The sequence below is a fragment of the Pseudomonas sp. UV AK001 genome (assembly GCF_046097675.1).
GTDB classification, from domain to species: Bacteria; Pseudomonadota; Gammaproteobacteria; order Pseudomonadales; family Pseudomonadaceae; genus Aquipseudomonas; species Aquipseudomonas kribbensis.
In genome coordinates this window covers 114,592-227,784 of sequence record NZ_JBJUVZ010000002.1, presented here as the reverse complement: position 1 = coordinate 227,784, position 113,193 = coordinate 114,592, and the positions used below count along the sequence as shown (strand labels likewise).

104 protein-coding genes and 4 pseudogenes (1 of these 108 only partly in view) are annotated in these 113,193 nt (G+C 60.6%); 44 read left to right on the top strand and 64 right to left on the bottom strand.

Annotated elements, in window-relative coordinates; genetic code table 11:
* Positions 1-145: 145 nt before the first annotated feature.
* Positions 146-2,989 (top strand): class I adenylate cyclase, encoded by a 2,844-nt coding sequence (locus tag ACKLNA_RS09030; RefSeq protein WP_408985665.1) that lies wholly within the window; start codon positions 146-148, stop codon positions 2,987-2,989.
* A gap of 7 nt (positions 2,990-2,996) precedes the next feature.
* On the opposite strand, the gene rnk is transcribed toward ACKLNA_RS09030, so the two are convergent.
* The 3 genes from rnk to cyaY all read right to left on the bottom strand — a co-directional run bounded on the left by rnk (position 2,997) and on the right by cyaY (position 4,088).
* Positions 2,997-3,407, bottom strand: a complete 411-nt coding sequence (gene rnk, locus ACKLNA_RS09025; protein ID WP_408985664.1) for a nucleoside diphosphate kinase regulator — start codon at positions 3,405-3,407, stop codon at positions 2,997-2,999.
* A 128-nt stretch (positions 3,408-3,535) separates the two neighbouring features.
* On the bottom strand, positions 3,536-3,754 hold the full coding sequence (locus ACKLNA_RS09020) for a DUF1289 domain-containing protein (protein WP_085708928.1): 219 nt from the start codon (positions 3,752-3,754) through the stop codon (positions 3,536-3,538).
* Position 3,755: 1 nt separating this feature from the next.
* Positions 3,756-4,088, bottom strand: coding sequence for an iron donor protein CyaY (gene cyaY / locus ACKLNA_RS09015; protein WP_114886277.1), 333 nt, complete (start codon positions 4,086-4,088; stop codon positions 3,756-3,758).
* A gap of 239 nt (positions 4,089-4,327) precedes the next feature.
* On the opposite strand from cyaY, the gene lptM reads away from it, so the two are divergent.
* Genes lptM through ACKLNA_RS08985 form a run of 6 tightly spaced genes read left to right on the top strand, consistent with a single transcriptional unit; the run spans position 4,328 to position 8,944 of the window.
* Positions 4,328-4,510 carry an LPS translocon maturation chaperone LptM gene (lptM, locus tag ACKLNA_RS09010; protein ID WP_119426778.1) on the top strand — a complete coding sequence of 61 codons (183 nt, stop codon included), beginning with the start codon at positions 4,328-4,330 and terminating at the stop codon, positions 4,508-4,510.
* Between the two features lie 9 nt (positions 4,511-4,519).
* Positions 4,520-5,767, top strand: coding sequence for a diaminopimelate decarboxylase (gene lysA, locus ACKLNA_RS09005; protein ID WP_260521491.1), 1,248 nt, complete (start codon positions 4,520-4,522; stop codon positions 5,765-5,767).
* A 4-nt stretch (positions 5,768-5,771) separates the two neighbouring features.
* On the top strand, positions 5,772-6,602 hold the full coding sequence (gene dapF / locus ACKLNA_RS09000; RefSeq protein ID WP_408985663.1) for a diaminopimelate epimerase: 831 nt from the start codon (positions 5,772-5,774) through the stop codon (positions 6,600-6,602).
* A gap of 13 nt (positions 6,603-6,615) precedes the next feature.
* On the top strand, positions 6,616-7,341 hold the full coding sequence (locus tag ACKLNA_RS08995) for a DUF484 family protein (protein WP_114886291.1): 726 nt from the start codon (positions 6,616-6,618) through the stop codon (positions 7,339-7,341).
* A gap of 2 nt (positions 7,342-7,343) precedes the next feature.
* The gene (xerC, locus tag ACKLNA_RS08990; RefSeq protein ID WP_085708922.1) at positions 7,344-8,243 is read left to right on the top strand and encodes a tyrosine recombinase XerC; all 900 of its coding nucleotides are present in this window, start codon (positions 7,344-7,346) and stop codon (positions 8,241-8,243) included.
* Positions 8,240-8,944, top strand: a complete 705-nt coding sequence (locus ACKLNA_RS08985; RefSeq protein WP_408985662.1) for an HAD family hydrolase — start codon at positions 8,240-8,242, stop codon at positions 8,942-8,944. Before xerC ends, ACKLNA_RS08985 begins: the two co-directional genes overlap by 4 nt.
* A 65-nt stretch (positions 8,945-9,009) precedes the next feature.
* Here ACKLNA_RS08985 and sutA read toward each other — a convergent pair whose 3' ends face one another.
* The 4 genes from sutA to glnK all read right to left on the bottom strand — a co-directional run bounded on the left by sutA (position 9,010) and on the right by glnK (position 11,794).
* Positions 9,010-9,336 carry a transcriptional regulator SutA gene (sutA, locus tag ACKLNA_RS08980; RefSeq protein WP_007964546.1) on the bottom strand — a complete coding sequence of 109 codons (327 nt, stop codon included), beginning with the start codon at positions 9,334-9,336 and terminating at the stop codon, positions 9,010-9,012.
* 102 nt (positions 9,337-9,438) lie between these two features.
* Positions 9,439-9,864 carry a secondary thiamine-phosphate synthase enzyme YjbQ gene (locus ACKLNA_RS08975; RefSeq protein ID WP_085708920.1) on the bottom strand — a complete coding sequence of 142 codons (426 nt, stop codon included), beginning with the start codon at positions 9,862-9,864 and terminating at the stop codon, positions 9,439-9,441.
* 216 nt (positions 9,865-10,080) lie between these two features.
* On the bottom strand, positions 10,081-11,418 hold the full coding sequence (locus tag ACKLNA_RS08970; protein WP_408985661.1) for an ammonium transporter: 1,338 nt from the start codon (positions 11,416-11,418) through the stop codon (positions 10,081-10,083).
* 37 nt (positions 11,419-11,455) lie between these two features.
* Positions 11,456-11,794, bottom strand: a complete 339-nt coding sequence (gene glnK / locus ACKLNA_RS08965) for a P-II family nitrogen regulator (protein WP_002555808.1) — start codon at positions 11,792-11,794, stop codon at positions 11,456-11,458.
* Positions 11,795-12,207: 413 nt separating this feature from the next.
* Between glnK and ACKLNA_RS08960 the strand changes: the two genes are divergently transcribed.
* The 8 genes from ACKLNA_RS08960 to ACKLNA_RS08925 all read left to right on the top strand — a co-directional run bounded on the left by ACKLNA_RS08960 (position 12,208) and on the right by ACKLNA_RS08925 (position 21,265).
* On the top strand, positions 12,208-12,468 hold the full coding sequence (locus ACKLNA_RS08960) for an accessory factor UbiK family protein (RefSeq protein WP_007920416.1): 261 nt from the start codon (positions 12,208-12,210) through the stop codon (positions 12,466-12,468).
* Between the two features lie 748 nt (positions 12,469-13,216).
* On the top strand, positions 13,217-14,710 hold the full coding sequence (locus ACKLNA_RS08955; protein WP_408985660.1) for a YifB family Mg chelatase-like AAA ATPase: 1,494 nt from the start codon (positions 13,217-13,219) through the stop codon (positions 14,708-14,710).
* Positions 14,711-15,081: 371 nt separating this feature from the next.
* Positions 15,082-16,248 carry a hypothetical protein gene (locus ACKLNA_RS08950; protein ID WP_408985659.1) on the top strand — a complete coding sequence of 389 codons (1,167 nt, stop codon included), beginning with the start codon at positions 15,082-15,084 and terminating at the stop codon, positions 16,246-16,248.
* A 74-nt stretch (positions 16,249-16,322) separates the two neighbouring features.
* Positions 16,323-16,871, top strand: coding sequence for an adenylyl-sulfate kinase (locus ACKLNA_RS08945; RefSeq protein ID WP_367255190.1), 549 nt, complete (start codon positions 16,323-16,325; stop codon positions 16,869-16,871).
* Positions 16,868-17,617 (top strand): class I SAM-dependent methyltransferase, encoded by a 750-nt coding sequence (locus ACKLNA_RS08940; protein ID WP_408985658.1) that lies wholly within the window; start codon positions 16,868-16,870, stop codon positions 17,615-17,617. Before ACKLNA_RS08945 ends, ACKLNA_RS08940 begins: the two co-directional genes overlap by 4 nt.
* A 6-nt stretch (positions 17,618-17,623) precedes the next feature.
* Positions 17,624-19,939: a PEP-utilizing enzyme gene (locus ACKLNA_RS08935; RefSeq protein WP_408985657.1), complete on the top strand. Its 2,316-nt coding sequence runs from the start codon at positions 17,624-17,626 to the stop codon at positions 19,937-19,939.
* Positions 19,936-20,532 (top strand): gamma-glutamyl-gamma-aminobutyrate hydrolase family protein, encoded by a 597-nt coding sequence (locus ACKLNA_RS08930; protein WP_408985656.1) that lies wholly within the window; start codon positions 19,936-19,938, stop codon positions 20,530-20,532. Before ACKLNA_RS08935 ends, ACKLNA_RS08930 begins: the two co-directional genes overlap by 4 nt.
* Before the next feature lie 19 nt (positions 20,533-20,551).
* A complete protein-coding gene (locus ACKLNA_RS08925) occupies positions 20,552-21,265 on the top strand; it encodes a phosphocholine cytidylyltransferase family protein (protein WP_408985655.1) in 714 nt (237 codons plus the stop codon).
* Between the two features lie 14 nt (positions 21,266-21,279).
* On the opposite strand, the gene ACKLNA_RS08920 is transcribed toward ACKLNA_RS08925, so the two are convergent.
* Complete coding sequence (locus ACKLNA_RS08920; RefSeq protein ID WP_408985654.1) at positions 21,280-23,256, bottom strand: methyl-accepting chemotaxis protein; 1,977 nt, start codon at positions 23,254-23,256, stop codon at positions 21,280-21,282.
* A gap of 182 nt (positions 23,257-23,438) precedes the next feature.
* Complete coding sequence (locus tag ACKLNA_RS08915; protein ID WP_085708898.1) at positions 23,439-24,359, bottom strand: LysR substrate-binding domain-containing protein; 921 nt, start codon at positions 24,357-24,359, stop codon at positions 23,439-23,441.
* Positions 24,360-24,516: 157 nt separating this feature from the next.
* Between ACKLNA_RS08915 and ACKLNA_RS08910 the strand changes: the two genes are divergently transcribed.
* Positions 24,517-25,911, top strand: coding sequence for a NorM family multidrug efflux MATE transporter (locus tag ACKLNA_RS08910; RefSeq protein ID WP_408985653.1), 1,395 nt, complete (start codon positions 24,517-24,519; stop codon positions 25,909-25,911).
* 37 nt (positions 25,912-25,948) lie between these two features.
* Here the strand turns inward: ACKLNA_RS08910 and ACKLNA_RS08905 are convergent, their stop codons facing one another.
* A complete protein-coding gene (locus ACKLNA_RS08905; RefSeq protein WP_085708896.1) occupies positions 25,949-27,619 on the bottom strand; it encodes a bifunctional diguanylate cyclase/phosphodiesterase in 1,671 nt (556 codons plus the stop codon).
* Between the two features lie 264 nt (positions 27,620-27,883).
* Here ACKLNA_RS08905 and rep point away from each other — a divergent pair, with 264 nt between their 5' ends.
* A complete protein-coding gene (gene rep / locus ACKLNA_RS08900) occupies positions 27,884-29,893 on the top strand; it encodes a DNA helicase Rep (RefSeq protein WP_085708895.1) in 2,010 nt (669 codons plus the stop codon).
* A gap of 57 nt (positions 29,894-29,950) precedes the next feature.
* Positions 29,951-30,523, top strand: coding sequence for a xanthine phosphoribosyltransferase (locus ACKLNA_RS08895; RefSeq protein ID WP_007920398.1), 573 nt, complete (start codon positions 29,951-29,953; stop codon positions 30,521-30,523).
* A 48-nt stretch (positions 30,524-30,571) separates the two neighbouring features.
* On the opposite strand, the gene ACKLNA_RS08890 is transcribed toward ACKLNA_RS08895, so the two are convergent.
* The 6 genes from ACKLNA_RS08890 to dadA all read right to left on the bottom strand — a co-directional run bounded on the left by ACKLNA_RS08890 (position 30,572) and on the right by dadA (position 36,666).
* Entirely contained in the window at positions 30,572-32,494 is a 1,923-nt protein-coding gene (locus ACKLNA_RS08890; RefSeq protein WP_408985652.1) for an acetyl-CoA hydrolase/transferase C-terminal domain-containing protein, read from the bottom strand.
* A 136-nt stretch (positions 32,495-32,630) separates the two neighbouring features.
* Positions 32,631-33,047 (bottom strand): c-type cytochrome, encoded by a 417-nt coding sequence (locus ACKLNA_RS08885; protein WP_408985872.1) that lies wholly within the window; start codon positions 33,045-33,047, stop codon positions 32,631-32,633.
* A 182-nt stretch (positions 33,048-33,229) separates the two neighbouring features.
* The gene (locus tag ACKLNA_RS08880) at positions 33,230-33,778 is read right to left on the bottom strand and encodes a cupin domain-containing protein (RefSeq protein WP_003229444.1); all 549 of its coding nucleotides are present in this window, start codon (positions 33,776-33,778) and stop codon (positions 33,230-33,232) included.
* An 89-nt stretch (positions 33,779-33,867) separates the two neighbouring features.
* A complete protein-coding gene (gene alr / locus ACKLNA_RS08875) occupies positions 33,868-34,941 on the bottom strand; it encodes an alanine racemase (RefSeq protein ID WP_408985651.1) in 1,074 nt (357 codons plus the stop codon).
* Between the two features lie 95 nt (positions 34,942-35,036).
* On the bottom strand, positions 35,037-35,390 hold the full coding sequence (locus ACKLNA_RS08870) for a RidA family protein (protein WP_085708889.1): 354 nt from the start codon (positions 35,388-35,390) through the stop codon (positions 35,037-35,039).
* On the bottom strand, positions 35,362-36,666 hold the full coding sequence (gene dadA / locus ACKLNA_RS08865) for a D-amino acid dehydrogenase (RefSeq protein WP_085708888.1): 1,305 nt from the start codon (positions 36,664-36,666) through the stop codon (positions 35,362-35,364). The genes ACKLNA_RS08870 and dadA overlap by 29 nt, the downstream gene beginning before the upstream one ends.
* A 154-nt stretch (positions 36,667-36,820) precedes the next feature.
* On the opposite strand from dadA, the gene ACKLNA_RS08860 reads away from it, so the two are divergent.
* Positions 36,821-37,309: an Lrp/AsnC ligand binding domain-containing protein gene (locus ACKLNA_RS08860; protein ID WP_003177284.1), complete on the top strand. Its 489-nt coding sequence runs from the start codon at positions 36,821-36,823 to the stop codon at positions 37,307-37,309.
* 4 nt (positions 37,310-37,313) lie between these two features.
* Here the strand turns inward: ACKLNA_RS08860 and ACKLNA_RS08855 are convergent, their stop codons facing one another.
* Entirely contained in the window at positions 37,314-37,667 is a 354-nt protein-coding gene (locus tag ACKLNA_RS08855) for a YkgJ family cysteine cluster protein (protein ID WP_007954485.1), read from the bottom strand.
* Between the two features lie 145 nt (positions 37,668-37,812).
* Here ACKLNA_RS08855 and ACKLNA_RS08850 point away from each other — a divergent pair, with 145 nt between their 5' ends.
* Positions 37,813-39,123, top strand: coding sequence for an NAD(P)/FAD-dependent oxidoreductase (locus ACKLNA_RS08850; protein WP_408985650.1), 1,311 nt, complete (start codon positions 37,813-37,815; stop codon positions 39,121-39,123).
* Between the two features lie 43 nt (positions 39,124-39,166).
* Here ACKLNA_RS08850 and ACKLNA_RS08845 read toward each other — a convergent pair whose 3' ends face one another.
* Positions 39,167-39,412 (bottom strand): DUF1127 domain-containing protein, encoded by a 246-nt coding sequence (locus ACKLNA_RS08845; protein WP_408985649.1) that lies wholly within the window; start codon positions 39,410-39,412, stop codon positions 39,167-39,169.
* Between the two features lie 179 nt (positions 39,413-39,591).
* Here ACKLNA_RS08845 and ACKLNA_RS08840 point away from each other — a divergent pair, with 179 nt between their 5' ends.
* A complete protein-coding gene (locus ACKLNA_RS08840) occupies positions 39,592-41,016 on the top strand; it encodes a PLP-dependent aminotransferase family protein (RefSeq protein WP_273896058.1) in 1,425 nt (474 codons plus the stop codon).
* A gap of 6 nt (positions 41,017-41,022) precedes the next feature.
* Here the strand turns inward: ACKLNA_RS08840 and ACKLNA_RS08835 are convergent, their stop codons facing one another.
* The 4 genes from ACKLNA_RS08835 to ACKLNA_RS08820 form a co-directional block, all read right to left on the bottom strand.
* The gene (locus ACKLNA_RS08835; RefSeq protein ID WP_408985648.1) at positions 41,023-41,553 is read right to left on the bottom strand and encodes a hypothetical protein; all 531 of its coding nucleotides are present in this window, start codon (positions 41,551-41,553) and stop codon (positions 41,023-41,025) included.
* A gap of 16 nt (positions 41,554-41,569) precedes the next feature.
* Positions 41,570-43,993, bottom strand: coding sequence for a fimbria/pilus outer membrane usher protein (locus ACKLNA_RS08830; protein ID WP_408985647.1), 2,424 nt, complete (start codon positions 43,991-43,993; stop codon positions 41,570-41,572).
* Positions 43,993-44,700, bottom strand: coding sequence for a fimbria/pilus chaperone family protein (locus ACKLNA_RS08825; protein WP_408985646.1), 708 nt, complete (start codon positions 44,698-44,700; stop codon positions 43,993-43,995). Before ACKLNA_RS08825 ends, ACKLNA_RS08830 begins: the two co-directional genes overlap by 1 nt.
* 130 nt (positions 44,701-44,830) lie before the next feature.
* Positions 44,831-45,490: a DUF1120 domain-containing protein gene (locus ACKLNA_RS08820; protein WP_408985645.1), complete on the bottom strand. Its 660-nt coding sequence runs from the start codon at positions 45,488-45,490 to the stop codon at positions 44,831-44,833.
* Between the two features lie 346 nt (positions 45,491-45,836).
* Here ACKLNA_RS08820 and ACKLNA_RS08815 point away from each other — a divergent pair, with 346 nt between their 5' ends.
* The gene (locus ACKLNA_RS08815; protein WP_408985644.1) at positions 45,837-47,405 is read left to right on the top strand and encodes a phospholipase D-like domain-containing protein; all 1,569 of its coding nucleotides are present in this window, start codon (positions 45,837-45,839) and stop codon (positions 47,403-47,405) included.
* 21 nt (positions 47,406-47,426) lie between these two features.
* Here the strand turns inward: ACKLNA_RS08815 and ACKLNA_RS08810 are convergent, their stop codons facing one another.
* Together ACKLNA_RS08810 and ACKLNA_RS08805 are read right to left on the bottom strand one after the other, a co-directional pair.
* Complete coding sequence (locus tag ACKLNA_RS08810) at positions 47,427-48,572, bottom strand: MFS transporter (RefSeq protein ID WP_265812886.1); 1,146 nt, start codon at positions 48,570-48,572, stop codon at positions 47,427-47,429.
* Between the two features lie 184 nt (positions 48,573-48,756).
* A complete protein-coding gene (locus ACKLNA_RS08805; RefSeq protein WP_007954454.1) occupies positions 48,757-50,250 on the bottom strand; it encodes an aldehyde dehydrogenase in 1,494 nt (497 codons plus the stop codon).
* 236 nt (positions 50,251-50,486) lie between these two features.
* Between ACKLNA_RS08805 and ACKLNA_RS08800 the strand changes: the two genes are divergently transcribed.
* Complete coding sequence (locus ACKLNA_RS08800; protein WP_085708876.1) at positions 50,487-50,849, top strand: cupin domain-containing protein; 363 nt, start codon at positions 50,487-50,489, stop codon at positions 50,847-50,849.
* Positions 50,850-50,922: 73 nt separating this feature from the next.
* Here the strand turns inward: ACKLNA_RS08800 and rpmG are convergent, their stop codons facing one another.
* Both rpmG and rpmB read right to left on the bottom strand, forming a co-directional pair.
* Complete coding sequence (rpmG, locus tag ACKLNA_RS08795) at positions 50,923-51,078, bottom strand: 50S ribosomal protein L33 (protein ID WP_003177274.1); 156 nt, start codon at positions 51,076-51,078, stop codon at positions 50,923-50,925.
* An 11-nt stretch (positions 51,079-51,089) separates the two neighbouring features.
* A complete protein-coding gene (gene rpmB, locus ACKLNA_RS08790) occupies positions 51,090-51,323 on the bottom strand; it encodes a 50S ribosomal protein L28 (protein ID WP_003229474.1) in 234 nt (77 codons plus the stop codon).
* Between the two features lie 446 nt (positions 51,324-51,769).
* Between rpmB and ACKLNA_RS08785 the strand changes: the two genes are divergently transcribed.
* Positions 51,770-53,359: an ABC transporter substrate-binding protein gene (locus ACKLNA_RS08785; protein WP_408985643.1), complete on the top strand. Its 1,590-nt coding sequence runs from the start codon at positions 51,770-51,772 to the stop codon at positions 53,357-53,359.
* Between the two features lie 140 nt (positions 53,360-53,499).
* On the opposite strand, the gene radC is transcribed toward ACKLNA_RS08785, so the two are convergent.
* Positions 53,500-54,174 carry a RadC family protein gene (gene radC, locus ACKLNA_RS08780; protein ID WP_408985642.1) on the bottom strand — a complete coding sequence of 225 codons (675 nt, stop codon included), beginning with the start codon at positions 54,172-54,174 and terminating at the stop codon, positions 53,500-53,502.
* Between the two features lie 135 nt (positions 54,175-54,309).
* On the opposite strand from radC, the gene coaBC reads away from it, so the two are divergent.
* The 4 genes and pseudogenes from coaBC (at position 54,310) to argB (ending at position 58,549) form a co-directional block, all read left to right on the top strand.
* On the top strand, positions 54,310-55,518 hold the full coding sequence (gene coaBC / locus ACKLNA_RS08775; RefSeq protein ID WP_085708873.1) for a bifunctional phosphopantothenoylcysteine decarboxylase/phosphopantothenate--cysteine ligase CoaBC: 1,209 nt from the start codon (positions 54,310-54,312) through the stop codon (positions 55,516-55,518).
* A 5-nt stretch (positions 55,519-55,523) separates the two neighbouring features.
* Positions 55,524-55,979 (top strand): dUTP diphosphatase, encoded by a 456-nt coding sequence (gene dut, locus ACKLNA_RS08770; protein ID WP_248739839.1) that lies wholly within the window; start codon positions 55,524-55,526, stop codon positions 55,977-55,979.
* Between the two features lie 236 nt (positions 55,980-56,215).
* Positions 56,216-57,619 (top strand): annotated as a pseudogene (locus ACKLNA_RS08765) (phosphomannomutase/phosphoglucomutase); the annotation flags it as partial.
* A gap of 24 nt (positions 57,620-57,643) precedes the next feature.
* Positions 57,644-58,549, top strand: a complete 906-nt coding sequence (gene argB / locus ACKLNA_RS08760; RefSeq protein ID WP_065258175.1) for an acetylglutamate kinase — start codon at positions 57,644-57,646, stop codon at positions 58,547-58,549.
* Between the two features lie 70 nt (positions 58,550-58,619).
* Here the strand turns inward: argB and pyrE are convergent, their stop codons facing one another.
* On the bottom strand, positions 58,620-59,264 hold the full coding sequence (gene pyrE / locus ACKLNA_RS08755) for an orotate phosphoribosyltransferase (protein WP_007954442.1): 645 nt from the start codon (positions 59,262-59,264) through the stop codon (positions 58,620-58,622).
* Between the two features lie 82 nt (positions 59,265-59,346).
* Here pyrE and ACKLNA_RS08750 point away from each other — a divergent pair, with 82 nt between their 5' ends.
* Entirely contained in the window at positions 59,347-60,126 is a 780-nt protein-coding gene (locus tag ACKLNA_RS08750) for an exodeoxyribonuclease III (RefSeq protein ID WP_007920349.1), read from the top strand.
* Between the two features lie 81 nt (positions 60,127-60,207).
* Here the strand turns inward: ACKLNA_RS08750 and gltS are convergent, their stop codons facing one another.
* From gltS to rph, 3 genes are all read right to left on the bottom strand, one after another.
* Positions 60,208-61,416 carry a sodium/glutamate symporter gene (gene gltS, locus ACKLNA_RS08745; protein ID WP_408985641.1) on the bottom strand — a complete coding sequence of 403 codons (1,209 nt, stop codon included), beginning with the start codon at positions 61,414-61,416 and terminating at the stop codon, positions 60,208-60,210.
* Between the two features lie 388 nt (positions 61,417-61,804).
* Positions 61,805-62,173: a DUF4870 domain-containing protein gene (locus tag ACKLNA_RS08740; protein WP_085708869.1), complete on the bottom strand. Its 369-nt coding sequence runs from the start codon at positions 62,171-62,173 to the stop codon at positions 61,805-61,807.
* Between the two features lie 29 nt (positions 62,174-62,202).
* On the bottom strand, positions 62,203-62,925 hold the full coding sequence (gene rph, locus ACKLNA_RS08735) for a ribonuclease PH (protein ID WP_085708868.1): 723 nt from the start codon (positions 62,923-62,925) through the stop codon (positions 62,203-62,205).
* Positions 62,926-63,192: 267 nt separating this feature from the next.
* On the opposite strand from rph, the gene ACKLNA_RS08730 reads away from it, so the two are divergent.
* The 6 genes from ACKLNA_RS08730 (at position 63,193) to ACKLNA_RS08705 (ending at position 68,503) form a co-directional block, all read left to right on the top strand.
* Positions 63,193-64,056 carry a YicC/YloC family endoribonuclease gene (locus ACKLNA_RS08730; RefSeq protein WP_007954440.1) on the top strand — a complete coding sequence of 288 codons (864 nt, stop codon included), beginning with the start codon at positions 63,193-63,195 and terminating at the stop codon, positions 64,054-64,056.
* A gap of 12 nt (positions 64,057-64,068) precedes the next feature.
* The gene (gene gmk, locus ACKLNA_RS08725; RefSeq protein ID WP_065258181.1) at positions 64,069-64,689 is read left to right on the top strand and encodes a guanylate kinase; all 621 of its coding nucleotides are present in this window, start codon (positions 64,069-64,071) and stop codon (positions 64,687-64,689) included.
* 168 nt (positions 64,690-64,857) lie between these two features.
* Positions 64,858-65,121, top strand: a complete 264-nt coding sequence (rpoZ, locus tag ACKLNA_RS08720; RefSeq protein WP_003229503.1) for a DNA-directed RNA polymerase subunit omega — start codon at positions 64,858-64,860, stop codon at positions 65,119-65,121.
* Between the two features lie 57 nt (positions 65,122-65,178).
* Entirely contained in the window at positions 65,179-67,284 is a 2,106-nt protein-coding gene (gene spoT / locus ACKLNA_RS08715; protein WP_007954439.1) for a bifunctional GTP diphosphokinase/guanosine-3',5'-bis pyrophosphate 3'-pyrophosphohydrolase, read from the top strand.
* A 24-nt stretch (positions 67,285-67,308) separates the two neighbouring features.
* Positions 67,309-67,689, top strand: coding sequence for a RidA family protein (locus ACKLNA_RS08710; RefSeq protein ID WP_003229509.1), 381 nt, complete (start codon positions 67,309-67,311; stop codon positions 67,687-67,689).
* A 73-nt stretch (positions 67,690-67,762) separates the two neighbouring features.
* On the top strand, positions 67,763-68,503 hold the full coding sequence (locus ACKLNA_RS08705) for a hypothetical protein (protein ID WP_114886331.1): 741 nt from the start codon (positions 67,763-67,765) through the stop codon (positions 68,501-68,503).
* Between the two features lie 138 nt (positions 68,504-68,641).
* Here the strand turns inward: ACKLNA_RS08705 and ACKLNA_RS08700 are convergent, their stop codons facing one another.
* Positions 68,642-69,499: an SDR family oxidoreductase gene (locus ACKLNA_RS08700; protein WP_408985640.1), complete on the bottom strand. Its 858-nt coding sequence runs from the start codon at positions 69,497-69,499 to the stop codon at positions 68,642-68,644.
* A gap of 188 nt (positions 69,500-69,687) precedes the next feature.
* On the opposite strand from ACKLNA_RS08700, the gene exbB reads away from it, so the two are divergent.
* From exbB to ACKLNA_RS08670, 6 genes are all read left to right on the top strand, one after another.
* Positions 69,688-70,680, top strand: coding sequence for a tonB-system energizer ExbB (gene exbB, locus ACKLNA_RS08695; RefSeq protein ID WP_408985639.1), 993 nt, complete (start codon positions 69,688-69,690; stop codon positions 70,678-70,680).
* Between the two features lie 6 nt (positions 70,681-70,686).
* A complete protein-coding gene (gene exbD / locus ACKLNA_RS08690) occupies positions 70,687-71,115 on the top strand; it encodes a TonB system transport protein ExbD (RefSeq protein WP_408985638.1) in 429 nt (142 codons plus the stop codon).
* Positions 71,112-71,861: an energy transducer TonB gene (locus tag ACKLNA_RS08685; protein ID WP_408985637.1), complete on the top strand. Its 750-nt coding sequence runs from the start codon at positions 71,112-71,114 to the stop codon at positions 71,859-71,861. The genes exbD and ACKLNA_RS08685 overlap by 4 nt, the downstream gene beginning before the upstream one ends.
* A 175-nt stretch (positions 71,862-72,036) precedes the next feature.
* Entirely contained in the window at positions 72,037-72,966 is a 930-nt protein-coding gene (locus tag ACKLNA_RS08680; protein WP_064379831.1) for a hydrogen peroxide-inducible genes activator, read from the top strand.
* A 9-nt stretch (positions 72,967-72,975) separates the two neighbouring features.
* Positions 72,976-75,051, top strand: a complete 2,076-nt coding sequence (recG, locus tag ACKLNA_RS08675) for an ATP-dependent DNA helicase RecG (protein WP_011336566.1) — start codon at positions 72,976-72,978, stop codon at positions 75,049-75,051.
* Positions 75,052-75,130: 79 nt separating this feature from the next.
* Positions 75,131-76,531, top strand: coding sequence for an aminoacyl-tRNA deacylase and HDOD domain-containing protein (locus tag ACKLNA_RS08670; RefSeq protein WP_114886341.1), 1,401 nt, complete (start codon positions 75,131-75,133; stop codon positions 76,529-76,531).
* Between the two features lie 71 nt (positions 76,532-76,602).
* Here the strand turns inward: ACKLNA_RS08670 and ACKLNA_RS08665 are convergent, their stop codons facing one another.
* Complete coding sequence (locus ACKLNA_RS08665) at positions 76,603-76,986, bottom strand: SCP2 sterol-binding domain-containing protein (RefSeq protein ID WP_096817262.1); 384 nt, start codon at positions 76,984-76,986, stop codon at positions 76,603-76,605.
* Positions 76,987-77,573: 587 nt separating this feature from the next.
* On the opposite strand from ACKLNA_RS08665, the pseudogene ACKLNA_RS08660 reads away from it, so the two are divergent.
* Positions 77,574-77,948, top strand: a pseudogene (locus ACKLNA_RS08660) (DUF6124 family protein); the annotation flags it as partial.
* 563 nt (positions 77,949-78,511) lie between these two features.
* Here the strand turns inward: ACKLNA_RS08660 and ACKLNA_RS08655 are convergent.
* The 31 genes and pseudogenes from ACKLNA_RS08655 to tssA all read right to left on the bottom strand — a co-directional run bounded on the left by ACKLNA_RS08655 (position 78,512) and on the right by tssA (position 111,433).
* Positions 78,512-79,282 (bottom strand): lysozyme inhibitor LprI family protein, encoded by a 771-nt coding sequence (locus tag ACKLNA_RS08655; RefSeq protein ID WP_408985636.1) that lies wholly within the window; start codon positions 79,280-79,282, stop codon positions 78,512-78,514.
* A gap of 59 nt (positions 79,283-79,341) precedes the next feature.
* The gene (locus tag ACKLNA_RS08650) at positions 79,342-80,706 is read right to left on the bottom strand and encodes a lysozyme inhibitor LprI family protein (RefSeq protein ID WP_408985635.1); all 1,365 of its coding nucleotides are present in this window, start codon (positions 80,704-80,706) and stop codon (positions 79,342-79,344) included.
* A 20-nt stretch (positions 80,707-80,726) separates the two neighbouring features.
* A complete protein-coding gene (locus ACKLNA_RS08645) occupies positions 80,727-81,188 on the bottom strand; it encodes an XAC2610-related protein (protein ID WP_408985634.1) in 462 nt (153 codons plus the stop codon).
* Positions 81,189-81,197: 9 nt separating this feature from the next.
* A complete protein-coding gene (locus ACKLNA_RS08640; protein WP_408985633.1) occupies positions 81,198-81,623 on the bottom strand; it encodes a hypothetical protein in 426 nt (141 codons plus the stop codon).
* Between the two features lie 156 nt (positions 81,624-81,779).
* Positions 81,780-82,286: a hypothetical protein gene (locus tag ACKLNA_RS08635; protein ID WP_408985632.1), complete on the bottom strand. Its 507-nt coding sequence runs from the start codon at positions 82,284-82,286 to the stop codon at positions 81,780-81,782.
* Positions 82,287-82,526: 240 nt separating this feature from the next.
* Positions 82,527-83,141, bottom strand: a complete 615-nt coding sequence (locus ACKLNA_RS08630; RefSeq protein ID WP_408985631.1) for a hypothetical protein — start codon at positions 83,139-83,141, stop codon at positions 82,527-82,529.
* A 219-nt stretch (positions 83,142-83,360) separates the two neighbouring features.
* A complete protein-coding gene (locus ACKLNA_RS08625; protein ID WP_408985630.1) occupies positions 83,361-84,164 on the bottom strand; it encodes a hypothetical protein in 804 nt (267 codons plus the stop codon).
* A 71-nt stretch (positions 84,165-84,235) separates the two neighbouring features.
* Complete coding sequence (locus ACKLNA_RS08620; RefSeq protein ID WP_011336580.1) at positions 84,236-85,243, bottom strand: DUF2515 family protein; 1,008 nt, start codon at positions 85,241-85,243, stop codon at positions 84,236-84,238.
* Positions 85,240-87,465 carry a type VI secretion system tip protein VgrG gene (locus ACKLNA_RS08615; RefSeq protein ID WP_408985629.1) on the bottom strand — a complete coding sequence of 742 codons (2,226 nt, stop codon included), beginning with the start codon at positions 87,463-87,465 and terminating at the stop codon, positions 85,240-85,242. The genes ACKLNA_RS08620 and ACKLNA_RS08615 overlap by 4 nt, the downstream gene beginning before the upstream one ends.
* Positions 87,466-87,493: 28 nt before the next feature.
* Positions 87,494-88,495 (bottom strand): serine/threonine-protein kinase, encoded by a 1,002-nt coding sequence (locus tag ACKLNA_RS08610; protein ID WP_408985628.1) that lies wholly within the window; start codon positions 88,493-88,495, stop codon positions 87,494-87,496.
* Complete coding sequence (locus ACKLNA_RS08605; protein ID WP_039765158.1) at positions 88,492-89,220, bottom strand: PP2C family serine/threonine-protein phosphatase; 729 nt, start codon at positions 89,218-89,220, stop codon at positions 88,492-88,494. The genes ACKLNA_RS08610 and ACKLNA_RS08605 overlap by 4 nt, the downstream gene beginning before the upstream one ends.
* Positions 89,220-92,759 carry a type VI secretion system membrane subunit TssM gene (tssM, locus tag ACKLNA_RS08600; RefSeq protein ID WP_408985627.1) on the bottom strand — a complete coding sequence of 1,180 codons (3,540 nt, stop codon included), beginning with the start codon at positions 92,757-92,759 and terminating at the stop codon, positions 89,220-89,222. The genes ACKLNA_RS08605 and tssM overlap by 1 nt, the downstream gene beginning before the upstream one ends.
* 13 nt (positions 92,760-92,772) lie before the next feature.
* A complete protein-coding gene (gene icmH / locus ACKLNA_RS08595) occupies positions 92,773-93,648 on the bottom strand; it encodes a type IVB secretion system protein IcmH/DotU (protein WP_007954389.1) in 876 nt (291 codons plus the stop codon).
* A gap of 5 nt (positions 93,649-93,653) precedes the next feature.
* Entirely contained in the window at positions 93,654-94,985 is a 1,332-nt protein-coding gene (gene tssK / locus ACKLNA_RS08590) for a type VI secretion system baseplate subunit TssK (protein ID WP_085708838.1), read from the bottom strand.
* A 2-nt stretch (positions 94,986-94,987) separates the two neighbouring features.
* Entirely contained in the window at positions 94,988-95,488 is a 501-nt protein-coding gene (tssJ, locus tag ACKLNA_RS08585) for a type VI secretion system lipoprotein TssJ (RefSeq protein ID WP_134828525.1), read from the bottom strand.
* A 5-nt stretch (positions 95,489-95,493) separates the two neighbouring features.
* A complete protein-coding gene (gene tagH, locus ACKLNA_RS08580; RefSeq protein ID WP_085708836.1) occupies positions 95,494-96,687 on the bottom strand; it encodes a type VI secretion system-associated FHA domain protein TagH in 1,194 nt (397 codons plus the stop codon).
* An 18-nt stretch (positions 96,688-96,705) separates the two neighbouring features.
* Positions 96,706-96,846, bottom strand: a complete 141-nt coding sequence (locus tag ACKLNA_RS08575) for a hypothetical protein (RefSeq protein WP_003229566.1) — start codon at positions 96,844-96,846, stop codon at positions 96,706-96,708.
* A gap of 93 nt (positions 96,847-96,939) precedes the next feature.
* A complete protein-coding gene (locus ACKLNA_RS08570; RefSeq protein ID WP_408985626.1) occupies positions 96,940-98,460 on the bottom strand; it encodes a sigma-54 interaction domain-containing protein in 1,521 nt (506 codons plus the stop codon).
* 10 nt (positions 98,461-98,470) lie between these two features.
* Complete coding sequence (gene tssH / locus ACKLNA_RS08565; RefSeq protein ID WP_408985625.1) at positions 98,471-101,128, bottom strand: type VI secretion system ATPase TssH; 2,658 nt, start codon at positions 101,126-101,128, stop codon at positions 98,471-98,473.
* Positions 101,129-101,139: 11 nt separating this feature from the next.
* Entirely contained in the window at positions 101,140-102,147 is a 1,008-nt protein-coding gene (tssG, locus tag ACKLNA_RS08560) for a type VI secretion system baseplate subunit TssG (RefSeq protein ID WP_085708833.1), read from the bottom strand.
* The gene (tssF, locus tag ACKLNA_RS08555; RefSeq protein WP_007954380.1) at positions 102,111-103,898 is read right to left on the bottom strand and encodes a type VI secretion system baseplate subunit TssF; all 1,788 of its coding nucleotides are present in this window, start codon (positions 103,896-103,898) and stop codon (positions 102,111-102,113) included. Before tssF ends, tssG begins: the two co-directional genes overlap by 37 nt.
* A gap of 27 nt (positions 103,899-103,925) precedes the next feature.
* Positions 103,926-104,354, bottom strand: a complete 429-nt coding sequence (locus tag ACKLNA_RS08550; protein ID WP_408985871.1) for a hypothetical protein — start codon at positions 104,352-104,354, stop codon at positions 103,926-103,928.
* A gap of 17 nt (positions 104,355-104,371) precedes the next feature.
* Positions 104,372-104,815 (bottom strand): hypothetical protein, encoded by a 444-nt coding sequence (locus ACKLNA_RS08545; protein ID WP_408985624.1) that lies wholly within the window; start codon positions 104,813-104,815, stop codon positions 104,372-104,374.
* The gene (locus ACKLNA_RS08540; RefSeq protein ID WP_408985623.1) at positions 104,812-105,216 is read right to left on the bottom strand and encodes a hypothetical protein; all 405 of its coding nucleotides are present in this window, start codon (positions 105,214-105,216) and stop codon (positions 104,812-104,814) included. Before ACKLNA_RS08540 ends, ACKLNA_RS08545 begins: the two co-directional genes overlap by 4 nt.
* A complete protein-coding gene (locus ACKLNA_RS08535) occupies positions 105,213-105,620 on the bottom strand; it encodes a hypothetical protein (protein ID WP_408985622.1) in 408 nt (135 codons plus the stop codon). Before ACKLNA_RS08535 ends, ACKLNA_RS08540 begins: the two co-directional genes overlap by 4 nt.
* On the bottom strand, positions 105,617-106,000 hold the full coding sequence (locus ACKLNA_RS08530) for a hypothetical protein (RefSeq protein WP_408985621.1): 384 nt from the start codon (positions 105,998-106,000) through the stop codon (positions 105,617-105,619). Before ACKLNA_RS08530 ends, ACKLNA_RS08535 begins: the two co-directional genes overlap by 4 nt.
* Before the next feature lie 1,108 nt (positions 106,001-107,108).
* Positions 107,109-107,402, bottom strand: a pseudogene (locus tag ACKLNA_RS08525) (PAAR domain-containing protein); the annotation flags it as partial.
* An 11-nt stretch (positions 107,403-107,413) separates the two neighbouring features.
* Positions 107,414-107,821: a type VI secretion system baseplate subunit TssE gene (tssE, locus tag ACKLNA_RS08520; RefSeq protein WP_102688426.1), complete on the bottom strand. Its 408-nt coding sequence runs from the start codon at positions 107,819-107,821 to the stop codon at positions 107,414-107,416.
* A 9-nt stretch (positions 107,822-107,830) separates the two neighbouring features.
* Positions 107,831-109,306 carry a type VI secretion system contractile sheath large subunit gene (gene tssC, locus ACKLNA_RS08515; protein WP_007954371.1) on the bottom strand — a complete coding sequence of 492 codons (1,476 nt, stop codon included), beginning with the start codon at positions 109,304-109,306 and terminating at the stop codon, positions 107,831-107,833.
* 28 nt (positions 109,307-109,334) lie between these two features.
* A complete protein-coding gene (tssB, locus tag ACKLNA_RS08510; RefSeq protein ID WP_003229587.1) occupies positions 109,335-109,838 on the bottom strand; it encodes a type VI secretion system contractile sheath small subunit in 504 nt (167 codons plus the stop codon).
* A gap of 32 nt (positions 109,839-109,870) precedes the next feature.
* Complete coding sequence (gene tssA, locus ACKLNA_RS08505) at positions 109,871-111,433, bottom strand: type VI secretion system protein TssA (RefSeq protein WP_085708828.1); 1,563 nt, start codon at positions 111,431-111,433, stop codon at positions 109,871-109,873.
* 717 nt (positions 111,434-112,150) lie between these two features.
* Between tssA and ACKLNA_RS08500 the strand changes: the two are divergent.
* Both ACKLNA_RS08500 and ACKLNA_RS08495 read left to right on the top strand, forming a co-directional pair.
* Positions 112,151-112,570, top strand: a pseudogene (locus ACKLNA_RS08500) (contractile injection system protein, VgrG/Pvc8 family); the annotation flags it as partial.
* A gap of 275 nt (positions 112,571-112,845) precedes the next feature.
* Positions 112,846-113,193, top strand: partial view of a DUF2931 family protein gene (locus ACKLNA_RS08495; protein WP_408985620.1) — the 5' portion only. The gene runs 324 nt beyond the window's last position; the window shows 348 of its 672 coding nt (coding positions 1-348); the start codon lies at positions 112,846-112,848; its stop codon lies beyond the right edge, outside the window.

Sequence of the window (113,193 nt, the reverse complement as noted above, 5' to 3'; positions counted from 1 at the left end):
CAGCCCGGCCGCACGCCATCACCGCGCGATGGAAATCTGGCGTCAAAAAACAAATTCAGCTTAATGCTCGCGCTGCACAGGCGCTAAACTCCCTCGCATTCCGTGACCCTCTGCCTCCGAGCCCTGCGAGCCGGTTTGAGTCGACATGACCCGCACCCATGAAATCCGCCCCGACCTGGACGAGGGAATCGACCGCAAGGTACTCAGCCAGCTGCGCGCACGCTTTCTCAAACTCAACGAAGGCCGCCTGAACCGGGCCCTCGAAGGCCTGTCGACGCGCCAGCAAAGCGTGCTGACCCTGTTGCCGCTGTTTTTCCACGTCAATCATCCGCTGCTGCCCGGTTATGTCTCGGGCAGCACGCCGGCCGGGTTGTCGAATTACGAACCGGATGCCGATGCTCTCGCCGAAGCCCAGCGCCTGACGCGCTCGTTTTCCTACAAGCCGCGCCACGGCAGCAACCCGCCGCGACCGATTCACGGACTGTTCCTGATGGGCAGCCTCGGCACCCTGGCCCAGGCCGACCAGAGCGACATGGACGTGTGGGTCTGCCACGCACCCGACCTGAGCGACAGCGAACTCGCCGAACTGCGCAAAAAATGCCAGTTGCTCGAAGCCTGGGCCGCGGGCCAGGGCGCAGAGGCGCATTTCTTCCTGATCGACCCGGTGCGTTTCGTCAAAGGCGAGCGTGATACCCAGCTCAGCTCCGAAGATTGCGGCACCACCCAGCACTATCTGCTGCTGGACGAGTTCTACCGCACGGCGATCTGGCTGGCCGGGCGCACGCCGATCTGGTGGCTGGTGCCGGTCTACGAAGAGCGCGCATACGACCAGTACACCCACACCCTGATCTCCAAGCGTTTCATCCGCAACGATGAAACCCTCGACCTCGGCCCACTGGCGCACATTCCGCCGGGCGAGTTCGTGGGCGCCGGGCTGTGGCAGTTGTTCAAGGGCATCGAGTCGCCTTACAAGTCGGTGCTCAAGCTGCTGCTGATCGAGGTCTACGCCAGCGAACATCCGCAGGTGCAGTGCCTGAGCCTGCGCTTCAAGCAGGCGGTATTCGCCAACCGGCTCGACCTCGACGAGCTGGATCCGTACATGGTGGTTTACCGCCGGATCGAGGAATACCTCACCGCGCGCAATGAACCCGAGCGCCTGGAACTGGTACGCCGTGCGCTGTACCTCAAGGTCAACCGCAAGCTCACCGGCAACACCCGCACCCAGAGCTGGCAGCGCTCATTGCTGGAAAGACTGGCCAGCGAATGGCACTGGGACCAGCGGCAACTGGCTTTGCTCGACAGCCGCAGCCAGTGGAAAGTGCGGCAGGTCAGTGCCGAGCGCCGGGCTCTGGTCAACGAGCTGAATTACAGCTATCGCTTCCTGACCCAGTTCGCCCGCACCGAACAGACCGTCAGCCTGATCAACAAACGTGATCTCAACGTTCTCGGCCGACGCCTGTACGCCGCGTTCGAACGCAAGGCCGACAAAGTCGAGTTCATCAACCCCGGCATCGCCCCGGACCTGGCCGAAGACACCCTGACCCTGGTGCAATCGCCGAACAAAAAGGAACCCGGGCAAACCCAGTGGGGCCTGTACAACGGCAGCCTGACGGCGCTGGAGTGGGAACATTTCGCGCCGATCAAGCGCAGCCGCCAGTTGCTGGAACTGCTGACCTGGTGCCACCGCAACGGCGTGATCGACAGCAGCACCCGACTGGCCCTGCACCCCGGCACCAGCGACATGAGCGAGTTCGAGCTGTTCAATTTGCTCGGCAGCCTGCAACAGAGCATCGCCCTGCCCTTGCCGACCGTTGCCGAAGAGCCGCTGCTGCGCGCCAGTGTGCCGAGCGAAGTGCTGATTCTGGTGAATGTCGGGGTCGATCCGCTCAAGCATCACCGCGACCTGAACATCCTGATGACCACCGAACGCACGGACTCCCTGAGCTATGCCGGCGTGCGCGAGAACCTGGTGCTGACCCTCGATCAGGTCACGCTCAACAGCTGGAACGAAGTGCTGGTCAACCGCTTCGACGGCCCGCATGCGCTGCTCGACTGCCTGCGCGATTACCTCAACAACCTGCCGCGCGGACCGCAGCAGCCCTCGCTGCGAGTGCGTTGCTTCTGCCACAACCGCGCGCAATTCATCGCCCGCCGGGTGGAGGAGATCGTCGATACCGCACAGAACCTGCTGCTCAGCGACTTGAATCACCGCTACCTGATTCAGGTGCAGCAGCACTATCACGTACTGGAACTGGTGCCGGGCCAAGTCAGCCATGTCGCCCTCGCCACCCTGCCGGCACTGCTCGATTACCTCGGTGAGGAGCAACCGCGCTACAGCCCGCTGCACCTGGACCCGATGGCGCTGGAAGACCACGACCTCGCGCTGATCCTGCCAATGGGCCAGCCCGAATGCGTTCAGGTGTTTTACCGGATCACCGAGCAAACGGCCGAGCTGTACGTGCTCGACGAATTCAACGCACTGTGGCAACAGCATTTGCCCTATCACGACGAGCAAAGTCTGTTGGTGCCGCTGCAGCGCTTCCTGCAATCGATCCAGTTCCGGCGCGAAGCGCTGCTGCCCATGGATTCGAACCACGCCGCCAACCTTGAAATCTTGTATTACCAGTTATTGCCGTCAGGGCCGGGACGCGCACGACGGGTCGAAATGCGCCCGGCGCCGCAGACGCCAGTCAACAAACCGTTCTACGACGTGCAGGCGATCATCGGCAAAGCCGCACCGGGCGAAGTGCAGGTCACGTTGTATTGCAATCAGCGGGAATTCTGCGAGCTGGAACATGGCGACCAGTTGTTCAGCGTGGTCGCCCGGGAAATCGTCGGGCAGCGCCGGGAAACCGAGCGCTACCGCTGCTACATCACCGACCTGGACCTGTCGGGCGTGATCGGTGACGGGCAGAGTTCGAGCAATCTGTATCTGCGTTACAAGGCCGACCTGGAACGCTCTCTGAACGAAGCGCTCGAGCAGGTCTGAGGCAGGGTTATTCCGGGAAGTCGCCGCCATTGGCCGGCTGCGATTCGACTTCCAGCAAGGTCAGCTTCAGGGTCTTGCCGCCCGGTGCGGGCCAGTCGATATGCTGACCGACCTTCAGGCCCAACAGCGCGCTGCCGACCGGAGCGAGGATCGAGATTTTGCCTTCGTCGGCGTTGGCGTGTTTCGGATAGACCAGCGTCAGGTGGTAGTCCTTGCCACTGCCTTCTTCGCGACAGTGCACACGGGAATTCATCGTCACGACATCGGCGGGCACTTCATCGTGGCCGACCAGGGCATCGGCGCGGTCCAGCTCGGTTTGCAGCGCGATCACGCCCGGCAGCGAGTCATCCAGGCTGTCGATCAGGCGTTCCAGACGTTGCACGTCCAGACGGGTAAGGGTGATGGAAGGTGCGGTCATGATCCGGGCAGACTCCTTTCTTCTGCACACAAAAAAAGCAAAACCCCGCCAAAAAAGACGGGGTTTTCACCAGGCCTCGATGGGTTGAGGCGTTTCCGGACACTATCACAGCTCAAAAAATATACAAGCTACGCTCCGGCGAGCTGCCGGCGTTGCATCGCCTGCGCGCAGATTACCCGGCGGCGCTCGTCATCGGCCGACCGCCATTCGCGGATGTCTTCGACATGGCGCATGCAACCGAGGCAGACTTTCTGCTCGTCCAGCCGACACACGCCGGTGCACGGCGAAGGCACGGCCGGGCTGACGTTGCTGTAGAGCGGCTTGGCAGGCCGTGGCGCGGTCGTCATCTCAGATTTCGTCGAAATCGAGTTTTTCGCCGGCGCGCTCCCAGACGATGCGCTCCAGCATTTCGCCCAGCAGCTCTTCGGTTTTCTCGCAGACCCACTTGCCGGCCTGCTCGTCATAGTCGAAATGGAAACCACCGGAACGGTCAGCCAGCCACAACTGACGCAGAGGCTCCTGACGGCTGAAGATCAACTGACTGCCGTTGTCGAACTTGATAGTCAGCACACCGGCCGAGTTCTCCATGTCCAGATCCAGGCCACTTTCGTCAAAGATGTCCTCCAGCGCTTGCTGGGTGGCATCGACCAGATCATGGAAACGGGCTTCGGACAAACTCATTGCGGCAACCTCAAAAAATGTCTGATCAGGCTCAAGCGCCGCAAGATACGGTCGCGGCCAGCCGATTGCAAAGGATAACGACCAAGCGCCCTGCCCGGCGACGAAATATGCACCCGTCATGCAGGAAAGTTTTCCGCGCCGCAGCCCGAGCCCCGCCGGACGGGAGTTCCGTCGCATAGGCAAGCTGCCGGGTGGCCGGTATACTCCGGCGCAATTAACGCATATTCAAGGATTTCGCCATGAAGCGCCTGATCTCTTCCATTGCTGCGCTCGCTTCGCTCGTCGCTTTTGCCTGCTTGATTTCGGCCTGCGGTCAGAAAGGCCCGCTGTACCTGCCCGATGAAGATCAGGATCCGGCTGCACAAGCCCAGTCTTCGCAAAAGCAGCCGTCCAAAGCACACAAGCACGACGTTTACCAATAAGGGATCGCCATGGACGCTTTTAACTACCGTGGCGGGGAACTGTTCGCGGAAGGTGTGGCGCTGTCCGCCATCGCCGACCGCTTCGGCACACCGACCTACGTCTACTCCCGCGCCCACATCGAGGCCCAGTACCGGGCCTATGCCGATGCGCTGGCCGGCATGCCGCACCTGGTGTGCTTCGCGGTCAAGGCCAACTCCAACCTCGGCGTCCTGAATGTCCTGGCCCGTATCGGCGCCGGTTTCGACATCGTCTCCCGTGGCGAGCTGGAACGCGTCCTGGCCGCCGGCGGCAGTCCTGACAAGATCGTGTTCTCCGGTGTCGGCAAGACCCGTGACGACATGCGTCGCGCGCTGGAAGTCGGCGTGCATTGCTTCAACGTCGAATCCACCGACGAGCTGGAGCGCCTGCAAGTAGTCGCCGCCGAACTGGGCGTTCGCGCACCGATTTCCCTGCGCGTGAACCCGGACGTCGATGCCGGCACCCACCCGTACATTTCCACCGGTCTCAAAGAGAACAAGTTCGGCATCGCCATCGCCGACGCCGAAGACGTGTACGTGCGTGCCGCACACCTGCCGAACCTGGAAGTGGTCGGCGTCGATTGCCACATCGGCTCGCAACTGACCACCCTGCCACCGTTCCTCGACGCCCTCGATCGCTTGCTCGATCTGGTGGACCGCCTGGGCGATTGCGGCATCCATCTGCGCCACATCGATCTCGGTGGTGGCCTGGGTGTGCGCTACCGCGATGAAGAGCCGCCGCTGGCTGCCGACTACATCAAGGCTGTGCGCGAACGTCTCGACGGTCGTGATCTGGCGCTGGTGTTCGAACCGGGCCGCTTCATCGTCGCCAATGCTGGCGTGCTGCTGACCCAGGTCGAGTACCTCAAGCACACCGAGCACAAAGACTTCGCCATCGTCGATGCGGCGATGAACGACCTGATCCGCCCGGCCCTGTACCAGGCGTGGATGGACGTGACGGCTGTCAAGCCGCGCGACACCGCTGCACGCAAATACGACGTGGTCGGCCCGATCTGCGAGACCGGCGATTTCCTCGCCAAGGATCGCGAACTGGCGCTGGAAGAAGGCGACCTGCTGGCCGTGCATTCCGCCGGGGCCTACGGTTTTGTGATGAGCTCCAACTACAACACTCGCGGCCGTGCCGCCGAAGTGCTGGTAGATGGTGATCAGGTATTTGAAGTGCGCCGCCGCGAGACCGTGGCCGAGCTGTTTGCCGGCGAAAGCCTGCTGCCGGAGTAACCCCATGCTGCTGCGTTTTACCAAGATGCACGGCCTGGGCAACGACTTCATGGTCCTCGACCTGGTCAGCCAGCACGCGCACATTCAGCCCAAGCACGCAAAAATGTGGGGCGACCGGCACACCGGCATCGGTTTCGACCAGTTGCTGATCGTCGAGGCGCCGAGCAACCCGGATGTGGATTTCCGTTACCGGATCTTCAACTCCGACGGCTCCGAAGTCGAACAGTGCGGTAACGGTGCGCGCTGCTTCGCCCGCTTCGTGCTCGACAAGCGCCTGACCGCCAAGCGGCAGATCCGCGTCGAGACCAAGGGCGGCATCGTCGAACTGGACGTGCGTAACGACGGCCAGATCGGCGTGAACATGGGCGCACCGCGTCAGGTGCCGGCGGACATTCCGTTCCAGGCGACCGAGCAGGCCCTGAGCTATCAGGTCGACGTCGACGGTACATCGGTGGAACTGGCGGCAGTGTCGATGGGCAACCCCCACGCGGTACTGCGCGTGCAAGACATCAACACCGCACCGGTGCATGAGCTGGGGCCGAAGATCGAACACCATCCGCGCTTTCCGGCGCGGGTCAACGTCGGTTTTCTCCAGGTCATCGACCGTAATCGCGCACAACTGCGCGTCTGGGAACGCGGTGCCGGGGAAACCCAGGCCTGCGGCACCGGCGCCTGTGCTGCTGCTGTAGCTGCGATCAGCCAGGGGTGGATGGATTCGCCGCTATTGATCGACCTGCCGGGCGGGCGCCTGTCCATCGAGTGGGCAGGTCCCGGCCAACCGGTGCTGATGACCGGTCCGGCAGTGCGTGTATACGAAGGACAAGTCCGTCTTTGAGTGAGCAGAAGCCATGACCGATAAGCCTCAGGTACCCGCCCGACAGTCCGGTGAAACAGCGTCCGAGAGCCTGGAGGCGGCAGCGGTTGCCGCGTACCTGGAGGCTCATCCGGACTTCTTCGTCGAGCACGAAGAACTGCTGCCGTCCCTGCGCATCCCCCATCGTCGCGGCGACACCGTGTCGCTGGTCGAGCGTCAGATGTCCATCCTGCGCGACCGCAATATCGAGATGCGCCACCGCCTCTCGCACTTGATGGACGTGGCCCGGGACAACGATCGCCTGTTCGACAAGACCCGCCGCCTGATCCTCGCCCTCATGGACGCTGCCACCCTGGAAGACGTGGTGATCAGCGTCGAAGACAGTCTGCGTCAGGACTTTCAGGTGCCCTTCGTCAGCCTGATCCTGCTCGGTGACAACCCGGCGCCGGTCGGCCGCTGGGTGACCCACGCCGACGCGCAAACCGCCATCGGCGGCCTGCTCACCGAAGGCAAGAGCGTCAGCGGCAGCCTGCGTGAACACGAACTGGACTTCCTGTTCGGCGAAGAGCAGCGCAAGCAGATCGGTTCCACCGCCGTGGTCGCCGTCAGCCACCAGGGCATCCACGGAATTCTGGCCATCGCCAGCCGCGATCCGCAGCACTACAAGAGTTCGGTCGGCACGCTGTTCCTCAGCTACATCGCCGAAGTCATGGGCCGCGTGCTGCCACGGGTCAACAGCTCCCTGCGCTCGGTACGCTGAGCATGGAACGACAACTGGACGCTTACTGCGAACACCTGCGCAGTGAGCGGCAGGTGTCGCCTCACACGCTGTCGGCCTACCGCCGCGACCTCGATAAAGTCCTCGGCTGGTGCAACAAACAGAACGTCGGCAGCTGGCAGGCCCTGGACATCCAGCGCCTGCGCAGCCTGATCGCCCGCCTGCATGCCCAGGGCCAGTCCTCCCGCAGCCTCGCGCGCCTGCTCTCGGCAGTGCGCGGGCTCTATCACTATCTGAATCGCGAAGGCCTTTGCGATCACGACCCGGCCACCGGCCTGGCACCGCCCAAAGGCGAGCGCCGCCTGCCGAAAACCCTCGACACCGACCGAGCGCTGCAACTGCTTGAAGGTGCGGTCGAGGACGACTTTCTGGCCCGACGCGATCAGGCGATCCTGGAATTGTTCTATTCCTCAGGCCTGCGCCTGTCGGAGCTGACCGGGCTCAATCTCGATCAGCTCGACCTCGCCGACGGCATGGTTCAGGTGCTCGGCAAAGGCAGCAAGACGCGTCTGTTGCCCGTCGGCAAAAAGGCCCGGGAAGCGCTGGAGCAATGGTTGCCGTTGCGAGCGCTGACCAACCCGGCGGACGACGCGGTGTTCGTCAGCCAGCAAGGCCGGCGCCTCGGCCCGCGAGCAATTCAGGTACGGGTCAAACTGGCCGGCGAGCGCGAACTGGGGCAGAACCTGCATCCGCACATGCTGCGGCACTCTTTCGCCAGCCACTTGCTGGAGTCCTCCCAGGACCTGCGCGCGGTGCAGGAACTGCTCGGCCACTCGGACATCAAGACCACCCAGATCTATACCCACCTGGACTTCCAGCATCTGGCGGCGGTCTACGACAGCGCCCACCCACGGGCCAAACGCATGAAAGGCGACGATTCATGAGCATCCAGTTGATCACCTTCGACCTCGACGACACCCTGTGGGACACCGCCCCGGTGATCGTCAGCGCCGAAGCGGTTTTGCGCCAGTGGCTGAGCGACCATGCACCGAAGCTGGGCGCGGTGCCGGTGGAACATCTGTGGTCGATCCGCGAGCGCGTGCTGAGCAGCGAACCAGGGCTCAAGCACCGCATCAGCGCGCTGCGCCGGCGAGTGCTGTTCCATGCTTTGCAAGAGTCCGGATATGCCCACGGCGAAGCGACGGAGCTGGCAGACAAAAGTTTTGAGGTGTTTCTGCATGCCCGGCATCAGATCGAGGTGTTCCCGGAAGTCGAGCCGATCCTGGAGACCCTGGCCAAACACTACGCCCTCGGCGTGGTCACCAACGGCAACGCCGATGTGCGTCGCCTCGGGCTGGCGGACTACTTCAAGTTTGCGCTGTGCGCCGAAGACATCGGCATCGCCAAGCCGGATGCGCGGCTGTTCCATGAAGCCCTGCAGCGTGGTGGCGTGAGCGCAGAGGCGGCGGTGCATATTGGCGATCATCCGGGGGACGACATCGCCGGGGCGCAGCAGGCCGGTTTGCGTGCGATCTGGTTCAACCCGGCGGGCAAGGTCTGGGAAGCGGAGCGCCTGCCGGATGCCGAGATTCGCAGTCTGACCGACCTGCCCGCCGTGCTCGCTCGCTGGAACAGTCTCGGCTAGTTTTCTTTCGCCCATGAAAAAGCCCGCAGCGACGGCGGGCTTTTTCAGCAAGCAAGCGGCACGCCTCAGATAGGGCGGCTGCCGTACTTGTTGTCCGGCTTCTTGGGCGGATCGGCGACCACGTTGGCCTCCACTTCCTGCACTTTGCCGCCACGGGCAAGGAACTCTTCCATGGCCTTGGCCAGGGCGTCGCGCTCCTTGTTCTTGGCTTCGATGCTCGGCAACTCGTCTACCGACACCGCAGCCTTGGCCTTGCCTTTGGCAGCCGGGGCCGGCGTATCGTCACCGCCATCGTCGTCAGCAACGTCTTCCGCTGCTGCTTCCAGGCCTTCCTCGGCCTCGTCTTCGTCGCCTACTTCGAGGTCGTCGTTTTCCAGATCATCGTCGCTCATGTTCTACCTCATGACTTGCGAAAAGCAGATTAGTTATAGACCAGCTTTGGCGACTGTCGAAAGTCGCCGTAAAAAAATCGGTAACCATTGGTGACCAACGGTTTATGCCCCTTCACCGTGCAAGGTGGCGAGGACTTTACGGGCACCGCCATGATCGCGGTGCTCGCCCAGGTAAACGCCTTGCCAGGTGCCCAGTGCCAGTCGACCCGCCGTTACCGGCAAACTGATCTGACAGCCCAGCACGCTGGCCTTGAAGTGCGCCGGGAGGTCGTCCAGGCCTTCGTCGTTATGCTCATAGCCGTCTGTTCCTTGTGGGATCAGACGATTGAAAAATCGTTCGAAGTCGCGACGTACCGCCGGATCGGCGTTCTCGTTGATGGTCAACGACGCCGAGGTATGCTGTAGCCACAAATGCAACAGACCGACCCGGCATGCCTTGAGTTCGGGCAGTCCGGCGAGCAACTCTTCCGTTACCAGATGAAAGCCCCGGGGCCGTGCCCGCAGGGTTATCAGAGTCTGTTGCCACATACAGTTCTCCGCACGTTCGGGGCGCATTCTAGCGCGCTCTGAAAAAAAACAAAGGCCCTAATATTCCTTCAATGATGTAAGCCATTGGCCGTAGAAAAACACCCGTCGTAAACACGACCAAAGCAGTACGAAAAATCCATTCAGCCACATCAGGGATGACAAATTCCGGACAAAAAAATGCCCGGCGAACCGGGCAAGTTTTTTTGAGGCGCGTACTTACAGGTTGTAGCCGCGCTCGTTGTGTTGTGCCAGGTCCAGGCCCACCGATTCTTCTTCCTCGGTAGCGCGCAGCCCCATCACGGCATCCAGTACCTTGAGGATGATGAAGGTGACGATCGCGGTGTAGATCACCGTGAAGCCGACGCCTTTGCACTGAATCCACACTTGGGAAGCAATGTCGGTAACGGTGCCGAAACCACCCAGCGCCGGAGCAGCGAACACACCGGTGAGGATTGCGCCGAGGATACCGCCGATACCGTGCACGCCGAAGGCGTCCAGGGAGTCGTCATAACCGAGTTTGCGTTTCAGGCTGGTGGCGCAGAAGAAGCACACCACACCGGCAGCCAGACCGATGATCAGCGAGCCCATCGGGCCCACGGTGCCGGCCGCCGGAGTGATTGCCACCAGACCGGCAACCACGCCCGACGCGATACCCAGCGCACTCGGTTTGCCGTGGGTGATCCACTCGGCGAACATCCAGCCCAGTGCAGCGGCGGCGGTTGCGATCTGAGTAACCAGCATCGCCATGCCGGCGGTGCCGTTGGCGGCTGCAGCGGAACCTGCGTTGAAGCCGAACCAGCCGACCCACAGCATCGCCGCGCCCATCAGGGTGTAACCGAGGTTGTGCGGCGCCATCGGGGTGGTCGGGAAGCCTTTGCGCTTGCCCAGTACCAGGCACGCCACCAGACCGGCGATACCGGCGTTGATGTGCACCACGGTGCCGCCGGCGAAGTCGAGCACGCCCCAGTCACCCAACAGCGAACCCGGACCGCTCCAGACCATATGCGCAATCGGCGCGTAAACCAGGGTGAACCAGACGCCCATGAACACCAGCATCGCGGAGAACTTCATGCGCTCGGCGAAGGCACCGACGATCAGCGCCGGGGTGATGATGGCGAAGGTCATCTGGTAGGTAACGAATACCGCTTCAGGGAACATCGCCGTCGGGCCGGTAATGCTGGCCGGCGTAACGCCCGCGAGGAAGGCCTTGCCGAAGCTGCCGACGAAGGAGTTGAAGTTGACGACGTTGGCTTCCATCCCGGTGGTGTCGAACGCCATGCTGTAGCCATAAATGAACCACAGGATGGTGACCAGGCCGGTAATGGCGAAGCACTGCATCATCACGGAAAGAATGTTTTTCGACCGCACCATGCCGCCGTAGAACAGCGCGAGGCCCGGAATGGTCATGAACAGCACGAGGGCTGTCGAGGTCAGCATCCAGGCAGTATCGCCGGAATTGAGGACTGGAGGCGCCACCGGATCTGCCGCCAAAGCCAGGCCGGGCATTACGATGGACAACAGGGCGCCTAGCCCTGCGAATTTACGCAGAGTCATATTGTTTTCTCCTGGGGCGTTGGGTTTGTGGCGGCGCTTAGATCGCGTCGGTATCGGTTTCGCCGGTACGGATGCGAATCGCCTGTTCCAGATTGACCACGAAGATCTTGCCGTCACCGATCTTGCCGGTGTTGGCAGCCTTGGTTATCGCCTCGATAACCCGATCCAGATCCTTGTCGTCGATGGCAACGTCGATTTTCACCTTGGGCAGAAAATCGACCACATACTCCGCGCCGCGATACAGCTCGGTGTGACCCTTCTGCCGGCCGAAGCCTTTGACTTCAGTTACGGTAATGCCCTGCACGCCGATTTCGGACAGCGACTCGCGCACGTCGTCCAGCTTGAACGGCTTGATGATGGCAGTGACTAGCTTCATGAAACTCTCTCCCGAATTGGTGGACTTGCCCCAGGAAAACAAACCCGACTCAAGTCTAAGCGCAGTGCCTGGCTTTGTAACGCATCGTCGGCCCTACCCGCCCGACTGACGCCAGCTAACCGCTCCCGACGAAACTCCCCGTCCCGTCCGGCGCACTGCATTCGTCACAGCGACTGCATCAGTGCATGGGTCACTACCGACTAAGCAGAAAGCTTGCCATCTCGCCAAAATCCCCTGATTTCAATCCCTTGGCCGCGGCCAAAGATGCCATCACCGAAATGGCACACGGGATACGCACAACAACGGTGCGCGGCCGTTCGTCCTTTTGCGCGAAAAGCGTGCATCCCGGCCCGCGCGAATGACTATAGACACTGCGTGATACACTGCCGGCCATTGTTTCCAGGACATATCCCATGCTCGCGCCCAAAGACTTCCTCGACGCCCTGAGCGGCACCGCCTCCCGCCTGTTCAGCGGCGACACGCCATTGCCAAAAGCCGAAATCGAAAGCCAGTTCAAGATGCTGCTGCAAAGCGCCTTCAGCAAACTGGACCTGGTGAGCCGGGAAGAATTCGATAGTCAGATGGTGGTACTGGCGCGCACTCGCGCCCGGCTTGAGAGCTTGGAGGCGAAGGTGGCGGAGATGGAAGCGAAGCTGACGCCTCCGGCTGAGTGAGACAAGAAGCTAAAACCGCTCCTGCCGAGGCAGGAACGGTTTCCGTCGGCTCAATTCCTACAGCGAATTATTCCAACGGTCTCGCACAATCTCGTACAGGCGAAAAGCCCATAGCGCGATCCTGACGAGGCGCCACATATGTTTAAGAAACTTAGACATATTTTGGCCCTCCTTGCGTGGGGCCAAACCTCCGATGCTCTTTCCGGCGTACGAACACCTTCGGGACTACACGTGAGTGTGCCCACCAAGGCGGCCGGGTGTGGATCCCCCGAAAAAGCACCGGCACGGGTCTCACACCGTGTCGAGGGACATGAAATTTTTACGCTCCCGGCCACACTCCGTGAACACTCCATGAGTGGGCATCGTCGCAGCGGATGGTATTGCAGTCCTTCAAAATGCATTTAAACAAGTTGTATCAAGCCATAAAGCATGTTTTCCCGGCTTATCTGACACGTCATGTTCTGATGGGCGCCAAGTGGCTTTGACGCTTGCATTAAGAAGCAAACCTGCATACCCTCAGCGAACGTGAGTGTGTCCACTAAGGATGCGCAGGCCTTGGCCTCACCGAAGCCTGCAACTAAAAACCGCCTCCTCAAGGCGGTTTTTTTACGCCTGAAGACTAGTCATTTCGATTCCGGCAACATCCAGTGAAGCTTTGCCCAGGCAACTGTCCCTTCAACTCCCTCCTCCCCGACTACCCTTAAAAAACCCGCAGGAAGCGGCCCCCGATTCAATCCAAGGAACGACCATGTCCCTCGCCATCGTCCACAGCCGCGCCCAGATTGGCGTGGATGCTCCCGCCGTCACCGTCGAAGTCCATCTGGCCAATGGTTTGCCCTCGCTGACTATGGTCGGCCTGCCGGAGGCAGCGGTAAAAGAGAGCAAGGATCGGGTGCGCAGCGCGATCATCAATTCCGGGCTGCAGTTTCCGGCGCGGCGGATCACGTTGAATCTGGCCCCGGCGGACTTGCCCAAGGATGGCGGGCGGTTCGATCTGGCGATTGCGCTGGGGATTCTGTCGGCGAGTGTTCAGGTGCCGACGTTGACGCTGGATGACGTGGAATGTCTGGGTGAGCTGGCATTATCCGGCGCAGTGCGGGCGGTGCGCGGTGTGCTGCCGGCGGCACTGGCGGCGCGCAAGGTCGGGCGGACTTTGATGGTGCCGCGGGCGAATGCCGAGGAGGCGTGTCTGGCATCGGGACTGAGGGTGATCGCCGTGGATCATCTGCTCGAGGCAGTGGCGCATCTCAATGGGCATGCGCCAATCGAACCTTATGTTTCGGACGGATTGATCCATGCCGCGAGCCCCTATCCCGACCTGAATGAAGTTCAGGGTCAATTGGCCGCCAAGCGCGCGCTGCTGATAGCGGCGGCGGGCGCGCATAACCTTCTGCTCAGCGGGCCACCGGGAACGGGCAAGACGTTGCTGGCCAGCCGATTGCCGGGATTGCTTCCGCCTCTGACCGAGAGTGAAGCGCTGGAGGTGGCTGCGATTCAGTCGGTCGCCAGTGGCGCCCCGCTCACCCACTGGCCGCAACGACCCTTTCGCCAACCTCACCATTCGGCGTCCGGGCCGGCACTGGTCGGTGGCAGTTCAAAACCTCAGCCCGGCGAAATCACCCTCGCCCACCACGGCGTGCTGTTTCTCGACGAACTGCCGGAGTTTGATCGCAAGGTGCTGGAGGTTCTGCGCGAACCTCTGGAGTCCGGGCATATCGTCATCGCGCGCGCAAAGGATCGAGTGCGCTTCCCCGCACGCTTTCAACTGGTTGCGGCAATGAACCCATGCCCTTGTGGATATCTGGGCGAGCCAACGGGCCGCTGCTCATGCACCCCGGACATGGTGCAGCGTTATCGCAACAAGCTGTCGGGGCCGTTGCTGGACCGGATCGATCTGCACCTGACCGTTGCACGGGAAGCCACTGCATTGAACCCGACAATGAAGCCCGGCGAGGACAGCGCCAGTGCCGCGACACAGGTCGCCGAAGCACGGGAGCGACAGCAAAAGCGTCAAGGTTGCGCCAATGCGTTTCTGGATCTGCCGGGGTTGCGCAGACACTGCAAGTTATCCACAACCGATGAACAGTGGCTGGAATCCGCGTGTGAACGGCTGACCCTCTCGCTGCGCTCGGCACATCGACTGCTCAAGGTTGCACGGACACTGGCCGATATAGAGAAGGTTGATGCCATCTCGCGCGCGCATCTGGCCGAAGCACTTCAGTATCGCCCGGCAACGCAATGACAGGATGGACAGGCTGCTAACCGGAGATCTCCGCCGTCTGAAAATAAAGTCCGCACACGCTGATAGCCATTAGCCAAGATGTGATATAACGACGGCGCTCTTAATCAGGCACCAGAGCTTTTAGTTAAAAGCTCAAACTTTAAAGCAATATAAAATGGAGGCGGCACATCATGGAAAAGATCTCTTCAGCCCACCGGGCGCAATATATTTGATCAATTAAAATCGTCATGAAACGGCAGATTCAAAATAATTGCCGATGACAGATTTTCAATGGCTAATACGCCAAGACAATATCAACCAGTTAATTGTCAACGCGCGCCAGCCGACCCAACTTGTTTTGCCACGGCAAATTTTATAAGCACAAGTCAATAATGAAAAACGTCTATTTGATCAGCAATGTCACCCGTGGCGGCAAAACATACCTCGAATACCTGATCCCTGCACTTGATGCCCTGCGCAACACTTACAACTGCATCGTCCTGCAAACAGACAAGACGGGGCTGAGCAGACAAGAGGCAGAAGAGATCCTCGACTACCCGGTTCAGCAAGTAGGCGTAGAGGTGATCTCGAACCTGGAATCACAAATCGTCATTTCAAACGATGCCTGGGTTGGCCGCGTGCTCGACGATTCAAACTTTGGCATCTTCATGACCCACGGCAATATCGGAATGCCGACCAGGGACAAGTATTACTATGCCGAACTGACGTCTTACTGGGACGTGGTCATTGCTTCGTCCCGATCAGGTTTTGACCTGATCAAAACCGGCCTGCAACGCTACAGACCCGACAGAAAAGCCCTGAAATCCCTGATTGCCGATGGCATTGCATTGCGCACCGACATGCGCAAGACAAGTCCGGTCGCGACGTTGCCAATCAAGGTTCCCCGGTTCTTCGAGTCCGCTCCCGTGTCGAACAGGACATCGGGGGACTACGTTGTCGGGCTGCTGCCGACCCAGTTGGGTATTTGCCCAAGTGGCGCGTCGCTGTACGAAAACCTGCAAACCGTGATCAATGCCGTCAGGTCACAGATTGCACATGCCCGGTTCATCCTGCGTCCGTACATGGCCGACCTCGAGCATCCAACCCTGAAGGACCTGTGCAAGCAGCTCTCTGTGTATGACTGGATCACCATAGACAAGCCAGGCACCAGCAGCACGGTTTTCTACCAGCAGTGCGATACCATCATTACCGATGCCTCGACCGGTGGCGTTTCGTTCATGCTCAACTCGTGCAAGCTGCCAATCTATTACGTTCCGACCTCAGATGAATGCAATCCGATTGTCGACGCCTGGCTGCAACAGATGAATAACCTGCTGCCCATCGCGAAAAACGGCGACGAACTAAAAGAGCTGGCACTGGGTTTCAGTCTGATGTCCCCCGACGACAATTATTTTATATACAAGAAGTTCTACGAAACGCAGTACCACAACTTGCCGTTACCGCAGGATGTGTTTCATGACTTGATCGAGAACAAACATGACTCGATGTTCTGCCAGTCAACCATCGACTCCTTTGGCAACATCAAAGAACGCGACTGAACACAGATAAACCGCGCTAACCCTGCTTCAAGGTTTAACGCCAGATACCCACACGGAACACTGACAAGAATGCTATGAAATGTGACCCTCGCGCTCAGGTGATATGGATTACGGGCCTTTCAGGTGCCGGCAAATCAACGCTGGCCGGTGAGCTCGTTGCCCGTCTGCGCAGCAATGGCCAATCGGTTGTTATGCTCGATGGCGATGAGCTGCGCGAGGTGTTCGGCGCCACTGCTGCCAACTCGCAGAACCATGGCCGTGAAGGTCGACTTGCGCTGGCCATGCAATACGCCCATCTCTGCCGAATGATCGCGGCTCAAGGCCACACCGTGGTGATCGCAACGATCTCGCTGTTTCGTGAAGTTCATGCGTGGAACCGCGCCCATCTGCCCGGTTATTTCGAGGTTTACCTGAAAGTACCGGTGGAGGAGCTCAGCCGCCGGGACCCCAAGGGCATCTACCGCCGGTTTCATGCCGGTGAACTGAACAACGTTGCCGGACTTGACCTGCCCGTTGATGAACCGCAAGCGGCGGACTGGCTGGTTGAATTCGACCCCCTGCGCTCCGGGCAAAGCCTGGCAGACGATTTACTCAATAAAATTTATACAAGGAATCTGGTATGAAAACCGAATGGGATTACACCACCCTGGCCGACGCCTATCTGAAGCGTCCTGACTACGCCGATGCCGCCATCGACGCGATGCTCTCGATCGCGGGCGCCGAACAGGGTGACAAGTTCTGTGACGTCGGCGCCGGTGTTGCTCATCTGACGCTGATGCTGGCCGCTCGCGGCCTGGACGTCACCGCCGTGGAGCCCAACGATGCGATGCGTGCCAACGGCATCAAGCGCACCGCCGAGCTGGGCAATGTCAAATGGCACGAAGGCACCGGCGAAGCGACCGGGCAAGCGACCCAGGCGTTCGACATGGTCACTTTCGGCAGCTCGTTCAACGTCTGCGACCGCCAGCAGGCCCTCAAGGAAACCGCGCGCATTCTCAAGCCTCGTGGCTGGTTCGCCTGCATGTGGAACCACCGCAATCTTGAAGACCCGATCCAGGCCCGGATCGAAGCCATCATCAAGGAACGTGTACCGGGTTACGGCTACGGCACCCGTCGCGAAGACCAGACGGCCGTGATCGACGCCAGCGAACTGTTCGGCCCGGTCGTGCATCTGGATGCCCGTGTCATTCACGAGCAGAGCATCGAAGAATGCCTGGAAGCCTGGCGCTCCCACGCCACGCTGGAGCGTCAGGCCGGTGCGAACTTCCACGAAGTGATCAGCGCCATCGACGACTACCTGAAAGGCCTGAAGACGCCTTCGATCCAGATTCCGTACTCGACGAACATTTGGGTCGCTCAGCTGAGATAACGCCTGATGGCCCTGCATTTCTCTACCAAGGCCGGCACGCTGTCCAGCCTGCAAGGACGACTCGAGTCGGCCCGCATTGCTCCGCTGCTGGCATTCACCGTGGCGGACTGGCAACAGGACCGGCAAGCCTGTGTCCAGGCTATCCAGGGGCGGCTGCCTGTCGCTCCCTGGATCGTGCGGTCCAGCTGCGGACGCGAAGACAGCGCCCAGGCGTCCTTCGCGGGCGCCTTCCTGTCGATACCGGATGTCGATGACGCAGGGCTGGCCTCGGCGGTTGAACAGGTGATCGCCAGTTACGGCGAGGTGTATCCGTCGGACGAGATCCTGATCCAGCCAATGCTGAGGAATGTGCTGCGCTCCGGCGTCGCGTTTTCCCACGACCCTAACACCTGCGCCCCCTATCGCGTGGTGAACTGGTCGGAAGGCAGCGACACCGCCTCGGTGACCGGTGGCATGGGCGGTCGGCTCTGGCAGCAGGCCGCCCACAGCAAAGTTGCAGCACCTGCGTCCCTCGCGCCCGTGATTGGCTTGCTTGAAGAGCTGATGCCGCTATTCGGCGGCGTGCCGCTCGACTGCGAGTTTGCAATCACCGGTGAAACCGACGGCGAAGTGCTCTGGCTGCTACAGGCCCGTCCGCTGATTCTGCCTTCCCGTCCGGAATCCGATGCAGAGCAGGCCGCCCGCCTGGAAAGCATTCAGCGCAAAGTGGCGCGCGGCATGCGACCGCATCCTTTCCTGATCGGCCAGCGCACGGTCTATGGCGTGATGCCTGACTGGAACCCGGCCGAGATCATCGGTATCCGGCCCAAGCCGCTGGCACTCTCGCTGTACCGGGACCTGGTGACCGACTCCATCTGGGCCTACCAGCGTCACAACTACGGCTACCGCAACTTGCGCAGCTTTCCGCTGATGCCGCATTTTTTCGGTCTGCCCTATATCGATGTGCGCTTGTCGTTCAACTCCTTCATTCCGGCAGACCTTGATGAAGATCTGGCCGGGCGGCTGGTCGACTACTACATCGATCGGTTGCTGGCGGAACCGACACTCCACGACAAGGTGGAGTTCGAGATCGTGTTCTCGTGCTACACCCTGGATCTGTCGCAACAACTGGAGCGCCTCGCCGATGCAGGCTTCCAGCCCCACGAGCTGGACGCGATCAGCACCAGCCTGCGCAAGCTGACCAACCGTATCGTCCACCCCAAGGACGGTCTGTGGCGCAGCGATGCCAACAAACTCGATGTGCTCAATGCCCGCCGCGATGAGTTGCTGGCTTCCGATGCCGATCCGCTGGAGCGCATTTACTGGCTGCTGGAGGATGCGAAACGCTACGGCACCCTGCCCTTCGCCGGTCTGGCGCGCGCCGGTTTCGTCGCCGTGCAGATGCTCAGGTCGCTGGTGTCCGTGGGCGTGTTTTCGCAGGCTGACTACGATGCGTTCATGGCGGGGGTTTCTACCGTCAGCGGTCAGTTGGCACGAGACCGGGCGACGCTCGACAAGACGGCTTTCCTGGCGCGTTACGGGCATCTGCGACCGGGTACCTATGACATCCTTTCACCCCGCTACGATGAAGCACCGGAACTCTATTTCGACTGGACTCAACGTCCGGCCACGCCGGAACCGCTTCAACCGTTTTCACTGACGCTCCCGCAGATGCGCGAGATCGTGAAACTGCTCGAAGCCCATGGCTTGCAGCCCGATCCGGTCGGTTTGCTGGACTTTCTGCAGAACGGTATCGAACTGCGGGAGCTGGCCAAGTTTCACTTCACCCGTAATCTCTCCGATGCGCTGGCGTTGATTGCGCAAGTCGGTGCCGAGCATGGCATCGGTCGCGAAGACCTGGCCTATTGCGATATCCGTGCCTTCACCGAACTGCACGTGGCGGCAGCGGATCCGAAAGAGGTGCTGCTGCGCAGCATCGAACAGGGCAAGGCACGTTATGCCGAGACGCTCAAGGTCTCCCTGCCACCGGTGATCACCCGACCGGAAGATGTCTGGTGTTTCGAGTGGCCGGAAACGGCGCCCAATTTCATCACCCAGAAACGCGTGACCGCGCCGGTTGTGCTGTGCGACGACCGGAACAAACTTGCCGGGGCGATCGTCTGTATTCCCAACGCGGATCCGGGGTTCGACTGGCTGTTCGCCTACCCGATTGCCGGATTGATCACTGCGTGGGGTGGCGCCAATTCGCACATGGCGATTCGTGCCGGCGAACTGGGCTTACCGGCCGTCATTGGTGCGGGTGAAGTGCTTTACCGGCGCTGGTCGACGGCGGATTTCCTGCACCTGGATTGCCCGGGCCGGCGAGTGGAGATGATGGCATGAAGGTTGTCGCTGTCAGTCAACGAGTGGACAGTCACCCGGAGCGCGAAGAAAACCGTGATGCGCTGGATCAGCGACTGATCGGTTTCCTTCTGGCAGCCGGTTTCGTCCCGGTACCGGTGCCCAACGGCTTGCCGCTCGATCACTGGCTGGCGGCCGTCGCGCCACACGCCATTTTGTTATCGGGGGGCAATGACATCGGGCAGTGCCTGGCCCGCGACCGCACCGAAAGCGGGTTACTGGATCACGCACGCGCGCGTCAGTTGCCAGTGCTGGGCATTTGTCGCGGCATGCAGATGCTGGCGCACTGGTCCGGAGGCGAGCTGAAACCGGTCACCGGTCATGTGCGAACCCGACATCGGTTGTCCGGCCGGATCGTCGCCGAAGTGAACAGCTATCACGGCCTCGCCCTTGCTGACTGCCCACAGGGTTTCGACGTCATGGCGCGCAGCGAAGACGGGGAAATCGAAGCCATCCGCCACCGTCAACTGCCGTGGGAAGGGTGGATGTGGCACCCGGAACGTGAAGCGGATTTTGCCTCCCACGACCTGAAGCGAATCCGGCAGTTGTTCGGCGAACCCCACTCCTCTCAATAACCCACGGGATAGACGTGTTGTGAAAGCCATTATTCTGGCTGCCGGACGTGGCAGCCGCATGAAAAGCCTCACGGATGAGCGCCCCAAGTGCCTGGTCGAATTGCGGGGCAAACCTCTGCTCGAATGGCAGCTGGAGTCCCTGCGCGCGGCCGGTATTCGTGAAATCGCCGTGGTCACCGGCTATAGACGTGAATTGCTGGCCGACCGTGGTCTCATCGAATTCCATAACCCGCGCTGGGCGGACACCAACATGGTCTCGTCACTGGCCTGCGCCGAATCGTGGCTGCAGGGCCAGCCTTGCATCGTGAGTTATTCCGATATTTTCTACAGCCCGGCTGCGGTTCAGTCGTTGATGACCAACACGGCGTCACTGGCGGTGACCTATGACCCCAACTGGCTGGCACTGTGGACACAGCGCTTCGGCGATCCCCTGCTGGATGCCGAAACCTTCCGCCTGACCGGCGCCGGTACGCTGGCGGAAATCGGCAACAAGCCGCAATCGGTGGACGAAGTTCAGGGCCAATACATGGGGCTGCTGCGCTTCACACCCGATGGCTGGGCAGAGGTCGTTCGGCTACGAGCCGGACTGCCCCCGGAACAACGCGACAAGATGCACATGACCAACACCCTGCAACGCGTCATCGATGCAGGCCGGCTCCCGGTTGAGGCCGTTGCCTACACGGGAGAATGGGGAGAGGTCGACTCCAGCGAAGACCTCTCCGCGTACCAGTAAACAGATACTCCGCCTCAACGGAAGCGGTCGACCTCTTGGCGCAGGTCGGCCGCCAGGCTTTCCAGTTCCTTCGCCGTAATGGCCAGGTTCGACACCACCTCACGCTGCTCGCTGTTGGCCATCGCAATGCTCTGCAGATTGCTGCTCAACAGCGTCGCGGTGCTGCTCTGCTCCTGAGTCGCGGTGGTGATCGCGGCGAACTGCTGACCCGCCGAGCGGCTCTGCTCATCGATCCGCGCCAGCGCTGAAGCAACGTTGGCGTTACGCGACAGGCCTTCCTGCATCAGCACGTTACCCTGTTCCATGGTGCTGATGGCGTTGCCGGTTTCCTGCTGGATGCTGTGGATCATCCCGGAAATTTCGTCAGTCGCCTGGCGGGTGCGCGACGCCAGATTGCGCACTTCATCGGCCACCACGGCAAAGCCACGACCTTGCTCGCCGGCACGGGCCGCTTCGATGGCCGCGTTGAGCGCCAGCAGATTGGTCTGTTCGGCAATCGAGGTGATCACGCTGACGATGCCGCCGATTTCCTGGGAGCGCTGACCAAGCGTGTTAATCACGGTCGCCGTGGTGTTCAGCGCGCCGGCAATCTGCTCCAGCGAGGACGATGCTTCTTCCATCGAGCTGCGGCCGATCTGGGTCTGCTGGGCATTTTCCTGGGCCAGACGCTGGGTGTTGCCCATGTTGTCGGCAATGTTCAGCGAGGTGGCGGAAAACTCTTCAACCGCACCGGCCATGCTGGTGATTTCGCCGGATTGCTGTTCCATGCCTTCGTATGCGCCACCGGACAGACCGGACAGTGCCTGCGCACGGCTGTTGACCTCTTCCGAGGCGCGGCGAATGTGCTCGACCATGGTCGACAGCGCCTGGCTCATCTGGTTGAACGCGCGGGCCAACTGACCGATTTCATCGTTGCTCGACACATTCAGGCGCACGCTCAGATCACCGGCGCCGAGGGCTTCGGCTTGACGTACCAGATCACCCAGCGGCTGCAGCTTGCTGCGCAGCAGCCACACCGCCGAACCGACCGCGATCAGCATCGCCAGCAGGCTGCCGATGGCCAACTGGAAACCAACGCTCCAGGTCACTTCGCGGATCTCGGACTTCGGCATGCTCGCCACCACCGACCACGGTCCACCTTCGAACGGCACGGCGATGCTGTAGAAGTCTTCAGACTTGTCGCTCCAGAACCGGCCCTTGCCCGGTGCTTTCGCCAGGCCATTCACCACGGGCACCGCTTGATCCGGCGCCTGCACGCCCGCTGGCGCGACCAGCCATTTGTTCTGTTCGTCCAGCAGCGCCAGGGAGCCGCTCTGGCCGATGCGGAAGCGCTTGAGGTTGTCGAACTGGGCGTTCTGCGCATCGGTGTAGTCGAAGCCGACGAACAGCACCGCGATCACCTTGCCGCTGCTGTCACGCACCGGGGTGTACTGAGTCATGTAGGAGCGATCGAACAGCAGCGCACGGCCGACGTAGCCTTGCCCCGCCATCAACTTCGCGTAGGCCGGGTGAGCGTGATCGAGCAACGTGCCGATGGCGCGGCTGCCGTCCTGTTTGGTCAGCGAGGTGCTGACCCGCACGAAGTCTTCGCCGCTGCGCACGAACAGCGTGGCAACGCCCGCCGTCATCTGCTTGAACTCGTCGACTTCCTTGAAGTTGTTGTTCAACACTTCGCTGCCCAGGTGCAGGCCCGGAGTCTGGGTGCCCGCCACGCTGACCGGCTCGTCCGGGTGAATGCTCAGGCCCGCGCTGAAGCGCTTCTCGAACAGCCCGCTCAGACGCTGGGTGCTTTCACGCAGCGTGCCGTGGAAGGTGCTCAACTGGTCGGCGAGCAGACGGGCTTCGCTGGCCAGGTGTTCTTCACGGGTGGCGAGGTTGGCGGTGTCCAGCGAACGCAGGGCGAACACCGTACTGCCACTGATGACAACCGCCAGTATCACGGCGAGCGCAAGGCCCAGCTGCGAGGCGATCCGGGCGCGAGGTTGAGACATGGACAGCTCCTGGCCGAGTCTGCGGATCCTCCCTGATCGCGGCTCGGAAAAATTCTAATAATGGGGGTGATGCGCAGAACCGGCACGACGGTTCCACTTGGACGTATTCGGCGGTGAAAGCGAATACTTGAGCGCACAGCAGGGTTATGGCCTGGGGCCGGCATTGTGGCGGCTCGAACGTTTCAGCTCAAGCGCGCGACCACCGGCAGTTCCATCGCCCGGACTTCGCCCTGAAGGAAATCACTGAGCCGGCGCAAACGTTCACCTCCCGGACGGGTCTTCGGCCACACCAGGTAATAATTCAGGCCGCTGGCGACCGCCGTCGGCCACGGCAGACTCAAACGTCCTTGCGCCACATCCTCGGCCACCATCAGCAGATCGCCCATGGACACGCCATACCCTCGGGCGGCCGCGATCATCCCCAGTTCCAGGGTATCGAACACCTGCCCGCCCTTGAGTGATACCTGATCCGACAACCCCATATGCTCCAGCCAGCTGCGCCAGTCGCGGCGATCCGGGGTCGGGTGCAGCAATTCGGTGGAGGCCAGTCGTGCCACATCCCAGGGCTGGTCATTGAGCAGGTTGGGGGCGCCTACCGGAATCAGTTCTTCCGGGAATAACAGGCTGGCCTCCCAGTCCGGCGGAAAATGCCCGTCGCTGAGCAGCACCGCGCAATCGAACGGTTCGTTGTTGAAGTCCACCGAGTCCACGTCCATCCAGGCACTGGTCAGTTGCACTTCATTACCCGGCTGCAAGTGGCGGAAGCGACTGAGCCGCGCCAGCAACCAGCGCATGGTCAGGGTCGACGGGGCTTTCATGCGCAGGATGTCATCTTCGGCGCGCAAGGTATTGCAGGCCCGCTCAAGCGCCGCAAAGCCTTCACGGATGCCGGGTAACAGCAGGCGCGCCGACTCGGTCAGTTGCAGGTTGCGCCCGCTGCGGTGGAACAGCCGACAGGCGAAGTGCTCTTCGAGCGTGCGGATATGCCGGCTCACCGCACTCTGAGTGATCGACAACTCTTCGGCGGCGCGGGTGAACGAACTGTGCCGCGCCGCAGCTTCGAATGCACGCAGGGCATACAAGGGTGGAAGACGACGGGACATGCACAGCGCTCCAATGGCGGGATTGCGCCAACTTAGCAGAATTGCTTCTGGATGAGTTTTAATCATGCCACCCATCCTTTTTATCCCTTTGTGCAACCCGCGCCAAACCCTGAGAATCGACGGTCTCTTGCTCCCTCTTTTATAAGGATGTGAAACCATGCAGCGTCCTGTGCGTACCGAACTCTGGGCCATCCTGCGGCTGGCGGGGCCGTTGATCGCCTCGCAGTTGGCGCACATGTTGATGGTGCTGACCGACACCCTGATGATGGCCCGCCTCAGTCCCGAAGCGCTGGCCGGCGGCGGGCTGGGCGCGGCCAGTTACTCGTTCGTGTCGATTTTCTGCATCGGCGTGATCGCGGCGGTCGGCACCCTCGTCGCAATCCGTCAGGGTGCCGGCGACATTATCGGCGCCGCCAGACTGACCCAGGCCGGACTGTGGCTGGCGTGGCTGATGGCGCTGGGCGCCGGGTTGCTGCTGTGGAACCTCAAACCGGTGTTGCTGCTGTTCGGCCAGACCGAGACCAACGTCAACGCCGCCGGACAATTTCTGATCGCCCTGCCGTTCGCCCTGCCCGGCTACCTGAGCTTCATGGCCTTGCGCGGTTTCACCAGCGCGATTGGCCGGGCGACGCCGGTGATGGTCATCAGCCTCGCGGGCACCGTGGCCAACTTCCTGCTCAATTACGCGCTGATCACCGGCATGTTCGGCCTGCCGAAACTGGGGCTGACCGGTATCGGTCTGGTTACCGCGATTGTCGCCAACTGCATGGCGCTGGGGCTGGCGTGGCATATCCGTCGGCATCCGGCCTATGACGCCTACCCGCTGCGCGAAGGCCTGTCGCGGCCGAACCGGCAGTACCTGAAAGAATTGTGGCGCCTGGGCCTGCCGATCGGCGGCACCTACGCAGTTGAAGTCGGGCTGTTCGCCTTCGCGGCGCTGTGCATGGGCACCATGGGCAGCACCCAACTGGCGGCGCACCAGATCGCCCTGCAAATCGTCTCGGTGGCGTTCATGGTGCCGGCGGGAATGTCCTACGCGATCACCATGCGCGTCGGCCAGCATTACGGCGCCGGGCAATTGAACGATGCGCGGATGTCCGGGCGAGTCGGAATCGTTTTTGGTGCCGTGGTGATGCTGGGGTTTGCGATGGTGTTCTGGCTGTTGCCGAACCAGTTGGTCGGTTTGTTCCTCGACCATAACGACCCGGCGTTTGCCGAGGTGATTCGGCTGGCCGTGAGCCTGCTGGCGGTGGCGGCATGGTTCGAGCTATTCGACGGCACGCAGACGATTGCCATGGGCTGCATCCGCGGACTCAAGGATGCCAAGACCACCTTTCTGGTCGGGCTCGGTTGCTACTGGCTGATCGGTGCGCCGGCGGCGTGGCTGATGGCGTTCCATCTGCACTGGGGGCCGACCGGCGTCTGGTGGGGTCTGGCGCTGGGCCTGGCCTGCGCGGCGATCAGCCTGACGCTGGCGTTCGAATGGAAGATGAAGCGGATGATTCGACTAGAGCCACAATCACAAGGCTTCAAGATCGCTCAGCCGGAATGACGGTACGGGAGCAACCCTGCTCCCGTACGCCTTTTAGTCAGACCACAATGCCCAGCGGAGGCTGGCTGGCATCAGCAATCAGATAGTCAACCAGCTCGGCCAACGGCAACGGCTTGCTGATCAGGTAACCCTGCACCTGATCGCAGCCGAATCCGCGCAGCAGATCCAGCTGCTCCCGGGTTTCCACCCCTTCGGCCACCACTTCCAGGTGCAGGTTGTGCGCGAGGTTGATCATTGCGTGCACCAGTTTGCGGTTCTCTTCGCGCTGCTCCATGCCGCCGACGAAGCTCTTGTCGATCTTCAGCAAGGTGATCGGCAGGCTGTTGAGGTGCACGAACGACGAGAACCCGGTGCCGAAATCATCCAGCGAGAAGCGCACGCCGAGGCGACCGAGTGCGTCCATGGTCTGCTTGACCAGATCGCTGCGGCGCATCACGGCGGTTTCGGTGAGTTCGAATTCCAGCCATTGCGCCTCGACGCCACGCTCGGCGATCAGGCGGCTGAGCGTCGGCAGCAACTGGCTGTCCTGAAATTGCCGGAACGACAGGTTGATCGCCATGTGCAGCGCCGGCAATCCGCGCTCGCGCAACGCCTGCATGTCACGCAGGGCCCGGGAAATCACCCAGTAACCCAGCGGCACGATCAGACCGCTTTGCTCGGCCAGCGGCACGAATTCGCTTGGCGGCAACAGGCCGCGTTCGCTGTGACGCCAGCGCACCAGGGCTTCGAGGCCGACGATCTGACCGTCCTGCATGTCCAGGCGTGGTTGGTAATGCAGCTCCAGTTCGTCGCGGCGCAACGCCCGGCGCAGCTCGCTTTCGAGGTCGGCGATGCTCCGCGCGTTGCGGTTGATCCGTTCGTTGAAGATGTGAAAGGTGCAGCCCTGGGTGCTTTTGGCCTGCTGCATGGCGATGTGCGCATGCCACATCAGCGGATCGGCGCCACCCTGGGCGCGGGCGTGTGCAATGCCCAGACTGGAGCCGATCAGCAGGCTTTCACCGTCGATCCAGTAAGGCTCCGCCAAGGCTTCGGTAATGCGTTCGGCCATCCATTCGGCCCGTTGCGGGGCACGACGGGTGTCGATCAGCAGGGCGAATTCATCGCTGCCCAGGCGCGCCAGTTGATCGCCGGCCTCCAGCTGGCTTTTCAGCCGGGCGACCACTTGCAGGATCAGCCGGTCGCCGGCCTGATGGCCGAGGGCGTCGTTGGCGTAGCGGAAGTTATCGAGATCGAGGTGCCCGAGGGCGAGGCCGCGACCGTCATTTTCAGCGAGGCGCGCGGTCAGCAACGTCTGAAAACCCTGACGGTTGGCGATACCGGTCAGCGGATCCTGTTCGGCCAGGCGTTGCAGGGTGTTTTCCAGCACGCCGCGTTCACGCACATGACGCAGGCAACGCCGCAGCATGCCGGCATCGAGGGCATCGAATACCAGCCAGTCGCTGACGCCATCGGGCGCGGTCGCCGGTTCGTGCTCCAGCAGCAACACGGTCGGCAGGCTGCAACGGCCGGGGGCCGGCTGCAAAGCGGGAACGGTCAACAACACCGCATGGCGGTTGTCTTCGAACAGACTGCTGACCGACTCCCAGCTCGGCGCGCTGATCAGCACCGCCGCGCTCCCCAACGGAGCCAGACACTCGCGCAACAACGCTGTCCACGCTGGCTCTTCGGCCAGTAGCAGCAAACGCAAGGGTTCGACAGGCGTAGTCAAGCTGACTCCCTAGACTCTGCAATGATGTGGGCGGCGGGCATTATGCCGTTCTGCCAACCAATGACCAAATGACAACGGTTATCAGAACGTTATTTTGTGTCATGAATGAGAACATTAGCCGCAAAATCACCGCGCATCCTGCGTGAAAGTATCAAAACCGGCAAATTTGAATCGCGTGGTGCGTCACAAGTCGGAGAGAGCAGCACAAATCGCTGAGCCTGTTAAAATGCCGGCCCATTTCGTCAACGACTCCCGAATTTTCGTATGTCCCGACTCAATCCCCGGCAGCAAGAAGCCGTGAACTACGTCGGCGGCCCTCTATTGGTGCTCGCCGGCGCCGGCTCCGGCAAGACCAGCGTGATCACCCGCAAGATCGCGCACCTGATTCAGAACTGCGGCATCCGTGCCCAGTACATCGTCGCCATGACCTTTACCAACAAGGCCGCGCGCGAGATGAAGGAACGGGTCGGCACTCTGCTGCGTCCCGGCGAAGGTCGCGGCCTGACGGTCTGCACCTTCCACAACCTGGGCCTGAACATCATCCGCAAGGAACATGAACGGCTGGGCTACAAACCCGGTTTCTCGATCTTCGACGAAACCGACGTCAAGTCGCTGATGACCGACATCATGCAGAAGGAATACGCAGGCGACGACGGCGTCGACGAGATCAAGAACATGATCGGCGCCTGGAAAAACGACCTGATCCTGCCGGCCGTGGCTCTGGAAAACGCCCGCAACCCCAAGGAACAGACCGCCGCCATCGTCTACACCCACTACCAGCGCACGCTCAAGGCGTTCAACGCGGTGGACTTCGACGACCTGATCCTGCTGCCGGTGAAACTCTTCGAAGAACACGCCGACATCCTCGAAAAGTGGCAGAACAAGGTGCGCTACCTGCTGGTGGACGAGTACCAGGACACCAACGCCAGCCAGTATTTGCTGGTGAAAATGCTCATCGGCAAACGCAACCAGTTCACCGTGGTGGGCGACGACGACCAGTCGATCTACGCCTGGCGTGGCGCGCGGCCGGAAAACCTGATGCTGCTCAAGGATGACTATCCGTCCCTGAAAGTGGTGATGCTGGAGCAGAACTACCGCTCCACCAGCCGCATCCTGCGCTGCGCCAACGTGCTGATTTCGAACAACCCGCACGAATTCGAAAAGCAGCTGTGGAGTGAGATGGGCCACGGCGACGAGATCCGCGTGATCCGCTGCCGCAACGAGGACGCCGAAGCCGAGCGCGTGGCCATGGAAATCCTCAGCCTGCACTTGCGCACCGACCGCCCGTACAGCGATTTCGCGATCCTCTATCGCGGCAACTACCAGGCCAAGCTGATCGAGCTGAAACTGCAGCACCACCAGGTGCCGTACCGTTTGAGCGGCGGCAACAGCTTCTTCGGCCGCCAGGAAGTGAAAGACCTGATGGCCTACTTCCGCCTGATCGTGAACCCGGACGACGACAACGCCTTCCTGCGGGTGATCAACGTGCCGCGCCGCGAGATCGGCTCGACGACCCTGGAAAAACTCGGCAACTACGCCACCGAACGCAAGATCTCGATGTACGCCGCCACCGACGAACTCGGCCTGGGCGAGCATCTGGACAGCCGCTTCACCGATCGCCTGTCGCGTTTCAAGCGCTTCATGGACAAGGTGCGCGAGCAGTGCGCCGGCGAAGACCCGATCTCCGCCCTGCGCAGCATGGTCATGGACATCGACTACGAGAACTGGCTGCGCACCAACAGCTCCAGCGACAAGGCTGCGGACTACCGGATGAGCAACGTCTGGTTCCTGATCGAGGCCTTGAAGAACACCCTGGAAAAAGACGAAGACGGCGAAATGACCGTCGAGGACGCCATCGGCAAACTCGTTCTGCGTGACATGCTGGAACGTCAGCAGGAAGAGGAAGACGGCGCCGAAGGCGTGCAGATGATGACCCTGCATGCGTCCAAGGGTCTGGAATTCCCTTACGTGTTCATCATGGGCATGGAAGAGGAAATCCTCCCCCACCGTTCCAGTATCGAAGCTGACACCATCGAAGAAGAACGCCGCCTGGCCTACGTGGGCATCACCCGCGCGCGCCAGACCCTCGCGTTCACCTTCGCGGCCAAGCGTAAACAGTACGGCGAGATCATCGACTGCGCGCCCAGCCGCTTCCTCGATGAGCTGCCGCCGGACGACCTGGCCTGGGAAGGCAACGACGACACACCGACCGAAGTCAAAGCCGTGCGGGGCAATAGCGCACTGGCTGATATACGCGCGATGTTAAAGCGCTAGAATTGACCACTTTTTACTAGACCTTCGGCGCACAAAGCGCCAAATGAGGACAGCTTCATGGAAGCATTGCACCAGAAAATCCGCGAACAAGGCATCGTGCTTTCCGACCAGGTCCTGAAGGTCGACGCCTTCCTGAACCACCAGATCGACCCGGCCCTGATGAAGCTGATCGGCGACGAATTCGCCTCGCTGTTCAAGGATTCCGGCATCACCAAGATCGTCACCATCGAAGCCTCGGGCATCGCCCCGGCGATCATGACCGGTCTGAACCTCGGCGTGCCGGTGATCTTCGCCCGCAAGCAACAGTCCCTGACCTTGACTGAAAACCTGCTGTCGGCGACCGTTTACTCGTTCACCAAGAAAACCGAAAGCACTGTGGCCATCTCCCCGCGTCACCTGACCAGCAGCGACCGCGTGCTGATCATCGACGACTTCCTGGCCAACGGTAAGGCGTCCCAGGCGCTGATTTCGATCATCAAGCAGGCCGGCGCCACCGTCGCGGGTCTGGGCATCGTGATCGAAAAGTCGTTCCAGGGCGGCCGTGCGGAGCTGGATTCCCAGGGTTACCGCGTCGAGTCGCTGGCTCGCGTGAAATCGCTGAAGGATGGCGTGGTGACTTTCATCGAGTAATCGCTGAAAGGCGCAAGCTTGCCGCCGCATCCATGGATGCGGCGGATGCTATTGCGCGGTGGCCTTCAGGCCAGTGAGCAACAACCGCTGAAACAGGTCCTCCTTCAGGCCTTCCGGGTGGGTGAGCTGCATGCGCGCCAGATGCTCCGGATACAGCGAAGCCTCAGGCGCATCCAGCGCTGCCTTGCCCAGCTCCAGAATCTCGGTCAGCTTGAACTTGCTCTTCAGCCAGTTCAGCGCCCGCAACAGATCCTTCTCGACCTCATTGAAATCGCAGCCCAGCGGATACTCCGGAAACAGATTCGGATGCCGTGCAGCAATCGCCTGCAAGCGTTGCGGGGTGTTGTCGGTAAAGCGCGGATCGAGGCGGAAATCCTTCGGCAGTTTGCCGACCTTCTGTGCCTGCTCGATCAGACCCTGCTGGAAGCGTGAGTCGCTGATATTGAGCAACGCTTCGATCACCACCGCATCGGACTTGCCGCGCAGATCGGCGATGCCGTACTCGGTCACCACGATATCGCGCAGGTGCCGCGGAATCGTGCAGTGACCATATTCCCAGACAATGTTCGAACTGACATCGCCGCCGGACTCGCGCCAGCTGCGCAGCAGCAGGATCGACCGCGCATCGTGCAGCGCATGGCCCTGGGCGACGAAGTTGTATTGCCCGCCGACGCCACTGAGGACTCGCCCGTCTTGCAGTTGATCCGCCACACCCGCGCCGAGCAGGGTCATGGTGAACACGGTGTTGATGAACCGCGCATCCAGACGTTGCAGGCGCTTGAGCTCTTCCTGACCGTACAGCTCGTTGATGTAGCTGATGCGGGTCATGTTGAATTCAAGGCGTTTACTGTGGGGCAGCTCACGCAGGCGCTCATAGAAACTGCGCGGCCCGAGGAAGAAGCCGCCGTGCACTGAAATGCCGTCGGTTTGCGCCGCCTCGTCGAGGGTGCCGGCGTTGGCCTGCTCCTGAGTCTGCACGTCCGGGTAGACCTTGCGCCGGATGATCCCGGCGTCCGCCAGCACCAGCAGGCCGTTGACGAACATCTCGCTGCAGCCGTAAAGGCCCTTGGCGAACGGCTCGATACCGCCCTCGCGTTCGATCAGTTGCGCCCACTGGCTGAGGTTCACATCGGCCAGCAACTCCCGGTAGCCGGCATTATCAGCCTGACGCGCCAGCAACGCAGCGGTCAGCGCATCGCCCATCGAACCGATGCCGATCTGCAAGGTACCGCCATCGCGCACCAGCGTACTGGCGTGCAGACCGATGAAATGATCCTGAAACCCGACGGGCATGTTAGGCGTGGAAAACAGCGTGCTGCTGTCCTTCTCATCGATCAGCAGGTCGAAGGTGTCGATATCGACTTCGGCATCGCCCGGCATGTACGGCAACTCGGTGTGCACCTGGCCGACCAGCAGGATCGTCTCCCCCGCCGCCCGGCGTTTGGCGATCATCGGGAACAGGTCGAGGGTGATGTCCGGGTTGCAGCTCAGGCTCAGGCGATCGGGATGTTCGCTGCTGCTGGCGAGTAACTGCGCCACCAGATTCAGGCCGGCGGCGTTGATGTCGCGGGCGGCGTGGCTGTAATTGCTGCTGACGTAATCTTGCTGAGCAGATGCGCTGTTGAGCAGGCTGCCGGGCTGCATGAAGAACTGCTCGATGCGGATGTTGGCCGGCAGGCTGTCACGGCGCAGATCGACGAGGAAATCCAGCTCCGGGTAATCGCCGAAGACCCGCTCGACGAAGGGTTCGATGAAGCGCTTCTGCAAGCCATCGCCCAGGGCCGGACGGCCGAGGCACAGGGCGGTGTAGATCGTCAGCTGCCGTTCGGGCAATCCGGCAATCCGCCGGTACAGCGCGTTGACGAAGGGATTGGGTTTGCCCAGCCCCAGCGGCAGGCCCATGTGGATATGCGCCGGCAACCGTGCCAGAACGTCGTCCACTGCCTGTTCGATCGAACACAACTGCACCATCTGAAGCCTCCTGCCCGTTCCGTGAATAGAGGTACGACCGAGATTGCCGGTTGTTTGCTGCAATGAACAGTCTCGGGCCTGAATCGCAGGCACAAAAAAACCGTCCGAAGACGGTTTTTTTCGTCAGAAGCGCGGCTTATTTCAGGCCGGACATCTTCTGGATCGCGCCCTTCAGCTCGTCATCCGAGCAATCGGCGCAGGTGCCTTTTGGAGGCATCGAGTTCAGGCCGGTGATGGCTTTGGCCAGCAGGCCGTCGAGGCCGCCCTGGTGATCGGCACGGTCTTTCCAGGCTGCTGCGTCACCGATTTTCGGTGCGCCCAGCAGGCCGGTGCCGTGGCAAGCGTTGCAATGTTTGGCAATCACTTCATCCGGCGACTTGGCGCCGCCACCGCCGCCAGCCGAAGCGGCGACTTCCATCCCCTTGCACTCCTGCCCTTGAACACACACCTGGCCAACAGGCTCGAGGCGTTTGGCAATGTCGTCATTCGTCGCAGCTTGAGCGCTGACAGCCCAGAGGGCCAGTACGGTTGCTGGTGCAGCCAGCATTTTCATAATTAGATTCACGCGTTCACCCTCAATGGTGGCTATTCACGCCTGCGGCCACGGTTCGCAGGCGGGCGCAAGTATAGCGGGTAGCCCGCCACACTGAAACAACCCCAAAGTTAAAGGGGTCTTGTTGCGCATCGGTCAAACAGTCCGGACACCTTTGCCGCAGTGGCCTGGCGTCTCTCGGTTTAAAAGTTCGCCGGCGTGGCTGCGCTGATTAGTCGCGCCGGTGCGTCGAACGGATTACGGAAACGATGCGGCTTGGTACTTTCAAAGTAGTAGCTGTCGCCGGCTTCGAGGATAAAAGTTTCAAGGCCCACCACCAGTTCCAGACGACCTTCCACCAGAATCCCGGTTTCCTCGCCTTCGTGGGTGAGCATTTCCTCGCCAGTGTCGGCGCCCGGCGGGTAGATTTCATTGAGGAACGCGATGGCCCGGCTCGGGTGCGCACGACCGACCAGTTTCATGGTCACGGCACCGTCGGAAATGTCGATCAGCTCGTTGGCCTTGTAGACGATCTGGGTCGGTTTTTCCTGGAGGATCTCTTCGGAAAAGAACTCGACCATGGACATGGGAATCCCGCCCAGCACCTTCCTCAGCGAACTGATCGAAGGGCTGACGCTGTTCTTTTCGATCATCGAAATGGTGCTGTTGGTGACGCCCGCACGCTTGGCGAGTTCACGCTGGGAAAGCCCTTTGAGCTTGCGGATCGATTGCAGTCGTTCACCGACGTCCAAGGCTTGGGCCTCCTGAGTGTTGTAGAAATATTGAGCGTTATCATGGCGACAGCGTTCAGTATTTACAACACTTGGGCCCGGACCGGACTTCAACCCTCGGAATAGAGCCTTGGCACCCGGCGCAGGTTGCAGAAAATCTGGTACGGAATGGTGTCCGCCCACTTCGCCACGTCGCTGGCGAGGATGTTCTTGCCCCACAGCTCGACGGTCGAACCCAGGCCTGCTTCCGGCACGTCGGTCAGGTCGATGCACAGCATGTCCATCGACACCCGGCCCAGAATGCGACTGCGTTTGCCCGCCACCAGCACCGGGGTACCGGTCGGCGCCTGGCGCGGATAACCGTCGGCGTAACCCATGGCGACCACGCCGATGCGCATCGGTTTGTCGGTGATGAATTTTGCGCCGTAACCCACCGGCTCGCCGGCCGGCAGTTCGCGCACACTGATAACTTTCGACTCCAGGGTCATCACCGGTTGCAGACGCTCGGCCACGGCGTTGGCTTCTTCGAACGGGGTGGCGCCGTAGAGCATGATGCCCGGGCGCACCCAGTCGCTGTGAATCTGTGGCCAGCCGAGCACTGCCGGCGAGTTGCGCAGGCTGACTTCGGCGGCCAGGCCCTGACGCGCAGCCTCGAACACGGCAACCTGATCGGCACTGCTCTGCTCATGCAGCTCATCGGCCCGGGCGAAGTGGCTCATCAGCACGACTTTCGCCACTTTGCCGCTGGCCAGCAGACGCTGATAAGCCGCCGAATAATCCTTCGGATGCAGGCCGACGCGGTGCATGCCCGAATCGAGTTTCAGCCACACGGTGATCGGTTTGCTCAACGCCGCCTGCTCGATGGCTTCGAGCTGCCACAGCGAATGCACCACGCACCAGAAATCGTGCTCGACGATCAGCGCCAGCTCATCGGCTTCGAAAAAGCCTTCAAGCAACAGCACCGGCGCGCGAATCCCGGCGGCACGCAGCTCCAGGGCCTCTTCGATACACGCCACCGCGAAGCCGTCCGCCTCAGCCTCCAGCGCCTGAGCGCAACGCACTGCGCCGTGGCCGTAGGCATCGGCCTTGATCACCGCCAGTGCCTTGGCACCAGTGATTTCACGGGCGATACGGTAGTTGTGACGCAGAGCTTCTAGATCGATCAGGGCACGGGCAGGACGCATGGCAGCAGACTTCTTGGCGGTCATGGAAATAAAAACCGGCGCTGGCTGACGACGTGAACCGCCAACAGCACCGGGAGAGGGATCTTTACAACGGTTTACGGCAAGGCGGCGACGATGGAGATCTCGACCAGAATGCTCGGCTTGGCCATCTTCGCTTCGACGGTGGCACGGGCCGGCGCGGCGCCTTTGGGCAGCCACTGGTCCCACACCGAGTTCATCCCGGCAAAGTGCGCCTCGATGTCGTTCAGGTAGATCGTCGCCGACAGCAGATGCTGCTTGTCGGTCCCGGCCAGATCCAGCAGACGCTCGATATTGGCGAGTACGTCGCGGGTCTGTTGTTCGACTCCGGCGTTGAAGTCGTCACCGACCTGCCCGGCCAGATACACGATGCCGTTGTGGCTGACGATCTGACTCATGCGCTCATTGGTGAGCTGGCGCTGGATTGCCATGCTTCGCGGACTCCTGGGTCTTGTTGCCATAACGGGAAATATCGAGGCCTTCGGCGCTGATCTGCGGCTTTTTCTTCGCCATCAGGTCAGCCAGCAAGCGACCGGAGCCGCACGCCATGGTCCAGCCGAGGGTGCCGTGACCGGTGTTCAGGAACAGGTTCTTGAACGGGGTGGCGCCGACAATCGGGGTGCCGTCCGGCGTGGTTGGACGCAGGCCGGTCCAGAAACTCGCTTCGGCCAGATTGCCGCCCTGAGGATAAAGGTCGTTGACGATCATCTCCAGGGTTTCGCGCCGACGCGGGTTCAGCGACAGGTCAAAGCCGGCGATCTCCGCCATGCCGCCGACGCGGATGCGGTTGTCGAAACGGGTGATTGCGACCTTGTAGGTCTCGTCGAGAATGGTCGAAGTCGGTGCCATGGCCGGATTGGTGATCGGCACGGTCAGCGAGTAGCCCTTCAAAGGATAAACCGGGGCTTTAATGCCCAGCGGCTTGAGCAGTTGCGGCGAGTAGCTGCCGAGGGCGAGCACGTAGCGGTCGGCGGTTTCCAGCTTGCCGTCGATCCACACGCCGTTGATGCGGTCACCGGCGAAGTCGAGGCGCTGGATGTCCTGATTGAAACGGAACTCCACACCCAGGTTCACGGCCATTTCGGCGAGGCGGGTGGTGAAGATCTGGCAGTCGCCGGTCTGGTCGTTCGGCAGGCGCAAGGCACCGGCGAGGATGTCGGTGACGCTGGCCAGGGCCGGCTCGACGCGGGCAATGCCGGCGCGGTCGAGGACTTCGAACGGCACGCCGGATTCTTTGAGAACGGCGATGTCCTTGGCGGCGCCATCAAGTTGCGCCTGGGTGCGGAACAGCTGGGTGGTGCCCAGGCTGCGGCCTTCGTAGGCGATGCCGGTTTCGGCGCGCAGTTCATCGAGGCAGTCGCGGCTGTACTCGGACAGACGCACCATGCGCTCCTTGTTCACCGCGTAGCGGTTGGCGGTGCAGTTGCGCAGCATCTGCGCCATCCACAGGTACTGGTCGATGTCGGCGGTGGCCTTGATCGCCAGCGGCGCGTGGCGTTGCAGCAGCCACTTGATGGCCTTGAGCGGCACGCCCGGCGCAGCCCACGGCGAGGCATAGCCCGGCGAGACCTGGCCGGCGTTGGCGAAACTGGTCTCCATGGCCGCGGCTGGCTGCCGGTCGACCACCACCACTTCAAACCCGGCACGGGCCAGATAGTAAGCACTGGCGGTACCGATGACGCCGCTACCCAAGACCATAACGCGCATTTTTGTATCCCTCTCGCGGCGTGCCGCGTACGTCTGTTGTTAGAGCAATGATGCGCGCAGTGTAAAAAAGATTCGCCAGTGCTTTTCACTGTATAAGCGCCTATATTTGGCGACAATTCTCGGCAAAAACCCTTTTCACGGAGGCGCATCCCCTATGCGTACCAACACTCAGACCAAACGTGAGCTGGACAAGATCGACCGCAACATCTTGCGGATCCTGCAGGCGGACGGGCGGATTTCATTCACTGAACTGGGCGAGAAGGTCGGGCTCTCCACCACGCCCTGCACCGAGCGGGTGCGGCGGCTGGAGCGCGAGGGAATCATCATGGGCTACAACGCCCGGCTGAATCCGCAGCACTTGAAGGGCAGCCTGCTGGTGTTCGTCGAGATCAGCCTCGACTACAAATCCGGCGACACATTCGAAGAGTTCCGGCGTGCCGTGCTGAAACTGCCCCACGTGCTGGAGTGCCACCTGGTGTCAGGGGATTTCGACTATCTGGTGAAGGCGCGGATTTCCGAGATGGCTTCGTACCGCAAGCTGCTGGGCGACATCCTGCTCAAGCTTCCGCACGTGCGCGAATCGAAGAGCTACATCGTGATGGAAGAAGTGAAAGAGAGCCTGAGCCTGCCGATTCCGGACTGATCGCTCAGACCAGCACCTGCCGGTTTTCGGCCATGTATTCGAACACCTGCTTCTCGACCCGTGGATGAATCAGCTCCACCGGCCGCCGGCCGTTGGGGCACGGCAAGGTCTGGGTGGTGCCGAACAGCCGGCAGATCAGCGGCCGCTCGTCATACACCGTGCAGCCGTTCGGCCCCAGGTGCACGCAGTTGAGTTCTTCCATGGCCGCGTCCTGCTCGGCGCGAGTCTTGCGCGGCAGGCGGGACATTTCCTCGGGCGAGGTGGTCACCGGCCCGCAGCAATCGTGACAGCCCGGCACGCACTCGAACGTGGGAATCTGCTGACGCAGGGTGCGGATTTTCTGACTGTTGCAGCTCATTGCAGCGGTAACCGGAGCGAAATAGGCGGCAATTGTGCCGCAAAAGCCGCGATCCAGACACCACAGGCCGACCAATGTTGCCCGGCCTCGGGCCTGCGGCTTATGCTCCGTCAAATTTTCTCGACACCCGCTCAGGATGACGCCCATGAATGCCCGCGCCCAAGCCTTCGCGAGCCAACCCCACGTTGCCTCTTACTACGCCGCCAGCAGCCTGCCGCAGCCCGACCATCCGGTGCTGCAAGGTGAGCTGATCGCGGATGTGTGCGTGGTCGGCGGTGGTTTCTCCGGGCTGAACACCGCGCTGGAGCTGGCGGAGCGCGGCTTGAGCGTCGTGCTGCTGGAGGCGCACCGGATTGGCTGGGGCGCCAGCGGCCGCAACGGCGGGCAGTTGATTCGCGGGGTTGGTCACGGCCTCGACCAGTTCGCCAACGTGATCGGCGCCGACGGTGTGCGTCAGATGAAGCTCATGGGGCTGGAAGCGGTGGAAATCGTCCGACAGCGTGTCGAGAAGTTTCAGATCCCTTGCGACCTGACCTGGGGCTACTGCGACCTCGCCAACAAGCCTTCCGACCTGGAAGGCTTCGCCGAAGACGCCGAAGAATTGCGCGGTCTCGGTTACCGCTACGAAACCCGTCTGCTGCAAGCCAACGAGATGCACACCGTGGTCGGCTCCAGACGCTACGTCGGTGGTTTGATCGACATGGGTTCCGGCCATCTGCATCCGCTGAACCTGGCACTGGGCGAAGCCGCAGCAGCGCAGCAACTCGGGGTGAAGCTGTTCGAGCAATCGGCAGTCACCCGCATCGACTACGGCCCCGAAGTCCGGGTCCATACGGCACAAGGTTCGGTGCGGGCGAAAACCCTGGTGCTGGGCTGCAATGCCTATCTCAACAATCTGAATCCACAACTCAGCGGCAAAGTGCTGCCCGCCGGCAGCTACATCATCGCCACTGAACCACTGAGCGAAGAACAGGCCCACGCCCTGCTGCCCCAGAACATGGCCGTCTGCGACCAGCGGGTGGCGCTGGATTACTACCGACTCTCGGCGGACCGGCGCCTGCTGTTCGGCGGCGCCTGCCATTATTCGGGGCGTGATCCAAAGGACATCGGCGCGTACATGCGGCCGAAGATGCTCGAAGTGTTCCCACAGCTCGCGTCAGCGAAGATCGACTATCAGTGGGGCGGGATGATCGGCATCGGTGCCAACCGCCTGCCGCAGATTGGCCGGCTGAGCGATCAGCCGAACGTGTATTACGCCCAGGCCTATTCCGGCCACGGCGTGAATGCCACGCACCTGGCGGGCAAGTTGCTGGCCGAGGCCATCAGCGGCCAACACGGCGGTGGCTTCGACCTGTTCGCCAAAGTGCCGCACATCACCTTCCCCGGCGGCAAGCACCTGCGCTCGCCGTTGCTGGCGTTGGGGATGTTGTGGCATCGCCTTAAAGAACTGGTCTGAGATCGTTCCCACGCAGAGCGTGGGAACAATCCTGATACAGATCTCAGATCCGCCAGAACGGCTTCAACCCCTCCTCCATCGCCTGCTCCCGGGTCAGCCCGACATCCTTGAGCTGTTCCGGTGTCAGGCCCAGCAACGCTTTGCGTGTGTGCAGACGATGCCAGAACAGACCCCAGCGACTCAGGCCGGACGGCGCGTTGCGCAGCATCTCGTTGCGCGCCCTGTCCTGTTGCCCCGCCTCCAGTTCCTGACTGTGTAACGTCAGCCGCACATCGCTCAAGCCGTTCATTTTTGTCGCTCCTGTTTACTTGGGTAGCCAGAGATTCCATGATGCGCGGGCCGACAAAAGCATTACAGATTCAACACATCTGTATTATTTCCATACAGATTTGCTGTCTCCGGGACTGAATTGTCGATTTACGCCGCATCTGTACTGGTTTTTCGAATCACCTGCATCGAGGCAGTGCCATGACCCTGTATGTGAACCTCGCCGAGCTGCTCGGCACCCGCATCGAACAAGGCTTCTACCGTCCTGGTGATCGCCTGCCGTCGGTGCGCGCCTTGAGCGTAGAACATGGGGTCAGCCTGAGCACGGTGCAGCAGGCGTATCGAATGCTGGAAGACAGCGGCCTGGCCACGCCAAAGCCCAAATCCGGCTACTTCGTGCCGGTCGGGCGCGAGTTGCCGGAACTGCCGGCCATCGGGCGTCCGGCCCAGCGTCCGGTGGAGATTTCCCAGTGGGATCAGGTGCTGGAACTGATTCGCGCGGTGCCGCGCAAGGACGTGGTGCAGCTCGGTCGCGGCATGCCGGACATCTCGTCACCGACGATGAAGCCGCTGCTGCGCGGGCTGGCCCGGATCAGCCGCCGCCAGGACATGCCCGGTCTGTATTACGACAACATCCACGGCACCCTCGAACTGCGCGAACAGATCGCCCGGCTGATGCTCGACTCCGGCTGCCAGTTGAGCGCCAGCGACCTCGTCGTCACCACCGGTTGCCACGAAGCGCTGTCCACCAGCATCCACGCGATCTGCGAGCCGGGGGACATCGTCGCGGTGGATTCGCCAAGCTTTCACGGCGCCATGCAGACCCTCAAGGGGCTGGGCATGAAAGCCCTGGAAATCCCCACCGACCCGCTCACCGGCATCAGCCTCGAAGCGCTGGAACTGGCGCTGGAGCAATGGCCGATCAAAGTCATCCAGCTCACGCCCAACTGCAACAACCCCCTCGGCTACATCATGCCGGAGTCGCGCAAACGCGCCCTGCTGAATCTGGCCCAGCGTTTCGACGTGGCGATCATCGAGGACGACGTGTATGGCGAACTGGCCTACACCTATCCGCGCCCACGTACGATCAAATCATTCGACGAGGATGGCCGCGTGTTGCTGTGCAGTTCGTTTTCCAAGACTCTCGCGCCGGGATTGCGCATCGGCTGGGTCGCGCCCGGTCGATACCTCGAGCGGGTGCTGCACATGAAATACATCAGCACCGGCTCCACCGCTCCCCAGCCGCAGATCGCGATTGCCGAATTTCTCAAGGCCGGGCACTTCGAACCGCATTTGCGGCGGATGCGCACGCAATACCAGCGCAATCGCGACGTGATGATCGACTGGGTGACCCGTTACTTCCCGGCCGGCACCCGCGCGAGTCGCCCGCAAGGCAGCTTCATGCTCTGGGTCGAATTGCCGGAAGGTTTCGATACGCTGAAACTGAATCGTGCGCTGCACGATCAGGGCGTACAGATTGCCGTCGGCAGCATTTTTTCCGCCTCGGGCAAGTACCGCAATTGCCTGCGCATGAACTACGCGGCCAAACCGACAGCGCTGATCGAAGAGGCAGTGCGCAAGGTCGGCGCGGCGGCGATCAAGCTTCTGGCGGACAGTCACAACTGACGCACCTCAGCGCAGGCGAAATCCCAGATCGGTGTCGAAACGGGTCAGGTCACTGACCCGGCTTGCAGCCGATGGCACACGTGCATCCAGTTCCAGCTCGATTTCCATGCCTTGGCCCTCGATTCCAATACCGGCGAGCGCGGGGATCAGTCTGGAACCGGGACGCAGAACATCAGCATCCGGCCCCTCAGTGAGCCACTGGGTCGGCCTGCCGTCGACCCGCAGGCTCAACACACGAACCCTGAGCGTACCGGCGCCGAAGCGGTAATGTCCGGGATCGGCGACCGGCCCGGTCAGCTCCAGGCGCAACGGACCGGGCCGGCTGCACTGGACAGTCGCCTGAGCACGGCGAAGACCGAAACTCAACGGTTCACCTTGTACCGACTGCGCCAGCAACTGCCCGCGGGTCGTGGTGCCGAAATCGATAGCAGCCGGACCAAGCCTGACCGTGCAATCGGGGCTCGCCCTCACACTTCCCATTGATGTCAAAAGCCCCGTCAGCAGCACGCAAATGGCGCCCGACTTCAATCCTTGCATGATGCTCTTTCCTTTTTCAGACAGTGCGGCAGATGGCCGCTGCGGTTTCATACAACCCGTCGACATCAGGCTCCAGGCTCATGGCGAATTCCAGATGACATCGCTGGCCATCCGGTAACAGCACGTGCAGCTTTAGATCTGGCTGCACGTCCGGCAGGAAAATCCGCCCAGCCTCCAGCACGCTGGTGACGTACCGCCCCCGGTCATCAAAAACACCGACACCCTTGCGGACAAAATGGCTATCCGGCATGCGCGCCTGCAACAGCACGCGCCGCGCGGTGACCATGTCGAACGCCAGATGCGCGAAGGCGCCACGCCCAGCTTCGACCTCTTGAAAAGCGTTGTGCACATCGACATTGCGCCCCAGGCTGGCCGTGTCCAGCTCGATCCGTCCTTTGCTGTACGCCGGCAGACTCGCTGCCACGGCGTGCCCGGAATGATCGGTCCAGACCGGGCCACGGGGGGTGTTCAATTTGACCCCGGCGCTGTCGCCGGCCTTGAGCAAGGCGAAGGTTTCACGCAGGGGATAAGGCGACAGCGTCACGCCGGCACCATGTACCAGCGCACCGCCACGCAGGCCGATGTCATAGTTCTGGTTACCGGCGCCGCTGCGGGAATAGCCCACGTCCACCTGACTGTAGCGGGGCAACAGATTGACCCGCCCGTTGAACCCGGCGCTGCCGTCATCCGGTCGCTCGGCGCCGATGCTGTAGGCCAGGGTGTCGCTGAGCTGTTCATTGAATCGCAGACCGCTGCGGGTGCCGCTCACGTCGTCGTTACGCACGTAGCCGCGCAAGGTCTGGCGCGCGCCCAGAGGCAGGCTGACACTCAGATAGGCCGCTGTGCCACGGGCATCGTCGGAGACCCCGGCGACATCCCGTTCAACCGTGAATGTCACATTGGCCCGCCGAACGCTCTGCGACCAGGCCAGGGCGACTCTGGAAGTGGCCGTCCCGTCAAACATCGAAAACCGCGAGTAGCTGGCAGAAAAGCCTCCGTACACCAGACTGCTGGTACTGAGGTTTGCCGTCAGTTGATTGCGCACTCGCTGGAACGGTCGATCATTGCGCGAATCCCAGGTGGTGTCCGACAGCGTGCGGAAACCCTGGGTCTGCTGGGTCAGCGCAACACTTGTCGACAAGCTTTCACTCAACCGACCGCTGGCCGTCCACTGCAACTGCGTGCCGGACACGGCCTGATCCTGTGCCCGGGAAATCACCTGGCGCCCACCGAGTATCAGCCGATCACCGATGCCGCCCTGCATTGCCCACCCCAGCGACTCATAGCCTGTGCCAAGCATGGTGCCGGCCGTGACCTGCCCGCGCGGGCCCAGTCGCCAATCCTTGCTGGCAGCGGCAAAGGACGGCGCATCACGCTCGTCACCGGCATAACGCCTTACCTGACCGACCGCCAGCCCATAGCCTGCCGCCCTGCCCGTCATACCGCCCCGCAACTGCGTCGCCGGCACAATGAAACGCCGCTGCTGACCGCCCTCTTCGTGCACCGTCACTTCCAGATCCACGCTCTGGCTGAGCAGTGGCAAACCCACCAGCGCGAACGGCCCACCGGGCACCACCGTGGTGTAGATCAGCGCACCGTTCTGGGTGACTTCGATTCGCGCGGCGGAATAGGCTATGCCCTCAACCCGCGCACCGGAGCTGTCATCATCCAGCGCCATCAGAGCCAGTTCCGGCTGCACCTGGAAGCCGTTGAATGCCTCACCGGAAAACAGCGGCGAGACCATGTTCAACTGACCCAGTTGCAGGTTGGCCTGATAGCGTTCCGAAGTGTGCGAGGCGTAGGCATACAAATGCTCGAGGCGATTCTCTCCGGCAAACGCGCTGTACACCTGGCGACTGCGAAACGACCAGTCCGCCGCATTCAGGCCCAGCTCGGCATTCAGATTGCGGAACTGCGAAGACTGGCCGGCGAAACGACTGCCCAGCAGCAAGGCGTCGTAGTTGAACAGGCCTGCCGTGCCCCCGTTGAGGAAGCTGCGACGGGCCGGGCGATCAAGCACCAGCGCATCGGTGGGCAACAGCAGCGAGATGTGTTCCTGCGACGGATCGGCTTGTACCACCGCACCCGGAAAGTACCGGGCGAACAGCTCGCATCCCGATCCACCCGCCGGCTCGACGTTGTCCGCCGCCCGGATGCCGCCCCGCTCCAGCAGGGACGGCGTGAAACACAACTCGCCTTCGCCATCAAACGCCACCTGCACCCGCCCCTTGGGAACCCCGTTGACCGACAGCGCGACGGCTTGCACGCCCTCGCGAAAGCGCGGTGCCTGGCTGAAATATTCGGCCAGGCGCGGATCCAGCCCGCGTGATTTCAGTAGATCCTGATTGAACTGCACCGCCTCACGCTCTGCACTTACGGCGATACGGGCACAACCCAGAATGACCATCAGCGCAGCGCCGGCATAACAACGCCAATGCATCAATCCGTCACCAAGGGGGCGTCGAAGTGGGCGACGGCATAACCGTAAGTGGTCACTGGAAATAGCCGTACCTGAAGCGGCGAATGACTCGGCTCAGCCGTTCCGCTCAAGGTCAGTTGCTCGCCGGGCAGGACGTAGGTACGGCCCAGATCCATTTCCTTTTGCCCGGGCAGCAGAGTTACCGAATGGCCCAGCCGCACAACGTACGGACTGGGATTGCGTACCTGCACTTGCGTGCCTTGTCGCGACCAGACCAGATGCTTCCAGGGCTCGCGGTCGACCGGCAGATTCGCCGGCCGCAGGATCGCCGGAATGTTCTGCCGCACGCTCAGGCTCACCTGCGCCTTGCCCGTCGAGTCCTGCGGCGCGATCCCCTCGAATATCACTCGTTTGAGGCGCTCGGTCTTCAAAGGCTCTGCACTGCGCAGGATGAAACGCACACGCTGCGTCGCACCGGCCTCGACCCGTGCCACCGGCGGTGTCAGCAACAGCAATGACTCAGTGTCCTGCGGTACGTCTTCGACAGACGTGTGCAGCAACGCGGGATGCGACTCGCTGTTGAACACATTGATACCAGCCTCACCCACGCCTTCGTCGAGCACTACGACAGGCGTCTCGGGAACCATCCCCGCCGCCCGGATCGGGCCGGGTGCCCACAAGGAAACCAGCAAGATGCTGGTGATGACATTTCGCACACAGGCGTTCATGACGTTGTCCACAGGCGAGCGCGCAGCCGGCATCCATGCCGGGCACAGGCCAGCCGATTACATTGATTGAAAAAGGACAGGCCCCGGAAGCGACCGGTGCCTGTCGATGGGTTGCGCGTTGCGCGCTCTGTCAGAGGTAGAGCAGCTCGAATGTCGCCGAGCCGTTGAGCGCGATTTCAGAGGTGATAGGAAGCTTCGACGCAGGGCCGATCACCGGCACCAGCGTCATGGGAAAGGTGTGCACCACGCCCGGCAGCGGCCCGGCAGCCAGACTGCGACCCCAGGAATAACGAAGATTGCCTTCGTAGTTTTTCCCGACCAGCGTGGCAGGCGCCGGGACGTCCCAATTGGCGTTCGCACCTTGTTTGTACATCACGATCGAGGTTTGACCATCGACGGTCGGCGTGCCGTATCGCAGGCCGTATCCACCGATCTTGGTGCCTGCAACCTCTCCGATTCCGTAGATGTACATGGCCCAATCAGAGCCATCGACGACGATGCCCGGCAATTGGGTATGGGCCTGATTGTCATGCACCTTGATGGCCATGGGTGCGGACGCCGAGCAACTCACACTCAGCGTCACGTTGTGGTTGGTCAGTTCGGTCTGACTGTCCCGATTCAGTGCCGCGGCGGAAATATTGCCCAGATCCACAGTGTTACCGCCGGTGAAGGCCGGCGTGCAGGAAGTCGGGATGATCGTTCCGGTGATGGTCAGGTCTGCACCATCGGCCATGGCCAATGCCGGACACAGGGCGCTTGCGACAGCGATTGCACGAAAGGTCTTGCGCATGAAAATTCTCACTCCATAAGAATCGAAAGATGACAGCCAGCTGCGCTTCTTCTGCTGAAAAACAGGAAACGTCCTGCCTCAGAATCAGCGTTGTCATTATTCCGATTGCTTCACTGCAGTGATGTAAGGCGAGGGGTGTATTGCGCGCTGGAAAAATCGCTGCGGGGCGTAGCTCATGAGAGCCGGAAAAATCCTCAACTTGTTTAAGAAACGGCGTCCTGCCGACAGCCATGAGCTACAAACCGCTCTGCTTCAGGGATCGGATTGACTGCCTTTTGCGAACAGGCAACAGGCGGCGTGCACCGTGCCATACTCCCAACCTCGCCCACACCCGGAACGATCCGACTTGAGCTCCAGACACTTCCTGCAGCCTGCACTGTTGTCCGCCCTGCTGCTCACCGGGTGCGCCTCGCTGGATGTCCCGCGCGAGCCGAGCCAGGCGCTGCCGGCATCCGACTCCGCATTCGGCCGCTCGATCCAGGCCCAGGCCGCGCCGTACAAAGGCCAGTCCGGCTTCCGCCTGCTGTCCAACAGCACCGAAGCCTTCACCGCCCGCGCCGAGTTGATCCGCAACGCCCGGAGCAGCCTCGATTTGCAGTACTACATCGTCCACGACGGCATCAGTACGCGAATGCTGGTGGAAGAGGTGCTGAAGGCTGCCGACCGTGGCGTGCGGGTGCGCATCCTGCTGGACGACACCACCAGCGACGGCCTCGACCTGATCATTGCGACGCTGGCGGCGCATCCGAATATCCAGATCCGCCTCTTCAATCCACTGCACCTGGGCCGCAGCACCGGCGTGACCCGTGCTGCAGGCCGGCTGTTCAACCTGTCGCAGCAACACCGGCGGATGCACAACAAACTTTGGCTGGCGGACAACAGCGCCGCCATTGTCGGCGGGCGCAATCTGGGTGACGAGTATTTCGATGCCGAGCCCAACCTGAACTTCACCGACATCGACATGCTCAGCGTCGGGCCGGTCGCCGAACAGCTCGGGCACGGCTTCGATCAGTACTGGAACAGCGCCCTGAGCAAGCCGATCGAGGAATTTCTCTCCAGCAAACCTTCGGCCAAAGACCTGCAGAACACCCGCACGCGCCTGGAAGAGTCCCTGGAAGAAACCCGCAAACAGAATCACGCGCTGTACCAGCAACTGATGACCTTCACCACCCACCCGCGCATGGATATCTGGCGCCGGGAACTGATCTGGGCGTGGAACCAGGCGTTGTGGGACGCGCCGAGCAAGGTGCTGGCGGACGGCGAGCCGGATCCGCAACTGCTGCTGACCACGCAACTGGCACCGGAGCTGCGGGGCGTCAGCAAGGAGCTGATGATGATTTCCGCCTACTTCGTGCCGGGCCAGCCGGGGCTGGTCTATCTGACTGGCCGTGCCGATGCGGGCGTATCGGTGAGTCTGCTGACCAACTCGCTGGAAGCCACCGACGTGCCGGCAGTGCACGGGGGTTACGCGCCCTATCGCAAGGCACTGCTGGAACATGGCGTGAAGTTGTATGAACTGCGGCGCCAGCCTGGGGATAACTTCGGCAGCGGCCCGCACCTGTTTTACAGCAAATCGTTTCGCGGCTCGGATTCCAGCCTGCACAGCAAGGCGATGATCTTCGACGGGAAAAAAGCATTCATCGGCTCGTTCAATTTCGACCCGCGCTCGGTGCTGTGGAACACCGAAGTCGGGGTGCTGGTGGACAGCCCCGAACTGGCTGCCCATGTTCGGGATCTGGCCTTGCAGGGCATGGCGCCGGCGCTGAGTTACGAGGCAAAACTTCAGGACGGGAAAGTCGTTTGGGTCACCGAGGACAACGGCCAGATGCACACGTTGACCAAGGAACCCGGCAGCTGGTGGCGGCGGTTCAATGCGTGGTTCAGCACCACGGTGGGCCTGGAGCGGATGCTGTAGCCATCCACCCCGGCCAGGCCGTCAGGCAGGCTCGGGCACCTTGCCGAACGCCCCTTGCCGGGACAGCAGAATCACCAGCCCGAACGCCCCGGCCGCCATGAACCACGGCAACGCGTGCCCGCTGATCCATTGACTGCCCGCCCCTGCCGCCAACGGCCCGATCAGACAACCCACGCCCCACAGCTGCGCGACATGCGCATTGGCGCGCACCAGTGCGTCGTCGCGGTAGCGCTCGCCGATCAGGATCAGCGACAGGGTGAACAGCCCACCGGCACTGGCGCCGAACAGCACCCACAGCGGCCAGATCAGCAGGGTGTCGATCAGCATCGGGATCGCCAGACTCGACAGCATCAGCACCACGGCGCAGCCGGCGAACAAGGTCCGCCGCGACAGGTAGTCGGCCAGCGCACCGATGGGCAATTGCAGCAGCGCGTCGCCCACCACCACGGTGCTGACCATCGCCAGCGCGATTTCCGCCGTGAAGCCCTGTTGCAGGCAGTACACCGGCAACAGGGTCAGGATCATTGCCTCGAACGCGGCGAACAACGACACCGCCCAGGCAATTGCCGGCAATTCGCGACTGAAGCCCCACAGATCGCCGAAGGTCACGCTGCTGGCCTCGCTGCTCGGCGCCCCGCTGCGCCCCAGCAACAGAAGTGGCGCAGCGATCAAAAGGCCGACACCCACCCAGAAGCCGTAATCATGCTCGGTACCGAGCGCACCCAGCAGTAACGGCCCGGACAGTTGGCTGAGCGCATAACTGCTGCCATACAGCGCCACCAGTCGCCCGCGCCACTGCTCGACCACCAGTTGATTGATCCAGCTCTCGCCGAGGATGAAGACAATGGTCAGGATCACCCCGATCATCAGCCGCAGCACCAGCCAGATCGGATAACTCGGCAGCAGTGCCAGCAGGCCGATGGACAATGCCCCGCCCCACAGGCACAGGCGCATCAGGTTCGCTGTGCCGAAGCGCGCCGCCAGATGACTCGAAACCTTCGCCCCCAGCAGCACGCCAATGGCCGGCATCGCCGCCATCACGCCGATGGCGAACGAGCCGTAACCCCAGCCCTCCAGACGCAACGACACCAGCGGCATGCTGACGCCAAGGGCCAGGCCAACACTCAAGACAGACGCCAACACGGCGAAATACGTCGCCCAACGCATGGTCCACGCTCCTGTGGATAATTTTTATATGCACCACAAAACACTGTGGGAGCGAGCTTGCTCGCGATAACGGTTTCACCTTCAGCAGATGTGCTGACGGATACACCGCTTTCGCGAGCAAGCTCGCTCCCACAGGGATCTTTGTATCGTTCGGGAGCCTGCCTGAGCAGGCTCCCTCAACGGTTTACAGCTTGATCCAGGTCGCCTTCAGCTCGGTGTATTTGTCGAACGCGTGCAGCGACTTGTCACGGCCGTTGCCCGACTGTTTGAAGCCGCCGAACGGTGCGGTCATGTCGCCGCCATCGTACTGGTTGACCCACACGCTGCCGGCACGCAGTGCCTTGGCGGTGAGGTGCGCCTTGGAAATGTCCTGCGTCCAGACCGCTGCCGCCAGGCCGTAAGGCGTGTCGTTGGCGATGTTGATCGCTTCCTCGGCCGTGTCGAAAGCGATGACCGACAGCACCGGGCCGAAGATCTCTTCCTGGGCAATCTTCATCGCGTTGCTCACGCCGTCGAAAATCGTCGGCTCGACGTAGGTGCCACCGGTTTCCTGAAGAATGCGCTTGCCGCCGGCCACCAGTTTGGCGCCGTCGGTGTGGCCCGATTCGATGTAGGACAGCACAGTGTTCATTTGTTGAGTGTCGACCAGCGCGCCCACGTTGGTGGCCGGATCCAGCGGATTGCCTGGCTTCCAGGTTTTCAGCGCCTCGATCACCATCGGCAGGAATTTGTCCTTGATCGAACGTTCGACCAGCAGACGGGAACCGGCGGTGCAGACCTCACCCTGGTTGAAGGCGATGGCGCTGGCGGCGGATTCGGCGGCAGCTTGCAGGTCCGGAGCATCGGCAAACACGATGTTCGGGCTCTTGCCGCCGGCTTCCAGCCAGACGCGTTTCATGTTCGATTCGCCGGAATAGATCATCAGTTGTTTGGCGATCTTGGTCGAACCGGTGAACACCAGGGTGTCGACATCGTTATGCAGAGCGAGCGCCTTGCCGACGGTGTGGCCGTAGCCCGGCAGCACGTTCAGCACGCCTTTCGGGATGCCGGCTTCAACGGCCAGTTCGGCGATGCGGATGGCGGTCAGCGGGGACTTTTCCGACGGTTTGAGAATCACCGAGTTACCGGTCGACAGCGCCGGACCGAGCTTCCAGCAGGCCATCATCAGCGGGAAGTTCCACGGCACGATGGCGCCAACCACGCCCACTGGCTCGCGGGTTACCAGACCCAGTTGATCGTGCGGGGTGGCGGCGACTTCGTCGTAGATCTTGTCGATCGCTTCACCGCTCCAGCTCAGGGCTTGCGCGGCACCCGGTACGTCGATGTACAGCGAATCGCTGATCGGCTTGCCCATGTCGAGGGTTTCGAGCAGGGCCAGTTCTTCGGCGTGCTGCTTGAGCAGGCCGGCGAAACGGATCATGGTGGCTTTGCGCTTGGTCGGCGCCAGGCGCGACCAGACGCCGGAATTGAAAGTGGCGCGGGCGTTTTCCACGGCGCGCTGGGCATCGGCGGCGTCACAGCTGGCAATCTTGCCCAGCAGACGGCCATCGACCGGGCTGATGCACTCGAAGGTCTCGCCGGAGACGGCATCGGTGTACTCGCCATTGAGGTAGGCGCGGCCTTCGATCTTCAGGTCGCGGGCGCGTTGTTCCCAGTCGGCACGAGTCAGGGTGGTCATTCGAGTGTCCTCCTCTTGTTGAATACGAGCGCCGCGCGATCTTCGCCGGCGTCCTCAGGAATTCTGCCCGGCCAGCCTGTTTTCGGCCCAAGGCACCCGCCACCCTAAACCAGCGGCCGGGGTTGTTTCAATATATTTGACATAAGGCGGTTATACAGCCTTGCGGCGTTCAATTTAATCAACATAGACTTTGGCCCTTTCAAGCCACCGCGCCGTCATCACAGGAGAAAACAACAATGAACATCCAGAACGTCGTCGACATCAGCCTGACCATGGACCAGGCCGAGCGCTACCGCCCGGATCCGGCCAAAGTACTCAAGGGCGATCCCGAGCAGGCGGTGTTCAATCAATACGACAGCCCTTGCGGGCAAATGGGCGTCGGCGTGTGGGAAGGTGCGGTCGGTCAGTGGACGGTGAATTACACCGAGCACGAATACTGCGAAATCCTCCAGGGCGTTTCGGTGCTGCGTGACGGCGAAGGCAATGCCAAGACTCTGCGTGTCGGCGACCGCTTCGTGATTCCGGCCGGTTTCCGTGGCACCTGGGAAGTGCTGGAGGCGTGCCGCAAGGTCTACGTGATCTTCGAACAGAAGGCCTGAGCCCTTTCGTCAGGCAACAAAAAAGGCCCGTATCGTGAGATACGGGCCTTTTTCGTAAGTCGGGAAAAATCAATTACTTGATTTTGCCTTCCTTGTAGATCACGTGCTTGCGAACAACCGGATCATATTTCTTGATCTCGATTTTGTCCGGGGTAGTACGCTTGTTCTTGTCGGTAGTGTAGAAGTGACCAGTACCGGCGCTCGAAATCAAACGAATCAATTCACGCATGATTAGCTCCCTTAAATCTTGCCGTCGCGACGCAGCTCGGCCAGCACAACGCTGATGCCACGCTTGTCGATGATACGCATGCCTTTGGCGGAAACGCGCAGGCGTACGAAACGTTTCTCTTCTTCAACCCAGAAGCGGTGATGCTGCAGGTTCGGCAGGAAACGACGACGGGTTTTGTTGTTTGCGTGGGAAATGTTATTCCCGGTTACCGGACCCTTACCGGTAACTTGACATACTCTAGACATGCCTCAGCCCTCTAAAACCACATGCCCAACCCGGCATGGGTTGGCCGCTTAATCTCTAGTCATTGTGGCGCCAGGCGCCGCGATTCTTTAGAGGTCTTACCGGCTACACCTACAAGCGAAGGAACCGGGCCCCTAGAAAAGAGCGCTGCTTTATACCAGAAAGACCACGGAGCAACAACTTTCCGTGTGCAATGAATGGCCAAAAAGCCGCTTTTTCTGTCTGCAAGCGCCTTGGGTAAAGGCTGGCGGCAATTTTTACCATTCGTCGAAGAAAACCGATCATACCCGCATTCGAGACTTTTCCTGCCGCCACTTCCGACAAATCCTCAGCCTTCAGGCCCCGAAAATGCAAAAAGGGGATAGTCATTTGCAATCGCGACCACTAGGGTAGGCCTTTTCCAGACTGCACTTGCAGATGGGCCTTCGATCTGTAAAGGAAGCCGACCATGCGCCTCGCTGCCCTCCCCCTGCTGCTCGCCCCGCTATTGCTGAGCCCCCTGGCCGCCCATGCCGCCGCCCTGAGCGTGTGCACCGAGGCCAGCCCCGAAGGGTTCGACGTGGTGCAGTACAACTCGCTGACCACCACCAACGCTTCGGCCGATGTGCTGATGAATCGCCTGGTGGACTTCGATACGGCGACCGGCAAAGTGGTCCCGAGCCTGGCCGACAGCTGGGAAGTCAGCACCGACGGCCTGACTTATATATTCAAACTGCACCCGCAGGTGAAGTTCCACACCACCGACTACTTCAAGCCGACCCGTGAGCTGACCGCCGAAGACGTCAAGTTCAGCTTCGACCGCATGCTCGACCCGGCCAACCCGTGGCACAAGGTCGCCCAGAGCGGTTTCCCGCACGCCCAGTCGATGCAGCTGCCGAGCCTGATCAAGAAGATCGACGCCCTGGACCCGCTGACCGTGCGCTTCACCCTCGATCACCCGGACTCTACGTTCCTGGCGACCCTGAGCATGGGTTTCGCCTCGATCTATTCCGCCGAATACGCCGACAAGCTGCTGAAGGCCAACGCGACCGACAAGCTCAACAGCCAGCCGATCGGCACCGGACCGTTCGTCTTCACCCGGTTCCAGAAAGACGCCTCGATCCGCTACAAGGCCAACCCGGACTACTTCGGCGGCAAACCGGCGGTGGACCCGTTGATCTTCGCCATCACCCCGGACGCCAACGTGCGCCTGCAAAAGCTGCGGCGTAACGAGTGCCAGATCGCCCTGTCGCCAAAACCATTGGACGTACAGGCCGCGAAAGAAGAACCGACGCTGAAAGTCGAAAAGACTGACGCGTTCATGACCGCATTCGTTGGCATCAACAGTCAGCATCCACCATTGGACAAGCCGGAAGTACGTCAGGCGATCAACCTCGCCTTCGACAAGGTCAACTACCTGAAAGCTGTGTTCGAAGACACCGCCGAACCCGCCAACGGACCGTACCCGCCGAACACCTGGAGCTACGCGAAGAACCTGCCGGGTTACCCGCACGACGTGGCAAAAGCCAAGGCTTTGCTGGCCAAGGCCGGCCTGAAGGATGGTTTCCAGACCACCATCTGGACGCGTCCGTCCGGCAGCCTGCTCAACCCGAACCCGAGCCTCGGCGCACAACTGCTGCAATCGGACCTGGCAGAAATCGGCATACAGGCGGAAATCCGCGTGATCGAGTGGGGCGAGTTGATCCGTCGCGCCAAGGCTGGCGAGCATGACCTGCTGTTCATGGGCTGGGCCGGTGACAACGGCGACCCGGACAACTTCCTCACCCCGCAGTTTTCCTGCGCGGCGGTGAAGTCCGGAACCAACTTCGCCCGCTACTGCAACGCCGACCTGGACAAACTGATCAGCGCCGGCAAGACCACCAGCGAGCAAGGCGTACGCACCAAGCTCTATGAACAGGCGCAGGCGCAGATCCAGCAGCAGGCGTTGTGGCTGCCGCTGGCGCATCCGACGGCCTACGCCCTGACGCGTAAAGACGTGCAGGGCTATTCGGTGAGCCCGTTCGGGCGGCAGGATTACTCTAGGGTCACCCTGAAGTAGCCCGCAACAACCCAAAACCTGTGGGAGCGAGCTTGCTCGCGAATGCAGTCTGTCAGTTACCGGATGAGGCGGCTGACACAACGCTATCGTCGGATCGCCGCCCGGAGCAAGCTCGCTCCCACAGGGATACTGCATCACCTTCACATCCAGCCACACTCCGCCATCGACAACGGTTCCCCATCGCCAACGACGAAGTGATCCAGCACCCGCACATCGATCAATTCCAAAGCCTTCTGCAAGCGCTTGGTCAATAATCGATCAGCCTGACTGGGATCGGTGTTACCCGACGGGTGGTTGTGGCACAGGATCACGGCTGCCGCGTTATTGGCCAACGAGCGCTTCACCACTTCCCGGGGATGTACCGCCGTGTTGTCGATCGAGCCGCGAAACAGAGCCTCGAAGGTGAGCACTTGATGCTTGGAATCCAGAAACAGGCAGCCGAACACCTCGTGCGGCTCGTGGCGCAACATGGCCTTGAGGTAATCGCGGACCACCTGTGGATTCTCCAGCGCCGTTTTCTGCCGCATGCGCTCGGCCAGATGTCGCCGCCCCATCTCCAGCACAGCCTGCAGTTGGGCAAACTTCGCCGGCCCCAGGCCCAATTGCTCGCTGAACGCCCCGAGATCAGCCTCCAGCAATGCCCGCAGGCTGCCGAACTGATTCAACAAGTGTCGCGCCAGATCCACCGCGCTTTTACCGGATACGCCGGTGCGTAGAAAAATCGCCAGCAATTCGGCATCGGAAAGACTTCCCGAGCCCTGTTCCAACAGCTTCTCCCGCGGCCTTTCCGCCGCCGGCCAATCGCGAATACTCATACACATTCCTTGTCTGTGGGCGCCGCTGTTCCGTAGCGGTCGCTGTGATATCGTAGCCCATCTTTTTTGCAGGCGAATTCACCCTGGGGAGGGGGTTTCGCCAAGCATGTCACCAACGAAATGAAAGGCAGACCTATGCAGCGGCTGTATCGGAAACGCATCGTTCTGGGCGTCGGCGGCGGTATTGCTGCCTACAAAAGCGCCGACCTTGTGCGCCGCCTGATCGATCAGGGCGCCGAAGTGCGCGTGGTCATGACCCGTGGCGGCAGCGAATTCATCACCCCGCTGACCATGCAGGCCCTGTCCGGCCACCCGGTTCACTTGGATCTGCTCGACCCGGCCGCCGAAGCGGCGATGGGCCACATCGAACTGGCCAAATGGGCCGATCTGGTGCTGATCGCCCCGGCCACCGCCGACCTGCTGGCCCGTCTGGCTCAAGGCATCGCCAACGATCTGCTGACCACCCTGGTGCTGGCCACCGACGCCATCGTCGCTGTCGCCCCGGCCATGAACCAGGCCATGTGGCGCGACCCGGCCACCCAAGCCAACCTGCAACTCCTTGAAAGCCGTGGCCTGAAGACCTTCGGCCCGGCCTCCGGCAGCCAGGCCTGCGGCGACGTCGGCATGGGTCGCATGATGGAAGCCACCGATCTGGCCCAGCTCGCGGCAGACTGTTTCCAGCGTCAGGCGCTGACCGGCAAGCACGTGGTGATCACCGCCGGTCCGACCCAGGAAAACATCGACCCGGTGCGCTACATCACCAACCACAGCTCCGGCAAAATGGGCTTCGCCCTGGCTGAAGCCGCGGTTGAAGCCGGCGCCCGCGTCACGCTGATCAGTGGCCCGGTGCATTTGCCGACGCCGGATCGCGTCACGCGTATCGATGTGGTCAGCGCCCGCGACATGCTCGCCGCCTGCGAAGCCGCGATCCCTTGCGACATCTTCATCGCCTCGGCGGCGGTCGCGGACTACCGTCCGGAAGTCGTCGCCCCACAAAAATTGAAGAAAGACCCTACGAGCGGCGACGGCTTCGTCCTGCAAATGGTGCGCAACCCGGACATCCTGGCCACCATCGCGACCCGTCCCGACCGTCCGTTCAGTGTCGGCTTCGCCGCCGAGACCGAACACTTGCTCGACTACGCTGCACGCAAGCTGAAGGACAAGAATCTCGATCTGATCGTCGCCAACGACGTCGCCAACCCGAGCATCGGTTTCAACAGCGAAGAAAACGCCTGCAGCGTCATCGACCGTGGGCTGCACGCCACGGTTTTCGCCCAGACCAGCAAGAGCAAGATCGCTCGCCAGCTCGTCACTTTTATCGCCGAACGTCTGAACCAGGTTTAATTTACATGCACGCTTTGCAAGCCAAGATCCTCGACCCACGCATCGGTACCGAATTCCCGCTGCCGCAATACGCCACACCGGGCTCCGCCGGCCTCGACCTGCGCGCCATGCTGGAAAAGGACATCGTGATCAAGCCGGGTGAAACCGTGCTGATCCCTACCGGGCTGTCGGTGTACATCGGTGACCCGAACCTCGCCGCGCTGATCCTGCCGCGCTCGGGCATGGGCCATAAGCACGGCATCGTGCTGGGCAATCTGGTCGGCCTGATCGACTCCGATTACCAGGGCCCGCTGATGGTGTCCTGCTGGAACCGTGGCCAGACCGAATTCACCATGCCGGTCGGCGAACGTCTGGCGCAACTGGTGCTGGTGCCGGTGGTGCAGGCGCACTTCGAAATGGTTGAAGAGTTCGTCGAAACCGAGCGCGGCGCGGGCGGTTTCGGCCACTCCGGCACCAAGTGATCGGCTGAAAACCTGTCGTGGCGAGTACGTGTTGCTTGCCACGAAATTCAAAATGTCATCTGCAAGGTTTAGCGCCGAAAATCAAGGCATTGGCAGGCCAAAGCCACGCCGGACAAGGCGTCATGGCCCTTTCACACCACGAACTCTCTGTGAAAACCGCCGTCATACCCTTCAGTTTGAGCCTGCCGCCGAGATGATTCGTCGGTGTGTCCCGCCACTTTCGAGATGGAGCATTTCCGCAGATGAGCACCCCCGCCCAAGTCGCCCCGAAGCTTCCCGACAGCATCTTCCGCGCCTATGACATTCGCGGCACCGTGCCGGAATTCCTCAATGCCGAAACCGCCTACTGGATCGGCCGTGCCATCGGTTCCCAGAGCCTGGCCCAGGGTGAACCGAACGTGTCCGTCGGCCGTGACGGCCGCCTGTCCGGCCCGGAACTGGTCGCAGAACTAATTCGCGGTATCGCCGAAAGCGGCTGCCACGTCAGCGATGTCGGCCTGGTGCCGACCCCGGCGCTGTACTACGCCGCCAACGTGCTGGCCGGCAAGTCCGGCGTGATGCTCACTGGCAGCCACAACCCGTCGAACTACAACGGCTTCAAGATCGTGATCGCCGGCGACACCCTCGCCAACGAACAGATCCAGGCCCTGCACGAGCGCCTCAAGACCGGCAACCTGAGCAGCGGCAAGGGCAGCGTGACCCAGGTCGAGATCCTCGACCGCTACACCACCGAAATCGTCCAGGACATCAAACTGGCCCGGCGCCTGAAAGTCGTGGTCGACTGCGGCAACGGCGCGGCCGGCGTGATCGCCCCGCAACTGATCGAAGCGCTGAACTGCGAAGTCATCCCGCTGTTCTGCGAAGTCGACGGCAACTTCCCGAACCACCACCCGGATCCGGGCAAGCCTGAAAACCTCGTCGACCTGATCGCCAAGGTCAAGGAAACCAAGGCTGACATCGGCCTGGCCTTCGACGGTGACGGCGACCGCGTCGGCGTGGTGACCAACACCGGCACCATCGTATTCCCGGACCGTCTGCTGATGCTGTTTGCCCGCGACGTGCTGGCCCGCAACCCGGGCGCGGAAATCATCTTCGACGTCAAATGCACCCGTCGCCTGATTCCGTTGATCAAGGAATACGGCGGCCAGTCGCTAATGTGGAAGACCGGTCACTCGTTGATCAAAAAGAAAATGAAACAGTCCGGCGCGCTGTTGGCCGGTGAAATGAGCGGGCACATCTTCTTCAAGGAACGCTGGTTCGGTTTCGACGACGGCATTTACAGCGCCGCACGGCTGCTGGAAATCCTCAGCAAGGAAAAATCCGACGCGGAAACGCTGTTCGCGACCTTCCCGAACGATATTTCCACGCCGGAAATCAATATCCATGTGACCGAAGAGAGCAAATTCAGCATCATTGATGCACTGCACGATGCGCAGTGGGGTCCAGGCGCCGACCTGACCACCATTGACGGCGTGCGGGTCGATTACGCCAAAGGCTGGGGCCTGGTGCGCGCCTCCAACACCACACCGGTGCTGGTGCTGCGCTTCGAGGCCGATGACGAGGCTGAATTGCAGCGCATCAAGGCTGTGTTCCATGCCCAGTTGAAACGCGTTGCACCTGATCTCCAACTACCGTTCTGATTTCTGATTCACCCGGAGCCCTGAATGACCCTCGAACGCGAAGCCGCCGCCCAAACCGCCAAGGTCCTGTCCGAAGCGTTGCCTTACATCCGACGTTATGTCGGCAAGACCCTGGTGATCAAATACGGCGGCAACGCGATGGAAAGCGAGGAGCTGAAAACCGGCTTCGCCCGCGACATCGTCTTGATGAAAGCCGTCGGCATCAACCCGGTCGTGGTTCACGGCGGCGGCCCGCAGATCGGTGATCTGCTCAAGCGCCTGTCGATCGAAAGCCACTTCGTCGACGGCATGCGCGTCACCGACGCGGCGACCATGGACGTGGTGGAAATGGTCCTCGGCGGCCAGGTCAACAAAAGCATCGTCAACCTGATCAACCGTCACGGCGGCAGCGCCATCGGCCTGACCGGCAAAGACGCGGGTCTGATTCGTGCGAAGAAGCTCACCGTCACCCGCCAGACCCCGGAGATGACCCAGCCGGAAATCATCGACATCGGTCAGGTGGGCGAAGTGGTCGGGATCAACACCGAACTGCTGAATCTGCTGGTCAAAGGCAACTTCATCCCGGTGATCGCGCCGATCGGTGTGGGTGAAAACGGCGAGTCGTACAACATCAACGCCGACCTGGTGGCCGGCAAGGTTGCCGAAGCGCTGAAAGCCGAGAAGCTGATGCTGCTGACCAACATCGCCGGCCTGATGGACAAGTCGGGCAAGGTCCTGACCGGCCTGAGCACTCAGCAGGTCGACGACCTGATCGCCGACGGCACCATCTACGGCGGTATGCTGCCGAAGATCCGCTGCGCACTGGAAGCGGTTCAGGGCGGCGTGGGCAGCTCGCTGATCATCGACGGCCGCGTGCCGAACGCGATCCTGCTGGAAATCTTCACCGATACCGGTGTGGGTACGCTGATCAGCAATCGCAAGCGTCCGTAAGCGATCGTGCAAATAAAAAGACCCCGCTCAGCCTGACTGAGCGGGGTCTTTTTTTGCCTGGAAGAAACGATCAGACGCCGAACTGGGCGCGATAGGCTTCAACGGCTGGCAGATGCTGCTTGAGCTGCGGATCGTCTGCCAGGAATTCCAGCACCTGGTTCAGCGACACGATGCTGATGACCGGAATGCCGAAATCACGCTCGACTTCCTGAATCGCCGACAGCTCGCCGTTGCCGCGCTCCTGACGGTTCAGGGCGATCAGCACGCCCGCGGCCTTGGCGCCGTCCTGGGAAGCGATGATCTGCATCACTTCACGGATCGCGGTGCCGGCGGTGATCACGTCGTCAATGATCAGCACTTCACCGGTCAGCGGTGCGCCAACCAGGCTGCCGCCCTCGCCGTGGGCCTTGGCTTCCTTGCGGTTGAAGCACCATGGCAGGTCACGGTTGTGGTGCTCGGCCAGCGCCACGGCAGTGGTTGCCGCCAGCGGGATGCCTTTGTAGGCCGGGCCGAACAGCACGTCGAACGGAATACCGCTCTCGGCGATGGCTGCGGCATAGAAACGACCGAGCTGCGCCAGGGCCGAACCCGAGTTGAACAGGCCGGCGTTGAAGAAGTAAGGACTGGTGCGTCCGGACTTCAGGGTGAACTCACCGAAGCGCAAAACGCCGCGATCGATGGCAAAACGAATGAAATCGCGCTGATACGCTTGCATGAAAAAAACCCCAAATACCACGGATTTAGCTAATTAGCTTGACGCCGTGTATCATACACGCACGCGATTTTTGGGGCCATTTATGCGGATCATCAGTGTGAACGTCAATGGTATTCAGGCTGCAGTCGAGCGCGGTTTGCTCAGTTGGCTGCAAGCACAGAATGCCGACGTCATCTGCCTGCAGGACACCCGTGCCTCCGCCTTTGAACTGGATGACCCAGCCTTCCAACTGGACGGCTACTTCCTTTATGCCTGCGATGCTGAAGTCCCTGCCCAAGGCGGCGTGGCTTTGTATTCGCGGTTGCAACCGAAGGCTGTCATCAGCGGTCTCGGTTTCGAGACGGCCGACCGCTACGGGCGCTACCTGCAAGCAGATTTCGACAAAGTCAGTATTGCCACCTTGCTGCTTCCTTCGGGGATGAACGGCGATGAGGACTTGAACCAGAAGTTCAAGCTCATGGACGACTTCGGCAAGTACCTGGACAAACAGCGGCGCAAACGTCGCGAGTACATTTATTGTGGCTCGCTGTACGTCGCGCAGCAGAAGCTCGACATCAAGAACTGGCGCGACAGCCAGCAATCCCCGGGCTTCCTGGCGCCAGAACGCGCCTGGATGGACGAGATTGTCGGCAACATGGGTTACGTCGATGCCCTGCGCGAAGTTAGCCGCGAAGGCGACCAGTACAGCTGGTGGCCGGACAACGAACAGGCCGAGATGCTGAATCTGGGCTGGCGATTCGACTACCAGATCCTGACCCCGGGCCTGCGGCGCTTCGTGCGCAGCGCACGCCTGCCGCGTCAGCCACGGTTCTCGCAGCACGCGCCGCTGATCGTTGACTACGACTGGACGCTGACCATCTAAGCGTCGTTTCGCAGTAGACAAAATGCCCGTATCGCAGGATACGGGCATTTTTTATGGGTCAGTCCCAAGCTGGAACGCGCGTTAGAGAGCAGCGAAGAACGGCAGCGCCAGGTACAACTTGATCACGATGACATTGATGATGTCGATGAAGAACGCACCCACCATCGGCACGACCAGAAACGCGATCTGCGAAGGCCCGTAACGCTGCGTCACCGCTTGCATGTTGGCGATGGCGGTCGGCGTGGCACCGAGGCCGAAACCGCAATGCCCCGCCGCCAGCACTGCTGCGTCGTAGTTGCGACCCATCACCCTGAACGTCACGAACACCGCGAACAACGCCATGACCAGTGTCTGCACGGCCAGAATGATGAAGATCGGCAACGCCAGCGCTGCCAGGTCCCACAGTTTGAGCGACATCAGCGCAATCGCGAGAAACAGCGACAGACTGACATTGCCCAGCACCGAGACTTCCCGCTCGAAGACCTGATACAGACCAAACGCCGAGAGGCCGTTGCGCAGCACGACGCCCACGAACAAGACACATACGAATGTCGGCAACTCGAATGCCGTGCCATGCAACAGCCCGTTCAGCAGAGTGCCGACCAGCAGGCTGACCGCGATCAGTGCCAGGGTTTCGATGAATGAGAATGGCGTGATCGAGCGCTCCTTGTTCGGCTGCTCAAAACCCTTTGGCAGGCGCGGCGCCTCCTGCGCGTGACAACCCGGCACCTCGACCCGCTTGATCAGCAGACGAGCAACCGGCCCGCCGATCAACCCACCCAGCACCAGACCGAATGTCGCCGAGGCGATTGCCAGCTCGGAGGCTGAAGCCAGACCGTATTTCTCGCTGAATACCGTTCCCCACGCGGCGCCGGTTCCGTGACCACCGGCCAGCGTGATTGAGCCCGTCAACAGCCCCATCAGCGGGTCGAGCCCCAGCATTGTGGCGAGTCCGATGCCCATGGCGTTCTGCAGGATCAGGAGGCCGGTGACCGCCAATAGAAATATCCCTACTACGCGACCGCCCTTCTTGAGGCTGGCGAAGTCTGCACTCAGACCAATAGTGGCGAAAAACGCCAACATGAGCGGCGCCTGCAACGAGGTATCGAACCGGACTTCTATATCGAGCGCTCGCAATACCAGAAGCACCAGAGCAACCAGCAGGCCACCCGCGACAGGTTCGGGAATATTGAAATTGCGCAGTACACCAACACGGGTAACAAGACCACGCCCCAGCAGAAGTACAAGGGAAGCGGCCACGAGCGTGCCGTAAAAATCGAGCTGAATCATCTGGATTATTCTTGGCTATATATTCGGGGGCGAACTTTTTTCCTTGATACGCCTCACGAATCGGCTGGCTGTTTCAACATCGGAAACACTGGAATTCAAGAGCCTTCGATGGCCTGAATATATCGAAATATTTCTGAAGGAATATTACGTGCGGCAACATTAGCAAGCGCAAAGTCATGCTGCCAATGCCCTTTGGCCGCATCGAGGCATTACAGTTGTGACTAAAAATGTAAGGCCGGTAAATATATAAAACTTCGTCTGCCACTCATCGCATGCAGACTATTCCTACGAACAACACAGGTTTATTTAGTTGCAAAAAAGCCCTGACATGTCAGGGCTTTTAAACATGCAGAATTGATTATTTCCGCATTTATCTTTCAGCAGGATGCTACTTGATCAAGCGCCAGGTAAACGGATAACGGTACGGAAAACCTTCATTGGCTTTTACGCCACCGATGATCGTCAACACCAGCGCGCCAATCGCGAGCAGGCCGAACAGCACGAACCCGATGATCAGCACCATCAGCAGGAAGCAGATCATCGAAGCAATCGCCACGGTAATCTGAAAATTCAGCGCTTCCTTGCCCTGGGCATCGATAAACGGATCCGTCTCGCGCTTCATCTGCCACAGGATCAACGGCCCGATCAGCGTGCCGAACGGAACCCAGATCCCCAGCAAGGCGGACAAGTGACAAAACATCGCCCACTGGCGAACCTCGTGGCTCGGCTTGGGCAGCAACTCTTGCTCATCACTCATCGCGTCCTCCTTGCGGGTTACGAACCTGCTCAGTCGGCCAGTGCAGCCGTTTGCAGTTCGAAGATCTCGTTCATGCCTTTCTTGGCCAGTTCCAGCATCGCGGTCAGCTCTTCAGGCTGGAACGGCGCGCCTTCGGCAGTGCCCTGCACTTCGATGAAGCCGCCGGTGCTGGTCATCACCACGTTCAGGTCAGTCTCGGCAGCGGAGTCTTCAAGATAGTCCAGATCCAGCACCGGCTCGCCCTGGTACATGCCCACGGAAACGGCACCGATCATTTGCTTGAGCGGGTCGCCGCCTTTCAGGCCGCCGCGCTTCTTGATGACTTTCAGGGCATCGACCAGCGCAACCATGGCACCGGTGATCGACGCGGTACGGGTGCCGCCGTCGGCCTGGATCACATCGCAGTCGACGTACAGGGTGACGTCGCCCAGCTTGGACATGTCCAGCGCGGCGCGCAGGGAACGGCCGATCAGGCGCTGGATTTCCAGGGTGCGGCCGCCCTGCTTGCCACGGCTCGCTTCACGCTGATTACGCTCGCCGGTGGCGCGCGGCAGCATGCCGTACTCGGCGGTCAGCCAGCCCTGGCCCTGACCTTTGAGGAAACGCGGCACGCCGTTTTCGACGCTGACGGTGCAGATGACTTTGGTATCACCGAATTCGACCAGTACCGACCCTTCGGCGTGCTTGGTGTAGTTGCGGGTAATGCGGATCGAGCGGAGCTGATCGGCAGCGCGACCACTTGGACGTTTCATAGGAGATACCTGTACTGGGGACGGAAAACTGCGGAGCATTATAGAGCTGCGCACCGTGCCTGGGCACTGCTTAAAAATTCCGGCCGTCGATCCAGAGCCCTGAAACGCGCTTCGCCGACGGCCTGCAGCCCTTTGTCACACCGTGTGTTTGGGCGCATCTGCCGCACTGCGCTACAATCCTGCGCCTTTGCTGCCAGTCGGCTTAAATTCATTGATATCGAGCTGCGAAGCTTCAATTCGCGCCGATCTGTATCGCGAGGTCACCCCATGGTGCACAGCATGACCGCCTTCGCCCGCGTCGAAAAAGCCGGCGTTCAGGGCACCCTGAGCTGGGAGCTGCGCTCGGTCAACAGCCGCTACCTGGAACCCCACCTGCGCCTGCCGGAATCGTTTCGCGACCTCGAAGGCGCCGTCCGCGAAGCCCTGCGTCAGGGCCTGTCGCGCGGCAAACTGGAATGCACCCTGCGCTTCACCGAGGAAAGCACCGGCAAACCACTGCAAGTGGACCGCGAGCGCGCTGCACAACTGGTCGCCGCTGCCGAGACCGTCGCCGGCCTGATCAAGAACCCGGCGGCGCTGAATCCGCTGGAAGTGCTGGCCTGGCCTGGCGTACTGGTCGCCGACGCCACCGACCCGCAGGCGCTCAACGCCGAGGCGCTGGCCCTGTTCAACCAAGGCCTGAAAGACCTCAAGGCCGGCCGCGAGCGCGAAGGCGCGGAGCTGGCACGCCTGATCAACGATCGCCTGACCTCCATCGAGGAAGACGTGGTGACCCTGCGCGAACTGGTTCCGCAGATGCTCGCCACCCAGCGCCAGAAAGTCCTCGACCGTTTCGCCGACATGAAGGCCGAGATGGACCCGCAGCGCCTGGAACAGGAAATGGTCATGCTCGCGCAAAAGAGCGACGTGGCCGAAGAACTGGATCGCCTGAGCACCCACATCATCGAAGTTCGCCGGGTGCTGAAATCCGGTGGTGCCGCCGGCCGGCGCCTGGACTTCCTGATGCAGGAGCTCAATCGCGAAGCCAACACACTGGGCTCCAAGGCCTTCGACCCGCGCAGCACTCAGGCGGCGGTCAACCTCAAGGTGTTGATCGAGCAGATGCGCGAACAAGTGCAGAATATTGAGTAAGGCTACCCCGACATGACCCACAGCACCGGCACCCTGTACATCATTTCCGCCCCTTCGGGCGCGGGCAAGAGCAGTCTGGTCAAGGCCCTGACCGACGCCAACCCGGAAATCCGCGTCTCGATTTCCCACACCACCCGCGCCATGCGCCCGGGCGAAGTGGACGGCGTGAACTATCACTTCGTGACCCGCGAAGAGTTCGTGAAGATGGGCGAGCACGGCGACTTCCTGGAACGCGCCGAAGTCTTCGGCAACTTCTACGGCACCTCGCAAAGCCGCCTGCAGCAGACCCTGGACGAAGGTCACGACCTGATTCTGGAAATCGACTGGCAAGGCGCCGAGCAGGTTCGCAAGCTGATGCCCCAGGCCCGTTCGATCTTCATCCTGCCGCCATCGCTGCAGGCCCTGCACCAGCGCCTGACCAACCGTGGTCAGGACAGCGACGAAATCATTGCCGGGCGGATGCGCGAAGCCGTCAGCGAAATGAGCCACTACGTCGAGTACGACTACCTGATCATCAACGACGATTTCGCCCACGCGCTGGACGATCTGAAAGCGATTTTCCGCGCCAATCAGCTGCAACAGAAACGCCAGCAGGTGCGTTTCGGCAAATTGCTGGCTGAATTGCTGGGCTGAAACAGCACTTCCCAAAACCGCTGCAAGGGCTTTACATTGGTGCTTGCAGCGCGTTGAAGAGTCTGGTCAAAAAATCAGCGCTTCCCTAATCGCTGGTGATTTTTTAAACTGTTGAGTCCGCTCGCCCAACCGGGCAGCGCGCATATTGCATTCGCTCCGAGGAATACCATGGCCCGCGTAACCGTTGAAGACTGCCTAGAACACGTGGAAAACCGCTTTGAGCTGGTCATGCTCTCTACCAAGCGTGCCCGTCAACTGGCCACCGGCGGCAAAGAGCCCCTGGTACAGTGGGAAAACGACAAACCGACCGTAGTTGCGCTGCGTGAAATCGCGGAAGGCCTGATGAGCTACGAGTTCATCGCCGAGCAGGAAATCGTCCACGAAGACCCGGTCTTCGCTGCGTTCGAGGACGAGTCCAACGAGGCCGTCTAAGCCTATGCCTGGTCGACGTAGCACGGCGCGGGATCACAGCCTACGGCAGGAGACATCATGCCGAGCATAGACGCCCTCGCCGATCGCTTATCGACCTACCTCGGCAACGACCAGGTCAACCTGGTCCGCCGAGCGTATTTCTACGCCGAACAAGCCCACGACGGCCAACGCCGCCGCAGCGGCGAGGCGTATGTCACGCATCCTCTTGCCGTGGCAAACATTCTTGCCGACATGCACATGGACCATCAGAGCCTGATGGCCGCGATGCTGCATGACGTGATCGAAGACACCGGTATCGCCAAAGAAGCACTGCAAGCGCAGTTCGGTGAAACCGTGGCCGAACTGGTCGACGGGGTCAGCAAACTGACCCAGATGAACTTCGAGACCAAGGCCGAAGCCCAGGCTGAAAACTTCCAGAAAATGGCCATGGCCATGGCACGCGACATTCGCGTGATCCTGGTCAAGCTCGCTGACCGCCTGCACAACATGCGCACGCTGGAAGTGCTGTCCGGCGAAAAACGCCGGCGTATCGCCAAGGAAACCCTCGAGATCTACGCACCCATCGCCAACCGCCTGGGCATGCACGCGATCCGCATCGAGTTCGAAGACCTCGGCTTCAAGGCCATGCACCCGATGCGTTCCGCGCGGATCTACCAGGCGGTCAAGCGCGCCCGGGGCAACCGCAAGGAAATCGTCAACAAGATCGAAGAATCCCTTGGCCACTGCCTCGCCATCGACGGCATCCAGGGTGAAGTCAGCGGTCGCCAGAAACACCTCTACGGCATCTACAAGAAAATGCGCGGCAAGCGTCGGGCCTTCAACGAGATCATGGACGTCTACGCGTTCCGGATCATCGTCGACAAGGTCGATACCTGCTACCGCGTGCTGGGTGCTGTACATAATTTGTACAAACCGTTGCCGGGACGCTTCAAGGATTACATCGCGATCCCCAAGGCCAACGGCTATCAGTCGCTGCACACCACGCTGTTCGGCATGCACGGTGTTCCGATCGAGATCCAGATCCGCACCCGCGAAATGGAAGAGATGGCCAACAACGGCATCGCCGCCCACTGGCTGTACAAATCCAGCGGTGACGAGCAGCCGAAAGGCACTCATGCCCGCGCCCGTCAGTGGGTCAAAGGCGTGCTGGAAATGCAGCAACGTGCCGGCAACTCGCTGGAGTTCATCGAGAGCGTGAAGATCGACCTGTTCCCGGACGAGGTCTATGTGTTCACGCCCAAAGGCCGGATCATGGAGCTACCCAAAGGCTCCACGGCGGTCGACTTCGCCTACGCGGTACACACCGACGTCGGCAACAGCTGCATCGCCTGCCGGATCAACCGTCGTCTCGCGCCGCTGTCCGAACCGCTGCAAAGCGGCTCCACGGTCGAGATCGTCAGCGCTCCCGGTGCGCGGCCGAACCCGGCATGGCTCAACTTCGTGGTCACCGGCAAGGCGCGGACCCACATCCGCCACGCACTGAAACTGCAACGCCGCTCCGAATCCATCAGCCTCGGCGAACGCCTGCTGAACAAGGTGCTCAACGGTTTCGACAGCGCGCTGGAACAGATTCCGGCCGAACGCGTGAAGGCGATGCTCACCGAGTACCGCCTCGAACTGATCGAAGATTTGCTGGAAGACATCGGCCTGGGCAACCGCATGGCCTATGTCGTCGCACGCCGCCTGCTCGGCGAAGGCGAGCAACTGCCAAGTCCTGAAGGCCCGCTGGCGATTCGCGGTACCGAAGGTCTGGTGCTCAGTTACGCCAAATGCTGCACGCCGATCCCTGGAGACCCGATTGTCGGGCACCTGTCGGCGGGCAAAGGCATGGTCGTGCACCTGGACAACTGCCGCAACATCAGCGAAATCCGCCACAACCCGGAAAAATGCATCCAGCTCTCGTGGGCCAAGGATGTCACCGGCGAATTCAACGTCGAACTGCGCGTCGAGCTGGAACACCAGCGCGGCCTGATCGCCCTGCTGGCCAGCAGCGTCAACGCGGCCGACGGCAATATCGAGAAAATCAGCATGGACGAGCGCGATGGCCGCATCAGCGTCGTCCAGTTGGTGGTCAGCGTCCACGACCGTGTGCACCTGGCCCGCGTGATCAAGAAACTGCGCGCACTGACCGGGGTGATCCGCATCACCCGCATGCGTGCCTGAGCCCACCATTACAAGGAGTCATACATGACCAAGACCGTTATCACCAGCGACAAGGCCCCGGCCGCCATCGGCACTTACTCCCAGGCGATCAAGGCTGGCAACACTGTCTACATGTCGGGCCAGATCCCGCTGGACCCGAAAACCATGGAACTGGTCGAAGGCTTCGAAGCCCAGACCGTCCAGGTCTTCGAGAACCTGAAAGCCGTGGCCGAAGCCGCCGGCGGTTCGTTCAAGGACATCGTCAAGCTGAACATCTTCCTCACCGACCTGAGCCACTTCGCCAAGGTCAACGAGATCATGGGCAAGTACTTCGACCAGCCGTACCCGGCCCGCGCCGCCATCGGCGTTGCAGCCCTGCCAAAGGGTTCGCAGGTTGAAATGGATGCCATTCTGGTCATCGAGTAATGCGCACGGCGCGACCCTTCAAGGTCGCGCCGACTGCTCTGCGGTAAAGAAAAGGTTTTGAAAGGATTCCACCATGCGCAAAGCGCTTGCTCTCTCGCTGCTCGCCATTTTCCTCGGCGGTTGCGCCAGCAACCCTGCCGACCGTGACATCAGCGGCACCTGGATCAATCAGGTCGCCATCGATGCCGCCGCCAAGGGCGGCCCCCTGCGTGAAGCGCTTCAGGCCTACGGCCCGAACCTGGAATGGGACATCAACACCAAGGCCGGCCAGGCCCGCTTCACCAACGGTTTCGAGAACGTCGAAGGACGGCTGCAGGGCGAACAGTCCGGCGCCTGGAAAGTCGACTTCTACGGCAGCTCCGGCAGCGAGCTGAAACGCGACGGCGGCCAGTTGCATCAGGCTGCCAGCGAAAACGAACCCCAGCAGCTCTTCGATCGCGCGCAGATTCCGGTACCGGAAGGCGCACCGATCGGCGCCAGCTTCGAACGTGCGCTGTATTCGGCCTACCTGGGCGGCAACTGGACCATCGCCAGCGGTCAGGGCGAAGGCGCCACCGTGCAATTCCAGGCTGACGGACAAGTCTCCGGCCTGCCGGGTGCCGACCGCTATGCCTTATGCCTGGCGGGCGACTGCGCATCGATGAGCAGCGGCAACGACAGCATGTGGCTGCAGCAGAACGGTCAGGGCAACAACTGGATCTTCGTTCGCAAGGGCAAGGAGCTTGAAATTCTGCAGGCCGTGAACACGGCACTGGCGGATGAACAACCGCAGTTCAGTCCGGGTGAACGCAAGTGGTTGCTCGAGAAGCAGTAACCCATCTCTGAAGCTACAGAGATCCCATGTGGGAGCGAGCTTGCTCGCGATGAGGCCATAGCATTCAACATATGTGCTGACTGTTATGCCGCCATCGCGAGCAAGCTCGCTCCCACAGTAGTTTGTGGTGCCAGGGAATCAGCACTTGCCCTCAAGAATCGCGGCGTAACCCTCGCGATAACTCGGATACGCCGGCACCCAGCCCAACGCCTTCGCCCGGGCATTGCTGCAACGTTTGCTGCCGGTGCGACGCACGCTTTCGTCTTCCGACCACTCGGTGACACCCAGATACTCGCGCAACCACGCAACGACTTCGGCCAGCGGTGCCGGCGCATCGTCCACGCCGATGTAGACGTCATCCAGCGCCACACCCTTGCGATCCGCCTCCAGCAGAAACGCCATCAAGCCCGCCGCGTCATCGGCATGGATACGATTGCCATACAGCGGCGGATCGACCGCCACGCGATAGCCACGACGCACCTGGGTCAGCAGCCATTCACGGCCCGGGCCGTAGATGCCGGTCAGACGCACGATACTCGCGGGAATGCCGCTGTTGAGCGCAACCTGCTCGGCCTCCAGCATCACCCGACCGGAATAACCAGCGGCAACGGTCTCGGATTTTTCATCCACCCATTCCCCGTCTTGCTGCCCGTAGACACTGCTGCTGGAAACGAACAGCAGCCGATCCGGCACCTGTCCGTAATCATCCAGCCAGCCCAGCACATGCTGCAGACCCTGCACATAAGCTGCGCGATAACCGGCTTCGTCGTGCTCGGTCGCGGCCGCGCAATACACCAGGTAATCCACGGCACCGACCGGCCAGGTCTCGGGGCAATCTTCATTGAACAAGTCACCGGCCACACCGATAACGCCTTCCGGCAAACGTGAAACATTGCGGCGCAAGCCATACACCTGAAAGCCGGCAGCCAGCAATTGCGTGGCCAGACGGCTGCCGACATCACCGCAACCGGCGATCAAAACAGAGGGCGCGGACATCAAAAATCTCCCATCGGAAAGCGACAGACTAGCCTCGGCAAGGGACGAGCGGCTAGCAATGAAGGAAAAAAAGCAACTCTATTACTTCTGTTAACAAGAATTACTTGCAATAATGCACGTCACTTTTGTTCTCGGCCTCACGAGGCCTGGAAGAGCATCACCGTTTTTCTACCTCAGGTCCGGCCAGCATGACACGCATTCAAACCCCCGCTTCGCCAACCAACCGACCTCGCGCCTGGAGCGCGGTGGCTGCCCTGCTCCTCAGCCTGATGCTGGCGCCGGTCACAGCTTTCGCCGATGCTTCCGCGCCCGCCACTCAGCCAGCGGTCAGCGCCGCTCAGGATGTGCCGCGCAACCCTGACGGCAGCGTCGACACTTCGTCCTTGCCGCCAGAGGTACAAGAGTCCCTGGCCAAGCTTGGTGATCTGGCAAAGCAGATGGAAGCGGAGCAACAGGAGCAGGACAATTCGCTGGGCATGGCCCACGACCTGTCGCCATGGGGCATGTACCAGAACGCCGACATCATCGTGAAAATCGTGATGATCGGTCTGGCCATCGCTTCGATCATCACCTGGACCATCTGGATCGCCAAGGGCTTTGAGTTGATGGGCGCCAAGCGTCGTCTGCGTGGCGAAATCGCTGCCCTGAAAAAAGCCGCCACCCTTAAAGAAGCCAGCGCCACCGCGGCGAAGGAAGGCACCCTCGCCAACCTGCTGGTCCACGACGCCCTCGAAGAGATGCGCCTGTCGGCCAACGCCCGCGAGAAAGAAGGCATCAAGGAACGCGTCAGCTTCCGCCTCGAGCGCCTGGTGGCCGCCTGTGGCCGCAACATGAGCAGCGGCGCAGGCGTTCTCGCCACCATCGGTTCCACCGCGCCGTTCGTCGGCCTGTTCGGCACCGTGTGGGGCATCATGAACAGCTTCATCGGCATCGCCAAAACCCAGACCACCAACCTCGCCGTCGTGGCCCCGGGCATCGCTGAAGCGCTGCTGGCCACCGCACTGGGTCTGGTCGCTGCGATTCCTGCGGTTGTGATCTACAACGTGTTCGCCCGCTCCATCGCCGGTTACAAGGCTCAGGTGTCCGATGCCTCGGCAGAAGTCCTGTTGCTGGTCAGCCGCGACCTCGACCACCAGCCCGAGCGCAGCAGCTCGCAGCCGCACATGGTCAAAGTGGGGTAATCGGCCATGGGCCTGCATTTGAAAGAAGGCGCAGACGACGATCTGGCCGAGAACCACGAAATCAACGTCACGCCGTTCATCGACGTGATGCTGGTGCTGTTGATCATCTTCATGGTGGCGGCTCCGCTGGCCACCGTGGACATCAAGGTTGACCTGCCTGCCTCGACCGCCAAACCGGCGCCGCGGCCAGAGAAACCGGTGTTCCTCAGCGTCAAGGCTGACCAGCGCCTGTACATCGGTGACGACGAAGTCAATGCCGAAACCCTCGGCGCCGTGCTCGACGCCAGGACCCATGGCAAGAAAGACACCACCATCTTCTTCCAGGCCGACAAAGGCGTGGATTACGGCGACCTGATGAGCGTGATGGACAAGCTGCGCAGCGCCGGTTACCTGAAGGTTGGTCTGGTCGGCCTCGAGAGCGCAGGCAAGAAATGATCACGACGCGCCATAAGCTGACGCGTTACAGCGGTAGCCTGGCCGTGGTGCTGGGCGTTCACGCGCTGGCCATCGCGCTGGCGCTGAACTGGACCGCCCGCCCGCCCATCGAACTGCCGCCGCAGGCAATGATGGTCGAGCTGGCACCGGTTCCGGCCCCGCCACCGCCTGCACCGCCGAAAGTCGTCACACCACCGCAGCCACCGGCTCCGGTCGAAGAACTGCCGATCCCGAAACTGGCCGAAGCACCGAAGGCAGAGATTGCCGTACCCAAGCCGAAGCCAAAACCCAAGCCAAAGCCGCAACCGCCAAAACCGGTTGAGAAGAAACCGGAGCCTGTGAAGGAAAAACCTTCCGAGGAAAAACCGGCGGAGCCTCAGCAGACCCAGGCGCCGACGGAAAAATCCGCCCAACCGGCACCGGGTCCGTCGCCAGCACAAGTGGCGGCCAAGGCCAGCTGGCAGGGTACGCTGCTCGCGCATCTGCAGAAGTACAAGAAGTACCCGGACAGCGCCAGGTCGCGGAACAAGACCGGGACCAACCGTCTGCGTTTCGTGGTCGACGGCAACGGCAATGTGCTGTCATTCGAGCTGGTGGACCGCTCAGGCAATGCCGATCTGGACCGGGCCACCCTGGAAATGATCCGCCGTGCCCAACCGCTGCCCAAGCCACCGGCGGACATGCTGAACAACGGCTCCATCGAAATTGTTGCGCCGTTTGTGTACTCGCTGGAACGCCGCCGCTGATCTGCACCGTCAGAACACGGCTCGATCCCGCCAGAAAGGCACCGAAAGGTGCCTTTCTCATATCTGCCAACGGCAAACCGGCATTGCCCGGTGTCGCATTCATCACTCAGTCTGATAACGTGCGTCTATCGATTGCAGCCGGTATGCTTGGCCCGCATCTTCATGGACGCTTGCTATGACCCTCACAGAATTACGCTACATCGTTACCCTCGCCCAAGAGCAGCATTTCGGCCACGCGGCCGAGCGTTGCCACGTCAGCCAGCCGACCCTGTCGGTGGGCGTGAAAAAGCTTGAAGACGAACTCGGTGTGCTGATTTTCGAGCGCAGCAAAAGCGCCGTGCGCCTGACCCCGGTCGGCGAAGGCATCGTCGCCCAGGCGCAGAAAGTGCTGGAGCAAGCCCAAGGCATCCGTGAGCTGGCCCAGGCCGGCAAGAACCAGCTGACCGCCCCGCTGAAAGTCGGCGCGATCTACACCGTCGGCCCGTACCTGTTCCCGCACCTGATTCCGCAACTGCACCGGGTCGCCCCGCAGATGCCGTTGTACATCGAAGAAAACTTCACCCACGTGCTGCGCGACAAACTGCGCAACGGCGAGCTGGACGCGATCATCATCGCCCTGCCGTTCAACGAAGCCGACGTGCTGACCCTGCCACTCTACGACGAGCCGTTCTACGTCCTGATGCCGGCCCAGCACCCATGGACCCAGAAAGAATCCATCGACGCCGCCCTGCTCAACGACAAGAGCCTGTTGCTGCTCGGCGAAGGCCATTGCTTCCGCGATCAGGTGCTGGAAGCCTGCCCGACCCTGACCAAGGGCAACGACGGCGCCAAGCACACCACGGTCGAATCCAGCTCGCTGGAAACCATTCGTCACATGGTCGCGTCTGGTCTGGGCATTTCGATCCTGCCGCTGTCGGCGGTGGACAGCCATCACTACGCCCCGGGCGTGATCGAAGTGCGTCCGCTGTCGGCACCGGTGCCGTTCCGCACCGTGGCTATCGCCTGGCGCGCGAGTTTCCCACGGCCGAAAGCCATCGAGATCCTCGCCGACTCCATCCGCCTGTGCTCGGTCGCCAAACCTGCCGCGCCGGTTACGGCCGGTTAAGCCAGCGTCATGACAGAGCTGTCGCAGGTGTCGGTCACCGCACTCAAGGGTGTCGGTGAAGCCATGGCCGAAAAACTGGCCAAGGTCGGCCTGGAAAACCTCCAGGACGTGCTGTTCCACCTGCCGCTGCGTTATCAGGATCGCACCCGCGTGGTGCCGATCGGCGCGCTGCGGCCGGGGCAGGACGCCGTGGTCGAAGGCACCGTCAGCGGCGCCGATGTGGTCATGGGCCGGCGCCGCAGCCTCGTCGTGCGCTTGCAGGACGGCACCGGCGGACTGAGCCTGCGCTTCTACCATTTCAGCAACGCGCAGAAAGAAGGCCTCAAGCGCGGCACGCGGATTCGCTGCTACGGCGAAGCCCGGCCCGGTGCCTCGGGGCTGGAGATCTACCACCCGGAATACCGCGCCATCAACGGCGACGAACCGCCGCCGGTGGATGAAACCCTGACCCCGGTCTACCCGCTGACAGAAGGCCTGACCCAGGCGCGTCTGCGCCAGTTGTGCATGCAGACGCTGACCCTGCTCAAGCCGGCCACCCTGCCCGACTGGCTGCCGACCGAACTGGCCCGCGACTATCAACTGGCGCCGCTGGCCGACGCGATTCGCTACCTGCACAACCCGCCCGCCGATGCCGACGTCGATGAACTCGCCCTCGGTCATCACTGGGCCCAGCATCGTCTGGCCTTCGAAGAGCTGCTGACTCACCAGCTGTCGCAGCAGCGCCTGCGCGAAAGCATGCGCTCCCTGCGCGCACCGGCGATGCCGAAAGCCACCAAGCTACCGGCGAAATACCTGGCCAACCTCGGCTTCAACCCGACCGGAGCCCAGCAACGAGTCGGCAACGAAATCGCCTACGACCTCAGTCAGCACGAACCGATGCTGCGACTGATTCAGGGCGACGTTGGCGCGGGCAAAACCGTGGTCGCCGCCCTCGCCGCGCTGCAAGCGCTGGAAGCCGGTTATCAGGTCGCACTGATGGCGCCGACCGAGATCCTCGCCGAGCAACACTTCATCACCTTCAAGCGCTGGCTCGAACCGCTGGGCATCGACGTGGCGTGGCTGGCCGGCAAACTCAAGGGCAAGAACCGCGTCGCCGCGCTGGAACAGATCGCCAGCGGCACGCCGATGGTGGTCGGCACTCATGCGCTGTTCCAGGACGAAGTGCAGTTCAAGAACCTCGCACTGGTGATCATCGACGAACAGCACCGCTTCGGCGTGCAGCAACGTCTGGCGCTGCGGCAGAAAGGTGTCGGCGGGCGGATGTGTCCGCATCAATTGATCATGACCGCCACGCCGATTCCACGGACGCTGGCGATGAGCGCCTACGCCGACCTCGACACCTCGATCCTCGACGAATTGCCGCCCGGTCGAACCCCGGTCAACACCGTGCTGGTCACCGATACCCGCCGCGTCGAAGTCATCGAACGGGTGCGCAGCGCCTGCGCCGAGGGCCGTCAGGCCTATTGGGTGTGCACGCTGATCGAAGAGTCCGAAGAGCTGACCTGCCAGGCCGCCGAAACCACGTTCGAGGACCTGACCGCCGCCCTTGGCGAGCTGAAGGTCGGGCTGATCCACGGCCGCATGAAGCCCGCCGAGAAAGCCGCCGTCATGGCTGAATTCAAGGCCGGCAACCTGCAACTGCTGGTCGCCACCACCGTGATCGAAGTCGGCGTGGACGTGCCCAACGCCAGCCTGATGATCATCGAAAACCCCGAGCGCCTCGGTCTGGCGCAACTGCACCAGTTGCGTGGTCGTGTCGGTCGGGGCAGCGCGGTCAGCCATTGCGTGCTGCTCTACCATCCGCCGCTGTCGCAGATCGGCCGCCAGCGCCTGGGCATCATGCGCGAAACCAACGACGGTTTCGTCATCGCCGAAAAAGACCTCGAACTGCGCGGCCCCGGCGAAATGCTCGGCACCCGCCAGACCGGCCTGCTGCAGTTCAAGGTCGCCGACCTGATGCGCGACGCCGATCTGCTGCCCGCCGTGCGCGATGCCGCCCAGGCGTTGCTTGAGCGCTGGCCCACCCACGTCAGCCCGCTGCTCGACCGATGGCTGCGACACGGGCAGCAATACGGCCAAGTGTGAGCACCGTCGCAGTTTCTCAAAGCTCGTTCCAACCAAGCTGGTTATACTCCAGCAATTGTTTCAAAAACGGATACAGACCATGACCGAAGCTGCTCTCGCCCCCGAATCCCCGCACGCTCCGTCTGTTATTCGGCTGCTGCTCAACAAGCTGGGCGTCGCCTACGAAGAAGTGCTCGACCACCACGGCCTCAACGCCTCGCGCAAAGTGCAGGCCGTGTTGCTGGACGACGCCGTCGGTGCGCTGATGGTGCTGTTTCCACAGAGCCAGTTGCTGGATCTCAACCGCCTCGCCGAGCTGACGGGCCGTCGCCTGACCGCCGTGTCCACCGAGCGCCTGGAAAAGATGCTCGGCAAACACAGCCTGAGCCTGCTGCCGGGCCTGCCGGCGCTGACCAGCTCGCCGTGCCTCTACGAAGAAAGCCTGCTGCGCGAGCCGAAGTTGCTGATCAACTCCGGCGAGCCGGGCCTGCTGCTGGAAATCGCCAGCGAAGATTTCAAGACCATGCTGACCAAGGCCAGTGCCGCCAACTTCGGCGAAGCCCTGAGCAGCATCCGCCCGAACCTCGATCGCCCGGACGATGACCGCGAGGAAATCACCCAGGCCGTGCAGGCGTTCACCGCGCGGCGCATCCAGCAACGTCTGGAAGCGACCATCGAGATTCCGCCGCTGGCCGAAACCGCACAAAAAATCATCAAGCTGCGCGTAGACCCGAACGCCACCATCGACGACATCACCGGCGTGGTCGAAACCGACCCGGCGCTGGCTGCGCAAGTGGTGAGCTGGGCGGCGTCGCCGTACTACGCCTCGCCGGGCAAGATCCGCTCGGTGGAAGACGCGATCGTGCGCGTGCTGGGCTTCGATCTGGTGATCAACCTGGCGCTGGGCCTGGCCCTCGGCAAGACCCTGAGCCTGCCAAAAGACCATCCGCAACACACCACGCCGTACTGGCAGCAGTCGATCTACACCGCCGCCGTCATCGAAGGCCTGACCCGCGCCATGCCGCGCGCCCAGCGCCCGGAAGCCGGCCTGACCTACCTCGCCGGTCTGCTGCACAACTTCGGTTACCTGCTGCTGGCCCACGTGTTCCCGCCGCACTTCTCGCTGATCTGCCGGCACCTGGAGGTCAACCCGCACCTGTGCCACAGCTATGTCGAGCAACACCTGCTGGGCATCAGCCGCGAACAGATCGGCTCCTGGCTGATGCGCTACTGGGACATGCCGGACGAACTGGCCACCGCCCTGCGCTTCCAGCACGACCCGAACTACGACGGCGCCTACGCCGAATACCCGAACCTCGTCTGCCTGGCCGTGCGCCTGCTGCGCAGTCGCGGCATCGGATCCGGCCCGGATGAAGACATTCCGGATGCGCTGCTGGAACGCGTTGGTTTGACTCGCGACAAGGCCAATGATGTGGTCAGCAAAGTGCTTGAGGCGGAAGTGCTGCTGCGTGAACTGGCTTCGCAGTTCAGCCAGGCCTGATTTGCGCCCATAAAAAAGGCCCCACACTCACACGAGTGTGGGGCCTTTTTTGTTGATCGTTCACACCGGACTCAAGCCTTCGGCTTGGCCTTCCGCGGCTTCAAATACTTCATCAACCCCTGAAACCACATCACCAGCGCCGGGTTGCCCTTGAGCTGAATCGACTTGTCCTGAATCCCCTGCATGAACGCCAGTTGCTTGTTCTTCGCCTGCATCGTGGCAAACCCGAACGCCGCGTCTTTAAAGGCAATCGCAAACGCTGGTTCCGCCACCACCCCGGACTTGCTGGTAATGCGCTGGTCCTTCACCACGAAATGCCGCGCCACTTTCCCGTCCAGAGTCTGCAGCTGAAACACCAGATCCTTGTCACCCAACTGCTGCTGGAACGCAGGATTTGTCCGACTGGCCTTACCCATCAACAGACCCAGCATCCACAGTAGAAAACGAAATTTCATGCGCACAGCCTCAAAAGGAAAATGAACGGCCGGGGGAGTGTAAGGGATTCGGACGGATTCGCCACTATCTTGCACGGATAGAAGACGATGCATGGCTTTTCCTGAAAGATGACTACCAAGTCACGACTTCGCTCTCAGGACTTGATCGTTCCTACGCTCCGCGTGGGAATGCATCCCGTGACGCTCCGCGTCACACCCTCCCCCCGTCCTACACCTGAAGAAACACATTCCTGTAGGAGCTGCCGAGGGCGGCGATCTTTTGATCCTCTACCCCGCAAATCCTTGGGAAATGTCCTTCAAACTGCGGTGCTGTCCGTGAACTAGGCAGGCTGGACCATCGTCGATAGCCTCTGTGTGTCGCCGCAAAATCGGTGACTCGGACGTGCAAGTCCGGTTCAGGTGCACAATTGCAATGGCATTTCGCCGAGCCTTTTCCTATGCTCGCGGATCGTTATGGCGGCTGTGCGTCGGAGACCTTCGGGTCTGCCGGGCACCTGGACCGGTCTTGCACACCAACGCACAGCTGCCACCTATTTCGAAGTGCAAAGCGAATGGGTGTCGGCCTCACAATTCCAGGAAGCTGCGCAATGATCAAACCAACACCGAATCCCCCCGAAATTCCAGAAAATCCGGAAACCTCTCCCTACGAATCTCTCGATTCAAAGAAACTCCACGAAGCCGCCGAACGCGCCCTCGACCACCATTTCAAACCCAGCGCCCCACGCCCAAAACGCCTCGGTGGCCTGTTCGCCCTCTGCCCCAACGCCGACGCCGAAGCGCTCATGGCCAACGCCTCCGAAGACCTCCTGTCCATCAGCGCCTTCGCCGCCAACCTGGCCGACGACCTCGACGGCCCCCGCCGCTCGATGGCACTGGGCCTGAGCAGAATGGCGGACGGCGTGCGGTTGATGGTGGAAGGCACGCTCGATCACATTGAGTTTCGGGAATATCAGGCCAAGCCGTGCCTGAATTGCGGGCGGAAAAAAGGGGACGTTGAGTCCCCTTTTCTCATGATTTCGGGATCACCACTGGCAACCCGTCTCAGGTGAAAAATCTATCCCGAAATCTTCCTCGAATGAGTACTTCTTCCCAGACTTGTAGTTCGTGTAGACCATGCTGTAGACACGGGCACCCTGACTGACCATCTCATATTCACCTGTCAGAGCACCTTCGGAAACCTCCACCCAAGTCGTCGTGAATTCATACGGTCGATCCTCTGCTAGGATTTCTTGCTCGGTGTTCCGATGCACAAGCGTAATAAATCGCTTGGACTGCCTATACCGGACACCCACCCCGCCCCATGTGGATACGGAGTCGTGATACGTCCTGAACTCAAAATTGATGTTCTTACCTTCCGACGAACGAAAACAGCGAACCTCGGTTGTGAGTTCCCCATAGGCAGCTAAAGGACAGAGCGATAGCGCAACCAAAGGCAGCACAGACAAATACTTCAAACTGGTCGTTCCTTAAGCGGTAGGTGATAACCACAAAACTGCATGGCAACCGTTCAGATGATTACGAAGCGCTAGAGCGAAAAGTCCAAAACCTCTTCAAGCACCCAGCATGCCCCTCGAACAAACCGGTATTCGAACACATAGTCCGTATCCGGCTTCTGCAGAATCGCCGTGGCACTGTTGCCCTGCACTTCCTTGACGGTCAACGTCAGGCCCTCGGCGTCGCGCTTTTCGCGACCGGGGATGAGCGGAAATTTGATCTGATCATCGCTCACACTGCGCTTTTCCAATCCCGGCTCGGGATCGCCCGGTACGGTGGTGACCAGTTGCAGAGGTTGTTTCACATAGGCCCTCTGCACCTCCAGGCGCTCGGAAAACGCCGTGAGGAACACCGGAAACTCATTGGCCGGACAAACAGCGTCGACAGCCCTGTCAGCGGCAGAAAACGGCGCAATCCTGTCCAGCTCAACGGCACGCTCCAAACTCATCCGCTCAATGCACTTGTTGACGACGGTTCTGTGAGCAGGCGTATCCGCATCGATCTCGAACGCCTCCACCACGCAATTCGCATCCCGCAACTTGACCCACGCCCGCTGCGCCTCCTTGACCTTCGCCACATGCGCAGCGCCCATTGCAGTATCACGCTGGTAGTGGGCTTCAAGCCGCTCCATCAGTTCGTGGTAACGGGCGTTCAACTGGGTGTCAGCGTTGGTTTTCGCCACTTCGGCGCATTGATCAACCTGCGCACTGCTGGATACCAATGTGCAGTCGCCATCGGCCAGCGCGATTGATGTGCACAACAGTCCGAAGGAGAGTGCTAGAAAACGGTTAAGCCAGTTCAATGGTTCAGTCCCTGATTTGATGATCACCCAATTACACGTGTTGCTCTGACTCTGTCCCCCTAAATGCAGTGACTTGCCTTGATCGTGTCAGCACCTTGCGATGTCAACCGCTGCACGTTACGGGCTCCCGCCTGATCACCTTTGTCGGCCGCCATTTGGTAACAGGCCAACGCCCTAGACATATCCTTCGTTCCTAAGTCGCCAGCTTCGAACGAGCTGGCCAGGTAATTCATCCCATCAACTGAACCCATGGAAATCGCACGAATGACCTGCTCTTCTGCCTGCTTGGGGTGGAGGCAAGGACCATCGTAATCGGTGGAGTTCCCCATACAAAAAAACGAGGCATAACCCAACGCACCACTCGGCGTCTTTGAAGCGGCTTTGAACAATGCCTCAACCTTGCTGGTTTCCAGCTGGGACGCCATCTGCGAAAGGCTCAGTCTTGCCGCTGACTCGCTTGCCTCTGGATCCCCCGACTCTGCTGCGCAGACATAATTTTCCAGGGACGCTTCAATCAATTCCACAGTCAGAGGGTATTGCTCAAGAAAACCTAACCCTCCTAAAGCTTCAGCACGCTGTTCGCAGAAATTCTCAGCGCGGCTCATTCCGGGGTTACGAGTTGCGACAAGATCCTTCTCACTCACCGACCAATCCTCAATCCCCTCCAGCACCCAGCACGCCTGGCGAGAGAAATTGAAGATTTTTACATTGCTGTTGCCCGCCCGCTTATCGACCACGTTGATGTGACTGTCATCGACCTCTTCAATCTCGACTCCAGGTGTCTTGCCGGGTGTGATGGCGGCCATCAGCGGGTAGGTGAAGGAAGCTCCGCTGACGCCCGAGGTCGAAGGCTCAAAGGTACTACGGTCCTTGCCTGCAACCGGCTTCAACACAAGCGACTTGACCGTCATCGCAGTGAGACGACGCTGTGATTCACTGCTGGCGGAAAACGCTGTCAGGAACGCAGGGAATTCCTCCGAAGGACAAGCGCCGTTGGCCGGCGCCGTCGAAGTGCTCTTGTCGGACGCAAGAGCAGGGACGATCTTGTCCAGGTACGCCGAGCGCTCGCGACTCATTCTGGCGATGCACGAGTTGACCGCAAACACATGCGCCGGCATCCCCGTCTCGATCTCGAATGCCTCCAACGGACAATTCGCATCGCGCAATTTCAGCCACGCACGTTGCGACTCTTTGACCTTCGCCGCGTACTCCGCGCCCAATGCAGGATCTGCTCGATAGTCAGACTCAAGCCGCGCCATCAATTGCTTATAGCTGACGTTCAACTGCGTATCGGCAGCCTTCTTCGCCGCCTCAGAGCAGGGCACCATTTCCAGGCTTGAGGTGACATGGCTGCAGTCATCCTGCGCGTACACCGATGAAACAGGCAGCAGCACGGCCAGCAGGGTAAAAACAAAACGTTTCACTAAGTTCTTCCTTGAGTCATTTAGGCTTTGCGTTTGGCGAACCGGGTGACGCATTGTTTGACTATGTTCATTTCCCAATAGGTGCTGAGCAACGCTTTACGTTTTTTATCGACACGCAAATTAACGAAGCCATCGCCGCAGTCCGGCCGCAATTCTTCGAAGGTGCCGGTTCTGGTTTGGTAGATGAACACCCGGTAGTAGTCGTAAGTACCCATACCGTCATCGAGTTGCCGGACCGCGAAATCTTTGGCACCGTCAAAATTGAAATCATCGACCTGCACATGGAGTTCGTTTTCGGCTTGAAAATCGATTGTGCGCGACTCGTTATGCGTTCCGCCTTTAGCCGCGACGCTCAGCTTGGAGCCTTCGAGAACCAGCGTTGCCTCGACGCCTTGGGTTGGGCTGAACGTAGTGGTTTCGGCTAACACCGGCATCGTCCACAGCAGGCCGAGCAGTGATACTGCGAGAACTTTTGATCTCATGTGTTCGCCTTACTCCCACTCACATCCGGACTCCAAAGAGGAATCGACGCTGGTGTTATTTCCAAAATAGTAAACCTTGCCGTTGGACTTCTTCGTGTACGTCATCGAGACGATCTGCGTTCCTTGAGTCACGAGCTCGTAGGTCCCTGAGACCTTGCCGCTGATGACTTCAGACCAGCTTCTGGTGCTCTGCCAAGGGGCATCGGCGCCGAGCATTTCGTTGTGGGTATCCGTCAACACAATGGAAATTGGCTCGCTGGACTTGGCGTACTTTACGAAGCCGCCTGACCATTTGCTGGAGGCGTCGTAAAAGGTACGGAATTCGAACTTCACCGGACTCGTTTCGGATAGTTCGAAGCAGAGTGATTCGCTGGTGACTGCGCTGTGGGCGGCGAAAGGAAATAACGCCAAAAAACCAACACATGACTTTTTCATATTTATCGAAACTCGTTAACCACAGACGACGCCTCAAACAACCAATGTAGTACCGCTATAAAAGAGTTGACAGATTTATTTAAGACCCCGTCAAACATCAATAACGTAGAGCCAAACAATTCAATCTGTACCCTTTCGCGTTTTGGTTTGCGCAGATCACTTACCCACTTCATCTGCGTAATAAGTTTTTGCCTGCTTAAGCAAATACAAAACTTTGTGTCTGACCTCCTTTATGTCCCCTTCCTCACCGCACACATCTATAAAAAACACATGATCCCGACCAGCTTCAAAAGTTGTAGTGAAACATACAGCACCTAAAAAATACACACCTTCTACACCAGATAAATTTTTCCCAGAGTACAAATTTGCTTTAGAGAACGGAGACGCCCCAATGCCGAGCTTGAGTCCATCTTTTTCTTGCACAAAATCACTAGATATCGAATCCGAGAGCGAGCCAGCCCTACAACTTATTTTAATACTTTCCACCCTGCTATCCTTGTATTTATACTTAACATATGAAGCACCCCTATCAACTTTCATAAATGAAAACCTTGCGAAGCCGGGTGCCTCCAAAACACAACCATTATTTTCCACCACCAATTTCTCGCTCGCATTCACAAGAATAAAAGAAGAGATAAAATATACCAATATTAATTTAATCATTATTTTGTCTTTTAACTAACTGAGGAACCGGAACAAACAAACCACCCTCCGAACCTTGATACAACAAATCCGACAATACTGCTTGGACGCTTATAAACGTATCTTTTCGCTCAGAAAATCTATTTAAGACAAAAACGGGACGTAGCAAAATCGGGACGAATCTATTTTCTTAAAAACGAGCGCAACAAATAAATCTGCTCCCTTGCGCTTTTTTGCGCTTTCCACTTGCACTTTATTTGTCTATCTTTTGCTGGGTATCATGGCCTCAAATGACGCTTTAATATCATCCAGCTTCGGATCACTTTTTAGATTTGACCTAGGTACACATGCAGAAAACTTGACCGTCGCACCACTCACACCTTTCAGCCCATAAAAGCAGTCGAACCACAGGCCCTTTTTCTTCAAGGAAAATTTTCTATCAGCAGCGGCAATTTCATTATCAGAACTCCAAAGCATAAAGGGAGATATTAATACTCTGACCTCGGCGGAGCCCGACGCTGATGAATGGGCAAGGTCTACCCTTCCCGTTTCTAATCCTTGTTGAAACGAATCATCGGCGGCGTAGTTGTAAATATATTTACCATTTCCATCGAAACGTCCAGACGCCGCCAAGCTCTTTTCAAATTCAACAGGCTCAATTAGGAAAAAATTTTCCTCTGTTAAAATATCTGGATTTAAATTGACATTCGAAACAAGTTCGCCATAGCACACACCATCCTCTGCTCTCACGTTCAGCTTGAAACCAGGAATTTCGGGAATTAAAACACCGCAGCTATCCAAAGATGCTGACTGAGCAATTGGTAAAAATAACGCAACGAAATAGAAACCACTGAACAGCATCAAAAAAGCTTTCATTACAATGTCCTTTTATGAAAAGTGCTCGGTGGTGAAGATACTAAATCCGAAAGAAAATAATAGGCGTGCTTGAAGAAGTGCCTGCGCCTGGCGAGATGTAGCGCTCCTCAACAAATAAATCCGTCCCCTTTTGCGCCGGGCATTCCGTGTCCTGAGCGCGTTCCTTGAGGGCGGGGAGTTTAAAGGAGACAGGAAGAATACAACCCGTCCCCTTCCAACTTACTTCAATGCTTTGATGGTTGGATCTTGATAGCTTGAGTCAATTTCAATACCCGCCTTTTCCGCCTTGTCTTCTCGAGACTTCCGAATAGCAGCATATTCTTTCATCTTGGCTGGCAGCAGCTCTTTCCAACGCTTTTTATCTTCAGCCTCGGTGAAAGCAGCACTCCAGTATTCACGTTCGGTGGTGAAGCTCAAACTTACCAAATACGTTCCGCGCTCATCAGGCGCATCATCAGAGTCTCGCCGCCATGCTTGCAATGTAAGGTGATTGCCATCCTTATAAAAATGCCAATTGTAAAATTTTCCGACTTTCAACCATCGCTCATGATCCAGATTATAGTTCGGATCCAGCCACGGGTGACTTAATACGTTATCACCCATGACTTCATCAGCTGAATTAATTTTGCCGATTTGACTACCTGAAATTCTAGGGTCAGAAGGTGCGTAATAGTGTACCCAGCCTGCCTTCTTTATATCTTTTATGAGATCGTATAGAAACGCTCGATACTCATCATGCTTGCTTCCATCCGGGAGACTCCGAACTGATAAGTCGAGGTTCTCCACAGTAGTGCCTACCTCACCATCTACTGCAGTACTGACACTCGCAACCTGGTCTAGACGCAGAGATTTATTCACCTCGACTGATGGAAGGTCTTCATCACCGAATGACTTTTTAACTTTATACCAGCACATATCCACATCAGGAATGCACTCTTTTGAAAAAGACACAGGAGAACTAGAAAGTAGATTGCTTATCTCCTCACCAATCTCAACACTGATTAACTGGGTTTTGTTTGCCATGGAAACAGTCCCTACTTTGTCTGAGTCACCGCATGCAGCGAGCAATAAAAAAAACAACAACCCGTAAAATTTCATTTTCGGCTTTTCCAGGTAGAAATCGTCTCTATTTGCTGCTCCATATAATCTTTCTTTTGCCCCATCATTTTATGGTATTGCTTTGCAATTTCCAGAATAAACTCCATTCGATCAGACTCGTTAAACAAGTCCCCTTTAGTCATCTGAACCCGCAATTCCTTATTATTTACATCGCAGGCAGAACTGAAAGAAGCAACCCGCAACGGTACAAACGGTGCACCCTCAGCGGCAGCTTGTGTCTGCAGAACTTTCTGAAACAAAAAGCCGTTATAGATAAGCGGTTGAAGAATTCTTCTTTGTTCATGATCAGCAATTGCCAATAGTGATTGCTGTTGAATATTTCGTTTCGCAACCGGATCAGATGTCGTCTCGGATTTTTTTATGAGGTTGAAGCCTGCAGTGATGTCAGGAGTCAGTCCCAAATTTTTCAGAACAGGTAGTGCTTTATCCGCCCAAGGCAACTCATCGATATTCATCTGAACTTGCGCATCGCAGCTCTTCGCGTTTCGCTTCGGGGCACAGTCATTAAATTGCTCCGGATATTTTTTATAGAACCAATGCCAGACAAAAATATCCTGAAACAGCCAAAAGTTGCCCATGCCGAGGCCATTTTTGCCTATTTTGTAGGGGATCTGAAATGGCAACGGCACTATGCCTGTCAGGTACGGTTCCGAAGGAATGTAATCGAGACCACACATGACTTGCTTGCTCGCGAAAGCTGCCAATCCCATCCAGTAAAAGCGTCCCTTCAAGTCAGGTTTGCCGTCCTCACCACGCTCTAGGTAAAACTCAGCATAGGCTGCTGCAATGCGCGCGGCTCGTGCGCTGAAGTCACCCACCAATACCATTTTGCTCGACGAAGAAAACCAGCTCTTTTCTGAGACACTCAGTCGGCTGATAGCCTCTTGCTGCCCCATCGTCCACAGCTTGTCGCATTTCAACGTGATGTCTTGAACGGAGCAGCTTTGGTTATTGGTTTTGAATGTAGCAACGGGTGCGCTCATTTATTTCTACTCGCTTCGTAATCGTCGGAGCCTTCCGGCACGATGAGTTCGTCCCACATCAGATGGACCTCAGCGGTTTCCTCGCTGTCAGTCACCACACGCGGATGCAGACCATCTGTGTTGCTTTTGGAGATTTTAGGAGCGACCGACGAAGGGACAATAATCGCTGCCTTCACAGACTTTATGGGTTGACCGAGCCCGGTCACAAAACGGATTTGTTCGTCATACTTCGGACTATTGGCAGTACCGGACTTCAGTGTGTTCCCCGCCCGAGCCTGATCCGCAATCAGCGGAATGACCGGTGCCAGAATGCCAATCCCCGTACCGCTTCCTGCCGAACCTCCGGCATTGATCTTCACCACCGGGCCAACCACCGTCACACCACCGCCATCGAGCTTGATAAAGCTCCCACCGCCCAGAATGGTCAGTTCGGTGCCGGCCTCAATCACCATCTTGTCGCCAGACTTCAGGTGGATTTCTTTCCCCACACTGGTCAGTTGGGCAGTCCCGAGTTTGATGTGCTGGCTTTCTCCTACCGTCAGGTGATCGTCGGCCTTCGCTTCGATCTTGCGATCAGCGATGGTGGTGCGGTGTTCTTCGGCCTTCAGCTCGGTGTAGGTATTTTTCACCACGGTGTCGTGGCGTTCGTTGCCGACGCGGATTTTCTGGTCGTGTTCGACGTTTTCATCCCAGTCGCGCTGGGCGTGGATGAAGATTTGTTCGGCGCCTTTTTTGTCTTCGATGCGCAGTTCGTTGTAGCCACCGCCGCCCGGGGAGCTGAGGGTTTTGAAGACGGTGCGGGTTTTGTTCGCCGGGAGGGCGTACGGCACCGGGTTTTCCTTGTGGTACAGGCAGCCGGTGACGAGGGGCTGATCGGGGTCGCCTTCGAGGAAGGTGACGAGGACTTCCATGCCGATGCGCGGGATGCTGATGGCGCCGTAGCGGTCGCCGGCCCAGGAGCTGGAGACGCGCAGCCAGCAGCTGGTCTTGTCGTCGGCCAGGCCTTCGCGGTCCCAGTGGAATTGCACCTTGATGCGGCCGTATTGGTCGCAGTGGATTTCTTCGCCTTTGGGGCCGGTGACCATGGCGGTCTGGCTGCCGAGCACGCGGGGTTTCGGGTGTTCGAGGGCGGGGCGGTAGAAGACGTCCCACGGGGTGGCGAGGAAGGTGTTGCGGTAGCCCTGGTGGAAGTCGTCCTTGTTGTCGGTGGTGTCGCTGGTCACCGATTCTTCGAGGACTTGCGGCTGTTTACCTTCGTGGAAGATTTCCGTGAGCAGCCACAGGTCGTTCCACTCGCTGCGCGGGTGGTCGGACATTTCCATGAAGTGGCCACTGACCAGTTTGGTCTGGTCGCCGCGACCCTCGGCCTGACGGTAGTCGGCGCGGTGACGTTCGAGGGCGCGCTGGCTGAGGAACTTGCCGCGCGCGCGGTCGATGAAGCGGCCAGGGTAGTCGTAGTCTTCGAGATCCGGCTCAGCGCTCTCGCCGTCCGGTTTGTAGGCGGCTTCCATTTGCAGGCGCGGTTTTTCGAAGTCGTAGTCGCGGCGGGTGGTGCGGCTGGTGCGGGTTTCCAGACGCAGCCGGAAGCCTTTGATCACCGGTTCTTCAGCGACCATGCCGCTGCCCTGCACATACGCGGTCGGCTGGCCGAGGTTCGGGAACACGGTCTGGTCATCGCCGAACACCAGCAGATGGCCTTTCTGGCTGTGCTGGAAATGGTAGTGAATGCCTTCCTCTTCGCACAGGCGCTGGACGAAATGCAGGTCGGTTTCGTCGTACTGCACGCAGTAGTCGCGATCCGGGCACGGCTGGCTCAGCTGGAAGCTGTAGGCGTTGCCCTTGATGCCGTGCTCGTCGAGGATCAGCGCGATGATTTTCGGCGCCGACATCTGCTGGTAGATACGCTGGTTGGTGCGGTGATGCAGATATTGCAACTGCGGCACCAGCGAGACTTTGTAGCGGGTCAGGCGCTTGCCGGCATCGCCTTGGGCGACGCGGTAGATCTGGCCGTGGATGCCGGAGCCTTGTGGATCCAGGGCAAGGAACGCCTGTTTGTGCAGGAGCTTTTCCAGGTCCAGATCCGGGTTTTCGCTGACCAGTTCCAGGTCGAAACGGAACGGCTGGCTGATGCCTTCGGTGCCGGTGAACGACAGGACTTGCAGGTCGCCTACGTAGTCTTCGACCGTCAGGCTGAAGTGCGTTTCGTTAGCTGGGTTGAACATAAAGTGCTCCCTGTTCGAATGTCATCCGTTACGCCCTCAGCCGCAAACGCTGCAACCAGGACGAAGTGGCGCCCAAGGCGTCACGCAATTGGTCGGCAGAGATAGTGCGCTCTGCCGCGTCAAAGGCCAGCGCGGTGCGCAGCGCGGGCCAGCAGTGTGTTGGCAGATTTGCCGGGGCTTGCAGTTCGCGATCCAGGTGTTCGTCACGGGCCTGGGTCGAGGGCAAGCGGCGGAACGGATGTTTGCCGCCCGCCAGTTCATAGATCACGCAGGCCACGCCGTACACGTCTGCGCTGGCCGACAGCGGTTGGCCCTCAAGCAGTTCGGGGGCGGCGTAGCCCGGGGTCCAGGCGTTGAAGCGCTCGCGGCTCAGGTGCGGCAGGCCGGGCAGGATGCCCTCCTCGGCTTGCCCCAGACCGAAGTCAAACAGGCGCACGCCGTCTTCGCTGAGCATGACGTTGCTCGGCTTCATGTCACCGTGCAGCACGCCGCGACGGTGGGCGTAGGCCAGCGCGTCGAGCAGCGGCAGCGCGATGTCGCGCAGTTCTTTCCACGGCAGGCCCAGCGGCCTCTCGCAGAGCAGTTTGTCCAGGGTCAGGCCACGCATGAGTTCCATGGTGATGAAGGCCCGCTGGCAATCGGTGTCCACTTCGAACGTGTGCGGTCGCAGCACGTTGTCGTGGCGCAGGCGTCGGGTCAGGGCGAACTCGCTGTAGAGCAAGGCACTGGCGTCCGGCGACTCGGCAAATTCTTCGCTGAGGATTTTCAGCGCAATGTAAGGATCGGGATCGCCGAACTGTTCGTGCAGCAGATCCCGGGCCCGGTAAACCGCACCCATGCCGCCGGCCCCGAGCAGACGCTCGAGGTGATAGCGGCCGGCGAGTACGTCCGGCAGTGCACCGATGCTGGCCTTGGTCGGCGCCAGCAAAGGCTCTGCCTTGTTTTCCTTGGCGAAGGCGAAGTAGGTCAGGTTGTTGGCCTGCTCTTCGCTCATCAGCAAGTCATCGACTGAGGATTCGAGTTCAGTCATTGGCGGATCACCACGGCAGTCAGATTGTCCCGGGCGGCGCCACGCAGGGCGCCGTCGAACAGACGTTCCAGCGCCACATGTGGCGCCGCCAGGCTGAGGGCGTTGCCGAGGGCATCGCTGCTCAGGCCTTGATACAAACCATCGCTGCACAGCAGGAACACATCGCCCGGATACACCTCGAGTTCCAGCACATCCAGAGTCAGTTGTTCCGCCGCGCCCACCGCCCGGGTCAGGGCCTGAGCCGCCGGGTGCGCCGCAGCCTGTTCGACGCTCATCTGTTGCTCGTCGATCAGTTGCTGCTGCAGCGAATGATCCTTCGACAGCTGATACAACCGCTGGCCGCGCCACATGTAGCAACGGCTGTCGCCGGCCCAGATGCAGGCCGCGCGATTGCCTTCCACCAGCAGCGCCACGACGGTACTGCCCATGATGCTGTCGTGACGCCCGGCGGTGACGGTCAACTCCTGCCCCAGGCGCCGGTTCAGCCAGTGCAGGCACTGGCGGATGGCTTTGAGGCGTTCGTCGAAGTCTTCGTGCTGCGGCAGTTCAGCCAGGCTGGCGACGATCAACTGGCTGGCGATGTCGCCACCCTGATGACCGCCCATACCGTCCGCGACCACCCACAGCCCATGCTGCGGGGTGTCGAGAAAGGCATCTTCGTTGCGCGACCGCACCTTGCCCGGGTCGGTTCGCGCCGCGCTGCGCCAGGGACTGGCCACCAGCATCAGAGCTGCACCGGCATACGGAAGGTGCGCATCACGCCCATGTCGAACGGGTTCGGCGTGCGCTGGCTGGTCAGCAGGTAGTTGGCGCGCAGGCCACCTACATCGGCTTTCAGCACCAGCACGTCGCGACCGGTCAGGTACTCGGTCTGCATCAGGTCGAACAGACGGAATAGCGACCACGGGCCGGAGTTCTTCTCGATGCCGATCGGGCGGCCGGCCATCTTGTCCATGACCAGGCTGGTGCGACCGTCTTCAGCATCGGTCGGCCACTTGAAGTTCATCGGCAGGATCGGACCGTGGCGGTATTCCATGGTCTTGTCGCCGAACTTGAACTCGGAACGGCTGACCGCCGGATCGAGGGTGTACGGCTCCAGTTTGAACTGCACGGTCGGCTCGGCCGGGTTGATCGAGAAGAAGCTCTGGCGAATGTTCAGTGCAGCCGCCATCTGGTCGAGGAAGACCTTGGACACCGGCAGGCTGCGACCGTCGATGCTGCGCATCCGGTAGTTGCCCGGATCACCGCTGACGAATGGACGCATGTAGCTGTCGAAGAAGCGGTCGATGGTGCCTTGAGCCCGGAAGAACTCGCGGAAGTCGCTGATCGCCACATCGCTGGTGCTCGATGCGCTGAACGGGTAACGCTGGTTGATGGTCTTGCCATACACGCTGTACAGCTCGCTCTGATAACGGCCGTTCAGGTATTGGTAGGCATCGTTGAGCACCAGGCGCCACGAGTCTTCGGCCAGCACGTTGAACCACACGCTCAGCGGACGCGGCAGACGACCGGACGCATTGCGCAGGTTGGTCAGCGCATCACGCTGGCCGCTCATGCGGGTCTTGGCCAGTTCGAACGCGGCCTGCTCCGGCGTGCTGGAACGGGCGAGGCCCGCCAGTTGCAGTTGCAGGTCGTTGAGTGCGGTGAAGGCCGGGGTCAGGTCAGCGGCCGGGCCGTTGTTGTCGTCGAGCAGCTTGTGCAGCGGCTCGAAGCGACGTTGCAGGGCCTTCTTGGCGGTGTCCGGCAGGTTCTTCGCCACGTTCATGGCCGCAGCCTTGTCCGTCAACGCCGAAGCGAGCTTGCCGACCTTGCCCAGTTTGCCCTTCTGGCCCGCCAGTGCATCGGCAGCGTCACCGGCTTCATCCACCGGCTCAGGAGCCGCCGGGAAGCGGGTGTTTTCGCGCACTTCGGTCAGCAGCGCCAGCACCGGCGAGTTGGCCGAAGTCAGGCCCGCCAGTTGCTCGGCGCCTTCACCGGCGTCGCTGATTGGCGGCAGCGCCACCTGGCCAACGGCCTCGCTCCAGTAGTTGGCGTAGTCGCGGAAGTACAGTTGTTCCAGCTCGACCATCAGGCGACGCAGATCCATGTCGCTGATGCCCGCGCCTTCGCCCAGTACCCAGTTGTCACGCAGGATGTCGGTGACCAGCGCCGAACCCTGTACCGAGAAATACTGCTGATAACCGGTCTGGGTGTAGAAGCCCGGGATCACGTATTCGGTGCCGATGAACAACGAACCTTGCGGGCCGAGGTGCTGGCTGAAACGGTAGTCCGGCAGGTTGCGCGCCTGCTCGCGGAGCATGCGGTAAACCACAGCCGCTAGCGATTCACTGCGCAGAACCTGACGGGCCTGAGTCACCAGTTGCTCGTTGAGCGGATAGATGAACGGCAGCTTCAGCAGACGCTCAAGGTGCGCGTTCAAACCGTTCTGCACTGCAGTGTTGCCGGTGTAGCGCTGCGACCAGTCGGTAGCGACCCAATCCTTGAGCCATGCTGCGTCGCGACGGTCCTTCATGTTCAGCATCAGGTACGCGCGCAGGCTGTTGATCAGCTTTTCGCGGTCCTTCATGTTGGCGCGGATCTGGCCTTCGAGCATGGTGGCAACGCGCGGCAGCAGTTGCTTTTCAAGCTCGCGTTCGTACGCCTCCTTGACCACCGGATTGACGTCCTGGCCCTGATACAGACCGACGCGCTCGTGGTACGCGGCGTCGCCCTTCTTCGGGAACACCTGAGTCGCGGCGTAGCTGGTGTCGAGGGTTTTCAGCGTGCCCATGGCGTCATCACGCGGCGACAGTGCCGTGCGCTGCTGCGTCCAGTTCTGCGCCAGGTTGCGCAGGTTTTCCAGACGCTCCCAGTTGGCCGAGAAACCACCGGCCCAGAGCATACCGAACAGCACCAGCGCGCCCAGTGCACCGACGTACAACGCACGCTGGCCCCAATGGATGCGGCTGCGCTCGCGCTTGTCCAGACCGGCCAGATCGGCCTCGGGGAAAATCACCCGGCTGAGCAAGTGGTGAATGAAACGCGAACGACCGCTGCGCAGTGTCGGCAACACGCCGGCGCTCATGCCCAGGCTGGCGCCGATGCCGGCGGTGGTCGAATCCATTTCCTGGGTCAGGTGCGGTGCGCTGGTCAGGTAGAAACCACGCAGTTGCGTCGCACGCTGGTAGCGGTTGCCGGTGAACGCCATGTCGACGAACAGGCACAGACGCTCGCCGATCTGCCCCATCTGGTGCGGAAAGTCGAGGATGCGGCCACGGCGCTGGGTGTCGCGCTCGGAGTGCATGCGCATGATCACCTGGCTGTTGAGGCGACGCAGCAGCTCTTCGAACTCGCCGCGCAGCACAGCCACGTCGGTGCCGACCTGATCCTTGCGGAAACTGGTACCCAGCACCTGATCGCTTTCTTCGCGGGTCAGTTGGTCGAAGAACTCGTCGAAGCCCAGCAGCTTGTCAGCCTTGCTCAGCACCAGATACACCGGCACATCGACATGCAGCTTCTGATAGACGTCTTGCAGACGCGCGCGCACCTGGCGGGCCAGGGTGTCGATGTCCTGCTCGCTGCCACCGGTCAGGGTTTCCACCGGAATGGTCACCAGCACGCCGTTCAGCGGACGGCCGCGACGACGCTTGCGCAGCAGTTCCAGCAGAGTGGTCCAGGCGCTGCCGTCGACTTCCGAATCCGGCTGGGTCAGGTAGCGGCCGGCGGTGTCGATCAGCACACCGTGGTCGGCGAAGTACCAGTCGCAATGACGGGTGCCGTGGGTGTCGCGGGTCAGCTTGCGGTCGATCTTGTTGATCGGGAATTCCAGCCCGGAGAAGTCCAGCAGGCTGGTCTTGCCGCTAGCCTGCGGGCCGATCAGCAAGTACCACGGCAAGTCACTGCGCCAGCGCTCGCTGCGGCCGCGATACAGGCTCGAAGTCTTGAGGGTTTTCAGGGCGTCCTTGAAACGCTCCTTCAACTCTTTCTGCTCTTCTTCGATCAGGTCGTCGCGACGGATACGGTCCTGGCCGTCTTCGGTTTCTTCGACGGCTTTCTTGCGGATACCGGCGCGCCAGCTGACGAAGACCATGGTCAGGCCCCAGATCAGGAACAGCACGGCGATGGTCAGCAAGCGCGAGGTCGAACTCTCCCAGAACTTGTAGTCGTCCACTGCCAACAACGGGCCAACGAACCACACCAGCAGCGCCACGAACAGCACCAGCAGCAGAGTCCAGACCCAGGTCTGGCGCAGGAAGGCGCCGACTTTCTTGAAAAACTTTTTCATCACACGTCCCTGTTTACGGCTGCGACTGCGGCTGGACCGCGGCCGGATCAAGCGGCTGATAAGGTTGCAGAACGGTGTCGCGCTGCTCGCCCAAGACCCAGGCGAAGCCCGAATACATCATCACCAGGCAGACGAAGGTGAACAGCACCACCATCCACGCCGGCACGATGCGCACCAGGTTGCGACGCTGATCGTTGAGGCCTTCCCACTGCGGCGACAATTCCCGCGGCACGTCGCCACGCAACTGACGGATCTGCCGGTACAGGGCGTCGCGGATGCCTTCGAGTTCCAGCATGCCGCGGGCCTGCACGCGGTACTTGCCCTCGAAACCGAGGGACAGGCACAGGTACATAAGCTCCAGCATCGGCAGGTGCTTGACCGGGTTTTTCGACAGCCGATCGAGCAGCTGGAAGAACTTCTCGCCACCGAAGGTTTCGTTGTGGAAGCTGCTGAGCAGGCTCATCTGCGACCACTCGCTTTCGTTGCCCCACGGCGTGGTCACGACGGCTTCGTCGACCACGGTGCAGAGCACGTAACGGGCGGCCATCACCTGGCTGCTTTCGGCGCCGTTGTGCAGGGCGCGCACTTCGAACAGCTTGAGCCCGGCGGTCAGGCGCTCGTTCAGCGCGTAGAGATCTTCGCGGGTTTCGCTGTGCTTGAGGCGCACCACTTCCGACAGCAGTTCGGACGACGCCGCCACCAGCGAATTGAGGCTGATGTTGAAGGCTTCCGCCGGGCGCAGGCGCGCGGCGTAGATCATCCGTTCTTCCAGTTGTTCGAAGCGCGGCGGCGCAGCGAAGTCGGTCAGCGGACTCGCCGCCGGGCCATGGCCCTGACGGTCGAGCAGGACGGTTTTGTCGTCCTGGTTGTGTTCCATGTCCTTGATCATGTCGGTCAGTTCCTGATGGCCCAGAATTTCAGTTCAAGCTCGGCGAATTCGCCGGACACGTGGAACGCGAAGCCGCCGGAGCGCTCGAGTTGCGCCAGGTCTTCGGAACTGAGTTCGAGGATGAAATAGGTTTTGTTGGAGTGGAACGCGATCTGCCGCGGGGCCACCGGCAACGGTTTGACCTTGATCCCCGGCAAGTGCAGGTTGACCAGTTGGCGGATGCGCTCCACCGGGCCGACCTTGAGGTGCGCAGGCAAGCGGTTGCGCAGTTCTTCGGAGTCGCAGTTGGCACTGGCTGCCAGCACGAACGACGCCGAGCCCAGCAGTTTGTGGTCGTGCAGCGGCGACACGATGATCCCGTACTGACGCGCCTGCAGGATCAGTTCGATGGCGTGCTGTTCCAGCACCATCGACAACACCTGACGGATCGACTCCATCAGTTTGCGGAAACTCGCACCCTGGTCGGCGTGGGAGTAACGGCTGTCCAGACGCGGGCGTTTGCTGTCGCTGGAGAAGGTCGCCAGATCGCCGAGCATGGTCAGCAGCGTGCGGTACAACTCTTCCGGGTGAACCTGCTCCAGGCCCAGGTAGTGGCGCAGCAGCAGTTCGGTGCGGTTGATCAGTTGCAGCATCATGAAGTCGCCGATTTCCGCGCCACCGACCTTGCCGTTCGAACGAATGCGCTCGGCAATGGTGTCACCCCGGTGGCCGAGCATGCTGATCACTTCTTTCAGGCACGACAGCAGGTAGCTGGACGCGTGGGCCTGAATGTAGGTCGGCACGAAATCCGGATCGAGGCTGATCACGCCGTCCGGCGTGGTGTCGAGCACGTCGCAGATCTTCAGCTTCACGTACGCCTGGTCGCTCTGTTGCTCGCCGAGCAACAGCTTGAAGTCCGGGCGACCGCATTTGACCTGGCTCGCCGAATCGTCGCCGGCGTTGGAGTCGGCCACTTCGGTTTCATAGGCGGTGTAGCGCGCCAGCACGTCGGACTGCTCCGGACGGCGGGCCTCGATGTGGTTGCCGGTAACCAGCGGCAGCGCCAGGTAAATCGGCGTATTGCCGGTGTTCGGCGGAATGTCCAGGGCCAGCGGTTCGGTGTTGCCGCCGAGCTCGAACAGGCTGCCGTCCGGCAGAATCCCCGAGGCTTCACTGATCACCAGTTTGCCCATGTTGAGGAACTGCAAGTCGATCTCGAGATTCAGGAAACCCCAGGTGTAGCCGCCCAGCAACTGGGTGCGGGTCTTCATCTGGTGATCGTAGTAGCGGTCGTTGTGCTGGAAGTGCTGCGGACGCAGCAGCATGCCTTCCTGCCAGATGACTTTATGGGTATTCATGATCAGTCATCCGCCTTGGCGAGCACTTCGTTGGTCTTGCGGATACCGGCCTGATCCAGGGTCAGATCGGCTTCGGTGACTTCCAGCGGCGTGATCGGGAACGTGTGGCGCCATTTGGTTTCCGGCAGGTCACGGTACGCGGCGAGGATGCCGATGTAGCGGCTGCCCTCCTCCACGCTGAGTTTCAGTTCCACGGTTTCACCCGGGCGCAGTTCGAGTTCTTCGCTGGCCACCAGATCCGGGTTGAGGGATTCCTTGGCGCGCTCGTAGAGGCTGAAGAAGTCGGCGTTCTCGAAGGTCACCGGGTGCTTGAGTTCGAACAGGCGCACCACGATCGGCGACGGACGACCGTTGAGGTCCGGGTTCAGCTGATCGCTGCCGGTCAGTTTCAGGTTGATCTTGGTCACTTTCGAATACGGCGACAGCGACGAGCAACCGGCGAGCAGCACCATCAGGGTGAGCGCGGTCAGCGTCTTGAAAAAAGCGGTCGAGCGGCGAGACATGCGCATCATCCTTGGTGGTCGGTGTGGAGGGTGGAGATCAGGCGGATCTGTTCTTCGTAGGCCTGGGCGAAGTCGCGGGCCAGCAGGCGCTCGCTCCAGTCATCGTCCTGACGCAGCGCGTGGTGGTAGCGGTTGAACGCTCTCCAGCGGCCACCGGAAGTGGCGAGCAACGGCTTGTTGTCGCGCTCGAAACGCAGGGTCAACTGCTCCGGCGAGAAGTGCTCCAGGGTGCCGCGCACCGCTGCGCGGCTGGCGGTCAGCAGCGCCACCTGATGCGCCTGCAAGTCGCGGAACGCACGGGAGATCGCCTGCTCGGCCGGCAAGTGGCCCGGCTTGTGCGGCTGCAACAGGATGTCCAGCGCTTCGCTCGGATCGACGGCGAATTTCAGCGGGTTCTTGTTGGTGCCTTGCACGGTGGTCTGGGCCAGACGCAATTCGTTCTTAAGCTCGGAACGGGTGCGCAGACTCTGTTGCAGACCGCCGATGCTCTGGCGCAACAGACGTGCCGCATTGACCGCCAGCGCCTCGCGCTCGTCATGACTCAGGCCTTTCAGATCGACACCCAGTGCCGCACCGAAGTGATCCCAGAAACCCTGTGGCTGACGCTCGACTTCTTTCGGTGCCGGCGCAGGTTCCGGCTTGGGCTCGACGATCAGCTCCGGCACCATCAGGCTTTCCATGTCGATGCGCGCATAGTCGGCGCGCTGACGGGAATCTTCCGGGTCGGTGGTCGGCGCAAGCATTTCCTCGAATTCCGAGTACACGCGCTCTTGCTGCTCCAGCGATTTCAGCGGGTCGAGGTCGAGGAACGCGTCGTCCGGAATGATGGTGCCGGCGGCCCGTGGCAGACCCGCTTCACCGTCGAAGGTCGCCGGGTCGCGCACCAGCCGCGCACGGATCTCGAAGTCGCCCAGCACGTAGGTGCTGCCGTGCTCGATGCGCACCGGTTCGCCCTTGTGCAGACGTGCGCCGCTGTCGCCGTCCTGAACACCGTTGCTGCTGGTGTCGGTCAGGAAGAACGTGCCCTCGCGATAACTCACGATCGCGTGGTGGTTGGACAAGTGACGCTTGCGGTCAGGGATGATCCAGTCGCAGTCCTCGCCCCGCCCGATCACGCCGCCGGCCTGTTTGAAGGTCCGCTGGCACAGCTCGGTGGGCACGAACTGCTTGGTGTTCAGCATTTCGAAAACCAATTCCATGTTTGATGCTCCTTGCGGTCACTTGCCGCGATTGACCGCCTGCGGATCACCCAATGGGCGGTAATCGTTATCGTTGAATTTGTAATTGCCGCTACAGCCGCCGAGGCCGCATAGAACGACGAGGGTCAGCAGGACAGCGTGCCAGTGACGAACAGACATCAGAGGGTCTCCAGGTGTAGACAAAGCACAAAGCGCCGACCCTTTCGGGCGGCGCTGATAGAAGCGGACGAGGTGAAACCGACGGACTTTTGCCTACCCATCGAAGTCACCCAGATTGATGTTCAAGCGGCCGAGCCGATACAGCAGCGTGCGTCGGGGAAGGCCCAGTTCGCGGGCCGCGAGCGTCTGGTTGCCGTCGTTCTTGCGCAGGCAATCGAGCAGCAACGTGCGCTCGACTTTCTCCAGGCGTTCGCGCAGGTTCAGGCTGCTGTCGTCCTCGAGCATCGGCTCCATGCGCAGGGCAAAATGCTCGGCCAGCAGCTCGCCTCCTTCGCACAGCAGCACGGCACGCTCGACCAGCGCCTTGAGTTCACGGACGTTGCCGGGAAAGGTGTAACCGGACAGATGCTCGAGCGCCGAGTCGGACCAGCGCACCGGGTCCCGCTGCAAATAGGCACAGGCCTTCTCGGCGAAATGCTTCGCCAGATCGAGAATGTCGCCTTCGCGTTGACGCAAGGCCGGCAGGACAATCGGGAATTGCGCGAGGCGGTAATACAGGTCCTCGCGGAATTTGCCTTCGCTGACCAGCACCGACAGATCGCGGTGCGTCGCAGCAATGATGCGCACGTCGATCTTGTGGGTATCGTTGGAACCCAGCGGGCGGATCTCGCCCTCCTGCAACACGCGCAGCAGTTTCGATTGCAGCGACAGCGGCATGTCGCCGATCTCATCGAGCAACAGCGTGCCGCCATTGGCCGCGTCGAACAGCCCGGCGCGGTCGCGGTCGGCACCGGTGAACGCACCTTTGCGATAGCCGAACAGCTCGCTTTCCAGCAGGTTTTCCGGGAACGCCGCGCAGTTCTGCACGATGAACGCCTGGGACCGGCGCGGCCCGCAATCGTGGATCGCCCGCGCGACCACTTCCTTGCCGGTGCCGGTTTCGCCGCGCAGTAACACGGTGTACGGGCTGTGCAGGACCTTGCTGATCAGCGAATAGGTCTGGCGCATGGCCGCGCTTTTACCGATCAGGCCGTAGCCGCTGATGCTCGGCACGCTGCGAACCGCCGGTGCAACGGCGTCCACCGGTTGGCGCAGGCGCTGCAGCAGATGCAACTGGCCGAGCACGAAGGAGCCGAGTTGACCGAGGGAATCGGCGAAGCCTTGCAGGTCGGTATGACGACGGCTGGCGCACAGCAACAGACCCTCGACGGCCTTTTGCTGATTGACCAGCGGCACGCACAACAGCGACTGCCACGGCGTGGCCGACGCCGGCAGGAAACTGGTTTCGTGCAGGCTGCCGCCCAGGTCGTCGAGGCACACCACGCGGTTCTGGCACAGGGCGAACTGCAGCAACTGCTCGCCGTTGTAGTCCGCCGGCAGGCTCGCCGCGCCGCGTGGTTGCAACACGCCGTCGAGGCACTCGGCGTTCATCCCCAGGCACGTGTGGGTGGCATCGAGCAGATACAGTTGTGCCAGTTCGCAGCCACTCAACCCGGCCACGCCGCGCACGAAGTCACCCAGCAGCGCAGCACCGTCCGCCGAACGCGACAGGCTGGCGAACTGCGCCAGCAACGCTTCGGCATAGAGCAGTGGCTGCGGCACTTGAGTGAACATCACGCTCACCTCAGGCGAACTCGCAGGTCACGCTGGCTTCACCATCGAGCGTCGCATGCACGCGCTTGAGGCTTTCACCGGTGGCCATGGCGTCGAGCAAGCGGTCGGCCACCAGCGGCAGCACGTGCTGGTCGAGCAAGTGGTCGATCAGGCGCGCACCGCTTTCGCTCTGGGTGCAGCGCTCGGACAGGTGATCGACGAGGTTCTGGCACCAGCTGAAATCCAGCTGACGGCGGTTCAGGCGCTCGCCCAGACGACCGAGTTTGATCTCGATCAGTTCGCGCAGCACCGGGCCACCGACCGGGTAGTAAGGCACCACTTTCATCCGCGCCAGCAGCGCCGGTTTGAAGTGTTTGCTGAGCACCGGGCGAATGGTTTCTTCCAGCACTTCGGCGGTTGGCCGCGCGCCGTCTTCGCAGAGGTCGCTGATCTTGTCGCTGCCCAGGTTCGAGGTCATCAGGATCAGCGTATTGCGGAAGTCGATCTCGCGACCTTCGCCGTCGTTGGCCACGCCTTTGTCGAAGATTTGGTAGAACAGGTTGAGCACGTCCGGGTCGGCCTTTTCGACTTCATCGAGCAGCACCACCGAGTACGGCTTCTGGCGCACCGCTTCGGTGAGCATGCCGCCCTCGCCGTAACCGACGTAGCCTGGCGGTGCACCGATCAGGCGGGAGACGGTGTGCTTCTCCTGGAACTCGGACATGTTGATGGTGGTGATGAAGCGGTCGCCGCCATACAGCAGGTCGGCGAGCGCCAATGCGGTTTCGGTCTTGCCGACGCCGCTCGGGCCGACCAGCAGGAACACGCCGACCGGTGCATCTGGCTTGTTGAGGCCGGCAGCGGTGGCGCGCATCGAGCGATCCAGTGCGTGCACGGCTTGTTCCTGACCACGAATGCGGGTGCGCAGGTCGGTGGCGAAGCTTGCGACCTTGGCGTTGTGTTCGCGGGCCAGTTGCGCCAGCGGCACGCCGGTCCAGGCGCTGATCACTTCGGCCACCAGACGCGGGCAGACTTCGAAGCTGACCAGCCGCTCCTTGACCTGAGCGGCGGTCAGGGCGCTGTGGGTTTCGTTGAGTTGCGCTTCCAGCGCTTCGACGCTTTGGCCTTCTTCAACCTCAGCGGCAACGGTTTCGATCACCGTGCCTTCGGCGTCTTCTTCAACAGTCACTGTCGGCTCGACTGCCGCCGCTTCACGGGCCTTGGCCAGTTGCTGACGCAGTTCCAGCAGGCGCTCGGCCAGTTGTTTCTGCTCGGTCCACAGGGTTTCCAGTGCGACCATTTCGGTTTCGGCTTCGTCCAGACGCGCTTCCAGTGCCTCCAGCGCTTCGTGGTCGATCAGCAGACCGGCTTCGGCGTCGCGGCGTAGGGCCTGACGCTGACGGCCACCTTCCGCCAGCTCGCCACGCAGGCGCTCCAGGCTTTCCGGGGCGGCGGCGAGGCTGATGCGTACGCGGGCACAGGCGGTGTCGAGCACATCGACGGCCTTGTCCGGCAGTTGCCGGCCGGCCAGGTAACGGGCGGACAGTTCCGCTGCCGACACCACCGCGTCATCGCGCAGGTAGATGCCGTGGCTCTTCTCGTAGACCTGAGCCAGGCCACGGAGGATGGTCACCGCTTCGTTCACGGTCGGTTCGTGCAGTTGAACCGGCTGGAAACGACGGGCCAGCGCCGGGTCTTTCTCGAAGTATTTCTTGTACTCGGCCCAGGTGGTCGCAGCGATGGTGCGCAGTTCGCCACGGGCCAGCGCCGGTTTCAGCAGGTTGGCCGCGTCGGAACCGCCGGCATTGCCGCCCGCGCCGATCAGGGTATGGGCTTCGTCGATGAACAGGATGATCGGTTTCGGCGAGGCTTTGACCTCGTCGATCACGCCTTTCAGACGACGTTCGAATTCACCTTTGACGCTGGCGCCGGCCTGCAACAGGCCCATGTCCAGCGACAACAGTTCAACGCCTTTCAAGACCTGCGGCACTTCACCGGCGGCGATGCGCGAGGCCAGGCCTTCGACGATGGCGGTTTTACCGACACCGGCTTCACCGACCACGATCGGGTTGTTCTTGCGGCGACGGGCGAGGATGTCGACCATCTGGCGGATCGCGCCATCGCGGCACAGCACCGGGTCGAGTTTGCCGTCGCGGGCCTGTTGGGTCAGGTTGTGGGTGAAGCGCTCCAGCAGCGATTCGCCCTGGGCGGCCGGTTTGCCGTTGGCCGCGGCCTGAGGCTGTTGCGACAGGGCAAATTCTTTCAGGCGATCGATGTTCAGTTTGGCGAGCAATGGCTGGTAGCGGCTGCCGGCGTAGCGCATCGGGTTGCGCAGCAGCGCGAGGATCAGCGCCGCGTCTTCCACCGAGGTCTGGCCCAGTTCAAGGTTGGCCACCAGCAGCGCGTCCTGCAGCCATTGCACCAGCTCCGGGGCGAACACCGGGTTGCGCGAAGCGCTGTGCTCGACCCGCGATTGCAGCGCGGCGCTCAGTTCGCCAGCGTCAACGTCGGCATCCTGCAACGCGCGGGAGAGCAGACCGTTCGGGCGCTCCAGCAGGCCGAGCATCAGGTCTTCGACCAGAATCTTGCTGCCGCCACGGGCGACGCAGCGCTCGGCCGAACGCTCCAGATCGCGACGGGTTTCGGCGTCCAGCGCCTGGATGAGTTGTTGCAGGTCTACGTTGATCATGGCTCACGTCCTTAATGAATTTTGCTGCCCAGGGTCACCACGCCGTCTGCTTTTTCGCAGCCCAGCCAACTGGTCCAACCCAGGCGACAGTCGTTCTTCTCGCCAATGCGCAGTTCGCGGATTTCTTCCGGGCGCAGCACTAGGCGAATGTCGTAATCGAGCGGGTCACGCAAGGTGAACCGCACCAGCGCGCAGAGCGGCTGGTAACCGAAACCGATGGGCAGGAATTCGTGGAAGCGTTCCCAGTCGAGTTCGGTGATGTGAATGCGGAACTTGCCGCTGCGGTCGCGCACGTGTTCGCCCAGCACCAGGTCTTCACCCAGCACGCTGTTGGCGAAGCCGAGGCGGTTGCGCTGTTCTTCGAGAATCTCCACACGGCGCTCGATGCACTGCTCGATGACCAGGTCTTCGTGCTTGAAGTAGTAACGCAGCACCGCTTCGATCAGCGCCGCCGAGTGGGCCCGCAGGCTGAGCAGGCCGAGGTACGGCAGCAGGCGTTTCCAGTTCAGTTCCTTGGCCCGGCGAATCTCGTCGCCACCGAGGCCGATCAGCGCAAACAGCTGCGACGAAAACGGGTCGACCGCGCCGCTCTGGAAGCTCGCGCGATAGCGGTATTTGCGCCAGATCGGCAGCATCAGCCGTTGCAGGCGATGGTGGAACAGATCGAGGAAATTGCGCGTCGGGTTGCCGTCTTCACTGTCGCCCAAGGCCTGTTCGCCGTAGAACGCCGGCAGCGGCGAACCGGAACCGACCAGACCGATCAGGTTGAATCGCAGGCGCGCGCGCATCTGCCCGTGCTCTTCGAAAAACTCCACGCGGTCGACATCGCTGCGCGGAAATCCGAGGCTCGGGTTGGCCTGGAACTCCACCTGGTCGTACAGATCCTCTTCGCTCAGGTACGGGTGCGCCTCGCGCAGCCGGTCGATCACCAGCAGCACGGCCTGAAACAGCGAGTACTCGCGTATTACCTTCGTCAGCCCGCTTAAAGCAGGGGCTGCAGGCCCATACGTGGTGTCCATTGGTACACCTCTCCCTGTGTGCTTTTTACCCGCAGCTCGTGGAATGAATTGAGACTGGCGTAAAGCGCGAAAAACTCGTTGAGAACCGAGGCGAAGACGAACAGGTCGCCCTCACCGATATACCCTTCCGGGTCGATGGTCAGTTCGGTGCGCAGACCGCGCACCGGCAGGCCACGGTGCAACCGGTCGACGTGGTGATGCTTGATCAGTTTCAGACCGCCGAGCAGGCGCTTGCTGACCTTCTCCGCGTGCTGGTCGTAGTAGCGCGGCAGGTCGTAGGTTTCGAGAATCACCTTCAACGCATTGACGTCGGCCAGCGACAGATAGTTGAGCGACATGTTGCTGATCAGCTTCCACAGGAAGTCACGGTTCAGCGGCGGCGCGAAACTGGAAGTGGCCGGGGTGATGTTGCGGAAACTCAGGAACTCCGGGGTCTCTTCGCAGGCCATGCAGATCTGCCCGAGCTTGAGCTTGCGTGGCAGGTTCTGGTTGGTGCAGACCAGCTCGATCGACAGGGTTTCGTGGGCTTCGGTGTGGCGGATGCCGAAGCTCAGGTAGGTGTCGAGGCCGTCGTGCAACAACGACGAGCGCTGGCGGATGCTGTAATGCGGACGGCTGTTGGGCACGTCGAAACTCGGGTCGTGCTCGAAGGATTCGAACGGCACGTATTCCTGATAACCGAGGCCGCCGGGTTTCCAGCCGGTCACGGTTTCCACCGAGAACACGCCGCAGTTTTCCAGATCGAATTCCGCCGGCAGCAACAGGTATTCGTCCTGTTTGCCGTCGAGGCGGATCGGCAGTGCATCGTGCTTGAACAGGTTGACGATCGGCGTGCAGAACAGCTTCACGTTATCCGTCGTCGGACGCATGCGCATGATGCCGCTCTTGCGGATGTCGAAGCGCAATTCCAGGCCGCGCATCTGCTTGAGGGTGTCTTCCGGCAGCGCCTTGAGAATGTCCAGGCCGTGGACATCGACGAACAGGAACTTGTCCTGAAAGGCGAAGTATTCCTGCAGGTAGCGATAGCCCCGGAAGGTGTTCAGCGGATACGGGATCAACGCTTCTTCTTCGGCAAAGCCCACAGGCTTGACGCGGTCGCCCGGAATCTTGAACGCCATCGGTTTGCCGCTCACACCGTCGATAGGCTTGCCGGCGCCGTCGAGCGGGATCAGTTCGATGCCGTCGAGGTTGCGCAGCAGGCTCAGGTAGAGCATCTGGCTGATGTAGCGCTCGCCGGCAAAGTGCAGGCGCAGCTTGCTCAGTTCCAGTTCGCCGAGGTGACCGTCGGCACTCATCTCCAGGCGCAGGCTGAGCAACGAACCGTCGCCCTTCACCGAGTAGTTCAGCGCGGCCAGATCCAGCGCCATGACTTCGGTCGGGTAGCAGGTGCGGAAACGGCAGCGCACGTCTTCGATGGGCACGCTTTCAATCGGCGTATCACGCTCGACCTTCAGCGCCGGCCCCGAACGCTTGAGCGGATCGAACTGCAGAATGCTGAACGCCGGCAGCGGGCGCATGTAGTTCGGCCACAGCAACTGCATCAGCGAATGGCTGAGCTCCGGCAACTCGTCATCGAGCTTCTGGCGCAAGCGCCCGGTCAGAAACGCAAAGCCTTCCAGCAACCGCTCCACATCCGGATCCCGCCCGGCCTGCCCCAGGAACGGCGCCAGCGCCGGACTACGCTCGGCGAAACGGCGGCCCAGTTGGCGCAGTGCGGTGAGTTCGCTTTGGTAGTAGTGGTTAAAGGACACGGGTTACCTGCCTGGTAGTGGAACTCATCAAAAAAATATCCTGTAGAGCGCGACCGTCAGACCGGCACAGAAGTAACCGGCGATCAGGAGGTACGGCACGAGCAGAATCCAGCCGTAGGCCATGAAAGCACTGTCGAACGGCCCGGCGACCAGACTGCACACGCCATAAAGCATCCAGGGCACCGCGTAGAAAGGGAGGAACTTCAACGGTGCCAGCCAGACCATTCGTACCGCCTGTTGCTCATTTCGGCTCTTCGCGGTCCGCGATACCCAGAGCGCAAACAACAGCCCGGGCATACCGAACCACAACAGATACACCCAGTGGGTCTCGGACGAATCGAAGGTCGAATATTCGCCAATCCATAGGCCATAGGATGAAAACGCCAGCGTGGCCAAGAATGGCGTCCACAAGGCACCCATGAAAAAACTCAGCTGCGCGCGGCTGAGGATGGGCATCTGGTTCGATACACCGATCACGGGCAAGCCCTCATTTGCGAAACCACGTCCTGCGAAGCAATCGCAGGCAATGCCTGCCGCGTCAAAGCGCGCTTTTCCAGGCGCAGCTCAATGATCTGCGTGGCCAGAATCGCCAGCAATGTCACCCCGCCCTGGGCCACGGTGTAGAACAGCGCTCGTAGTGGGTTGTCAGGCACCATCATGAACAGAATCCAGGCAACCATTAGTGTGAACAGGCCGAGCTTGACCCACAGTTTCGGGATAATCGCGGCCAGCGCGTTCACCCCGAAAAAGATGTAGATGAACATGTAGTGAGCAATACCGATCGCCACCCCACGAGAGGTAAATCCGCCGTTAAACGCCTTGTAGGCCACAACGACTGCGTTGTTCAAAAAAACGTAGGCCACGCATCCCACCGCGTGAATCACCAGACACAGAGCAAGGCGCACGTAGATATTCATCGCTGCGCAATTCCCTGTTTTTGCGGCGTGATCACGACGCCCGTGTACAGATAGAGCTCGACGCCATCGTAGCCGCCGACAGCTGCGGCGCTGAGCGGATAGCTGTCTCGGGTGCCGTAACGAATCCAACCTTCGGTCCACATTCCACCACCCTCGTGGCGGATCTCAACGTAGTAGTCCGGTGCCTCGCTCCTGGTAATTTCAACGAATGCCCCGCCATCTTCGGCACCGATCCACAGAGCATTGGGATGGGCGAACAGCTTGGGCTCGGTGGAGTGTTCCATTCGCAACAACAACGCAAGGCCGACCAGAATCGCCAGCAAACCGACCGAGCTGAGAAAAGCTACAAGGCATTGCCAGGCACTGAGCTTCTTGGAGCCGATCCGAAAAAAGCGCTTCATGGGCAGAAAGCCCCGTTATCGACCGTCCATGAACGAACACCCCTTTCTTCTATTTTTTCTATGCTCGCCAAGGCTTTTCGCAATGTCTGCGCGTCGATGGTTTTAGTCGCGGCCGGACTTTTAAGCATCAGGCTGTATTGGTCACTGATCTGACCCAATACGTCTTCGCCGAAGGATTGATAGTTGGCGACGGAGCTGCGCTCATTCGGAGCCAACGCGAAGCTACGCGGTTGATCGTCGTAGTTGGAGTCATTTGCCAACGTCAGCTCCAGCGGTACTCCACAAGTGTTCTGCAGGTACACGTCATTGCGATAGACCTGCTGTGCAGCGCATGCCATTAGCGAAACGAAGCACGCGAAAAGGCCACCCCCTCGCAACATAAAACTCTTCATTGGCTGTTTCATGGACAAATCGATGCCTCCCTGACCGTCCACTCGCGCTGAGTCCCTTCACTGATCTTCTGCGCGCCAATCAACTGCCGCTTCAACTCACTTGAGTTAATGGTCTTACTGCCAGCGGTATCATTGATTGTCAGCAAATAGTGATTCGGAACCTGCTCAATAACGTCCTCGCCATAGGAAACAAAACTTGCAACCAAAGCACGGGACCCCGCCAGAGCAGTCATGTTGCGATCGAGCGTATGCATGTTGGAGCTGTTGGAAACCTTCAACTCCAAGAGCTGACCACATCGGTTTTCGATGTATACGTGGTTGTTGTAGACCTGCTGAGCCGCGCAGCCGTAAAGGGAAACGAACGGCAGGATGAGACCGACCGACCTAGTCATCGAACTCGACCCTCGCCAGCCATAGCAGACTCTTTACATCCTGTTCAGACGCCGCCATACGCTTTTGCAGATCGGCGGCGGACTGTGTGTAACTACTGAAGTAATGCATGACATCCACCTCACCGGCGTTCGGCGTCGGATGGTTGTCTTTGGGGTTTTGCATCAATGTGGAGGTTTCTTTGTGAGTCCACGAATAATTCGGGATGAGTCCTCCACCGTATTCATTGAGAATCAGATGGCCAAACTCATGGGCGGACGTTTCCTTGAACTCCTCTTTGGCAATATCTTTCGCGAACTCTAAAGTTCGGCGTCGTTGAACTACGTAGCTGTCATACGCATAGCCGGCGTTGTGGTAAACCTTCCGGGCAATTGCCAGGCTGGTCGAACGACCGAAGTCCGCTGACAACGAGTCAATCAACGGGAAGTTCCCGGCCTTGGGCTCGACGTTGACCTCGGCCTTGACCGTGACTTTGTAGACCCCTTTGCTGGTGGTGATCCCTTCGGCAATACCACCGCCGCGCGAACCATTGCGTGACCAATACAATTCGATGCCTTCTTTGGCCCAACCCAGCAAAGTGCTGAACGGCGTAGGCACCAGGCCGGGCGTAGAACCACTGCTGCCACCATCCGAGAAGCTCGGGCGCAGCGTCACTTCTACGGTCTTGGCATTGCGATCAATACGCGCATCGACCCACTTCACCTCTTCAGCCGAACAAGTGAGCTTCACTTCGGTGACTTGCTGCTTGCCCGCTCCGGTCGCGGTCAGACGAATTTTGAGGTTCGGGCTTTTCAGGATTTTGGTGTCGAGGATGCCGGCAGTGTCGTACCCATCCCATTGCCACGGGTGCTTGCCAGGGGGCAAGAACGGGGCGGTATTGGCTTCGGTGTAGACCGGCTTTTCGCCGTCCAGCACTTCCAGCTTCACACTGTCTGCCGTATCCATCCGGTTCTCGACGACGAAGTCGACCAGTTCGCGGTTTTTCGATGTTCCGGACTTCAGTTCATCGAAGTCCGGTATTTCCAACGGAGTCAAAACCGAGTTGCCACCCGACTTCAGACCCAGTCGGTATTCCAGAGCAGCGGCGACCGCAACGGCAGCAAGCCCCGAAAACGGTGCAGGCGTATGCGAATTCCCGATGATTACCGTCCCGGAGCCCGCAGTGACCTTGTTGCCATGGGCCCCGACTGAACCTACGGTGGCAGCTGGCTTGCCATTGATCAGAACCGTGGTCGCAAGGTCGCCGACCAATGCACTGCCACACGCCGAGGCATCGCCCTGGCGGGCCGCCGGCAGGCCGTCGAAGAATACGTCGCCGGAGCCGGCGGCAATCGGGTTGGTGCCGTGGCCGGGGAGCGGGCAAGCGGTGGGGTCGGATACACGTGCTGCAGGTTTGCCAGACATCGGGGTTCTCCTTAGGTGACCTTCACTTGACCGCTGCCATCCAGGCGCGCGGCGAAACTGACCTGACGCTTGAAGCCCTCGACTTCCAGCAGGCCTTCGATGCTGAAGGCCAGGCGGAGCTGGTCGTGGTCTCGCGGCAGGGAAATGACACGCACGTTGCTCAGGCGCGGTTCGTAGGCTTCGATGAAGCTTTCGATGGCCAGGCGGGCCTGACTCAGGGAGTCGTGCAGGCTCAGGCGCATGTCATTGAGATCGGGCAACCCGTAGTCGGACAGCGTTTGCACGCTGCCGGCCCGGGTGCTGAGCATTTTGGCCAGATGGGCAGCCACCGACGCCATGGCAGAAGCCTCGAGGCTCTTGCCCTTGCGTAGTTCCGCGTCGCCGTTGAGGCGTTCGAAAAGGCTGCCGTATCCGTCCATGAGTCGCTCTTACTCTTTGTCCAGCTTGCCAACCAGCGACAGGGTGAAATCGGCACCCATGTACTTGAAGTGCGGACGCACGTTCAGGCTGACGCGGTACCAGCCCGGCTCGCCTTCAACGTCGCTGACGATCACTTGCGCAGCGCGCAGCGGACGACGGCCACGTACTTCGGCGCTCGGGTTTTCCTGGTCGGCCACGTACTGGCGGATCCACTTGTTCAGTTCCAGCTCGAGGTCGGTACGCTCTTTCCACGAACCGAGTTGCTCGCGCTGCAGCACTTTCAGGTAGTGAGCCAGGCGGTTGACGATCATCATGTACGGCAGTTGGGTGCCGAGTTTGTAGTTCAGCTCTGCAGCCTTGCCTTCTGCGCTGATGCCGAAGAACTTCGGCTTCTGCACGGAGCTTGCGGAGAAGAACGCCGCGTTGTCGGAGCCTTTACGCATGGTCAGGGAGATGAAGCCTTCCTCGGCCAGTTCGTATTCACGACGGTCGGAAACCAGAACCTCGGTAGGAATCTTGGTTTCGATTTCGCCCATGCTTTCGAAGTGGTGCAGAGGCAGGTCTTCAACCGCGCCACCGCTCTGCGGGCCGATGATGTTCGGGCACCAGCGGAACTTGGCGAAGCTGTCGGTCAGCTTGGTGCCGAACGCGTAAGCGGTGTTGCCCCACAGGTAGTGCTCGTGGCTGTTGGCAACGTTTTCCTTGTACACGAACGATTTGACTGGGTTCTCTTCCGGATCGTACGGGTTACGCAGCAGGAAACGCGGAACGGTCAGGCCAACGTAGCGGGAGTCTTCCGAGGTACGGAAGCTCTGCCATTTGGTGAATTGCGGGCCTTCGAAGTGATCTTTCAGATCCTTCAGGTCCGGCAGGCCGGTGAAGCTTTCCAGACCGAAGAATTTCGGGCCGGCAGCGGCGATGAACGGCGCGTGGGACATGCAGGCTACGCTGGACACGTACTGCATCAGTTTCACGTCCGGCGAGCTTGGGGACAGGTAGTAGTTGGCGATGATCGCGCCAACCGGCTGACCACCGAACTGGCCGTATTCAGCGGTGTAGATGTGCTTGTACAGGCCCGACTGCATCACTTCCGGCGAATCTTCGAAGTCGTCCAGCAGGTCGTCCTTGGAGACGTTGAGGATTTCGATCTTGATGTTTTCGCGGAAGTTGGTGCGGTCGACCAGCAGTTGCAGGCCACGCCACGACGATTCCAGCGCCTGGAAGTCCGGGTGGTGCAGGATTTCGTCCATCTGACGGCTGAGCTTGGCATCGATCTCGGCGATCATGCGGTCAACCATGGCTTTCTTGACCGGCTCACCGTTGTTCTGCGGCTTGAGCAGCTCTTCGATGAACGCCGACACACCGCGCTTGGCGATGTCGTAGGCTTCGTCGTCCGGCGTCAGGCGGGTTTCGGCGATGATGCTGTCGAGAATGCTGTATTCGCCGTTTTCGGCGGCGTTCTGTTGTGCTGCGCTAGTGCTCATTGTGTTGGCTTCCTTGGCTGCTGTGGGCTCAGGCGTCCGGGGCTGCGGCGTTCAGGCCCAGCTCACCGAGTACGCGACCGCGGGATTCGTCGTCGGCGAGCACGCCTTCGATGGCTTTACGGAACGCAGGTGCGTTACCCAGCGGGCCTTTGAGGGCCACCAGCGCATCGCGCAGTTCCATCAGTTTTTTCAGCTCAGGCACTTGCTCGACCAGGCTGGCCGGGTTGAAGTCCTTCATGGAGTTGACGCGCAGTTGCACGGCCAGCTCGTCGGCCTCGCCATCTTCCTGCAGACGGTTCGGCACGCTCAGCGTCAGACCCAGCTCTTGCTTGGCCAGCACTTCGTCGAAGGTCATCTTGTCGATGCTGATCGGCTTGCGATCCTCGATCTTGCGATCGTCCTTGCGGTGGGTGTAGTCACCGATTGCCAGCAGCTTCAGCGGCAGTTCAATCTCTTCCTGAGCACCGCCGGTGGCGGGTTTGAAGGTGACGTTGATGCGTTCCTTGGGGGCTACCGAGCCTTCTTTGGCCATGGCTTTTCTCCTTGCGGTTGTGGCCCTGGGGCCTATTCGAGTACCACTTCGAGGTCGAGGTGGCACAGCCTGCGATAAATCTCTTCCTTGCGTTCACGTACGGCATGGTTCTGCGGCAGCAACTCGCAGCAACTGTGCAGCAGGTGCAGCACTTCCAATGCAAGATCGGGCTCCCAGGCGTGCAGGCCTGAGTCCTGTAATGTCTGATCGAGGGTTTCGAGCTGGTTCTTGGCGAGTTCGTATTTCTTGGCCAGAAAGCACAGCCGCGCGAGGGCGAACTGCCAGAAGAAGCGTTCGCGGCCACCATGGGCGGACTGCAATCCTTGCTTGAGGATCTGCACCGCTGGCTTGAGGCCTTCCTTGCGCAGGATCGGCTGGACTTCTTCCAGGGCCTTTTCCCAGGCGGGCTGGGTTTCGACGTTCTCGTTTTCGACCTTGCGCGGCGCGCTGGCGCTTTGCAGGTGCGGCATGACGTTGCCCGCGATCCACGCCCGGGTGGACGGATCGGCGAAGGGCGCGCCGTCGTGGAAACGCAGCTCGATGATGCCGGGCAGGCGCTGAATCAAAAGCGCGAAGTGGATTTCCACTTCGCGCATGGCCAGCTCGGCGTTGAGGTTCTGGAGGCATTCCCAGACCATCCTCTGGCCATCGAACCAGAACGGCGCCTTCGCCAGGCTCGCCTCCAGCTCTACCAGCAGGTCGGCGTATTTGCCTTGGTCAAAACGGTCCTGATACTGCTTGAGCTTGTCGACCGGCAACCCCCGCAGCACGGTGATCTGCTCGGCGTTGCGCTCGGGCACTGCGTCGATGGTCATCCACAGCAAGGTGCGGTTGAGGCGCAGGGCGCGCAGGTCGGTGGCTTTCTGCTTGAGCCACCAGGCGCAAAGTGGGCGGGCGCTCTCCTGCTGGGCGCGGAGGGCCTTGTGGGCTTCTTTCTCGTTATCGATCGGCGCGCCCGGCGCCAACAGCTGACTGGCGGCCTGTTTGACCTGCGCCACCGCCGCGCCCACGACGCCGGGGGCCGGCTGGTTGTCGGCGGCGCGCTGGATCATGGTTTTCAGGCGGCGGGAGAGCGGCAGCAGCAGCGGCGCATCATCGCCCAGATGCTCGGTGCAGGCCGCGTCGAGACCGGACAGGTGCTCGGACAACTGCCGGAACATCGGCAGTTGTTCCTTGATCGCGATGTTCTCGGTGATCACCTGCTCCAGACGCGGTACCAGCCAGCCGATGGCGGCGGCCCGGGTACGGGGCTTGAGCGGGTGAACGTCGGCCCAATTATTTTCCGACAAGTGGTGCAGCAAACCGAGGCCGGCGAGCAGTCCGGGGAAGGATTCACGCTGGTACAGCGACCAGGTCAGCCAGGCGCCGACCCGCAAATCCTTGGATTGGGTACGCAGCAGGTTTTCGCTGTTTTCGCGGATTTTCAGCCAGTCGACCTGCCCGCTTTCGTGCATCGACGAGGCTTTGGCCAGCTCGCTTTCCAGCGCCTCGAATTCGCTCGAGAAACGAACGTCTTCGCCCGCAAAATTCTCTTTGGAAACAGAGACTTTAGCGAGTTCGAGGTAATGGGCGGAAAGTTTGCTTGAGTAGGACATCCATGGCCTTTATTTGGATTACGGTCGTACGCCTATTGGAGTTGCAGCGGCGCGGGGACAGTATCGAAGAGCAGTGTGAAGACTCATCCAATTGAGTATGTGCTCTTTCAAGTGCGCGCATCGTAATCACTATGATGGCCACTAGCAAGCATCCGATTAAACAACAAGACGAACTGTTCATTGGGGTGTGTAGGAGATCGCCCTATATGTCGCAGGGGTTTCCCTGATATCGGTTTATATTTCGCATTTTCGGCCTCCTGCCCCGTAAGCATTGATCTAGAGCGCCCAGTGAAAGCCAGCAAGAGTGATGGCACGGCCGTTCCATAAATACGGATGGAAGCATGACAAAACCGGAAAAAATTTGAAGTAGGACGCTTCCGAAAATACACGCTCATCTATTAACAAATGACTGGCGACAACTGCAAACAATAAAAGTGCCATCAAACTGATGGCAATTCATATGTTGAATATTTTTGGAATACCTGCACAGACAGGACTATCGCAGCGGCTCTTTATCGCCTTGAATCACATTCCCACAGGCATTTCCCACAACCCTGGCGCTGTTTTACAACGCGGAATGTTCCGACTTAAACCAGGGACTCTTCTTACATAAATTTGTTTCACGCCTTGTTAGCGTGCCGGGCAATGTTCGCGTGCGCTGACCAGGGAGGGTTTCGACATCACGCCAAATTTCCCTCTCTGCTTAAGGACAAGCGTATGTCTGGAGCTGTCAGTTCTGCGCGCTTTACGCTGCAGATTCCCGCCGTTCGCAACGACTTCAAGGTGTTGGCTTTCGAGGGTTCCGAGGCCGTCAGCACGCTGTATGCCATCAAGGTAGAACTCGTCTGCGAGGTTCATGATTTCGACATGGAACCTTTGCTTGGTCAGCCGGCGTTCCTGCGCTTCGGACTGAATGGCGAAGGTATTCACGGGTGCATCGAGGATGTACAGGCCGGCGAGTCGGGAAAGCGCCTGTCGCACTATGGCCTGACACTGGTTCCAGTCCTCCACTATTTGCAGTTCAGTCACGATCAACAGATTTTCCAGAACCAGACTGTCCCGCAAATCATCACCCAAGTGCTCAAACGTCACGGCATCCTTGCCGATGCGTTCAGGTTCCATGTCCAGACCTTGCCAATCCCAAAGGCCCCTATGACGGTAAATCCGGAGGTCAACATCGACCTCTCAAAGACGCGTCCAAAACCTACATCGAAAAATACGGCATCCCCTTCGGGAGCTGGTAAGGCATCACATCCCCTTCAGTCAATGGTGCGACCGTTCATTGTCGTTACGCAGTCGCTATATCCATCTTTCTGCGCACTGGAACGCAGCCAAAGATTTCAACAACAGCGACTGGAGCGTTGTGTTTATCAACCGCCCAACAAAGAACAAACAACGAGTGGTGCACCCCCATGAATAAATTCACTCGGCCCAACAAAAAACATACGGGGTTCGTCTTCGGATTACTGTTGGTGCTTTGCACTCAAAGTCATGCACAACCGATCACCAAACGGCCCTGGTATCTCGGCTTCGGAGCACCCGCCTACATGGAGGTCTGGATTGAAACGGCCGACGTGGTGGATATCCGTGAACGTGTGTTCAAACGCGCCGGTGCCGGGATTGCCTCGGTAAACACCCCCGCCGACAACAAAGGCAAGCCCGCAGGCTGGCCTGACAGCCCCGGTAGTGGCGGCGGACGTGACGTCACGGGTGCCGATCTTCCCCGCTTGATCTATGTGCGATGGCAATCACTGGCTGAG

What these genes read in the sequence shown, in the direction of transcription:
- ACKLNA_RS08605 (WP_039765158.1), bottom strand. Translation starts at nt 89,220, where the DNA reads ATGCTGGTGGCCAGTCCCTGGCGCAGCGCGGCGCGAACCGACCCGGGC.
- ACKLNA_RS08570 (WP_408985626.1), bottom strand. Translation starts at nt 98,460, where the DNA reads ATGTTCACTCAAGTGCCGCAGCCACTGCTCTATGCCGAAGCGTTGCTG.
- ACKLNA_RS08610 (WP_408985628.1), bottom strand. Translation starts at nt 88,495, where the DNA reads ATGACTGAACTCGAATCCTCAGTCGATGACTTGCTGATGAGCGAAGAG.
- ACKLNA_RS08620 (WP_011336580.1), bottom strand. Translation starts at nt 85,243, where the DNA reads ATGAGCGCACCCGTTGCTACATTCAAAACCAATAACCAAAGCTGCTCC.
- dut (WP_248739839.1), top strand. Translation starts at nt 55,524, where the DNA reads ATGCACGCTTTGCAAGCCAAGATCCTCGACCCACGCATCGGTACCGAA.
- ACKLNA_RS08630 (WP_408985631.1), bottom strand. Translation starts at nt 83,141, where the DNA reads ATGAAAGCTTTTTTGATGCTGTTCAGTGGTTTCTATTTCGTTGCGTTA.
- lysA (WP_260521491.1), top strand. Translation starts at nt 4,520, where the DNA reads ATGGACGCTTTTAACTACCGTGGCGGGGAACTGTTCGCGGAAGGTGTG.
- ACKLNA_RS09030 (WP_408985665.1), top strand. Translation starts at nt 146, where the DNA reads ATGACCCGCACCCATGAAATCCGCCCCGACCTGGACGAGGGAATCGAC.
- tssG (WP_085708833.1), bottom strand. Translation starts at nt 102,147, where the DNA reads ATGGACACCACGTATGGGCCTGCAGCCCCTGCTTTAAGCGGGCTGACG.
- ACKLNA_RS08645 (WP_408985634.1), bottom strand. Translation starts at nt 81,188, where the DNA reads ATGAGATCAAAAGTTCTCGCAGTATCACTGCTCGGCCTGCTGTGGACG.
- ACKLNA_RS09020 (WP_085708928.1), bottom strand. Translation starts at nt 3,754, where the DNA reads ATGACGACCGCGCCACGGCCTGCCAAGCCGCTCTACAGCAACGTCAGC.
- exbD (WP_408985638.1), top strand. Translation starts at nt 70,687, where the DNA reads ATGGGCCTGCATTTGAAAGAAGGCGCAGACGACGATCTGGCCGAGAAC.
- radC (WP_408985642.1), bottom strand. Translation starts at nt 54,174, where the DNA reads ATGAGTATTCGCGATTGGCCGGCGGCGGAAAGGCCGCGGGAGAAGCTG.
- sutA (WP_007964546.1), bottom strand. Translation starts at nt 9,336, where the DNA reads ATGAGCGACGATGATCTGGAAAACGACGACCTCGAAGTAGGCGACGAA.
- ACKLNA_RS08535 (WP_408985622.1), bottom strand. Translation starts at nt 105,620, where the DNA reads ATGAAACAGCCAATGAAGAGTTTTATGTTGCGAGGGGGTGGCCTTTTC.
- ACKLNA_RS08640 (WP_408985633.1), bottom strand. Translation starts at nt 81,623, where the DNA reads ATGAAAAAGTCATGTGTTGGTTTTTTGGCGTTATTTCCTTTCGCCGCC.
- tssJ (WP_134828525.1), bottom strand. Translation starts at nt 95,488, where the DNA reads ATGTCTCGCCGCTCGACCGCTTTTTTCAAGACGCTGACCGCGCTCACC.
- rep (WP_085708895.1), top strand. Translation starts at nt 27,884, where the DNA reads ATGTCCCGACTCAATCCCCGGCAGCAAGAAGCCGTGAACTACGTCGGC.
- tssA (WP_085708828.1), bottom strand. Translation starts at nt 111,433, where the DNA reads ATGTCCTACTCAAGCAAACTTTCCGCCCATTACCTCGAACTCGCTAAA.
- lptM (WP_119426778.1), top strand. Translation starts at nt 4,328, where the DNA reads ATGAAGCGCCTGATCTCTTCCATTGCTGCGCTCGCTTCGCTCGTCGCT.
- ACKLNA_RS08705 (WP_114886331.1), top strand. Translation starts at nt 67,763, where the DNA reads ATGCGCAAAGCGCTTGCTCTCTCGCTGCTCGCCATTTTCCTCGGCGGT.
- ACKLNA_RS08810 (WP_265812886.1), bottom strand. Translation starts at nt 48,572, where the DNA reads ATGCGTTGGGCGACGTATTTCGCCGTGTTGGCGTCTGTCTTGAGTGTT.
- ACKLNA_RS08545 (WP_408985624.1), bottom strand. Translation starts at nt 104,815, where the DNA reads ATGAATATCTACGTGCGCCTTGCTCTGTGTCTGGTGATTCACGCGGTG.
- ACKLNA_RS08860 (WP_003177284.1), top strand. Translation starts at nt 36,821, where the DNA reads ATGCGTACCAACACTCAGACCAAACGTGAGCTGGACAAGATCGACCGC.
- gltS (WP_408985641.1), bottom strand. Translation starts at nt 61,416, where the DNA reads ATGATTCAGCTCGATTTTTACGGCACGCTCGTGGCCGCTTCCCTTGTA.
- ACKLNA_RS08805 (WP_007954454.1), bottom strand. Translation starts at nt 50,250, where the DNA reads ATGACCACCCTGACTCGTGCCGACTGGGAACAACGCGCCCGCGACCTG.
- tagH (WP_085708836.1), bottom strand. Translation starts at nt 96,687, where the DNA reads ATGGAATTGGTTTTCGAAATGCTGAACACCAAGCAGTTCGTGCCCACC.
- ACKLNA_RS08850 (WP_408985650.1), top strand. Translation starts at nt 37,813, where the DNA reads ATGAATGCCCGCGCCCAAGCCTTCGCGAGCCAACCCCACGTTGCCTCT.
- ACKLNA_RS08920 (WP_408985654.1), bottom strand. Translation starts at nt 23,256, where the DNA reads ATGTCTCAACCTCGCGCCCGGATCGCCTCGCAGCTGGGCCTTGCGCTC.
- dadA (WP_085708888.1), bottom strand. Translation starts at nt 36,666, where the DNA reads ATGCGCGTTATGGTCTTGGGTAGCGGCGTCATCGGTACCGCCAGTGCT.
- cyaY (WP_114886277.1), bottom strand. Translation starts at nt 4,088, where the DNA reads ATGAGTTTGTCCGAAGCCCGTTTCCATGATCTGGTCGATGCCACCCAG.
- glnK (WP_002555808.1), bottom strand. Translation starts at nt 11,794, where the DNA reads ATGAAGCTAGTCACTGCCATCATCAAGCCGTTCAAGCTGGACGACGTG.
- pyrE (WP_007954442.1), bottom strand. Translation starts at nt 59,264, where the DNA reads ATGCAAGCGTATCAGCGCGATTTCATTCGTTTTGCCATCGATCGCGGC.
- ACKLNA_RS08895 (WP_007920398.1), top strand. Translation starts at nt 29,951, where the DNA reads ATGGAAGCATTGCACCAGAAAATCCGCGAACAAGGCATCGTGCTTTCC.
- exbB (WP_408985639.1), top strand. Translation starts at nt 69,688, where the DNA reads ATGACACGCATTCAAACCCCCGCTTCGCCAACCAACCGACCTCGCGCC.
- ACKLNA_RS08870 (WP_085708889.1), bottom strand. Translation starts at nt 35,390, where the DNA reads ATGGCAATCCAGCGCCAGCTCACCAATGAGCGCATGAGTCAGATCGTC.
- ACKLNA_RS08670 (WP_114886341.1), top strand. Translation starts at nt 75,131, where the DNA reads ATGACCGAAGCTGCTCTCGCCCCCGAATCCCCGCACGCTCCGTCTGTT.
- ACKLNA_RS08635 (WP_408985632.1), bottom strand. Translation starts at nt 82,286, where the DNA reads ATGATTAAATTAATATTGGTATATTTTATCTCTTCTTTTATTCTTGTG.
- ACKLNA_RS08800 (WP_085708876.1), top strand. Translation starts at nt 50,487, where the DNA reads ATGAACATCCAGAACGTCGTCGACATCAGCCTGACCATGGACCAGGCC.
- ACKLNA_RS08840 (WP_273896058.1), top strand. Translation starts at nt 39,592, where the DNA reads ATGACCCTGTATGTGAACCTCGCCGAGCTGCTCGGCACCCGCATCGAA.
- spoT (WP_007954439.1), top strand. Translation starts at nt 65,179, where the DNA reads ATGCCGAGCATAGACGCCCTCGCCGATCGCTTATCGACCTACCTCGGC.
- ACKLNA_RS08955 (WP_408985660.1), top strand. Translation starts at nt 13,217, where the DNA reads ATGTCCCTCGCCATCGTCCACAGCCGCGCCCAGATTGGCGTGGATGCT.
- dapF (WP_408985663.1), top strand. Translation starts at nt 5,772, where the DNA reads ATGCTGCTGCGTTTTACCAAGATGCACGGCCTGGGCAACGACTTCATG.
- ACKLNA_RS08615 (WP_408985629.1), bottom strand. Translation starts at nt 87,465, where the DNA reads ATGTTCAACCCAGCTAACGAAACGCACTTCAGCCTGACGGTCGAAGAC.
- ACKLNA_RS08700 (WP_408985640.1), bottom strand. Translation starts at nt 69,499, where the DNA reads ATGTCCGCGCCCTCTGTTTTGATCGCCGGTTGCGGTGATGTCGGCAGC.
- tssC (WP_007954371.1), bottom strand. Translation starts at nt 109,306, where the DNA reads ATGAGCACTAGCGCAGCACAACAGAACGCCGCCGAAAACGGCGAATAC.
- ACKLNA_RS08825 (WP_408985646.1), bottom strand. Translation starts at nt 44,700, where the DNA reads ATGAACGCCTGTGTGCGAAATGTCATCACCAGCATCTTGCTGGTTTCC.
- ACKLNA_RS08550 (WP_408985871.1), bottom strand. Translation starts at nt 104,354, where the DNA reads ATGCCCATCCTCAGCCGCGCGCAGCTGAGTTTTTTCATGGGTGCCTTG.
- ACKLNA_RS08710 (WP_003229509.1), top strand. Translation starts at nt 67,309, where the DNA reads ATGACCAAGACCGTTATCACCAGCGACAAGGCCCCGGCCGCCATCGGC.
- tssH (WP_408985625.1), bottom strand. Translation starts at nt 101,128, where the DNA reads ATGATCAACGTAGACCTGCAACAACTCATCCAGGCGCTGGACGCCGAA.
- ACKLNA_RS08830 (WP_408985647.1), bottom strand. Translation starts at nt 43,993, where the DNA reads ATGCATTGGCGTTGTTATGCCGGCGCTGCGCTGATGGTCATTCTGGGT.
- tssE (WP_102688426.1), bottom strand. Translation starts at nt 107,821, where the DNA reads ATGGACGGATACGGCAGCCTTTTCGAACGCCTCAACGGCGACGCGGAA.
- ACKLNA_RS08975 (WP_085708920.1), bottom strand. Translation starts at nt 9,864, where the DNA reads ATGTGGCAACAGACTCTGATAACCCTGCGGGCACGGCCCCGGGGCTTT.
- tssM (WP_408985627.1), bottom strand. Translation starts at nt 92,759, where the DNA reads ATGAAAAAGTTTTTCAAGAAAGTCGGCGCCTTCCTGCGCCAGACCTGG.
- coaBC (WP_085708873.1), top strand. Translation starts at nt 54,310, where the DNA reads ATGCAGCGGCTGTATCGGAAACGCATCGTTCTGGGCGTCGGCGGCGGT.
- ACKLNA_RS08930 (WP_408985656.1), top strand. Translation starts at nt 19,936, where the DNA reads ATGAAGGTTGTCGCTGTCAGTCAACGAGTGGACAGTCACCCGGAGCGC.
- ACKLNA_RS08945 (WP_367255190.1), top strand. Translation starts at nt 16,323, where the DNA reads ATGAAATGTGACCCTCGCGCTCAGGTGATATGGATTACGGGCCTTTCA.
- ACKLNA_RS08950 (WP_408985659.1), top strand. Translation starts at nt 15,082, where the DNA reads ATGAAAAACGTCTATTTGATCAGCAATGTCACCCGTGGCGGCAAAACA.
- ACKLNA_RS08960 (WP_007920416.1), top strand. Translation starts at nt 12,208, where the DNA reads ATGCTCGCGCCCAAAGACTTCCTCGACGCCCTGAGCGGCACCGCCTCC.
- ACKLNA_RS08940 (WP_408985658.1), top strand. Translation starts at nt 16,868, where the DNA reads ATGAAAACCGAATGGGATTACACCACCCTGGCCGACGCCTATCTGAAG.
- ACKLNA_RS08625 (WP_408985630.1), bottom strand. Translation starts at nt 84,164, where the DNA reads ATGGCAAACAAAACCCAGTTAATCAGTGTTGAGATTGGTGAGGAGATA.
- ACKLNA_RS08540 (WP_408985623.1), bottom strand. Translation starts at nt 105,216, where the DNA reads ATGAAGCGCTTTTTTCGGATCGGCTCCAAGAAGCTCAGTGCCTGGCAA.
- rph (WP_085708868.1), bottom strand. Translation starts at nt 62,925, where the DNA reads ATGAAACGTCCAAGTGGTCGCGCTGCCGATCAGCTCCGCTCGATCCGC.
- tssB (WP_003229587.1), bottom strand. Translation starts at nt 109,838, where the DNA reads ATGGCCAAAGAAGGCTCGGTAGCCCCCAAGGAACGCATCAACGTCACC.
- ACKLNA_RS08740 (WP_085708869.1), bottom strand. Translation starts at nt 62,173, where the DNA reads ATGAGTGATGAGCAAGAGTTGCTGCCCAAGCCGAGCCACGAGGTTCGC.
- argB (WP_065258175.1), top strand. Translation starts at nt 57,644, where the DNA reads ATGACCCTCGAACGCGAAGCCGCCGCCCAAACCGCCAAGGTCCTGTCC.
- rpmG (WP_003177274.1), bottom strand. Translation starts at nt 51,078, where the DNA reads ATGCGTGAATTGATTCGTTTGATTTCGAGCGCCGGTACTGGTCACTTC.
- ACKLNA_RS08985 (WP_408985662.1), top strand. Translation starts at nt 8,240, where the DNA reads ATGAGCATCCAGTTGATCACCTTCGACCTCGACGACACCCTGTGGGAC.
- ACKLNA_RS08575 (WP_003229566.1), bottom strand. Translation starts at nt 96,846, where the DNA reads ATGTCTGTTCGTCACTGGCACGCTGTCCTGCTGACCCTCGTCGTTCTA.
- ACKLNA_RS08685 (WP_408985637.1), top strand. Translation starts at nt 71,112, where the DNA reads ATGATCACGACGCGCCATAAGCTGACGCGTTACAGCGGTAGCCTGGCC.
- xerC (WP_085708922.1), top strand. Translation starts at nt 7,344, where the DNA reads ATGGAACGACAACTGGACGCTTACTGCGAACACCTGCGCAGTGAGCGG.
- icmH (WP_007954389.1), bottom strand. Translation starts at nt 93,648, where the DNA reads ATGATCAAGGACATGGAACACAACCAGGACGACAAAACCGTCCTGCTC.
- ACKLNA_RS08750 (WP_007920349.1), top strand. Translation starts at nt 59,347, where the DNA reads ATGCGGATCATCAGTGTGAACGTCAATGGTATTCAGGCTGCAGTCGAG.
- ACKLNA_RS08885 (WP_408985872.1), bottom strand. Translation starts at nt 33,047, where the DNA reads ATGAAAATGCTGGCTGCACCAGCAACCGTACTGGCCCTCTGGGCTGTC.
- ACKLNA_RS08855 (WP_007954485.1), bottom strand. Translation starts at nt 37,667, where the DNA reads ATGAGCTGCAACAGTCAGAAAATCCGCACCCTGCGTCAGCAGATTCCC.
- ACKLNA_RS08835 (WP_408985648.1), bottom strand. Translation starts at nt 41,553, where the DNA reads ATGCAAGGATTGAAGTCGGGCGCCATTTGCGTGCTGCTGACGGGGCTT.
- ACKLNA_RS08970 (WP_408985661.1), bottom strand. Translation starts at nt 11,418, where the DNA reads ATGACTCTGCGTAAATTCGCAGGGCTAGGCGCCCTGTTGTCCATCGTA.
- alr (WP_408985651.1), bottom strand. Translation starts at nt 34,941, where the DNA reads ATGCGTCCTGCCCGTGCCCTGATCGATCTAGAAGCTCTGCGTCACAAC.
- ACKLNA_RS08995 (WP_114886291.1), top strand. Translation starts at nt 6,616, where the DNA reads ATGACCGATAAGCCTCAGGTACCCGCCCGACAGTCCGGTGAAACAGCG.
- ACKLNA_RS08845 (WP_408985649.1), bottom strand. Translation starts at nt 39,412, where the DNA reads ATGAACGGCTTGAGCGATGTGCGGCTGACGTTACACAGTCAGGAACTG.
- ACKLNA_RS08910 (WP_408985653.1), top strand. Translation starts at nt 24,517, where the DNA reads ATGCAGCGTCCTGTGCGTACCGAACTCTGGGCCATCCTGCGGCTGGCG.
- ACKLNA_RS08680 (WP_064379831.1), top strand. Translation starts at nt 72,037, where the DNA reads ATGACCCTCACAGAATTACGCTACATCGTTACCCTCGCCCAAGAGCAG.
- ACKLNA_RS08665 (WP_096817262.1), bottom strand. Translation starts at nt 76,986, where the DNA reads ATGAAATTTCGTTTTCTACTGTGGATGCTGGGTCTGTTGATGGGTAAG.
- gmk (WP_065258181.1), top strand. Translation starts at nt 64,069, where the DNA reads ATGACCCACAGCACCGGCACCCTGTACATCATTTCCGCCCCTTCGGGC.
- rnk (WP_408985664.1), bottom strand. Translation starts at nt 3,407, where the DNA reads ATGACCGCACCTTCCATCACCCTTACCCGTCTGGACGTGCAACGTCTG.
- ACKLNA_RS08730 (WP_007954440.1), top strand. Translation starts at nt 63,193, where the DNA reads ATGGTGCACAGCATGACCGCCTTCGCCCGCGTCGAAAAAGCCGGCGTT.
- ACKLNA_RS08935 (WP_408985657.1), top strand. Translation starts at nt 17,624, where the DNA reads ATGGCCCTGCATTTCTCTACCAAGGCCGGCACGCTGTCCAGCCTGCAA.
- rpoZ (WP_003229503.1), top strand. Translation starts at nt 64,858, where the DNA reads ATGGCCCGCGTAACCGTTGAAGACTGCCTAGAACACGTGGAAAACCGC.
- rpmB (WP_003229474.1), bottom strand. Translation starts at nt 51,323, where the DNA reads ATGTCTAGAGTATGTCAAGTTACCGGTAAGGGTCCGGTAACCGGGAAT.
- ACKLNA_RS08785 (WP_408985643.1), top strand. Translation starts at nt 51,770, where the DNA reads ATGCGCCTCGCTGCCCTCCCCCTGCTGCTCGCCCCGCTATTGCTGAGC.
- ACKLNA_RS08530 (WP_408985621.1), bottom strand. Translation starts at nt 106,000, where the DNA reads ATGACTAGGTCGGTCGGTCTCATCCTGCCGTTCGTTTCCCTTTACGGC.
- ACKLNA_RS08820 (WP_408985645.1), bottom strand. Translation starts at nt 45,490, where the DNA reads ATGCGCAAGACCTTTCGTGCAATCGCTGTCGCAAGCGCCCTGTGTCCG.
- ACKLNA_RS08915 (WP_085708898.1), bottom strand. Translation starts at nt 24,359, where the DNA reads ATGTCCCGTCGTCTTCCACCCTTGTATGCCCTGCGTGCATTCGAAGCT.
- ACKLNA_RS08890 (WP_408985652.1), bottom strand. Translation starts at nt 32,494, where the DNA reads ATGGTGCAGTTGTGTTCGATCGAACAGGCAGTGGACGACGTTCTGGCA.
- recG (WP_011336566.1), top strand. Translation starts at nt 72,976, where the DNA reads ATGACAGAGCTGTCGCAGGTGTCGGTCACCGCACTCAAGGGTGTCGGT.
- tssK (WP_085708838.1), bottom strand. Translation starts at nt 94,985, where the DNA reads ATGAATACCCATAAAGTCATCTGGCAGGAAGGCATGCTGCTGCGTCCG.